The following is a 114,358-nucleotide window of genomic DNA, read 5'->3' as shown; positions in this document are numbered from 1 at the left end:
GATCGACGAGAAGCCGATGATGCTCCCCCGCCCGCGCGCGACCATGTCGGCGCCGAACGCGCGGACGACCTCGAACGTCACGCCGAGGTTGAGCGCGATGACGCGGTCGAACTCGTCGCGGGTGTAGTCGAGCAAGCGCTTGCGGACGTTCGTCGCGGCGGTCAGCACGACGACGTCCAGCGGCCCGAGGTCGGACGCCGCGTGGTCGACGGCGCCGGGTTCGAGGAGGTCGATCTCGTACGCCTCGCCGACGCCGGTTTCCCGGGCCGCCTCGACGTCCCGGTCCGCGACGACAACCGAAGCGCCGTGCGCGGCCAGGGCTCGGGCGGCTTCACGGCCGATGCCGCTGCCGCCGCCGAGCACCACGGCACGGCGTCCGTCCAAGCGGAACAGGTTCTCGTAGTTCACGGTCGCAGCACCGCCATCCTCGTCACGGTCAGCTCTTCGACGGCGAAGCGCGGCCCCTCGCGGCCGATGCCGGAGTCCTTCACCCCGCCGTACGGCATGGTGTCCGAGCGGAACCCGGGCACCTCGTTGACGACCACGCCGCCGACGTCCAGCTCGTCGAGCGCGCGGAACGCCGTGCGCAGGGAGCGGCTGTAGACGCTGGCGTGGAGGCCGTAGCGGGACGCGTTCACCGCGGCGAAGGCTTCGTCCACATCGGACACCGTGCGCAGGCAGACGACCGGGCCGAAGATCTCCTCGTCCCAGGCCTCGACGCCGTCCGGGACGTCGAGCAGAACGGTCGGGCGTAGCACGGTGCCCTCGACACCGCCGCCGACCTGGCGGGCACCGGCCTTCTCGATCCACGCCTGGACGCGTTCGGTGGAAGCGGGGTCGATCAGCGCGGAGACGCGCGTCTTCTCGTCGCGGGGATCGCCGACGACGACCTCGTCGAGCCGCGCCAGCAGGCGTTCGGTGAACTCCGCGGCGACCGACGCGACGACCAAGACCCGCTGCACCGAGATGCAGGCCTGGCCGGACGCGTAGAACCCGCCACGCAGCACGGCGTCCGCGGCCGCGTCCAGGTCGGCGTCCTCCGCGACGACCAACGCCGCGTTCGAACCCAGCTCCAGCAGGGTCTTCGTGGGCGCGGCGTCGCGGGCGATGCGGTGGCCGACCGCGGCCGAGCCGGTGAACGAGACGGCGCCGATCCGGCGGTCGGTCGTCAGCGCCGCGCCGACGGACGCGTCGCCGGTGACCAGCTGGACCATGGCGGCGATGGGGGCCACCGACCGGACCAGGTGCACCAGCCACAGCGTCGCCAACGGCGTCTGCGGTGCGGGTTTGACGATCACCGGGCAGCCCGCGGCGATCGCGGGGGCGATCTTGTGCGACGCCAGCAGCAGCGGGTAGTTGAAGCCCGCGATGCCGACGACCACGCCGATCGGCTTGCGCTTCCAGAACCCGACCAGCCCGTCACCCGAGGGCAGCAGGTCCAGCGGGACGGTCTCGCCGTGCAGCCGTGACACCTCTTCGGCGGCGGCTTCCCAGGTGACGATGGTGCGCGCGACCTCGACGCGGCAGTCGACCAGCGGCTTGCCCGTCTCGAGCACGAGCAGGTTCTCGAACTCCTCGCGCCGGGCGGCCAGTGCGGCAGCCACGTCGTTCAACAAGGAACGCCGAGTACGCGAAGGCAGCGAAGCCACCTCGCGCGCGACGGCGACAGCCTCGTCGACCGCCCTCGTAGCCAGCTCGGGCGTCCCGACGGGCGCGGTGCCGACCACGCTGCCGTCGTAGGGGAAAACGATTTCCGCTGTGTCCACAGTGGACGTCCAGCCCGCGCCGACCGGCAGGCCGTCCGGGTAGTCAGGCATCGTCACCTCCGCTCAGCCGGGCCAGTTCCGCGCGCAGGTTCGGCGCGGCGGCCAGGAGTTCCCGGGTGTACTCGTGCTGCGGCGCGTCGTAGACCTGCTCGACGTCGCCGAGTTCGACGATCTCGCCGCGGCGCATCACCGCGACGCGGTCGCAGACGTGCCGGACGACACCGAGGTCGTGCGACACGAAGATCAGCGTCAGGGAGAACTGTTCAACGAGCGAGGCGAGCAAGTCGAGGATCTGGCCGCGGACGGAGACGTCCAGCGCGCTGACGGGCTCGTCCGCGATGAGCACGCTGGGGTTCGGCGCGAGCGCACGCGCGATCGAGATGCGTTGTCGTTGCCCGCCGGAGAACTGGTGCGGGTACCGGCCCGCGGCGTCCGCGGGCAAGCCGACCGCGGTGAGCAGCTCCGCGACCCGGTCCGGATCGCGGTGGCCGAGCGGTTCGGAAACGATGTCCCGCACCCGCATCCGCGGGTCGAGCGAGCCCATCGGGTCCTGGAAGACGATCTGCAGTTCCGAGCGCAGGAAGCCCAGGCGACGTTCCGGCAGGTTGTCGATCCGCTTGCCCTGGAACGACACCGTGCCGGCGGTCGGCTTGTCGAGCGCCGCCAGCAGCCGGACCAGGGTGGACTTGCCCGAACCGGACTCGCCGACGATGCCGAACCGCTGCCCGGCTTCGACGTCGAAGCTGACACCCCGCAGCGCGTGCACGTTCCGGCGGGCGTACCGGCGTTCCAGGTCGCGGACTTCGATGATCATCGGCGCGCCTCCAGGTCCGACGCGTCCAGCAGCTTGCGCGTGTACTCGTGCTTCGGCGACGTCAGCACTTTGCGCGTCGAGCCCGCTTCGACGATCTCGCCGTCGAGCATCACCAGCACGCGCTCACACACCGACGCCACCACCGCGAGGTCGTGGGTGATGAACAGAAGGGCACTTTCACGTGAAAGTGACGTCTTGATGAGCGACAGGATCTGAGCCTGGACGGTGACGTCGAGGGCGGTCGTCGGCTCGTCGCAGATCAGCAGCGACGGCTCGTTGGCCAGCGCCATCGCGAGAACGACCCGCTGCCGCTGGCCGCCGGACAGCTGGTGCGGGTACGCGCGGGCCGTGTCGGGCAACCCCACCGACGACAGCAGCTCTTCGGCGCGGTGGCGACGGCCGTGGATCCGGCCCGGCTCGGTGACCTGACGGCCGACGCGCATCGCCGGGTTCAACGCCGTCATCGGCTCCTGGAACACCATCGCCAGCTCGTCCCCGCGCAGCCGGGAAAGGTCCTTTTCGGACATTCTCAACAGCTCGCGGTCGCCGAGCCGCACCGAGCCGGACGCACGGAGTTCCTCGGGCAGCAGGCCCATGATCGCCAGCGCCGTCAACGACTTCCCGGAGCCGGACTCGCCGATCAGGCCGACGCGCTCACCCGCGCCGATCTCGAAGGAGACGTCCCGGACCAGCTCGTTGACGCTGAGACCCCGCACCGAGAGAGTCATACGCGGGCCGCCAATCGGGGGTCGAGGCGGTCGCGCAGGCCGTCCCCGAGGAGGTTGAACCCGAGCACGGCGACGGCGATCGCGATGCCCGGCACCAGCGCCAGCCGCGGCTGGACCGTGAGCAGTTCTTGGGATTCCTGCAGCATCCGGCCCCACGACGGCGTCGGCGGCCGGGTGCCGAACCCGAGGAACGACAACGCCGCCTCGGCGAGCACGGCGATCGCGAACGACACCGACGCCTGCACGATCAGCAGCCCGGAGATGTTCGGCAGCACGTGCCGCACGGCGATGGTCAGCCGCGACCGGCCGCCGGCGCGGGCGGCGAGCACGAACTCGGTGCTCATCACCTGCAGCGTCCCGGACCGGGCGATCCGCGCGAACGACGGGATCGTCGCGATGCCGATCGCGACCATCGCGGTCAGCGTGTCCGCCCCGAACACCGCGCCGAACATGATCGCCAGCAGCAGCGCGGGAAACGCGAGCACGAGATCGTTGACGCGCATGACGAACTCGCCGAGCCACCGCGGCGACATGCCGGCGAGGATGCCCAGCGGCGTCCCGATCACCGCGGCGATGCCGACCGCCACCACGCCGACGTACAGCGTGGTTCGCGCACCGACCATGATCTGGCTCAGCAGGTCACGCCCGAACTTGTCGGTACCGAACCAGTGAGCGCCTCCGGAACCGAGAAGCCGGTGCGCGGCATCGACCTTCACCGGGTCGAACGGCGTCCAGAAGAAGGACAACACGGCGGCCAGCACGACCAAGCCGACGAGCACCCCGCCGATCACGAGATTGCGCATCACGAACCTCGCAATCGCGGGTCGAGCACGGTGTAGAGGACGTCGACGACGAAGTTGACCAGCAGTACGCCGACCACCAGCACGAGCACGATCCCCTGCACGGTCAGCAGGTCACGCGACGCGACCGCGTCCAGCAGCATCGAGCCCAGCCCCGGCAGCACGAACACGCGCTCGACGACCACCGCGCCGATCAGCAGCGTCGCGAGCTGCAGCCCGAGCACGGTGACGACCGGGACGGACGCGTTGCGCAGCCCGTGACGCACCAAAGCTTGGCCGGGGCGAAGGCCTTTCGAACGCGCGGTGCGCAGGTAGTCCTGGCCGAGCATGTCGAGCACCGCCGAGCGGACGTACCGCGTGAGCACCGCGCCCTGCACCAGACCGAGGGACAACGCCGGCAGGACGAGCCCGCGGAAGAACTCACCGAAGTCCTGGTCCGGCGGGGTCCAGCCGCCCGAGGGCAACCAGCGCAGCTGCACCGCGAAGATCTGCACCAGGATGATCCCGGCGAGGAACGCGGGGATCGCGACGCCGATCTGCGACAGCCCGGAAACGCCCGCACCGGACGCCTTCCGGTGCTTGACCGCAGCGAACGTGCCCGCGGGGATGGCGATCACCAGCGCCACCAGCATCCCGGCGCCGACCAGCCAGAGCGTGACGCCGAGGCGGTCGAGCAGCTGCGGGCCGATGGTGTCGCGCGTGACGTACGAACGGCCGAAGTCGCCGTGGAGCACGCCACCGATCCAGTCGAAGTACTGCGTGACCAGCGGCCGGTCGATGCCGAACTCGGCGCGGGTCTTGGCGAGCAGCTCCGGCGTCGCGTTGACGCCGAGCGCGACCTGCGCCGGATCACCCGGCAGCACGGCCATGAACAGGAACACCACGATCGACGCGACCAGCACGCTGACCACGAAGATCGCCACCCGGCGCAGCACCTTGGCGGTCATCGCGGCGCCAGTCCGGTCAGGTCGAACGACTCGCTGACCTGGTTCGCCGCGAACCCGCCGACCTTGGCCTTCGCCACGATCACGTTGGGGAACAGGAAGAGCCAGTCCGCGGCAGCGTCGGTGTTCAGCTGCCGCGCCACCTGCTTCATGTCCGCGACCTGCTGCTCCGGTGTCCCGCTGTCGGCCTCGGCGAGCAGCTGCTGGACGCGCTTGTTGTCGTAACCCCAGTAATAGGTCGGCTTGCCGAACGTCGTGATGTCGCGCGCCTCGACGTGCTGGATGATCGACAGGTCGTAGTCGTGGTCGGTGAACACCTGCTTCAGCCAGACCGCCGGAAAATCCAAGGGCTCGATCGTCGTCCGGACGCCGACGTCGGCCAGCTGCGACTGGACGACCTGCGCCGCCGAGACGGCGTACGGCAGGTTCGGGATCCGCATCCGCAGGTTCAGGTTCGTCGCGCCGGCCTCGCTCAGCAGGGCCTTCGCCTTCGCCGGATCGAACGGGTAGACGTTCGCCAGGTCCTCGTACCAGGGGTCGGTCGGCGGGACCATGCTGCCGATCAGCGTGCCGCGCCCGGCCCACGCCGTGTCGAGCAGTGCCTTGCGGTCGATCGCGTACGTCAGCGCCTGGCGCACCCGCGGGTCGGTCAGCGGTGCGCGTTTGTTGTTGAACGCCAGCGTGACCTCGCTGTTCGACGTGCCCTGCACGACCTGGAACCGGTCGTCGGCCTGGAACTGCGGGATCGAGTCCGGCGCGGTGATCGCGGAGATGACGTCGATGCCGTTGCTGTACAGGGCGTTGTTCAGCGCGGTCGGGTCCTTGATGTACTTCAGCACAACTGTGGTGTAGGCCGGTTTCCGGCCCCAGTACGCGGGATTCGCCTTGAGCACCACGGAGTCGCCGCGCTTGCGGGCCGCGACGACGTACGGCCCGGTGCCGATCGGCTTGTTCGCCAGGTCGGCCACGCCGGTGGGGCTGAACATCGCGCCGAGCCGGCTGGTGAGGCTGAACAGCCAGCCGTTCGACGGCTTCGACAGCACGACCCGCGCGTGGTCCGGCGCCACGACGTCGACGTGGTCGACGACGTCCATGGTGGACTTGATCGAGATCGTCCAGTCGGTCTTCACGCGCAGCAGCGAGAACTTGACGTCGTCCGCGGTGAACGGCGCGCCGTTGCCGAACTTGACCCCTCGCTGCAGCTGGAAGTCGTAGGTCTTGCGGTCCGGGCTGATCGTCCAGGACTTCGCGAGCAACGGGACCACGCGACCCTGCGGATCGAGCTTCACCAGGCCTTCGTAGACGTTGTAGAGCAACGCCTGCGGGATCGCGGCTCCGTCGGTCTTGGTGAAGTCGAAGTTGGCCGGCTCCGCCGTGAATCCGACGGAAAGCGTGTCCGGACCTGCGGAAACGCTCGCCGACGAGCCGGCCGAGCAGCCGGACACCACGAGCAGCAGCGCCGCCGCCAGCACGGGAATCCGGGCTTTCATCTGGCCTCCAGGTCGGTACACTGGTCTGACCAGTAGCCTGCACGCGACGGACGTCGAGGTCAAGGGATGCGGTTCGAACCGGTGGCTCCGGTCCGCGCGTACGAGCGGGTCGTCGAGCAGATCGAGCAGGCCGTGGTGAGCGGTGCGCTCAAGCCGGGGGAACGCCTGCCCAGCGAGCGCGAGCTGATGATCCAGTTCGGCGTCGGTCGGTCGACGATCCGCGAAGCCCTGCGGGTGTTGCAGGCCGCCGAAATGATCCGGTCGCGGCCCGGCGACCCGCGGGGCCCCGAAGTGCTGGCCGCGTCCCCGGTGGCGTTGCACCGCTCGATGCACCGGCTCGCGCGCGCCGACCACGTCGGGCTCGCGGAGTTGCTGCAGTTCCGGATGATCCTCGACGGCTCGGCTCACCTGCTGGCCGCGGAGCTGCGCACCGAAGACGACCTGACCGGACTGGCCGAGGCGCTCGAGGCGATGCGGGAAGGCGTCTCGCACGGGTACGCCGAGTTCAGCCGCGCGGACGTCGCGTTCCACGAGGTCATCGCGCGGATCTCGCGGAACCCGTTGCTGGTGGTCAGCGAAGAGGTCGTCCGCGGGGTGGTCCTCGAACTCATCGAAGACAAACTGGAACACGCCAGCAACCGGACGTCGCTGATGCGCACCTGGCTCGCGCACCACGCCGAAGTCCTCGACGCGGTCCGCGCATCGGACGGCGCCGGGGCGGCACACCTGGCCAAACAGGCGTTGTACGACAACTACGCCGAATACGTCCCCGCCGAGCACCACGCACTGCTGACGCCCCTGCTGCGGTAATACACTCGGCCGGGTGGATTCCACGGAACGTTCCGGCGTCGGCCTGGCCCTGTCCGGCGGCGGCTACCGCGCGATGCTGTTCCACACGGGTGCGCTCTGGCGGCTCAACGAACTGGGCTGGCTGCCGAAGCTGACCACCGTCTCCAGCGTGTCCGGCGGGTCGATCGCGGCCGGCGTCCTGGCCCACTCGTGGCACAAGCTCTCCTTCGGGGACGACGGCATCGCCGACAACTTCGGCAAGTTCGTCGTGGAGCCGGTCCGGAAGCTGGCCCGGACGACCCTCGACATCCCGGTCACGCTCAAGGCGATGTTCATCCCGTGGCGCAGCGCGGGTGAGGAGCTCGCGCGCGTCTACGCGAAGCACCTCTTCGGCGACTGCCGGCTCGACCAGCTCGACCCGGCCGGCCCGCACTTCGTGTTCACCGCGACCAGCCTGCAGGACGGCTCGCTGTGGTGGTTCTTCCGCCAGGGCGGCCCGCACGGCCAAGTTCCGCTGGCCACCGCGGTCGCCGCGTCGTCCGCGTTCCCGCCGCTGCTCTCCCCGGTGGTGATCCCCGACCCGCACCAGCCGGACCGCAAGATCGTGCTGAGCGACGCGGGCGTGTACGACAACCTCGGCCTGGACCCGATCGAGAACCAGCGGGCGGTCGTCCTGGTCAGCGACGCCGGCAAGAAGATGAAGCACGAGGACAACCCGAAGCGCAACTGGCCGATGCAGCTGCTGCGCGTGCTGAACGTGATGGACAACCAGGTCCGCGAGCTGCGCACCGGCACGCTCCTGAAGTCCTACGAGGACAAGACGTACGCCGGGACGTACTGGGCGACCTACAGCGACATCGAGCACTTCGAGCTGCCGGACGCGCTGACCGCGCCCGTCGAGCAGACCCGCGCGCTGGCCGAGACGAGCACCCGCCTGGCGCGGATGCCGGAACGGCTGCAGGACCAGCTGATCAACTGGGGTTACGCCGCCTGCGACGCCGGCATGCGCAAGTGGGTCGACCCGTCCGCGGTCGCGCCGAAGTCGTTCCCCTACAAGGGATCAGGCGTTGGCTAGGTTCGCGTAGACGACGATGTTGTCCTTGTAGCTGTGCGCGGCGTGGTCGAACACGCCACCGCACGTGATCAGCCGCAGTTCCGGCTTGTCGCTGTTGCCGTACACCGCCTCACGCGGGAACGTCTCCTTCGGCACCTGCGTGACGTGGTCCACGACGAACTTCAGCTTCTTGCCGTCGCTGCGATCGACGTCCACCTCGTCACCGGGCACGAGGTCCTTGAGCTTGTAGAAGATGCCGGGCTGCTTGTCGCCGTCGACGTGCCCGAGCACGACCGCCGGGCCGACGTCCCCGGGCACCGGCGAGAGCTGGTACCAGGCGGCCTGCATCGGCTTGTGCACCGACGGCACGGAAATCGAGCCGTCGGTCTTGAGGCCGACGGAGATCAGGCTGGAGTCGGCGCCGATCTTGGGGATCTTCACCGACGTCGGGCGCAGGCCCTTGAACGGCGCGGTCACCGGCACCGACGACGGAACCGGCGCGGCCGCCTTGGGTGGTTCCGTCGCGGAGCTGCAACCGGCCAGAGCCAGCGCGAGGGCGACCGCGACGGCCACCCGGCGGACGGTCACCAGGCCGTGCCGCCGAAGCCCGTCTCGATCCCGCCCTGGGGCGCGACCTTGACCTGGGCCTTCGGTGCGGCGTTGCCGGGGGTGCTGGTGGTGGTCGACGTGATCGTCGTGAGCGGCACGGTGCTCGACGGCGTGCTGGTCGTGGTCGGCGCGCCGGTGCTGGTGGTGGTGCTCGTCGTCGGGTTCGTGGTGCTGGTCTCCGGCGGCGGCGCCTGCTCGAAGTCGACGGTGCCCTCGCCCTCGACACCGCCGCAGGTCCAGCTGAACTTGCCGGTGGTCGTGCCCGGCGGCAGCTGGTCGACGCGCACGGAGTAGTGCCAGATCCGGCCGTCGGCGCCGTCCTGGTCCGGGCCACCGGTGACGCTCAGGTACTGGGTCGCCACTTCCCCGGGCTTGCCGGACGCGCAGTTGATGGTCAGGCTGCCCTCGCCACCGACGCCGACGAAGCCGTGGCCGGTGTTGTCCTGGTAGTCGTCGGCCGGCGGCTCGGACCCGTCCGACGTCGTCGTGGTCGTGGTCCCCGGCTTCGTGGTCTTCGTGACGTCGGTGGTGCCCGGCGCCGAGGTCGTCCCGGTGGTCGTGACCGGCGGGGCCGTGGTGGTCTCCGACGTGGGCGGGACCGTCGTCGTGGTCGTCTCGGAGGTGACGGCCGTCGTCTCCGTCGTCTCCGGCGTGGTGGTGTCCGTTTCCTGGGCCAGCGCGGCCGGCGCAGCGGCGAAAGTGATCAGCGCGCCCGCGGAAACGATCCCCGCGACTCGGTTCAGCGTTCTACCCACGATGGCTCCCAACGGCGTTGACCTGCGATGCCGCGACTATCGAGGATTGCGCCGTCCGTGTTACTCCGAGAGGGCGATGGACAAATCGCGCCAGAGGTCCTCCGGATCTTCGAGGCCGACGCTGAACCGCACCAACCCCGGCGGCACGCGCTCCTCACCCGGCAGCCACGCCCGCCGCTCGACCAGGCTTTCGACGCCGCCGAGGCTCGTCGCGGGGCGGATCAGCCGGACCGCGGAACAGAGCTTGTCGGCGGCTTCGGCGTCGGCCAGTTCGAACGCGACCATCATCCCGAAGCCCGGGTAGCGCACCCGCGTCACCGCCGGGTGCCCGTCGAGGCGCCCGGCCAGCAGCGCGGCCGTGCGGGACTGCTCGGCGAGCCGCACCGGCATCGTCCGCAGCCCCCGCAGCGCGAGCCACGCCTCGAGCGCGCCGGGCGTCGACCCGACGCGGGTCCGCGCGCCGCGCAGTTCGTCGGCCACCGCCGGATCGGCCGCCACCGTGATGCCCAGCAGCAGGTCGCTGTGCCCGCCGATCAGCTTGGTCGCGCTGTGCACGACGACGTCGGCGCCGAGTTCCAGCGGCCGCTGCTGCAACGGCGTCGCGAAGGTGTTGTCGACGACGACCCGGCCCCGCGCGGCGGCGGCGATCGTCTCGATGTCCATGACGTCGAGCGTCGGGTTGGTCGGCGACTCGAGCCAGACCAGGTCGGACGTCGCCGCTTCGGCGACCCAGGCCGCGGTGTCGGTCGGCTCGAGCTCGGTGACGGCGAGCTTGCCGAGCTTCTGCGCGTGGGTGAGCACCCCGCGCGTCACGGCGTAGCTGAACGTCGGGACGACCACCCGCGACCCGACCGGCAGCAGGTCCAGGACGGCGGACAGGGTGGCGACCCCGGACGCGAACGCCGTCGCGTAACCACCTTCGAGCGCTCCGATGGTCTCCTCGAGCGCGTGCCAGGTCGGCGTGCCGTCGCTGCGCGCGTACACGAAGTCGCCACCGGCCTGGTACGTGCTGGTGGCGACGAGCGGGGTGTTCAGCGGCTCACCGGGACCGTGCGGCCGGCCGGCGGCGATGGCCTTGGTGCGGGGCGTCCAGTCGTCCATGCGATCACCGTAACCGCAGGTCATGCCCCGGTCACTGTGACGAAGACGGCCGGCCCGCCCCCGCGTCCGGGGGCGGGCCGACCTGGCTTCAGTGCGCGTACACCTCGAACTCGTACAGCGAGTAGCCGTACTTGGTGCCGCGCTGGACGCCCTGCAGCTTCACGAACCGGGCCTGCGTCGGGGTGAAGGACAGGTTGTCCTGGCCGCCGTCCCCGTTGGTGACGACCGCCGCGTCCGTCCAGGTCACGGCATCCGGCGAGGTCTGGATCTTGTACCCCTTGCCGTAGGCCGATTCCCAGCTGAGGGACACCCGCGATACCGGCTGCACCGAGCCGAGGTCGACGGTGATCGCCTGGTCGTCGCTCCAGTCGCTGGCCCAGCGGGTCGAGGCGTTGCCGTCGATCGCGTTCGACGCCGGGGACGGGTAGAAGCCGGTTTCGGCGCTGGTGGCGCTGACCGTCTTCCCCGGCGCGAGGTTGGCGATGTTGTCACCGCGGTGCGCGGTGTACTCGACGACCTGCTGGAACGTCGGCCGGTTCTGCCAGCTGATCTTGTCCTGCGTGATGCCGCCCAGCGGGTTGTGCACGATCGTGTCGGCACACCACTGGTCGCCCGCGGAGCAGTTCGCGTCACCGGGGTAGACGGTGTTCGCGGCCTGGCCGGCGGCGGTGGTCAGCGAGTCGACGAGCGCCTGGCGGCACGTGGTGACGTTGCCGCCGCCGCAGAACGTGCTGCCGAGCGGGCCGGCCACCGGCTGGCCGAGCACCTGCCGGATGTCCTTGCTGACGTAACCCCACCAGCCGAACTGGAACGACGAGCCCTTGTGCGGCTGGCCGGTGTGCTGGCCGTTGCCGTTCTGGAAGCCGGACGGGCTTTCGTTGATGCCCAGCACGCCCGTCATCGCGTTGTAGGCGTTGTCGCCCATGCCCGGCTTGAACTCCGCCTGGACCAGCAGCGGCCACCACGCGTCGAAGATCCGGATCGCGTCGGCGTCGGCGTACGCCTTGCTACCCGGCGTAGTTTCCGTCCGCTGGTGGCCGTTGGCCATCCACGTCTTCAGCTTCGCCTCGGCGTCGGCGGCCGCGCCGGTGGTCGGCGTCTTGTCGAGCACCTGCAGCAGCAGCGGCAGGACGCGCTCGGCGCGCAGGTCGGCCAGCGCGGCGTCCTCCATCGCCTGGGTCAGGTTGACCCGGGTGACCTTGGTGCCGGTGAGGATCATCGTCTTGACCCGCGTGTCGAGCAGGTCGACGCGGTGCACGGCCGACTTGTCGGCGCCCGCCGCCGCGTAGCCGTTGGCCTGCGCGTTGTTCCAGCTGACGTAGTAGTCCTGGTTGACCGACTGCGGGTGCTGCGACGCCGGGGTGTAGGTCGCGACGTTGCCGGCCGGGTTCCAGCCGATCCAGTCGTGCCCCTGGTCACCCCACACCGGCATGTTCGGGTCCACATTGGACTGACGGGCCGGGTTGGCACCGGAGTTGAAGTACGCGATGTCCTTCGAGTCGGCGTAGAACCAGTTGAAGGTGAAGTTGATGTCGGCCGCGGCCTTCTGGAAGTCCGCCGCGGACTTGACGAAGCCCGGGTCGTTCAGCTCCTGGAAGCCGATCAGCGAATCGGCCTCGTGGAAGAGCGAGGACCGCAGCTGCGCGTACGCCACGGGTTTGCCGCCGACCGTCGCCCGGCTGGTCACCGGGCCGTACTTCGTGCGGTAGGCGCGCAGGGTGTACGAGCCGGCCGCGGTGCCGTCGGCCACCGTCGGGCTCCAGGAGTCCTTGACCTCCACGGTGTCCATCGGCAGGCACTGGCCCTGGTAGGTGTAGTAGTTCGAGTCCTTCGTCGGCGCCTTGCCGCTCGGGTCGCACAGGTTCAGCGCGTAGGTGTCGATGATGTCCTGCGCCGACGTCGTCGCGCTCCACGAGTAGTCCTGGCCGCGGCCCAGCAGCACGTACATGCTCAGCCCGGCGAAGGCCGCGCCGCGGGCGCTGATGCCCGGGCCCTGCAGTTCCTGCAGCAGGAGCAGCTGCGGCGCGAAGTACCCGGTCTGCGGGCCGAAGACGGCGACCGGGTGGCCGCTGGCGGTCTTCGAGCCGGACACGACCAGCGCGTTCGACATGCCGTGCTTGTCGGTCAGCATGTCGCCGGGCAGCACGCCGTTGTCGAACATCCCGCGGGCGGGCTCCTGCGCGGCCGGGGCCGGGACGTCCACAGTGGACGGAGTCGCGGTCGCCGCCGAGCCGGTCCGGTCGAACACCAGCTGCTGCGGGCTCACCGAACCCTTGTCCGGCGGGGCCTGCCCGACCGGGTTGGCCGGGGTCTTGCCGTACGGGAACGTCTGCCCGTCGTGCAGCGTCTTGACGGCCTCGGGGTCGTCCTCGGACCGCAGGCTCTGCCAGACCTTCTCACCCTGCACGGCGCCGTACTGCTCCTGCAGCGCCAGCTTCGCGACGGCGTTCTGCACCTCGCCACCGCCACCGGCGCCGAACTCGGCGCCGACCAGCGACGCGAGCGCGACCAGGTCGGTCAGCTTGAACGGGTCGATGGTGCCCGCGTTGGTGATCGCGTCGACGTGCCCGGTCAGCACGTACTCGCCCGGGAAGTAGCGGCCGCTGTGGGAGTCGGTGATGTACTTGTTGATGCCGTCGACGTACGCCTGCGCGTCGGCGAGGCCCTGCGCACCGCGCGGGCCGCTCGCGGCGACGTGGTCGATCTGCTGCTGCAGCTCGGCTTCGGTGTACGGCGCGTTCGCGAAGAAGCTCTGCTCCAGCTCCCGGTTGGCCTGGGCGCCGCCGGCGAAGGACGTCACCTGGCCGCGGGCGGCGTGACGCAGGACGTCCATCAGCCACAGCCGGTCCTGCCCGGCCGCGTACCCGGCGCCGAACTCGGTGCCGGCGCGCGTGGTACCGGTGATGTGCGGGACGCCGAGGGACTTGTCACGCACGATCGTCACGTCGGAGCGCGGCTGGATCGTGCTGGCGACCTGGTCGGCGGCGACGCCGAACGACGAGTCGTTGAAGTACTGGTTGATCGCCCCGGTGGTCAGCGTCTGGTAGCCGCCGGCCAGCGAGGAGTACTTGCCGAGCTGGTCGGCCGCGTGCGCCGGGCGGGTGCCGAGCACCTTGTGCGCCAGGATGTCCGCGAGGGTGGCGCTGCCGTTTTCGCCGGGCGGCAGGATGTCGCTGCACTGCCCGCCGCAGTAGTCGTTGGGCGCCGCGGCCGCCTCGGCGGCCGGAGCGGTGACAGCGACCTGAGTGAGCCCGGCGACCAGGCCTGCCAGTGCCGTCAAGGTCAAGGTGCGGATGCCACGTCGCATCAAGGCTCCCTCGTTCCAGGAGAGTGACGTAGCGCACGCTACCCACCGGTAGGACAAGTGTGAAGACTTTTCGCGTTTTTCAGTCCTTGGGCGTAGTCCGAACGGCGCAGCCTCGCGCGCGTGGGTACGGTGGCTGCCATGACCTTGGAAAAGCCCCAAATCGACCGCCCGGACGGCACCCCGCCGGCCGACCTCGAAATCACCGACATCACGGTCGGTGACGGTGCGGAGGCCACGCCCGGCAAGTCCGTCACCGTGCACTACGTCGGTGTCTCGCACTCGACCGGCGAGGAGTTCGACGCCTCCTGGAACCGCGGCGAGCCGCTGCGCTTCGGCCTCGGCGCCGGCCAGGTCATCTCCGGCTGGGACCAGGGTGTCGCCGGGATGAAGATCGGCGGACGGCGCAAGCTCGTCATCCCGCCGCACCTGGCCTACGGCGAGCGCGGCGCGGGCGGCGTCATCAAGCCCGGCGAGACCCTCATCTTCGTCGTCGACCTGGTCGGCGTGAACTGACTTCCCCGGCGGTGGCGGGACTTCCCGCCACCGCCGCACCGGGTTTCGCTACCCTCGCCCCCATCGCCGGCCGGAAGCCGGCCCAACCAGGGGGTTGAGAATGCGCATCCGCGCTCTGCTTTCCGCGAGTCTTTTCGCGCTCGCCGCGGCGGTCGTCACCGCCGCTCCGGCTTCGGCCGTGGCCAACGGCGCCGACGTCCCGCAGGGGACGTTCAAGTTCGCCGCGAAGCTGACCATGACGGACATCCCGCGCACCGACGGCACGAAGTACAACAGCGCGTGCTCGGGTTCGCTGATCGCCAAGAAGTGGATCATCACCGCCGGCCACTGCTTCCACGACGCGGCCCGCAACCCGGTCTCCGGCCCGGTTCCCTACGCGACGTCCGTGCTGCTGGGCACGACGACCGTGGACAAGCCGGGGGTCACCCGCAACGTCGTCACGGTGTACCAGTCACCGAGCAACGACATCGCGATCGCCGAGCTCGACAAGCCGGTCTTCGGCATCGAGCCGCTGTCGGTCGCCCGCAAGGCGCCGGTCGTGGGCCAGAAGGTCGTGCTCGCCGGCTGGGGCAGCCTGACGTCGGTCGACCCGACGCCGGGCACGAAGCTGCAGCAGGGCTTGATGAAGGTCGCGTCGGTCGACCCGCTGTACACCGGCGTGCAGGGCTTCGCCCCGACGTCGACGACGAGCGCGTGCACCTACGACTCGGGCGCCCCGTACTTCGTGCCGACGGGCAAGGGCGGCGGCCGCCTGGTCTCCATCGAGAGCGACGGCCCGGACTGCCCCCACGACCAGGCCGAGACGACGGCGCGTGCCGACGTCGTCGCGGACTGGATCGCTTCTCACATCGGCTGATTCCCGGCAAAACGGCCCCCGGCACCGCGCCGGGGGCCGTTTTGTTACTCCAAGCAGCGCCTATCCGACCCCGCGGGCGTCGCTACGCTCGAAGGTGATCACCGGCGCGAGCCGCCGGTGCGTGACAAGGGGGATCCACCGATGCGCGTTCGCGCTGTGCTTTCCGCTGCCCTTCTGACCCTCGCCGCCGGCCTCGCCACCGCGGGACCGGCGTCGGCCGTGGCCAACGGTTCCGACGTCCCGGCGGGCCAGTTCCAGTTCGCCGCGAAGCTCACGATGACGAACATCCCGAAGCCCGACGGCTCCCGGTACAACAGCGCCTGCTCGGGCGCGCTGATCGCGCCCGGCTGGATCATCACCGCCGGGCACTGCTTCCACGACGCCAACCGCAACCGCGTCTCCGGCCCGGTGCCGTACCCGACGTCGGTGCTGCTCGGCACGGTCGACCAGAGCACGCCCGGCGTGACGCGCAACGTGGTGACCGTCTACCAGGCCGCCGCGAACGACATCGCGATCGCCACCCTCGACGCCGACGTCACCGGCATCACGCCGCTGACGGTCAACCGGGTGACGCCGTCGGTCGGCCAGCTGCTGACGCTCGCCGGCTGGGGCAGCCTCACGGCCACCAACCCGACGCCGTCTACGAAGCTGCAGCAGGGCACGGTGAAGGTCGGCCAGGTGACGGCGGCCAACCTGGGCGTGCAGGGTGTCGCGCCGACGTCGACGACGAGCGCCTGCGTGTACGACTCGGGTGCGCCGTACTTCGTCGCGGCCGGCTCCGGCGGCCAGCTGGTCTCGGTGGAGTCGACCGGCCCGGACTGCCCCCACAACCAGCTCGAGACGACCTCGCGCGCGGACGTCGTCGCGGATTGGATCGCTTCGCACACGGGCTGACCTCCTTCCGGGCGTCACCCGGTGGTCCACCGGGTGACGCCCGGCCAGGGAATTCCCCTCAGCGGGGCGCCGGCAATAACCTCGAACGTCGATCATCAAGTCGACGAAGGGGAAGAATGCGCCTGCGCGCCCTGCTAGCCGCTGTTGTCCTGACCACCACCGCCGCCCCTGCCGCCTTGGCCGCGCCAGGGATCGCCAATGGCACGGACGTCCCCCCGGGGCAGTTCGGGTTCGTCGCGAAGCTCGCGATGACGAAGATCCCCCGCCCGGACGGTTCGACGTACAGCAGCTTCTGCACGGGCGCGCTGGTCGCCCCTGGCTGGCTCCTGACCACAGGCCACTGCTTCCACGACGCGAACCGCAACCGCGTCTCAGGCAAGGTCCCCTACCCCACCACAGCAACCCTCGGGCTAACGGACGAGGCAACGGAGTCAGGCGTAGCCCGCAAGGTAACCGAGGTGATCCAGGCCAAGGAGAACGACGTAGCCCTAGCCCACCTGGACACCCCGGTAAGCACGGTAAAAGCCCTACAACTGAACCGAGCGCTCCCGAAGGTAGGCGACCAGCTAACCCTGGCGGGCTGGGGCAGCCTGACCAGCACAAACCCCAAACCAGCAACCCGAATGCAGCAAGGCACGGTGGCGGTAGCGAACGTAGCGCCCACCACGCTCGGAGTCCGCGGCACAGCCCCCGCAATCACCACAAGCGCCTGCACATACGACTCAGGAGCCCCGTACTTCACAGAAGCAGGCCTAGTAGCCCTGGAGGCAACCGGCCCAGGCTGCCCGCACGCAGGCATAGAAACCACGTCCCGGACAGACGTCCTAGCAGACTGGATCACCAAGACAACGGCCTAAATACACCCCGACCTAAGCCGTAAGCGAACACCACGCAGAGCCAAACGGGTGATATTCACCACCCCCCAACCCCCCTGAACCACGCTGGAACCGCCACCAGAGGCACCGTGGGGGGTCCGGGGGGCTCGGCCCCCCGGGAGGAATAAGGACAACGGGAAGAGGCCCCGACGCGCTAGCGTCGGGGCCTCTGAACAGCGTGGGCGAGGAGGGAGTTGAACCCTCACGTCCTTTCGGACACACGGACCTGAACCGTGCGCGTCTGCCATTCCGCCACTCGCCCGAGTACTTCCTTGCGGCAGCGAGGAGAACACTAGCAGGTCGTTCGCACGGGTTTCACCGGGGGCCGTGTCGAGGCTCGCTCTCCCGGATAGGATCGGTGCGGAAGCACACGTGTGAGGAGGTTTTCCCCGGTGGGCCGCGCTGAAAAGTTCGACAGGCGACTCGAGAACCTGGTGGGGAACACTTTCGCGCGCATGTTCGGTGGCAACGTCGTCACGCAGGAAGTGGCGATCGCGCTCGAGCGGGAGAGTGAGGAGAACGTTCGTGAGCTGGCAGGCGGTCGGCAGCTCGCCCCGAATCACTACATCGTGTCCTTGGGGACGGCTGACCACGAGCGCATGGCCGGTGACGAGCAACGCGTCACCCAGGTGCTGGCCAAGGCAGTGGCGGAACACCTCGCCGCCGAGGGCCTGGACACCTATGGTGACGTCGTCGTATCACTCGAGCGCAACGAGGCGCTGCATACTGGACAGTTCAAGACCCGTTCGTCCGTCGATCCCGACGCCCGCCCCGCAGGCGCCGGTTCACCACGGTCGGCACGACCCAGCAACGCAGGAGACCCAGCAATGAGCCAGCCCCCCGGCTACGGCCAATACGACCAGGGTGACCCGTACGGCCAGCAGGGCCAATACGGCTACGGACAGCAGGGTGGCCAGCAGCCCGGGTACGACCAGGGTTATGGCCAGCAGCAGGGCGGCTACGACCAGTACGGCCAGCCGCAGCAGGGTGGGGCCTACGACCAGGGTTACGCCCAGCAGCAGGGCGGTTACGACCAGGGTTACGCCCAGCAGCCCCAGCAGGGTGGTTACGACCAAGGTGGCTACGCCCAGCCCCAGGGCGGTGGCTACGACCAGGGCGGGTACGCCCAGCCCCAGCAGGGTGGCTACGAGCAGGGCGGCTACCAGCAGGGTGGCTACGACCAGTACGGCGGCCAGCAGCAGGCGCCCGGGTACGACCAGTACGGCGGGCAGCAGCAGGGCGGTTACGACCAGTACGGCCAGCAGCAGGCGTACGGCCAGCCGGCCGGCGACCCGTACGCGCAGCAGCAGGGCGGCTACGGCCAGCCCGCGGCCGGGCGTCAGCTCGCCGCGAGCCTGCAGCTGGACGACGGCTCGAACCGGACGTACTCCCTGAAGCAGGGTGGCAACGTCGTGGGCCGCGGCCAGGACGCCGACTTCCGGCTGCCCGACACCGGCGTCTCGCGCCGGCACCTGGAGATCACCTGGGACGGGCAGAGCGCGACGCTCGCCGACATCGGGTCGACGAACGGCACGACCGTGAACGGCACTCCGGTGCAGACCTGGCAGCTCGCGGACGGTGACGTCATCCGGGTGGGGCATTCGTCCCTGGTGTTCCGTACACAGGGCTGACTCCGGGCGCGAAATACTGTTCCCGCAGAATTGACGTGCGGGGGGACCGCGGCGTACCCGCGTCGCGGCTGCACGGAAGAGTCGGGAGCGGACACACCAAGTGCCAGAGCTGGTCGTACAACTCACCAGGGTGGGCTTCCTCGTGCTGCTCTGGCTCTTCGTGTTCGCCGCGCTCAGAGTCGTCCGCTCGGACCTCTACGCGGCGTCCGGCATGCGTGTCCAGGTGCCGACCTTCGGCCGCAAGAAGGAGAAGAAGCCGCGCGGCGGGAAGTCTCCGCAGCAGCTGCTGGTGACCCACGGCGCGCTCGCCGGGACCCGCATCGCGCTGGACGGCAGGCCGATCCTGATCGGCCGCGCCGACGACTCGACACTGGTGCTCGACGACGACTACGCGTCGACCCGGCACGCACGGATCGCCCAGCGCGGTGAGGACTGGTACGTGGAAGATCTGGGCTCGACGAACGGGACCTATCTCGACCGGGCTAAGGTCACTGCACCCCTCCGGGTCCCGCTCGGAGTCCCCATCCGGATCGGCAAGACGGTGATCGAGCTTCGCCCATGACTCTCGTCCTCCGCTATGCAGCCCGCAGCGACCGGGGCCTGGTGCGTTCGAGCAACCAGGACTCCGTGTACGCCGGCCCTCGCCTGCTCGCGCTCGCCGACGGCATGGGTGGGCATGCGGCGGGCGAAGTGGCCAGCAAGGTCGTCATCGCCTCCCTCGCCCCGCTCGACGACGACGAGCCGGGTGACGACCTCCTCGCCCAGCTGCGCGAGGCGGTGGCGAACGGCAACGCCGCGATCGCCGAGCTCGTGTCGCAGGACCCCGACCTCGACGGGATGGGCACCACGCTCACCGCCGTCCTGTTCGCCGGGACCCGGCTGGGCTTGGTGCACGTCGGCGACTCCCGCGCCTACCTGTTGCGGAGCGGTCAGTTCGCGCAGATCACGCGCGACGACAGCTTCGTCAACGAACTGCTCGAACAGGGCCGGATCACGCCCGAGGAAGCGGCGGTGCACCCCCAGCGGTCGCTGTTGCTGAAGGCGCTGACCGGGCACGAGGTCGAGCCGAGCCTCACCGTGCGCGAAGCGCGTCCCGGTGACCGGTACCTGATCTGCTCGGACGGCCTGTCCGGGATGGTCAGCGACGAGACGCTCGCGGAGGCCGTGCAGATCAAGGACCCGCAGCAGTGCGCGGACCGGATGATCGAGCTGGCCCTCAAGGGCGGCGGCACCGACAACGTCACGGTGATCATCGCCGACGTCGTCGACGTCGACTTCGGTGAGGACGCGCCCATCGTGGGCGGCGCCGCCGGGGACGGCAGCGACGAGCGGCACCAGGGCGACTCGCCCGCGGCGCGGGCCAGGGCGCTGACCCAGCCCCCGCCGCAGCCGCGTCCGGAGCTGCCGCAGCCCACCGTGGACCCGAAGGCCAAGCGCCGGAAGCGGTTCCGCTGGCTGGCCGGCGCGCTGGTGGTGCTCGTGGTGCTCGCCGCGGCCGCCATCGCCACCCGCTACTTCGTGCTGAGTCAGTACTATGTCGGCGAAGGTGCGGACCAGGAGGTCGTGATCTACCGCGGCGTCCCCGGCAGCATCCTCGGCATCGACCTGCACACCTACGAGCAGGGCTCGTGCCCGCCCAACCAGGTGTGCACGGACAAGCTGCGCGTCAACCAGCTCCAGGAGGACGCGCGGCTGGCGGTGCAGAACGGCGTCAAGAAGGACAGCCTCGACGACGCCCGGAAGTACATCGACGACTTCCTGCAGCTGCACAAGCGCTTGAACAACTGCGCGCCGGCGGGGACCCAGCCGTCCTCGACGCCGACGCCTTCGGTCACGCCGACGACGACTCCGTCGGCACCGGCCGGATCCACTGCTCCGTCGTCGGCGAACCAGCCTGCGGGGAGGGACTGCTCGACGCCGAGTTCGACGGCACCGACGACGGGAGGCGGTAACTGATGGGCCAGCCTGCCGCGAACACCGCCGAGCCGCTCGCGGCGCAGTTCCAGACGAACCCGCCGCGCGACGTCCCGACCCGGCGCAACACCGAACTGGTGCTGCTGGGGTTCGCGGCCTTCATCGTGACCATCGCGTTGGTCCTGGTGGAGGCGAACCAGGAGCAGGAACTCACCGCGTCGATCCTCTGGCTCGGGCTCGCCTACCTGGGCGTGCTGACCGGGGCGCACCTCGCGGTGCGCAAGTGGGCGCCGTACGCGGACCCGGTGCTGCTCCCCTGCGTCGCGCTGCTCAACGGCATCGGCCTGGTCATGATCCACCGGATCGACCTGGCCCAGGCCGAGAAGGCGCTGCAGAACGGCAAGGACTTCTCGCCGGACGTCACCAAGCAGGTGTTGTTCACCGTCGTGTCGCTGGCGCTGTTCATCGTGGTGCTGGTCGTCGTCAACGACCACCGCACGCTGACCCGCTACGGCTACACCGCCGGCCTGATCGGCATCGTCGCGCTGGCGCTGCCCGCGCTGCTGCCGTCGAGCCTGTCCGAGGTCAACGGCGCCAAGGTGTGGCTGAAGCTGCCGTTCTTCTCGATCCAGCCGGGCGAGTTCGCGAAGATCCTGCTGATGATCTTCTTCGCCTCGTTCCTGGTGTCGAAGCGCGACCTGTTCATGGTGGCGGGCAAGAAGTTCCTCGGCGTCGAGCTGCCGCGGGCCCGTGACCTCGGCCCGATCCTGATCGCCGCCGTCGTCTGCATCGGCGTCCTGGTCTTCGAGAAGGACCTCGGCACGTCGCTGCTGTTCTTCAGCGTCATCCTGGTGATGCTCTACGTGGCGACCGAGCGGGCCATCTGGGTCGTGCTCGGGCTGAGCTTCTTCGTCGTGGGCTGCGTGATCGCCTACAACCTCTTCGGGCACGTCCAGCAGCGCGTCGCCAACTGGCTCGACCCGCTCGCGACGTACGACGAGCCGGGCGGCGGCTACCAGCTCGCCCAGGGCCTGTTCGGGCTCGGCACCGGCGGCGTCGGCGGCACCGGCCTCGGCGCGGGCCGGCCGGACATGGTGCCCGAGGCGGCCACCGACTTCATCACCGCGTCGATCGGCGAAGAGCTCGGCTTCATCGGGCTGGCCGCGGTCCTGATGCTGTACTTGATGGTGGCGATGCGCGGCATGCGGAGCGCGCTCGCCGTGCGCGACACGTTCGGCAAGCTGCTCGGCGGCGGGCTGGCGTTCACCATGGTCATGCAGATCTTCGTCGTCGTCGGCGGGGTCACGAAACTCATCCCGGAGACCGGTATCACCGCCCCGTTCCTGTCGAAGGGTGGTTCGTCGCTGCTGGCGAACTACATCCTGGTCGCCCTGCTGCTCCGGATCTCCGACGCCGCCCGCAGGCCCGGCACCCGCTCGAAGCCCCAGCAGCCGCAGGCGCCGATCGCCGAGGCGCACACCGTGCTCGTGCAGCGCCCGCCGTCGGCGAACGGAGGCGCTCAGGCATGAACACCCCGCTCCGCAAGGTCGGCATGGCGATGCTCGTGATGGTCGTCCTGCTGCTGGCCAACGCCACCTACATCCAGGTGGTGAAGGCCGACGACTACCGCACCGATTCCCGCAACGCCCGAGTGCTCTACGACGAGTTCGCGCGCCGCCGCGGCCAGATCGTGTCGCAGGCGAACGGTGAGGTGCTGGCGAAGGTCGACTCGTCGAACGACAAGTACAAGTACATCCGCTCGTACGTCGACGGCCCGATGTACGCGCCGGTCACCGGCTACTACTCGATCAACTACGGCTCCGGCGGCCTCGAGCGCGCCGAGGACGACGTGCTGAACGGCTCGGACCCGCGGCTGTTCGTCCGGCGGCTGTCGGACATGGTCACCGGCCGCGACCCGAGTGGTGGCAACGTCCGGCTGACCATCGACCCGGCCGTCCAGAAGGCCGCCTACGACCTGATGACGCAGCGGAACTACACCGGCGCCGTCGTCGCGCTGGAGCCCAGCACCGGCCGGATCCTGGCGATGGTCTCGACGCCGTCGTACGACCCGAACCTGCTCGCGTCCCACACGTCGAAGACGCAGATCGACGCCTGGAACGCGAACATCAAGAACGACAAGAACCCCATGCTGAACCGGGCGATCTCGGAGACCTACCCGCCGGGGTCGACGTTCAAGCTGGTCACCGCCGCGGCCGCGCTCGAGGACGGCAAGGGCCCGGACACCCCGGTCAACCCGGCGCCGAACACGAAGCTGCCCGGCACGAGCATCACCCTGGAGAACTACGCCGGCGAAGCCTGCCCGGGCGCCACGTTCAAGGACGCGCTCGCGCACTCCTGCAACGTGCCGTTCGCGGAGTTCGCCGGTCAGCTCGGTGCCGACAAGATGAAGAAGACCGCGAGCAACTACGGCATCGGGCAGACGGACCTGACCGTGCCGATGAAGGTCGCGCCGTCCACCGTCGGACCGCTGGACTCCCAGGGCGCGCTGTACCAGAGTGGCATCGGCCAGCGCGACGTGCGGCTCACCCCGCTGCAGGACTGCCTGCTCGCCGCGACCGTGGCCAACAACGGGATGGCGATGAAACCGCAGCTGGTCCAGTCGGTCCTGGCACCTGACCTGTCCACCATCGAGGACTACAGCCCCACCGAGCTCACCGGCACACCGGCGCTGTCGTCGTCGAATGCCGCGATCCTCAAGGACATGATGATCGCTTCCGAGGGCTTCACCAAGGGCGGCGGCAAGCGCCCGGACATCCAGATCGCGTCGAAGACCGGCACCGCCGAGCACGGCACGGACTCCAAGAACACCGCCCCGCACGCCTGGTACACCGCGTTCGCCCCGGCGAACGACCCGAAGATCGCGGTCGCCGTGATCGTCGAAGACGGTGGTAACCGCGGGCTCGCGGCCACCGGCGGCTCGGTCGCCGCCGAAATCGGCCGCGCGGCGATCAACGCGAAACTCGGGGGTGGATAGCGCATGCTGTCCTCCGGTCACCTGCTGGCCGAGCGCTACAAGCTGACGAGCCGGATCGCCGTCGGCGGGATGGGCGAGGTCTGGCAGGCCAGCGACACCCGGCTCGACCGGACCGTCGCGGTCAAGATCCTCAAGTCCGAGCTGTCCGGCGACGCCGAGTTCCTCCACCGCTTCCGCACGGAAGCGCGGATGACGGCGTCCCTGAACCACCCGGGCATCGCCGCGGTGCACGACTACGGCGAGACCATCTTCGACGGCGACCTGTCGATCGCGTACCTGGTGATGGAGCTCGTCGACGGCGACCCGCTGGCCGGGTTGCTCGCCAAGCACGGCCGGCTGTCGGCGGAGTTCACGCTCGACATGCTGGAGCAGGCGGGCAACGCGCTGCAGGCCGCGCACGAACAGGGTCTGGTCCACCGCGACGTCAAGCCGGGCAACATCCTGGTAACCCCGGCGGGCCAGGTGAAGATCACCGACTTCGGCGTCGCGAAGGCGGCCGACGCGGCCCCGGTCACCCGGTCCGGCATGGTCATGGGCACGGCGCACTACATCGCGCCGGAGCAGGCGCTCGGGCACCCGGCCGAGCCGGCGTCCGACGTCTACTCGCTCGCGGTGTGCGGTTACGAATGCCTCGCCGGGCACCGGCCGTTCCTGTCCGAGAACGCCGTGACCGTCGCGATGATGCACATCCGCGACATGGCGCCGCCGCTGCCGCCGGACGTCCCGCCCGCCGCCCGCGCGGTGATCGAGGCGACCCTGGTGAAGGACCCGCGCCAGCGCTACAACAGCGGCGGCGAGTTCGCGTCCGCTGTCGCCGCGGTGCGCGCCGGGCTGCCGCTGCCGGCGCCGTCCGGGCTGGTCAACGCGTCCTATTCGACCGGGCAGCAACCGATCCAGCAGCAGCCGGTCCAGCAGCAACCCGTTCAGCAACAGCCGGTGTCGCAGCAGATTCCGCAGCAGCAGCCGCCGCACATGCCGATCGGGCCGCCGTCGCCCGCGATGAACCCGATGCCCGTCATCGGGCCGCCGTCACGGCCCGCGATGGGGCCGGTCATGGTGCCGGTCACCCGCAAGAAGCCGCAGTGGGGCTGGTGGGCGCTGCTGGCGGCGATCCTGCTCGTCGTCCTGGTGGCGGGCATCGTGCTGATCGCCAAGATGATCGGCAGTTCCGGCTCGCCGCAGCACAACGGCCAGACGACGAGCCAGGTGGTCCCGGGCAGACAGCCGCCCGCGGAGGACCCGCCCGCTTCGAGTGCTTACCCGGCGGATACTCCCGGCACGACCGACGATGGCCAGCAAGGCATCATGACCACACCTTGGACGGAATGGAACGGCATCCAGAGATGAGCACACCCAGACTGCTCTCCAACCGGTACGAGCTGGGCGAAACGCTCGGGTACGGAGGCATGTCCGAGGTCCATCACGGCCAGGACGTGCGTCTCGGCCGGGAAGTCGCGATCAAGATCCTCCGAGCCGACCTCGCCAGGGACCCGCAGTTCCAGGAGCGCTTCCGCCGGGAGGCGCAGAACTCCGCCGCGCTGAACCACCCGGCGATCGTCGCGGTGTACGACACCGGCGAGGCGAACACCGAGTTCGGGCAGCTGCCGTACATCGTCATGGAGTTCGTCGAAGGCCGGACGCTGCGCGACATCGTCAAGACCGAGGGACCGATGTCCCAGAAGCGGGCGATGGAGGTCATGGCCGACGTCTGCGCGGCCCTCGACTTCTCCCACCGCCACGGCATCGTGCACCGCGACGTCAAGCCGGCCAACGTGATGATCACGAAGAACGGCGCGGTCAAGGTGATGGACTTCGGCATCGCGCGCGCGATGCACGACGGCCAGTCCGCCATGACCCAGACCGCCGCGGTGATCGGCACGGCGCAGTACCTGTCGCCGGAGCAGGCCCGTGGTGAGTCGGTCGACGCCCGTTCCGACGTCTACGCCGCCGGTTGCGTGCTGTACGAACTGATCACCGGCGAGCCGCCGTTCACCGGTGACTCCCCCGTGGCGGTGGCCTACCAGCACGTCCGGGAGGACCCGAACCCGCCGTCGTCGGTCAACCCGGCGGTCGCGCCCGAACTCGACGCCGTCGTGCTGAAGGCGCTGGCGAAGGGCCCGGCGAACCGGTACCAGTCGGCCGCCGAGATGCGCTCGGACCTGGTGCGCACACTGTCGGGCCAGCGCCCGGCCGCGCCGATGGTGATGTCCGAGGACGAGCGCACGCAGGTGATGAACTCCGACCGGCGGCAGCCGCAGCGTTACGAGGAGTACACCGAGCCGGAGGACGAGGACCCGAAGGCCAAGCGTCGCCGCCGGACGATCCTGGCGGTGCTGGCGGCGGTGTTCGTGCTGGGCGCGGTGCTGCTGATCATGTGGCTGTCGGGTTCGTTCAAGAGCAGCACCACCACGGCCGCGATCCCCGACGTGGTGCACCAGACGGTGCCGCAGGCGCGCGAAACCCTGACCGGCGCCGGTTTCACCTCGATCGAGACCAAGAACGTCACCTGCGGGGTGCAGCCGACCGACGGCGGCCCGCAGTGCGAACAGGGCGACGTCAACCGGGTCGTCAAGATCGACCCCGGGGCCGGGACGACCGTCAGCACCAGCACGAAGATCGCGCTGTACGTGGGTGTCGCGCCGGGCAAGGCTCGCGTGCCGGAGCTCAAGGGCAAGACGAGCGACCAGGCGCGACAGGCGCTGACCGACGCGAAGCTGACTCTGGACACGAACCCGCCCGCGGAGGTCGAGGTCGACGACCCGAACCAGGCCGGCGTGGTGCAGTCGCAGACCCCGACCGCGGATTCCGAGGTCGACGAGGGCACCGTGGTGAAGATCACCGTCGGGAAGTCCAAGGAACTGAAGCAGGTCCAGGACTTCACGGGCAAGCCGTACTCGCAGGCCGACTCGGCCCTGCGTGCCCTCGGCCTCAAGACGAAGAAGGTCGAGCAGGCTTCGGACACGGTCCCGAAGGACACCGTCATCACCCAGAACCCGAACGGTGGTTCGGTGGTGGCGGGCACCACGATCACCCTCACGGTTTCGACCGGTCCGGAGCAGACCGACACCCAGATCGAGATGCCGAACCTGTCCGGGATGACGGTCGACGAGGCCCAGTCGAAGCTGCAGAGCATGGGCTGGACCCAGAACCTCAAGCAGCAGTCCGACCGGACCAGCAGCAAGCCGGAAGGCACGATCACCCAGCAGAGCGTGAAGCCCGGCGTCAAGATCGACAAGGACCAGCCGGTGACCGTGGCGGTCTCGGAGGGCAACGGCTTCCCGACGGGGTTCCCGACGACCACCCCCGGTTCGCCCTGACCGACGCGTGAAGAAGGCCCGCACGGTTCCCACCGTGCGGGCCTTCTTTCGTTTCAGGCTTTGTCGAGAAACCCTTGGACGGCGCCGAGAACCTGCTCGGCGTCACTGCCGGCGCCGCAGTCGATCTCGAGTTCTTCGGCCGCGCCCGAGCGCTTGATCTTCAGGGACACGCGGGCCTGGCAGCCACGCAACCAGGCGAACAGGGAGCGGCAGAAGACGACGGCGGAGGTGCTCGTGACGCCGACGACAACGGCGTCGAAGAGCTGAACCCGGCCGCGAAGCTCGTCTTCACCTCGCAACCAGGCGGCGAGGTCTCGAAGCTCGCCATCGGAGTTTGGCACGGTGATCGCTACGATCCCAGCCGTCACCCGGTCTCCCTTCGCCCAGAACCGGAGAGAACCCGAACCTTAGTCGTGTTCGACGACCCCCGGGAAGCCTGGCCCGGGAATTGAAGATTGCAACTTGCACTCAGGAACGGCGCTGCACGAGCCGCGAGACGACGAGGAAACTCGCGGCGAGCACCACCACCGACGTGACCACCGCCAGCACCAGCGGTCCACCGACCGGTTCCTCGTCGGTCAGGGCGTGCAGCAGGGGGTGGACCAGCGGAATCTTCGCCAGCAGCACGACGACCAGGGTGATCACGGCGGCGAGCACCGTCCAGCCGATCCGGTGCACCAGCAGCCGCGAGCACGGCAGGGCGATCGCGATGCCCAGCAGCGCGCACGCGATGTGGGCCAGCAGCCCGACCCCGAGCGCGGCCGGCTGGATCTTGAACGACTTGAGCGCCGACCACGCCTCGGTGATCACCGTCAGGACCAGCGAGCAGCCCAGCACGGTGAGGACGGCGCCGGTGATCACGCGCCGCCACTGCCGCGCGTGGCTCAAGGTGACCAGGCGCTGCACCGGGTCTTCGATGTCGAGCAAAGCGATCGTCAGCCAGCACGACACGACCAGCAGCCCGCCGGCGCTCACCCCGAACAACGGCAGCGGCGGCGAGTGCGGGTCGGCGTAGAGGATCACGCAGAGCGCGAGGTAGGCCAGCAACGCGGGCAGGTACCGCTGCGAATGTCCCAGCAGCGCCAGGTAATACCGCGTCATCGCGAGCACGGCGCGACCTCCCGGACCGACCAGCCGTCCTTCAGCGCGCGCAGCAGCACGGCGTCGGCCGAACCGGCCTCGACGGTGAGCACGACCTGGGCTCCTTCGGCGACGGCGTGCCGGACGCCGGGCTCGTCCGCCCAGTCGGTGCCGTGCCCGCGCAGCACGATCCGCGTGGTCGGCTCGGAGTCCTCCGCGGTCAGCCGGCCGGCGGCCATCAGGTGCACGACGTCGGCGTGGTCGTGCACCACCTGCGGCCGGTGGTCGGTGAACACGACGCTCGCGCCGCGCGCCCGCGTCTCGTCGACGAGCTCGCCGAGGATCGCGTGCGTGGCGACGTCGAGCCCGGACCACGGCTCGTCGAGGATCAGCAGGTCCGGCCGCACCAGCACGGCCTGGGCGAGCCCGACCTTCTGCGCGTTGCCCTTCGACAGCGTCCGCAGCGGTGCCGTCGGGCCGCCGACCAGCGCCAGCCGCTCGAGCAGCGGGTCGATCGCCGAGAGGTCGGTGAGCCCGCGGATGCGTCCCATGTGCCGCAGGTAGGCGCGCGCGCCCATCCGCTGGCCGGCCGGGAAGCGGTCCGGCAGGTACCCGATCCGCGGGCTCCCGGTGACGGTGCCGGTGGTGGCGTGCGAGACGCCGGCCATGATCCGCAGCAGCGTCGACTTGCCGGAACCGTTGGTGCCGAGGATGCCCACGACAGTCCCGGGCTCGACGTCCAGGTCGACGTCGTGGAGGACGAAGTCCCCGCGCCCGTACCGCTTACCGACGCCCTCGAGCCGGATCACGCAACGGCGGCCTTCTGCAGCGCCTTCGTCGCCCGCTCCAGCTCGGCGACCCGCTTGGCGTCGACCGGGTGGCCGGCCGAAGCCATCCAGTTGGCCAGCATCCGGTGGCCGCCCTCGGTGAGCACGGACTCGGGGTGGAACTGGACGCCTTCCAGCGGCAGCTCGCGGTGGCGCATGCCCATCACGATGCCGGATCCGGTGCGGCCGGTGACCTCGAAGACGTCGGCCGGGATCGTCTCCGGCAGCACGGTCAAGGAGTGGTACCGGGTGGCCGTGAACTCCTCCGGCAGACCCTTCAGGACGCCGACGCCGGAGTGGCGCACCTGGCTCGTCTTGCCGTGCAGCAGCTCGGGCGCGCGGTCGACGGTCGCGCCGTAGACGACACCGAGCGCCTGGTGACCGAGGCAGACACCGAGCATCGGGGTCGACGTCTCGGCGCACTTGCGGATGACGTCCATGCTCTGGCCGGCGCGCTCGGGGGTGCCGGGGCCGGGCGAGACGAGCACGGCGTCGAACTCCGGGACGCGGTCGAGGTCCACGACGTCGTTGCGCCAGACCGTGCAGTCGGCGCCGAGCTGGGCCAGGTACTGGACCAGGTTGTAAACGAAGCTGTCGTAGTTGTCGACGACCAAGACGCGCATGGCCGCGAGCTTACCGGCTCCCACTGGCTGGACCGTACCGCAAATCACATTTTAGGTTAGGTAATCCTAACTTACGGTGGAGGGTGTGAGCCGATCCCTTCGCGTAGCCGTCGTGGGCGCTGGTCCCGCCGGCATCTACGCCGCCGACATCCTGGACAAGTCCGACGCCGAAGTGACGGTCGACCTGTTCGAACGGATGCCCGCTCCCTTTGGGCTGATCCGCTACGGCGTCGCGCCCGACCACCCGCGCATCAAGGGCATCGTGACCGCGCTGCACAAGGTGCTGGACAAGCCGAACATCCGGCTGCTGGGCAACATCGACTACGGCACCGACATCAAGCTCGAAGAGCTGCAGGAGTTCTACGACGCGGTGATCTTCTCGACGGGCGCGTCCGCCGACCGCGCGCTCGACATCCCGGGCGTCGACCTCGACGGCAGCCACGGCGCCGCTGACTTCGTCTCCTGGTACGACGGCCACCCGGACGTCCCCCGCACCTGGCCGCTCGAGGCGTCTTCGGTCGCGGTGCTGGGCGTCGGCAACGTGGCCCTGGACGTCGCGCGCATCCTCGCGAAGACGGCCGACGAGCTGCTGACCACGGACATCCCGGACAACGTCTACCAGGGCCTCAAGGCGAGCCCGGTGACGGACGTCCACGTGTTCGGCCGCCGCGGTCCGGCGCAGGCCAAGTTCACGCCGCTGGAGCTGCGCGAGCTGGACCACTCGCCGAACGTCGAGGTGATCGTCGACCCCGAGGACATCGAGTTCGACGACGGCAGCATCGCCGCGCTGCGGGCGTCGAAGCAGATCGACATGGTCGTGAAGACGTTGCAGGAGTGGGCGATCCGCGACCCGGGCACCCGCCCGCGCCGGCTGCACCTGCACTTCTTCCACTCGCCGTCGGAGGTCCTGGGCGCCGACGGCCGCGTCACCGGCCTCCGCACGGAACGCACCGAGCTGACGGGCGACGGCACTGTCCGTGGCACGGGCGAGTTCCACGACTGGGACGTCCAGGCGGTGTACCGCGCGGTGGGCTACCTGTCGTCGCACCTGCCGGAACTCCCGTTCGACCACGTCGGCGGCGTGGTCCCGAACCAGGCCGGCCGCGTGCTGGACCTGGACGAGAACCAGCTCCCGGGCGTCTACGTGACGGGCTGGATCAAGCGCGGCCCGATCGGCCTGATCGGACACACCAAGGGCGACGCGGCCGAGACGATCGCCAGCCTGCTGACCGACGCGGACACCCTGACGGCCCCGAAGTACGACTCCCCGGACGCGATCCTGGACTTCCTGGCCGCGCGCGGAATCCCGTTCACCACCTGGGAAGGCTGGGGAAAGCTGGACGCCCACGAGAAGTCACTGGGCCTCGCGGCGGGCCGCGAGCGCGTCAAGGTGGTGGAGCGCGAGGAGATGACCCGGGTCTCCCGCACCTGAGTTTCCCCAACGCCGTGGCGGCCATTCCCGGGTAGGCCGGGGTGGCCGCCACGGACCAGCTCAGCTCGCGCCGAGGTAGGCGAGCACTGCCAGCACCCGGCGGTTCGTGTCGTCCGAGGCGGTGATGGCCAGCTTGGCGAAGATGTTCGCCGTGTGCTTGCCGACCGCTCCTTCGCTGAAGTGCAGCCGGGACGCGATGGCCGCGTTCGAACAGCCTTCCGCCATCAGGCCCAGGACCTCGCGTTCGCGCGCGGTCAGGGCGGCCAGCGGGTCGGATGCGTTGCCCGCCACCAGTTTGGCGATCACTTCCGGGTCCATCACCGTGCCGCCCGCGGCCACCCGGTGGACCGCGTCGATGAACTGGTCCGCGTTGAACACGCGGTCCTTCAACAGATAACCGATCGCGCCGGTGCCGTCGGCCAGCAGCTCGCGGGCGTACAGCTGCTCGACGTGCTGGGACAGCACCAGGATCGGCAACGCCGGAAGGTCACGGCGGACCGCGAGGGCCACCTGGATGCCTTCGTCCGTGTTCGTCGGCGGCATCCGGACGTCCACAATGGACACATCCGGCCGGTGGGAACGCAGTGCCGACTCCAGTTCCGGGCCGGTGCCGACCGCGGCGACGATGTCGAAGCCGTGGGCGGTCAGCAGGTGCGTCAGGCCGTCTCGGAGGAGGTATTGGTCTTCGGCGATGACGGCGGTGGGTCGCCCACCTCGGGGGTTCCGGGTGGCGAAGCCCCCGGCCCGGGGCGAAGCCCCGGATGTATCTGGCACGGGACCTCCACCATCGCGCTCGTCGGCCCGCCGATCGGGCTGGTCAGCGTCAACCTACCGTCGAAGCCGCCCAGCCGGCGCTCGATCCCGCGCAAGCCCGAGCCGCGCGCCGGGTTCGCGCCACCCGGGCCGTCGTCGAGCACCACCAGCGTCAGCAGGCCGTCCTCGAAGGAGACCGTGATGGTCGCGCGGCGCGAGCCGTGTTTCGCCGCGTTGCCCAGCAACTCCGACACCGCGAAGTACGCGCACGCCTCCACCGGTTCTTCGACGCGCCCGGGCAGCGAGCCGGTGACCTCCGCCTTCAGCGGGCTGTCCAGCGCGATCGCACGCACCGCGTCCAGCAGCCCGCGTTCGGACAGCACCGGCGGGTGGATGCCGCGGATCAGCACCCGCAGTTCGGTCAGGGCCTCGGCCGACGCCGAGCGCAGCTCGGCCGCGAGCTTCTTCGCCGCCGCCGGATCGTGGTCCACCAAGGCTTCGACGGCGCCGAGCTTCATCCCCATCGCGACCAGCCGCGACTGGATCCCGTCGTGCAGGTCGCGCTCGATCCGCCGCAGCTCCGCGGCTTGCGCGACCGTGACGTCCGTGCGCGTCTGCTTCAGCCGTTCGACCCGGTGGGCGAGCCGGGACGCCTCGGTCGGCCCGAGCAGCAGCCGCGCGAAACGGGCCGCCTGCTTCGCCAGGAACGTCGTCGGGACGAGCCCGAGGACGAACGCGGCGAGCGCGATCGGGGTCAGCAGGAGCGCGTGCGCGGTGTCCGACGGCACGCCGAAGAACCACGGCCAGGTGACGTCCCAGGTGGCCATGATCGGCCGCCAGATCCACAGGCCGATCAGGCCGAGGAAACCGCCGAACACCAGCACGGCCGTCGGCAGCGCCAGCAACGCCGTCACCGGGGGCAGCACGACGGCGGCCAGCACGTCGCGCCAGGTCGCCCGGTCGCGCATCACCCACCGCGTCCGCGAAAGCTGCACCGGCCACCACGGCTCTTCGTAGAGCTGTTTGCCCACCTGGAAAAGCCCGTCGGGCCGCGGTGTCGGCAAGAGCGGCGGCGGCAGGTACGGCGCCGGGATCCGCACGCCCGTCCAGTTTCCGACCTCGCGGCGCAGGGTGTTCGCGATGTCCCGGCTCCACCGCACCACCGGCGCGGCCATCGGCGGAGCCACGAGCAGCAGGGCCACCGGCCACACCGCGAACGCCGTGAGCACCAGCGAAAGCGCGAAGATCCCCAGCTGGTGGCCGAGCGAGTCCAGCCGCTGGTGCATCCACCGCAGCGCGCCGATCTTCGCCACCGCGCCGGGACGGCGGCCGATCCACCAGCGCGTCCAGTGGCCGTAACCACGCAGCGCCGGCGGCCCGCCGAGCAGCGCGAATACCGGCAGCAGCAGCGTGACCAGCGGGTTCACCAGCTGCCAGCCGAACTCGCGCTGCGCCGCCGGGTCCTCCATCACCCACGTGAGCCGCCGGCTCCAGCGGATCCAGAACGCGCGCTTGTAGAGCGTGTTGCCGTCGCGGTACCAGCCGTCGCGCTCTCGTTCGGGTTCCGGCGGTTCGGGCAGGTACGGCGACTCGACCTCGACGCCGCACCAGCGCCCGGCCAGCACCCGGGCCGTCGCCGAGCGGTGCCGGGCCCACTCGATCGCGGGGCCGAGGAAGAAGACCAGTCCGAGGCACAGCAGCGCGAAGGTGAGCAGCTCGACCAGTACGTCGAGCCAGCTCAGCAAGCCGAACGCGGCGAGCGCGAACGCCCGGCCGACCGCACGCACGTAGGCCATCGGCACCTCCTTCCCCGGTGATCCTCGCCGATCGGCCCGCGTCCGCGCACTGCCCGAAGGCCCCCGGCGGGGGTGGGCCCAGCCCCACCCCGGCGTCAGCAAAACCCTACTTGAGCTGGGGATTCAGGAGGATTCTCCGAGCGTCCGCGAGTTCGTAGTTTCGTAGCCATGCCCCTCATCGAAGTCACCGACCTCCGCAAGCGCTACGGCAACCGGGTCGCGGTCGACGGCGTTTCCTTCTCCGTCGAACGCGGCGAAATCTTCGGCATCCTCGGCACGAACGGCGCCGGGAAGACCACCACGGTCGAATGCATCGAGGGCCTCCGCCAGGCCGACGCCGGCGAGCTGTCGGTGCTCGGCCTGAACCCCGCGACCGACCGCGCGGCGCTGACCCGCCGCGTCGGCGTCCAGCTGCAGGAAAGCCGGCTGCCCGCGAAACTGCGGGTGCGTGAGGCGCTGGAGCTGTTCGCCTCCTTCTACCCGGACCCGGCCGACGTCGACCTCCTGCTCGAGCGGCTCGACCTGCGCGACCACGCCCGCAGCTACTTCGGCAAGCTCTCCGGCGGCCAGAAACAGCGCGTGTCGATCGCGCTCGCGCTGGTCGGGAACCCCGAGCTGGCGATACTCGACGAGCTGACCACCGGGCTCGACCCGCACGCCCGCCGCGACACCTGGAAGCTCGTCGAGGCCGTCCGCGACGCCGGGGTCACGGTCCTGCTCGTCACGCACTTCATGGACGAGGCCGAGCGGCTCTGCGACCGCGTCGCGATCTTCGACGCCGGCCGCGTCGTCGCCACCGGCACCCCCGCCGAACTCCGCGCCACCGCCGGAGAATCCACTTTGGACGACGCGTTCGTCTCGCTCACGAGGAGTGCCCGGTGAACACCTTCGCCAAGATCACCGCCACCGAAACGAAACTCTTCCTGCGCACGCCGATGTGGGCGTTGTTCGGCCTCCTGCTGCCGCCCGCGCTGCTGCTCGGCATCGGCGCCATTCCCGGCATGACCCAGCCGAGCGAGGTCACCGCCGGCTTCCGGTTCATCGACCTGTGGGTGCCGTCGCTGATCGTCGTCAGCCTCGCGATGCTGGCGCTGCAGGCGATCCCGGGCGCCGTCGCGACCTACCGCGAGCAAGGCGTGCTGAGACGGCTGGCCACGACCCCCGTCCACCCGGCGAACCTGCTGGGCGCGCAGCTGCTGATCCACGTCGCCGTCGCGCTGGCGGGCGTCGTGCTCGTGCTCGGGCTGGGGCACGCCGTCTACGACGTCCCGCTGCCCCGCCACCCGCTGACGTTCCTGGTGACTCTCCTGCTCGGCGCCGTCTCGGTGTTCGCGCTGGGCCTGATCGCGGCCGCGGTCGCCCGCACCGCGAAGAGCGCCGGCGGGCTCGCGATGATCGCGTTCTTCCCCATCATGTTCTTCGGCGGCGTCTACCTGCCGCGCCCGCTGCTGCCGGACGTCCTGCGCCGGATCGGCGACTACGTGCCGCCGGGCTCGCAGCCGCTGCAGGACGCCTGGGTCGGCACCGGCGTCCAGCCGCTGCAGCTGCTGGTGCTCGCGGCGTTCGCCGTAGCCGGGACGGCATTGGCCGCACGGCTCTTCCGCTGGGAGTGACCGGGTCTTCCGCCATATTGGTGATGATCATCGTTTTCTCTTGTGGCCGGGCCACCCGGCCGGTAGCCAAGAGGGTGGCCCTGCTCAAACTGGAGGTTCGATGTCCCTGGACGTGTCACCCGCGCTGCTGGAGAAGGCCGAGCGCGGGGAGGTCTCCGACGCCGAGTTCGTCACCTGCGTCAAGGAATCCCTGCCCTACGCCTGGGAGGTCATCACCGGCGTCATCGCCGACGCCGAGGGCGCCGCGGACGGCTTCGCCGACAACGAGACGCCGCCGCCGAGTGAAGCCGCCCGCGGGCAGCTGCTGCGGGCGCTGGCCTCGGACGCGATCCGCGGCGGGCTGGAGCGGCACTTCGGCGTCAAGCTGGCGTTCCAGAACTGCCACCGGGTCGCCGTGTTCAAGAACTCCGAGCTGGACGGCGACCGCTACCGCGCGTTCGTCTCGCCGCGCGGGCAGCTGCTCAACCAGAGCCCGGAGCTGCGGGACTGCTAGCCCGCAGCGCGGGCAGCACCTCGGTGCCGATCCGCGCGATGTTCGCGTAAGTCCCCTCCGGCGTACCGGACGCCTCCACGAGCATCAGCACGTGGGAGACGCCGGTGCGCCGGAGGCTCGTTTCCAGCGTCCGCACGCAGTGCTCAGCGTCACCGACCGGGTGAATCGCGCACAGCCGTTCGGTGTACTCCCCCGGGTCCCGCGCGGGGCCGGGCCGCCCGTCGACCGTGACGTGCGCGCCGAGCCCGTCCTTCAGCCAGCCGGGCAGCGCCGCGCGGACGACGTCGGCGTCGCCGACCTGGCACAACACTGTGGACACGTGACCGGCGGCCGATCCGTAGGCCTCGACGGTCGCCGCCTTCTCCGCGTCGTCCGCGTGCAGGCCCAGCAACATCGGCAACCCCCGCCGGGCGGCCACGCGCACCGCGTCCGACTGCGGGCCGCCGACCGCCACCACGACGTCCGGCCGCCGTTCCGGCGACGGCACCACCGGCACCTCCCGGAAGCCGAAATGCCGCCCGGCCGCGCTCACCCGGCCCGTCGTGGCGCGCAGTAAGACGTCGAGGCTCTCTTCGAAGCCGGTTTCGTAGCGGTCCAGGCCGGTGCCGAACACCTCGAGGTCCTGCCACGGCCCGCCGCGCCCGACGCCGAGCCGCAGCCGCCCGCCGGAGACGGCGTCGAGCATCGACCACTGCTCCGCGAGCGCCACCGGGTGCGTCGTCGACAGCACGCTGACCGCGGTCCCGACGCCGATCCGCGACGTCCGCCCGAGCACGTGCGCGGCGAGCGTGATCGCCGACGGGCACACGCCGTAGGGCATGAAGTGGTGCTCGGCGAACCAGACGTCGTCGAAGCCGGCTTCCTCGGCCAGCTCGGCGGCGCGAACCGACCGGCGCAGGACGTCGCCGTCGTCCTGGCCCGGGAAACGGCCGCTGACCAGGAAGATCCCGAACCTCACGGAGCCAGCTCGTTCCCCAGGTACCGCACGAACAGCTCGTTGTGCAGCACCCGCGGCGAATGGCGCGACCTGATGAGCGCGACCGCCTCCGGCACTCCCAGCCCCAGCTCGACGAGCGTCCGCGCGACGACCAGGCCGGACCGGTTGTACCCGGCGTGGCAGCGCACGAGCGTCTTGCGGCCCCCTCGCACGGCCGCGGCGGCGAGCCCGGCCAACCGCGCGACCTGCTCGAGCTGCTCCGGGGACAGCGGTCCGTCCGGGATCGGGACGCAGTGGTGCTCGACGCCGTCCGGCGGACCGTGCCCTTCGCGGCGGTAAAGGCTGATCACGACGTCGAACTCGTGCGCGACGACCACCGGCACCTCGCCCGTCGCGTCGAACCGGGTGTGCCCGCCGATCCAGAGGCCCGGCCGGACCTCGCTCCAGACCGGGTCGTCCGGGTACCAGCTCAGTTGACCGCGACCTCGTTGAACCACAGGCGCGGCTCGAGCCACGGGAACACGATGAACATCAGCAGGGCGACCACGCCGAGCGCGAGGACGACGGCCAGCGTCAGCTTCGCTGCGAACGGGCCCGGCAGTTTCCGCCAGATCCAGCCGTACATCAGGCTTCCCCGATCTTCGAGAGCAGGTCGCCGTAGTCCTTGACCTGGTTCTTCGGCACCTGCTGGGTGAGGACCGAGGTGATGATGAGCCGCTGCTGGGCGGAGAACTGCGGGTGGCACGTCGTGAGCGTGAGCAGCGCGGCCTGCTGGGCCTTCGGCAGCGTGTCGGCGCCCTTGTACGGGACCGGGTTCACCGCGGTGCCCTGGCTGGGCAGCACGACCTTGCGGCCGAACGTCTCGTCGTACGCGCCGCCGTCCTCGGCGTTCGGGTCACGCAGGGTGGAGACGCCCTTGCACCGCGGGTCGGCGCCCTTGCCGCCGGCCCAGTCCTTCATCTCGTCGTCGTACGGGAGGACCTTGTAGATGTAGAAGTCGGTCGAGGTCTCGATCACGATCTGGTCACAAGATGAGAGGTTGTCCAGATCGTTGAACGGGGCACCCTTGCCGACGCGGTGGCCGGCGACGGCGAAGTTGCCGGGCTCGCCGGGCAGCGACGTGCCCTTGTAGTGGCCGGGGCCGACCTCCAGGGCGGCGTCGTCGGTGCCCTCCTGGATGGTGAAGTTGTAGTCGACGCCGAACGTCGGGATGTGGATCCGGGCGAACGCCTTGCCGTCGACCAGCTCGGGGTGCAGCGTGCGGTCGTGCGCCCACTCGCCGTCGAGCTGGTCGCTCGCCTCGGACTGCTTGCCCGCCGAGAACAGGTCGGTCACGTAGAGCTCGTAGACCATGAACAGCAGCACGACCAGGCCGAGCGTGATGAGGATTTCGCCGGCCGTCCGGATCGCGACGCCACCCTTGCCCAGCGGGGCCGGGGCGGGTTTCTCCTTGGTCGCGGTGCCGCCCTTGCCGACCGGGGCGAACACCACGGTCTCCTCGGCGGAGCCGGGCGGCGGGGCCGGGCTGGTGTAGCGCCGGGGAGGTGGACCCTGCGGACGACGCGGCGGCTGCCCTTGCGGCCGGCCGGGCGGCACCTGGCCGCGAGGAGGCGTCACGGGCGCCCGGCGCTGGGGCGCAGGCCGCTGTCCGGGTTGTCTGCGCCGGTCGTCATCCGGTCCTTCGCGCGTAGCCACGCAAGCTCCTCTCAAGCCGCGTCGAACCCTGGGTGACGCCGTTGTCACGGTCCGGGAAATCCGACCACTCCTGGCCGCTGCTTTCCTGCGGTCATTTACGTTAACGTGTGCGGGTGGCGCCGGTTGCGCACCCTCAGCGGGACAGCGCCACCTGACGAGCCCGAAGAGCACCGCGAGGAATCACACGATGCCCAAGTCCAAGGTCCGCAAGAAGACCGCTTACACCCCGCCTGCCGACCGGCGTACGCCGGTGAAGGTGCGGGCCGCAGGCCCCACCGGCCTCGCCTGGAAGATCCCGATGTTCGGGTTCATGGTCCTGGGCTTGGTGTGGCTGCTGGTGAACTATATCGCCGGGGACAAGATCTCCTGGATGGCCGACCTGGGCAACTGGAACTTCGCCGGTGGGTTCGCGCTGATGATCGCGGGTCTGCTCATGACGATGCGCTGGCGCTGACTATTACTCCCAATGGCGGCTTGACGTCGAATTACACCGGTGTGACTCATCCCCAGTGTGGATAACCCCTGTGGATAACTACCCCACCTCTTGGGCACCGCGTCGGGCCGTTGTGGTATCGGCCTGGGCCCTCACCGCGTTGCTCGTGCTCGGCGTGGTCGTCGACGCGCTGACCGGCGACCGCGGCGGGCTGGTGCTGTTCGCGCTGGCCGCCGTGGCGGTCGGCGCGTTCTCGGCGCACGCCACGATCGTCCGGCCCCGGCTGGCCGCCGGGGCCGAGGGCCTGCTGACGCGGACGCTCGGCGGCACGCAGCAGCTGCCGTGGGGCGAGACCCGCACCCGGCTGCGCACCACGCGCCGGCTGGGCCGCGACGGCGTCACCCTCGAGATCGAGCACGACGACCAGCTGTACGTCTTCGGGTGGCTGGAGCTCGGCGAGGACCCGCGGGACGTCCTGGACGTCCTCAGCACGCTGCGCGCGCGCAACTAGGTGCAGTTGTAGAGCTGGACCCCGCGGTACGGGACGAGGCCGCAGGTCTGGGCCGCGAACTGGCTGTCCTTCCAGGCCAGCAGCCCGACGATCGCGACGACGATGATCACCAGCCCGATGGCCTGCCAGCGCGCCTGGTTGACCTCCGGCGCGTAGAGCAGCGCGACGGTGACCAGCGCCCCGGTCACCAGGCCGCCGACGTGCGCGTAGATCGAGATGCCCGGGATGCCGAAGGTGATGAAGGCGTTCAGGGCGAGCGTGATGAGCAGGCCGGTCGGGTTCAGCCGCAGCTTCAGCACGATCACCGCGTAGGCGCCCATCAGGCCGAACAGCGCGCCGGAAGCGCCGGCGGTCGACTTCTGCGGGTCGTCGAACAGCAGCACGGCCGCCGACGCGCCGAGCATCGAGATGAAGTAGAGCGCCAGGTAACGGCCGCGACCGGTGATCTGCTCCAGCGAGCGGCCCATCATCCACAGCGAGAACATGTTGACCGCGACGTGGATCGGCCCGAAGTGCAGGAAACCGCTGGTCAGGACCCGCCACCACTCGCCGCCGCCGAGGGTCGCGCTGCCGTACAGCTCGCCGTACTGGAAGGCGTTCGAGAAGTCGTTGTCCGAGAGGCTCTTCGCCTGGAACGCCGTGAAGAGGAAGACCAGGACGTTCACCGCGAGGATGACCTGGGTGACGAGCACCGACTGGGACAGCCGTGCGCCGAAGACCGTGCGCTGGCCGAAGCCGGCTTCCTGGTAGCTGCGCTGCTGACGGCGCTGCTGCTGGCTGCCGGTCTGCACGCAGTCGGTGCACTGGAAGCCCACCGGGGCCTCTCGCAGGCAGTCCGGGCATGCCGGACGCCCGCACCGGGAACAGCTCAGCCCGGTCGGGCGGTTCGGGTGCCACCAGCACCCGGGTTGTGCGGCCTGGGGGTGCGCGGCGGGGTTCGGCGGTTGGCTCACGATGAGAACCAACCTACCGAAACTCCCGGACGCTCAGCCCTCGTGGTCGATGGTGACCTTCTCGATGACGACGTCGGACAGCGGACGGTCCGCCGGCCCGGTCGACGTACGGCCGATCGCGTCGACGACCGAGCGCGACTCCTGGTCGGCCACCTCGCCGAAGATCGTGTGCTTGAAGTTCAGGTGGGTGGTCGGAGCCACGGTGATGAAGAACTGCGAGCCGTTCGTGCTCGGCCCGGCGTTCGCCATGGCCAGCAGGTACGGCTTGCTGAACTGCAGTTCGGGGTGGAACTCGTCGCCGAACTTGTAGCCCGGGCCGCCGCGACCGGTGCCGGTCGGGTCGCCGCCCTGCAGCATGAAGCCGTCGATGACGCGGTGGAAGATCGAACCGTCGTAGAACGGCCCGGAGTTCGTGCCCGCCGCGTTCGGCTGGGTGTACTCCTTGGTGCCCTCCGCGAGACCGACGAAGTTCGCGACCGTCTTCGGCGCGTGGTCGGGGAACAGGTTCAGGTTGATGTCACCCTGGTTGGTGTGCAGCGTCGCTTTCACGGGATTCATCGTGCCATCTGCGGCGGGCGCGCGGGAAAAGGGGCACGATAGGTTACGGGCAACAGAGCAGTGTCAAAACGATTGATGAGGTGAAGGCCATGTCCCGGGCGACAGCCCAGGCCGTCGATGCCGCCGACAAGCTTGTCTCCGAGGGAGCCAAGACCGGCCGCCGCGTGCAGAAGCAGCTCGCGAAGAAGACGGAACTGACCCGCAAGGAGCTCAAGAAGAGCTCGAAGGCCGCCCGCAAGGAGGCCCTCGCCCGGCTCTCCGAGCTGCGCAAGCCTGGTCGCAAGGCGAAGAAGGCCGCCATCAAGGCCGCGAAGGCGGCCGGCGAGTCGAAGCGTCGCGGCAAGAAGGACTTCAAGTCCGCGAAGAAGGACTTCGCCGCGGCCGTCGTCGAGGCGAAGGCTGCTGCCAAGGGCACCCGCAGCCGTCGTCGCTGGCCGTGGCTGCTCGGGCTGGTCGTGGTCGGCGCGGGCGCCGCCTACGTGCTGCGCTCGAAGCAGGAGCCGCCGGTCGCCCCGGCGCCGCCGAAGGCCACCCCGCCCGCTCCGCCGAAGCCGGCGGAAGCGGCGAAGCCCGCCGCGGCTCCGGCGCCGAAGCCGAGCCCGCAGGCGAACGGCAAGTCGCCGTCCTCGACGCCTGCCGAAAAGAAGAACTGAAGACGACGCGAAGAGGCCCCCGGGGTGCACCGGGGGCCTCTTCAGTCGTGCTCAGGTCCTGATCAGACCGCAGCGGCGTGCTTGTCGACCAGCTGGCCGAGGCGCGGCAGCGCCTCCTCGACGTTCTTCTTGCCGTTCGGGCGCAGCTTGCCGTAGACCTTCTTGATGCTGTCGCGGCTGCTGCGCTCCGCGCGCGAGTCGGTGACGCTCAGCAGCGCGTCGGAAGCCTCGTCCGAGCGGCTGGTCAGGTAGGCACCGAAGTCGCTGCCGCCCTTGGCCTTGTAGTCGCCGTAGAACGGCTCGAGCGCCACGACGAAGTCGGGCAGCAGCGTGTCGACGGCCGAGGGGATGATGCCCGGCTTGATCTTCTTGACCGCGGCGAAGCCGGTCTTGACGACGGCACCCGAAACGCCGCCCTTGTCCGAGACCTCGGCGTCCACGAGGCCTTCGAAGTCGCTCACGACAGCCGGGCGACGGCTGGAGTCGAGCAGGATGTCCTTGAGGGTGTCAGCCACGAATCTTGTCCTTTGTCGTTGCAGAGTTGGTGCCCCGCCCCGGGGTGGGGATTCCCCGGCGGCTGCGGTGCGCGAGTCCACGAAGCCTGCGCGTGACGCACAGGGTAATACAAGATCAACTTCACTCACCCGTGTGGCTACGACTACCTAGAGCTTCAGGGCGGTGATGGCCTTCCTGACCACGGAGCGTGCCTTCACGCTCTGCTTCTGGTTCGTCGTCGCGACCACTGCCGTGGCCCCCTTCGAGACCGCGTAGACGGCGCCGTCGTCGGTGGACTGGTAGCCGCCCTTCCAGCCGGTCGGGTCGGACGCGGGGTTGGACGTCTCGACCGGCGCCGCCTTGTTGACCAGCGCCGTTGCCACCGCCGCGTCCCCGACGTACACCCGGACGGTCAGCTGGACCTTGCCGTCCGGGCGGTAGAAGAAGCACGCCGGATGGGGCTGGTCGGCGGACACGCGTACCTTCGAAACGTGCTGACCGTTCGCGTCGGCCACGAACTGGCTGTCGAGGTACGGGCAGTCTTCGGTGTCCCCGGGCTGGGGGTCCGGCGGCAGCTCGGAGCCCGCGGCCGCCCCGGCGGACTTGGACGGCGGACTGGGAGTCGCGGTCCCGGACACGATGGTGGCGCTGCAGCCGGCCAGCAGGGCCACGGCTGGCGCAAGAAGTACGAGTCGTCGTCGCATAGCGTGCTCAGTCAACCATGTCCAGTCACACGAGTGAGTGCGGTCGAGAGTTCAAGTACCACACAGTATTTGACCAATCACACATTGTGTTCCCTGGTGGATTAGGGTCACCTAACCTGGCGGTCACGTTTCTTTCCGACAGCCAGCCTGGGAGACGACGAAATGACGTTGTTCGACAAGGGCCGTGATCACGTGATGGCCCTCTTCCGCATTGTGTTCGGTTTCCTGTTCCTCTGCCACGGCGCTTCGCGGCTTTTCGGCCTTTTCGGGGCCCGTGCGGCAGATTTCGGCGCCTGGCCGTCGTGGTGGGCCTCGCTGATCCAGGTCGTCGGCGGCGTGCTGGTGACGATCGGCGTCGCCACCCGGCCCGCCGCGGTGCTCTGCTCCGGTTCGATGGCGTTCGCCTACTTCACCGTGCACCAGGGCGGCGGTCTCCTGCCCATCGAGAACGGCGGTGAGGCGGCCGCGCTCTTCTGCTGGGGCTTCCTGCTCATCGCGTTCGCCGACCGGGGCCGCTGGTCGGTCGCGGGCGTGTTCCGCCGTGCGCCCGCCAGGGTGGAAACCGCAGCTTGACGGGCCGACCTGCCGACGTCGGCACCGCCCGGCATGGGAGCATGACCGGGCGGTGTCCGTCTTCGGTGCAGGAGGTCCCCGGCGTGCTCACTTCCGAGCAGTACCTCGGTGCGGTGGCCGAGCGCATCCAGCGCTCCGGTGGCCGGCTGAACTCCGTGCAGTTCGGGCCCGCGGTCGCCGTGGTCGGGTTGTTCACCGAGTCGGTGATGCTCACGACGATGAACTACTGCGTGGTCGCCTGCGCCGTCCCGGAGGTCAACGCCGCCGCGCTGTACGACTTCACCGGCCGCGCCACGCAGCACGCCCGCGCGAACGTGATGGGCACCGTCGGCTGGACGGCGGGATCGGTCGTCATCGCCGGGCTCATCGGCCAGCGCGTGTACCCGGACGCCGCGCAGGCCGCGACGGCGAAGTCGGGCAACCAGTTCGGCGGGGAGACGCGGATGGTCGCCGTCGACCTCTCGGCCGGGCAGCTGTACGCGTTCGTCGGCTCGAAGCTCTGGGGTGCCGCCGTGCAGGGCTCGGTCAACGCGAAGCTGTTGTACTGCTTCCCGCAGCCCGCCGAGGTGTACCAGCAGGTGCAGTGGCAGCAACAACAACAGCAGCAGCAACAGCTCCAGCAGGGGCAGCAGCCGCCGCCGGGTTGGCAGCAGCAACAGCAGCCGTACCACCCGCCGCAGGGCCAGCCTCCGTACGGTTACTGACATGGTCGCGTTGCGTGGATGGCCCTCGTTCCCCGAAGAACTGCCCGTGTTCACCCCGGAGACGGCGCCGCCGGACCCGCGGGAACTGTTCCTGGACTGGCTGACCGAAGCCGGTGAGCACGTACTGGCGCCACACGCCGTCACACTGTCCACTGTGGACGCCGATGGCGCGCCGGACGCGCGGGTGGTGATCCTCAAGGACGTCGGCCCCGGCGGCTGGGCGGTCGCCACCAGCTCGGAAAGCCCGAAAGGCCTGCAGCTGCGCAAGGATCCGCGCGCCGCGCTGACGTTCTTCTGGCCCGGCCGCGGCCGTCAGGTCCGGCTGCGCGGGCCGGTCTCCCCCGCCGCGCCCGAGGTGTCGGCCGAGGACTTCCTGGCCCGGCCGCCCGCGTCGCGCGTCGAGGCGTTCATCGGGCACCAGTCCCAGGTGCTGCGCGACCCGGCCGAACTCGACACCGCCGCCGCGGAAGCCGCGCGCTGGGTCGAAGAAAACCCCGGCGTCGCCCCGGAAACCTGGACGCGGTACCTGGTGGACCCGGACGAGGTCGAATTCTGGCAAGCCAGCCACGACCGCCGCCACGTGCGGCTGCGGTACCGGAAGGCCGACGGCGAGTGGGTCCGCGAGCGGCTCTGGCCTTGACGCACCGGTGGCGGCGCGGGTAGGCAGGAAATCCGACAAAACGGAGGCCCTGATGCGCCGAACCGTCGTACTCGCCCTCACCGCCACCCTCTCCGCCGGGCTGCTGTCCGCGGCTTCCGCCGGCGAGGTCTTGCCGTCCCAGCGGCCTGCCGTGTTCGAGACGGTGTTCACCGCCCCGCTCGGCTTGGAAGGCCTGACCACCGACGGCCGCGGGAACCTCTACACACCGGCACGCGGCGCCGATCCCTGCCCGGTCTACCGCGTCGCGGCTGCCGGCGGCCCGGCCGCGGTCGTCGGCACGATCCCGGCGCCGTGCAGCCCGGCCGGGCTGACCTTCGACCGCCACGGTCGGCTGTACGTCGCGAACGCCGACACCGTCGTGTCGTTCGTGCCGGACGCGGCGAACCCGCCGTCCGCGACGGTGTTCACCCGGGGCGTCCCCGGCGCGAACGGCCTGGCGTTCGACCGCGCCGGCACGCTGTGGATCTCCGACGGCGGCACCGGCCAGGGCCGCGTGTGGCGAGCGGGCACCGACGGCGTCGCCGCCGAGATGTTCCGCGTGCAGCCGCTGGTCAGCGACGTCAACGTGGTGAACGGCGTCGGCGGCGTGGGCCGGGACGTCCGCGGGCTGCCGCCGGGCTCGGTGACCATCACCCCGAACGGCCGGACCGCCGCGGACACCGCCGGCTCGCAGCACATCGTCGCGAACGGCCTGGCGTTCACCTCAGACGGCACGCTCCTGGTCGCCGACACCGCGCGGGGCGCGCTCTGGCGCGTCCCGATGGGCCGCGACGGCCGGCCGCGCGCGGCGACCGGCTGCGACGCCGCGTTCCCGGCGAACACCCTGTGCCTGGACGACGTCGAGGTCCAGCACCCGTACCTCGAAGGCGCCGACGGAATCGTCCTCGACCGCGCGGGCAACGTCTGGACGGCGGCGAACGAGCGCAACGCGATCGTGCTGGCCCGGCGCGACGGCCGCGTCGTCGAGTACTTCCGCAACCCGGCCGACGCGACGACGAAGCTGCGCAACGGCGGACCGCTCGAGTTCCCGACCAGCCCGGTGCTGCTGCCGGACGGCCGCCTGTGCGTCACGCAGTCCGACGGCAGCCGCCGGGACAACTTCCCCAACACGGCGGGTGAAGCCGGCCCGGGGAAGGCGGCTCTGGCGAAGATCTCCTGCGTGCGCCGCTGAGACGGTCCGTTCGGGGGTGTTCCGCGCCGGGGCCGGTGTGGCCATGATGGATCATGCGTTCGAAACTGCTGACCGCCGGGCTGGTCCTGGCGCTGACCGCCGCACTCGGTGGTGTGGCCGCGGCCGACACGCGTCCTGGGGGACGACCGAAGCTGACGGACTCGCACCCGTGCCCGGGCCAACCGGGCTTCACCTGCTCGACCCTGACCGTTCCCCTCGACCACACCGGCCGCGTCCCGGGCACGATCGGCCTGCCGATCGCGACCGCGGACAACGTCACCGCGCCGAAGGGCGTGCTCCTGTTCCTCACCGGCGGCCCCGGGCAGGGCGGCGTCGGCACCATCACGCGGATCGCCACGCAGCGGCTGCCGGAGGTCGCGAAGGACTACCGGATCGTCATGCTGGACCAGCGCGGCACCGGGCCGTCGCTGGCGCTGCAGTGCCCGGGCCTGCAGGCACAGATGGGCAGTTCGGACATCGCGACGCCGACGCCGGACGCGGTCACCGAATGCGCCCGCATCCTCGGCAGGACCGCGCCGCTGTACTCGACGGACCAGACCGTCGCGGACTTCGACCAGCTGCGCCAGGCGCTGAACGTGCCGAAGATGGTCGTCGACGGCGTCTCGTACGGCTCGTTCACGGCGGCGCGGTACGCGATCGCGCACCCGGGCAACGTCAGCAAGGTCGTACTGGACTCGGTGCTCCCGCACCACGCGACGGCGTCGGCCTCGCTGTACCTCACCGGGCTCCAGGCCGAGGCGCGCGTGCTGCGACTGGCCTGCGCGACGGCGCCGGCCTGCGGTTACGACCCGGCCGACGACCTCGCGTGGGTGGTCCGCCACCGGAGCACGGCGGACGGCGTGAAGATCTTCGACACGATCGTCTCGTACGAGTTCGCCGACCCCAGCTACCGCGATCCGGCGGCGGGCGACATCATCGGCGCGCTGCACGCGGCCCGCGGCGGCGCCCCGGACCAGCTGAACCAGCTGCTGGAGGCCTACAAGTCCGGCGGCGACGACCCGGCGGCGTTCAGCGCCGGCCTCCACGCGGCGACGCTGTGCGCGGACCAGCGCTTCCCGTGGGGCTCGGCAGCGACGCCGGTTTCCCTGCGTCAACCGCTGCTTTCGCTGACGTCGCGCACGCTGCCGCCCCAGGCGACCTGGCCGTACACGACGGCGGTGGCGACGCAGCAGGGCTTCATCCAGAGCTGCCTGCCGTGGCCGGCGGAGCGTCCCGGCTCCAACCCGTCTTCACGGCTCCCGAACGTCCCGGTCCTGCTGCTGAACGGTGACCACGACCTGTCGACGCCGCTGGAATGGGCGCAGGAGGAGGCCAAGCAGGCACCGCAGGGAAAGCTGGTGGTGGTCCCGGGAGCGTCGCACTCGATCCAGAACCGCGAACGCGGCCACGCAGGCCGCGACGCGGTGATCGCGTTCCTCGGCTGAGCAGCCGTCCGGCCAGCTCGCAGAACGGACCGGTCGTTCCGGCCGGCCCGTTCTGCGGGCGAGCAGCCGAAGTTCTTGTGGAGCTGAGGGGAATCGAACCCCTGACCCCCGCCTTGCAAAGGCGGTGCTCTACCAATTGAGCTACAGCCCCGGGCGCGGGCGGCGGACCGCCCGCACGGAGACTCAGTTGTGGGAAGCGCCCGCCGGCTTGGCCGGGGTGGTTCCGTTGTTCGAGGGGACCGGAGCGGTCGCCTCGCGCCAGAGGTCGGCTTCGGCCTTCGCCGCCTTGTTGCGCTTGACCACGAACAGGACGCCGCCCGCGATGACCGCGAGTGCCAGCAGCTTCTTCACCGAAGCCCCCTTCTCATTGCTTCCCTTACTCCGCGATGTTACTGCACCCGGCCCGGCCCGAGGTCGGCCGGTGCCGGAGCGCGGTGTTCCACGTGGAACCACTGGCACCGCACGTAACCCACGTCACAGTGCCCCGGAAATACCGAGGCCCGCAACACCGTTATACGGAGTGGTCGACCGCCAACTCAGCCCTGCCGGCACTTCTCTTCCCGGCAGGGCTGACCTGTACCCCGGGTGACGCTGGAGGGAGGCCCTCACGGTACCTGCATCATCAGGGACTCCCCGGCGTCCAGGCCGCCTGTCAATCTCCGTGGACACGCATTCCACGGCAGAATGGACGAAGACCCATGGCGGACAATCAGTTCACCACCCACGCGGACCTTTTCGATCTGAGTGGGAAGTACGCACTAGTCACTGGCGGCACCAAGGGAATCGGGCTGATGATTGCCCGCGGCCTTCTGCAGGCGGGCGCCCGCGTCGTCATCAGTTCGCGCAACGCAGACGCGTGCGCGGAGGCACAGCATCTGCTTTCCGAATTCGGCGACGTGCAAGCAATTCCCGCCGACCTGTCCAGGTACGACGAGTGCCGGCGCCTCGCTGATCTCGTCAAGGCCGGCTCGGAACGTCTGGACGTCCTCGTCAACAACGCGGGAGCGATGTGGCGCGAGCCGCTGGAGACGTTCCCGAACGAAGCCTGGGACACGGTGCTCGACCTCAATCTGAAATCACCGTTCTGGCTGGTGCAGGCGCTGCTTCCCGCACTTCGCAGGGCGGGCACCGCCGATGATCCCGCGCGGATCATCAACATCGGCAGTATCGCTGCCATCCACGTCGCCGAGTCGCCCAACTATTCGTACGCCAGCAGCAAAGCCGGACTCCATCAATTGACCAGGGTGCTGGCCAGGGAGCTGGGCCCCCAGCACGTCACAGTGAACGCGGTGGCCCCGGGACCGTTCCCGTCGCAGATGATGGCGTCCACGCTCGATGCCATCGGCGACACGATCGCGGCGAAGGCCCCGCTGCGCCGGCTAGGCCGCGACGACGACATGGCGGGTATCGCCGTGTTCCTCGCCGGCCGGGCCAGTTCCTACCTCACGGGCGCGATCATCCCGGTCGACGGCGGCATCGCCACCACCGCAACAGGTACCTAAGCGTCGGGGGTACCAGCAGAACCTCCCTTCCCCCGCGGCGACGGCTTACGGTGAGGAGGTGACCAAGATCGATCTTCGCACCGAGATCAAGGAGTTCCTGAGCTCCCGTCGCGCGCGGATCACGCCCGAGCAGGCCGGACTGCCCGCCTACGGCGGCAACCGCCGGGTCAAAGGTCTGCGTCGCGAAGAGGTCGCTCTACTGGCCGGGGTATCGGTCGACTACTACGTACGGATGGAACGCGGCAGCCTCGCCGGCGCCTCCGACGGGGTGCTCGACGCGTTGGCCTCTGCCTTGAAACTCGACGAGGCCGAGCGCGACCACCTCTTTCATCTTGCTCGGCAGTCCAAGACGCCCAGCAGTCCACGCCGCCGTCGACCCGCCGCGACGGTGCGTCTGGCGCTCCAGCAGGTGCTCGACGCCATCACCGATGCGCCGGCGTGGATCTGCAACGGCCGTTACGACGTACTGGCCACGAATCACCTGGCCCGCGCCCTGTATTCCCCGGTACTGGCCGACCCACGACGACCGGCGAACACCGCACGGTTCGTGTACCTGGATCCCGAACCGGCAAAAACCTTCTTCGTCGACTACGACCAGATAGCCCGCGACGCAGCCGCGAAACTACGCATGGAAGCCGGCCGCAATCCGCACGACGAGGAACTGATCGCCCTGGTCGGCGAGTTGTCAACCCGCAGCGAACTGTTCCGGCAACGGTGGGCATCCCAGGACGTTCGGCTCCACCGTTCCGGACGCAAGCGCCTGCACCACCCGGTGGTGGGCCAACTCGACCTGGACGTCGAGTCAATGGAACTGACCACCGAACCCGGCTTGCTCCTGACCATCTACACCGCGCCGGCTGGCACGACGACCGCGGACGGTCTGGCCCTACTGGCATCGTGGGCGGCCAGCCAGGAGAAGCTGGTGCAATGACCCAGGTCATGCAAAAGCCCGGCTCGCACATCGCGAACCGGGCTTTGCTTGCGTGGGCCTACCAGGACTTGAACCTGGGACCTCTTCGTTATCAGCGAAGCGCTCTAACCACCTGAGCTATAGGCCCTTGAACGAGGAGAACTTTACAGGACCCCCGAGGGGGCCCTGCAACCGGGTTACTCCCGTTCCGACAGCGTGACTTCCAGGCCTCCGGCGAGGTCGGCGGACACGTTGTAGATGAACGCGCTGACCGTGGCCAGGGCCGACACCAGGACGATGTTGATCGCTCCCAGGATCGCTGCGATGCCGAAGACGCGGCCTGCGCTGATCAGGGGTTCCGAGGACGCGTTCGCGCCTTCGCCGCCGACCAGGGAGGAGTACGTGCCGTTCAGCTTGTCCCAGACGCCCATGCCGTCGAGGACCGTGTACAGGACGCCGACCGCGACGAGCCAGACGAAGAACATCGCGACGCCCAGTACCAGGGACAGCTTGAGCACCGACCACGGGTCGAAGCGCTTGACCTGCAGGCTGGCCCGCCGCGGGCCTCGGCCTGGCCGGCGGAGGGCGCTCGGGCGGGCCCGCTGGGTGGAGGCCGACGGGACAGCGGCCGCGGACGGCTCGCCGCCCGGTGGGGTGTCGCCGCCGCCGAAGAGGCGGGGGGCGGCGCTGCCGGTGACCACCGGGCGGTCGGCCGGGGAGACGGGTTGCGTCTCGCCGGCCGAGTGCGCTTCCTCCGTGGCCAGCCCGACCGTCGCTTCGGCGTCGCCGCCGTCCTTGCCTACCCGCTGCCAGGGTGGGCTCGCCGGAGTCCCGTTCGAACCCGCTGCCTCGGGATTCTCGGATGGTGTCACGAAGAGTCAGTCCTTACCCGTGCCGTGGAGACGACGCTCGCCCTGGAACCTACTGCTCCGGCGTCGCCGTCGTTTCTTCACCCGCGTCTGTCGCTTCGACCACGGTTTCGGACACAGTTTCCACCGTGTCGTCCGCTTCCGCAGTTTCCGCGCTGTCACCGTTGGCGACGTCCGAGGGCTCGTCCGCGTTGCGTGCGACGGCGAGAAGAGTGGTGCCTTCGCCGAGATTCATCAGCCGGACCCCCTTCGTCTGCCGTCCTGCCTTGCGCACATCGCCCGCCGGCGTGCGGATCACGCCGCCGCTCGAGGTGATCGCGTACAGCTCGTCCTCGGCGTCGACGATCAGCGCACCCACCAGCCTGCCACGCTTGCGGTCGTGCTGGATGGTGAGCACACCCTTGCCGCCGCGGCCCTGCACCGGGTAGTCCTCGATCGGCGTGCGCTTCGAGTATCCGCCATCGGTCGCGACCAGCAGGAACTTGTCGGGCTTGACCACACTGATGCCGAGCAGTTCGTCGCCGTCGTTGAACCGCATGCCGAGCACGCCGGACGTCGGACGGCCCATCGGCCGCAGCGCCTCGTCGGTCGCGTGGAAGCGGATGGACTGGCCTTCGGCCGACACCAGGAGCAGGTCGTCCTCGGCCGCCGCCAGCACGGCGCCGACCAGTTCGTCACCTTCGCGCAGGTTGATGGCGATCAGGCCGCCGGAGCGGTTCGAGTCGAAGTCGGTGAGCTTGGTCTTCTTCACCAGGCCGCGCTTGGTGGCGAGCACCAGGTACGGCGCGACCTCGTAGTTCTTGATCTGGATGACCTGGGCGATCTGCTCGTCCGGCTGGAACGCCATGAGGTTCGCCACGTGCTGGCCGCGCGCGTTGCGGTTGGCCTCGGGCAGGTCGTACGCCTTGGTCCGGTAGACGCGGCCCTTGTTCGTGAAGAACAGCATCCAGTCGTGGGTCGAGCAGACGAAGAAGTGCTGGACGATGTCGTCCTGCTTCAGCGTCGCGCCCTGCACGCCCTTGCCGCCGCGCTTCTGCGAGCGGTACAGGTCGGTTTTCGTCCGCTTGGCGTACCCCGTGCGGGTGATCGTGACGACGACGTCCTCGACCGCGATCAGCTCTTCGTCGGTGACGTCGCCGCTGAACCCGATGATCTTCGTGCGCCGGTCGTCGCCGTACTTCTCGACGATCGCCATCAGCTCGTCGCGGATGATCGCGCGCTGGCGTTCCGGCTTCTCGAGGATGTCCTTGAGGTCGGCGATCTCCAGCTCGATCTCGGCCAGCTGGTCGATGATCCGCTGCCGCTCCAGTGCGGCCAGGCGCCGCAGCTGCATGTCGAGGATCGCGGTGGCCTGGATCTCGTCGACGTCCAGCAGCTCCATCAGGGCCGGCCGGGCCTCGTCCGCGGACGGCGACCGCCGGATCAGCGCGATGACCTCGTCGAGCGCGTCGAGCGCCTTGACGTAACCACGCAGGATGTGGGCCCGCTCCTCGGCCTTCTTCAGGCGGAACCTGGTCCGCCGGACGATGACCTCGACCTGGTGCTTCACGTAGTGCCGGATGATCTGGTCGAGCCGCAGCGTGCGCGGCACGCCGTCGACCAGCGCCAGCATGTTGACGCCGAAGTTCTGCTGCAGCTGCGTGTGCTTGTAGAGGTTGTTCAGCACGACCTTCGCGACCGCGTCGCGCTTGATCGTGACGACGATCCGCATGCCGGACCGGCTGTTGGACTCGTCGGCGATGTCGGCGATGCCGGTGAGCTTGCCGTCGCGGACCAGGTTCGCGATGTTCTCGACGAGGTTGTCCGGGTTGACCTGGTACGGCAGCTCGGACACGACCAGGATCGTGCGGCCCTTCGCGTCCTCTTCGACCTCGACGACCGCGCGCATCCGGACCGAGCCGCGGCCGGTGCGGTAGGCGTCCTCGATGCCGGACGTGCCGAGGATCATCGCCTTGGTCGGGAAGTCCGGGCCCTTGATCCGCACCAGCAGCGCGGCCAGCAGCTCGTCGTCGTCGGCCTCCGGGTTCTCCAGCGCCCAGACGACGCCGTCGGAGACCTCGCGCAGGTTGTGCGGCGGGATGTTCGTCGCCATCCCGACCGCGATCCCGGAACCACCGTTGACCAGCAGGTTCGGGAACCGCGACGGCAGGACGTCGGGCTCCTGCGTGCGGCCGTCGTAGTTGTCGGAGAAGTCGACGGTGTCTTCTTCGATGTCGGCCAGCATCTGCATGGCCAGCGGCGCGAGCCGGGACTCCGTGTACCGCATGGCGGCCGCGGGGTCGTTGCCCGGCGAGCCGAAGTTGCCCTGGCCGTCGATCAGCGGGTACCGCATCGACCACGGCTGGGCGAGCCGGACCAGCGCGTCGTAGATCGCCGAGTCACCGTGCGGGTGGTAGTTGCCCATGACGTCGCCGACGACGCGGGAGCACTTGTTGTACCCGCGGTCCGGCCGGAAGCCGGAGTCGAACATCGAGTACAGCACCCGCCGGTGCACCGGCTTGAGGCCGTCCCGGACGTCCGGGAGTGCGCGCGCCACGATCACGCTCATCGCGTAGTCGATGTAGGAGCGCTGCATCTCCTGCTGGATGTCGACCGGTTCGATCCGGTCGTGGTCCGGCGCCGGCGGCAGTGTTTCCGTCATGAGGTCCTTCTCGGGTGCGGGGGTCCTGGCGGGACGAGTACGGGGGGACGCCTACACGTCCAGGAAGCGCACGTCCTTGGCGTTGCGCGTGATGAACGAGCGGCGCGCCTCGACGTCCTCGCCCATCAGGACCGAGAACAGCTCGTCGGCCTGCGCGGCGTCGTCGAGGGTGACCTGGCCCAGCAGCCGGTTGGCCGGGTCCATCGTGGTCTCCCACAGCTCCTCGGCGTTCATCTCGCCGAGACCCTTGTAGCGCTGGATCGCGTCGTCCTTCGGGAGGCGCTTGCCGCCCTCGACGCCGGCCTTGATGACGGCGTCGCGCTCACGGTCGGAGTACGCGTACTCCGGCTCGGCCCGCGGCCACTTGATCTTGTACAGCGGCGGCCGCGACAGGAAGACGTGGCCGTGCTCGATCAGCGGGGTCATGAAGCGGAACAGCAGGGTGAGCAGCAGCGTGGTGATGTGCTGGCCGTCGACGTCGGCGTCCGCCATCAGCACGATCTTGTGGTAGCGCAGCTTCGACAGGTCGAACTCGTCGTGGATGCCGGTGCCCAGCGCGGTGATCAGCGACTGGACCTCGGTGTTCTTGAGGACGCGGTCGATGCGGGCCTTCTCGACGTTGATGATCTTGCCGCGGATCGGCAGGATCGCCTGGTACATCGAGTCCCGGCCCTCCTTGGCCGAGCCGCCGGCCGAGTCGCCCTCGACGATGTAGAGCTCGCACTCCTCCGGCTTGGTGGAGCGGCAGTCCTTGAGCTTGCCGGGCAGGCCGCCGATGTCGAGCGCGCCCTTGCGGCGGACGAGGTCGCGCGCCTTGCGCGCGGCCATCCGGGCCTGCGCCGAGGAGACCGACTTGTTGATGATCGTCTTCGCCTCGGCGGGGTTGCGCTCGAACCAGTCGGCCAGCCATTCGTTCGACTGCTGCTGCACGAACGTCTTCGCCTCGCTGTTGCCCAGCTTGGTCTTCGTCTGGCCCTCGAACTGCGGCTCGCCCAGCTTGATCGAGACGATCGCGGCGAGACCCTCGCGCACGTCGTCACCGGTCAGGTTGGTGTCCTTCTCCTTGAGCAGCTTCTTCTCGCGCGCGTAGGTGTTGACAACGCGGGTCAGCGCGGCGCGGAAGCCCTCTTCGTGGGTGCCGCCCTCGTGGGTGTTGATCGTGTTGGCGAACGTGTAGACCGACGGCGTGAACCCGTTGTTCCACTGCATCGCGACCTCGACCTCGAGGCCGACGCCCTTCGCGTCGAAGGAGATCACGCTGGGGTGGATCGGGTCCTTGCTGCCGTTGATGTGCTTGACGAAGTCCTCGAGCCCGCCCGGGTAGCAGTAGACCTTCTCCTTGACCCGGGCGACCTTGCCTTCGGCGTCTTCCTCGGCCTCCTCGTCGGCGACGCGCTCGTCGCGCAGCGACAGCGTCAGTCCCTTGTTGAGGAAGGCCATCTCCTGGAGACGGCGCGAGATCGTCTCGAAGTTGTAGGTCGTGGTCTCGAAGATGCTGCCGTCGGCCCAGAACGTCATCGTCGTGCCGGTCTCGGTGGCCGGGCCGAGGTCCTCGAGCTCGCCGGGCAGCTGGTCGGTGTACAGCTGGCGCCAGCTGCGGCCGCCGTACTTGACCTCCGCCAGCAGCCTCGTCGACAGCGCGTTCACCACGGAGATGCCGACGCCGTGCAGGCCGCCGGACACCGCGTAGGAGTCGCTGTCGAACTTGCCGCCCGCGTGCAGCTGGGTGAGCACGACCTCGATGGTCGGCTTGTTCTCCTTGGGGTGCATGTCGACCGGGATGCCGCGGCCGTCGTCGACGACGCGCACCCCGCCGTCGGCGAGGAGGGTAACCTCGACCTTGGTGGCGTACCCGGCCATCGCTTCGTCGACCGAGTTGTCGACGACCTCCTGGACGAGGTGGTGCAGGCCGCGCTCACCGGTGGAGCCGATGTACATACCGGGACGCTTGCGGACCGCTTCGAGGCCTTCGAGCACCGTGATCGACGACGCGTTGTACTCGCTCTTGTTCTCGGTCACAGGCCTTGTTTCTCCTCGTCTCGCGCGAGCGGACGTTCGCTCCCTCCCAGTGTACTTGGCCGTGTCCGCTGACATGCGGCAAGGACACCCCTGAACGCGTCACAGACGGACGAAATCGGTCCGAGCCGAGTCTTGACGTAATTCAGTGCGTCTGGATGCGTTCTCGGGGCATTCAACCGAGCAACGCGCAACCCGGGTCAGCCGTACGTGTCACGCGGGCCGCGACCCGGCACGTGACGGGGGCCTTTCCGCCAGCTCGGGGCCATCGGACCCTGGATCCGCATGCGCTTGACCACGCCGTTCCCGACGCCCGCCGCGATCTTGGCCAGCAGTTTCCCCTGCAGCAACCGGAGCTGGGTGGCCCACGCGGTGGAGCTGGCCCGGACCGTGAGTTCACCGTCTTTCAGCGCGACCGGCTGGGCGTGTTCGGCGACGTCTTCGCCGACCAGGCGCGCCCACTGCGCGAAGACGCGGGCGCCGGAGACGCTCTCGTTCCAGCCGCGGTCGCTGACCAGCCGTGAGACGAGCCGGCCGAGGGGCTGCGGGTCACGCGCGTCGGCGCCCGGTCCCGACCAGCGGCGACGCCGCGGGTTCTGGCCGCCGGTGACGACGCGACGGCGTTGCCCCGGCGGGGCGCCCCGCTCCTTCGCCTTGGCCTTCGCGGCCTCGAGCGCGGCGTGCGCGAGGTCCCGGCCCGTCATCGCCGCCTCGTTCGGCCCAGCGGCGCCGTCACGCTCAGTGCCGGAAGGCGGCTTCGAAGCCGCAGCAGACCCGCCGCGGGACGTTTTGTGCCACTCATCTGGCCGTATGGTCACGGGCGGCGATAACTCATTCACCGTGTTATCCACACTGTCCACAGGTTTGTCCCCAGATCGGGTGCGGTTTGTGTCGCCGCTCACACCGGGTGCCCGCTTCGGCGCTCGATCGAACCGTTCAGCCACGCGTGACCTCACCATCCGCCACCACGAACCGGCTCCCCGCCAGCTCGCTGGGCACGTCTTCGTCGACCGCGGCGGTCACCAGCACCTGTTCGGCGCTCGCCGCCACTTCGGCCAGCCGGGCCCGGCGCTTGCGGTCCAGCTCGGCGAACACGTCGTCGAGCAGGAGCACCGGCTCACCCGCCTCCCCGCGCAGCAGCTCGTAGCTGCCGAGCCGGAGGGCGAGCGCGAACGACCACGACTCGCCGTGACTCGCGTACCCCTTGGCCGGCGCCTCGCCGAGGATCAGCTCCAGCTCGTCCCGGTGCGGGCCGACCAGGCTGATCCCCCGCTCCAGCTCCGCCTTGCGGGCTTCCCCGAGCGCCTTGAGTAGGACGTCCTTCAGGACTCCGGGTTGCGCCCGTTCCCCGTCTGGTACGCCGTACGTCTCCGGCAGGGCGTCACCCAGCGAAGACTTGTACGAGATCTTCGCCGGCCGGGAGTCCGGCGCGACGCCCATGTACGCCGAAGCCGCGTACGGCCCGAGGTCCGCGACGAGGTTCAGGCGCGCGGCCAGCAGCTCCGCGCCGGCCACCGCGAGGTGGTCGTCCCAGACTTCGAGCGTCGACAGCGCGTACGGGTCCTCACGCCCGGTCCGGCGTTTGCCGGCCGTCTTGAGCAGGGCGTTGCGCTGCTTCAGCACCTTCTCGTAGTCCGCACGAACCCCGGCGTACCGCGGCGCGCGCAGCACCAGCAGCTCGTCGAGGAACCGGCGTCGCTCACCCGGGTCTCCCCGCACCAGCGCCAGGTCCTCCGGAGAGAACAACACCGTGCGCAGGATGCCGAGCACGTCCCGCGGCCGGCCGACCGCGCCGCGGTTGACCCGGGCGCGGTTGGCCCGACCGGCGGTGATCTCGAGTTCGACGGTCAGCTCGCGGTCGTCGTTGACCACCGCGACCCGCACCAGCGCACGCTCACAACCGTGCCGGATCAGCGGCGCGTCCGTCGCGACGCGGTGGGATCCCAGCGTCGCGACGTACCCGATCGCCTCCAGCAGGTTGGTCTTGCCGCGACCGTTCTGGCCGACCAGCACGGTCGGCCCCGGTTCGAGGGCGAGATCGGCCTGGGACCAGGAGCGGAAGTCGGTGACCTGCAGATGGCGCAGATACACGGTGTCCTTCCCCGGGGCGGGCCTTACCCGCCGACCTTCTTCACGGCGTGCCCGCCGAACTGGTTGCGCAGTGCGGCGACCGCGCGCATCGCGGCCGAGTGCTCCTGACGGGAGGCGAACCGGGCGAACAGCGCGGCCGAGATGACCGGCGCCGGCACCGCGTTGTTGATCGCCTCTTCGAGCGTCCACCGGCCTTCGCCCGAATCCTCGACGTACCCCTCGAGATCGTCCAGCTCCGGGTCCTCGTCGAGCGCACGCACGAGCAGGTCGAGCAGCCAGGACCGGACGACGGTGCCGCGCTGCCAGCCCTTGATCACCGCGGGCACGTCGTTGACGACCTTCGCGGCCTCGAGCAGCTCGAAGCCTTCGGCGAAGGCCTGCATCATGCCGTACTCGATGCCGTTGTGGATCATCTTCGCGTAGTGGCCCGCGCCGACGTCGCCGGCGTGCGAGAAGCCCTCTTCGCGCGGCCCCTCCGGACGCAGCGCGTCGAAGATCGGCATCGCCCGCTCGACGTCGGCGGCCGTGCCGCCGACCATCAGGCCGTACCCGTTGTCCTTGCCCCACACGCCACCGGAGACGCCGCAGTCGGCGTACCCGATCTTCTTCGCGGCGAGCAGGTCGGCGTTCAGCTTGTCGTCGGTGTACTTCGAGTTGCCGCCGTCGATGACCATGTCACCTTCGGAGAGCAGGTTGCCGAGCTCGGTGATGGTCTGCCGCGTCGGGTCGCCGGCCGGGACCATGATCCACACGATCCGCGGAGCGTCCAGTTTGGACACCAGGTCCTCGAGCGACGTCGTGTCGCTGACGTCCGGGTTGCGGTCGTAGCCGACCACTTCGTGACCGGCCGCGCGCAGCCGCTCACGCATGTTGAAGCCCATCTTGCCCAGGCCGATCAGACCGAGCTGAACCATGAGATCCCCTTACGTGCTCAGGAAAGTTGCGGGTCAGCCCGGCAGGCGGACCGGCATCAGGAGGTAGAGGTAGCCGGGGACGAGGTTGCCCTCGGCGTCGGCGGGCTTGATGAGGGCGGGACGGTTCGGCGTCGTGAACGTCAGCTCCGCCCGGTCGCTGTGGAGCGCGCCGAGGCCGTCGACGAGGTAACCCGGGTTGAACGCGATCGTCACCGGCTCACCTTCGTAGTCGACCTGGAGCTCTTCTTCGGCGCTTCCCTCGTCGTCGCCGCCCGCGGACAGCCGCAGCGTGTTGTCCCCGAACTCCAGTCGTACCTGAGTCCCCCGCTCCGCGACCAGGGAAACGCGCTTGATCGACTCCGTGAGAGCCGACACGTCGATGACCGCGCGCGAGGTGTGCGTCGCGGGCAGCAACTGGCGGTACGGCGGGAACTCCGCGTCGAGCAGGCGGGTCGTCGTGTAGCGCCCGGAACCGGACAGGCCGAGCAGGCCCTCGCCGCTGGCGAGCGCGAGCCGGATCGTGGCGCCGCTCGCGCCGAGCGTCTTGGCCGCCTCGGCGAGGGTGCGCGCCGGGACGAGCACCGCGGCGTCGGCCAGGCCCTCGGCGGGCTGCCAGGTGAACTCGCGCATGGCGAGCCGGAACCGGTCGGTCGCCACGAGGGTCAGCGAGCTGCCGGAGATCTCGAGCCGCATGCCGGTCAGCATCGGCAGCGTGTCGTCCTTGCCCGCGGCGACGACGACCTGGGTGACGGCCTGGCCGAACGCGTCGCCGGCGAGCTCACCCGCGAAGGCGGGCTGGGACGGCAGCTGCGGGTAGTCCTCGACCGGCATGGTCGGCAGGGAGAAGCGCGCGCTGCCGCACGTGATCGTGGCGCGGGCGCCGTCGACGGCGATCTCGACCGGCTGGTTCGGCAGGGACTTGGTGATGTCGGCGAGGAGCCTGCCGGACACCAGCAGGCGGCCGCCGTCGGCGATCGTCGCCGGGACGCCCACCGTGGCGGACACCTCGTAGTCGAAGCCCGACACGGTCAGCGCGTCGGACTCGCCGTCCGCACCGGCGTCGAGCAGGACACCGCCCAGTACCGGCACGGGAGGCCGGGAGGGGAGGCTTCTGGCCACCCACGCGACGGCGTCGGCGAGCCCGTCACGCTCGACGCGGATCTTCATGCGCGCATCCTTTCGACGACCGAGCCGTGATCGGCTCGGGCCAGGCCTCGTTCTGGCTGGGCAGTGACCGGCTGCCTCGTCCGGCCGGTCCGCTCCCCGGGTTGAGCTTCCGGAGCACGGACCAGGTGCAGGCGTCCACGGTAGGCCGTCACGGCGGCCGCCGTCACCTCGGCCTCCCCTTGACTTTGTCGACTTGACGACACGATCTCGCGGCTGTCCCCAACTTCGTCCTCCGCCTGTTTTTATCTTTTCTCTCTTAGAAGAGATCTAAAAGGCAGTAGCAGTAGTAAGCGTTGTGGATTGTGTGGATTGAGGTCGTTCGCGCAGGTCGGAGCACCTGCGGGCATGTGGAGAACCGTGGTGGCAGATCTGTGGGCAACTCGGGGCGTCGGTGGATGGTTTCGGGCGTCCACCGATTCGTCCACAGATCGGCTCGGTTGTCCCCATGGTTGTCCCCAGGTTTGGGACTGTTTCTGGGGGTGGACGACACGGTCCGAATCGCTCTACCGAGTGACGGCGCCCTCCTGTGCACATCATGTGGGCAACCTGTGGAATCAGCGTGGACAAGGGTGTGGATTCCCTGTGGATCGGCTGTGGGCGGGGTGTGGACGAAATCCGGGTCGTCGCTGCTCAGGGATCCGCTGGCACTGTGGGCAAACTGCCCACACCATGGGGAAACTTCCTTGTGTACAAACAATTTTCGCGACTTTGCGAAGCGCGCGTAGGCGTCCTTCGCTGCTTCGCGGGCGTAGTGCGCTTCGGACGGTCCAAAGACGACAAAGGGGCGTCCACAGTGCGTGGACGCCCCGAAGTCGTTGCGGGACAAGGGGATGTGCTATTGGCGGGCGCGCTGCTTGATGCGCGAGGTCAGCTCCTGCACCTGGTCGTAGATGCGCCGGCGCTCGGCCATCTCCTTGCGGATCTTCTTGTCCGCGTGCATGACGGTCGTGTGGTCGCGGCCGCCGAACGTCTGCCCGATCTTCGGCAGCGACATGTCGGTCAGCTCGCGGCAGAGGTACATCGCGATCTGGCGGGCCGTGGCGAGCGCCTTCGTCTTGCCGGGGCCGCACAGGTCGTCGAGCGTCACGTCGAAGAACTCGGAGATGACGCCCATGATCGTGGGCGCGGTGATCTCCGGGGCGTGGGAGTCGGGGATGAGGTCCCGCAGCACGATCTCCGCCAGCCCGGCGTCGACCGGCTGCTGGTTCAACGACGCGAAGGCCGTCACGCGGATCAGCGCGCCTTCGAGCTCCCGGATGTTCGCCTCGACGCGCGAGGCGATGAACTCCAGGACGTCACCCGGCACCGCGAGCCGGTCCTGCGCCGCCTTCTTGCGGAGGATCGCGATGCGCGTCTCGAGCTCGGGCGGCTGGATGTCGGTGATCAGGCCCCACTCGAACCGCGTGCGCAGCCGGTCTTCCAGCGTCTCGAGGCGCTTCGGCGGGCGGTCGGAGCTGACGACGATCTGCTTGTTCGCGTTGTGGAGGGTGTTGAAGGTGTGGAAGAACTCTTCCTGCGTACCTTCTTTGCCCTCCAGGAACTGGATGTCGTCGACGAGCAGGATGTCGATGTCGCGGTAGCGCCGCTGGAACGCGACCTTGCGGTCGTCTCGCAGCGAGTTGATGAAGTCGTTCGTGAACTCTTCGGTCGAGACGTACCGGACGCGCATGCCGGGGAAGAGCCGCTGGGCGTAGTGGCCGACCGCGTGCAGCAGGTGCGTCTTGCCGAGCCCGGACTCACCCCAGATGAAGAGGGGGTTGTACGCGCGGGCCGGCGCTTCGGCGACCGCGACCGCCGCCGCGTGCGCGAACCGGTTGGACGCGCCGATGACGAACGTGTCGAAGGTGTACTTCTCGTTCAGCTTCGTCTTCGACGTCTGCGGCTGCGCCGGCGCGGTGTACGGCTGGCCGGCGATCGGCTGGCCGGAGAACGTGGGCCAGATCTCGTGGACCGCGGCGAGCGCTTCGCCCTCTTCGTCGACTTCCTCGTCGGTGTCGTCACCGTCGTCGGGCTTCGTCGCGAGGGACTGGTGCTGCGGCATCGGGGGCGCCGGCTCGGGGCGCGGCGGCGGCAGCATCGGGCCGGGACCCGGCCGCGGCGCGGGCGCCGGCTCGGGCACGGCGCCGTTTTCCACCCGGCCGGGTGACGGGACGTAGTGGGGCGCGGCGATCGGGGCGACCGCTTCGGTGCTGTCCACCTTCACCGCGAGGGAGATGGCGCGGCCGAGCCGCCGGGAAAGCGCGTCGGTGATCGCGCCGCGGAGACCGCGTTCGATCGCTTCCTTCGCGAAGTCGCTGGGAGCCGCCAGCAGTGCGGTGCCGTCGAGGAGGCCGATCGGGCGGGTCACCCGCATCCAGGCGCGCTGCTGGGGGGACAAGGTCCCGTCGGACAGTTCGCGCACCACCTGCTCCCAGATGACGCCCAGATTGTGCTGGTGCTCCGACACTGGTCCGGCTCCCCTCCCCTCGTCGGCGTGGACGGCCGAACCGGCCCCGGAACGCCCTGGTCACTCCACCCGATGACCGCCTGCGGACCTGGCCGGGTACCGGCACAGCGAATATCCACATAGTTGTCCACAGCTGTGCACTAATGTACGGCGACCCGCGGCGTCGCCACCTGCGGGCTCGTCGTACGCCGGTGGGCACTCCACCACCCGGATACTCGTGCACCTCGACCGGTGACCCGAGAGAGGCACGCTAACAAGCCCCGCCCGCTGCCACAAGGCATCCTGGGTCGCAAGCATTTCACGGTGTACGGCGTGTTGCCATTCGGTGCCGGGGCGTTGATGATCTCGCCCCGGACGGCCCGTCGCGGACCGTGGCCGAGGGGGTGCCTACGGCGTGCCGGACGGGGGTGCGTACCCTCGTAAGGTCTCCCGTTTGCGACGGGCGCGTTTTGCGTGCCCTGGTTGCAGTCGCTCGTCGTGACGAGGCCACACGTTGGTAGGAGACACCAGAGACTGCCGTGCGCCCGCACGACACGCCAGAAGTGAAGGAAGACGGAAGCCTTCTCTTCCGACGCGACACACAGGAGAAGCAGTGAGCAAGGGTAAGCGCACCTTCCAGCCGAACAACCGCCGCCGCGCGAAGACCCACGGGTTCCGGCTGCGCATGCGGACCCGGGCAGGCCGGGGCATCCTGGCGGCTCGCCGTCGCAAGGGCCGCGAAGCGCTGTCGGCCTGATCCGGCACGTCGGGGCGCGCCGTGCTGCCGGCTGCCGCACGTCTGCGGCGGAGTGAGGATTTCCGCGTGGTTCTCCGTCGCGGATCCAAGGCAGGCAGGCGCCGCCTCGTCGTCCACGCGTTGACCACGGACCCGTCCATGGCCACCGACGCTTCGTCGGCGACCAGGGCGGGTTTTGTGGTGAGCAAGGCCGTCGGGAACTCGGTGGTCCGCCACCGGGTGTCCCGCCGGTTGCGTCATCTCGTTTCGGCCCGGCTCGGAACCCTGCCCGCCGGCAGTGCGTTGGTCGTACGGGCATTGCCGCCGTCGGCGACCGCGTCCAGCGCGGAGCTCGGGGCCGATCTCGACGCCGCGCTGCGTCGGCTGGGACTTCTGTCGTCGCGCCGTCCGGCCGGGGATGTCCCCAGCCCGACGCGTCCCGCGGACGCGGCCCCCGACCACGGATCAGCGGTGTGACCGGTATGCGAGCCACCCCCGAGCACTCAGTGCACGACGAGCACGACCACGACGACGAGCCGGGGCCCGCCCGGCCCGGACCGGTCGCCTGGGTCCTGTTGCTCCCCATCAAGCTCTACCGCAAGGCGATCTCGCCCTTCCTGCCGCCGGCTTGCCGGTTCTACCCGAGCTGCAGCGCGTACGCAGTCGAAGCCCTCACCCGGCACGGTGCCGGCCGCGGCTCCTACCTCGCGTTGCGCCGGCTGCTGCGTTGCGGCCCGTGGACCATGCCCGGCCGCGACCCCGTGCCCGAGACGTTCTCGTGGCGGCACCGACGACCTGAAACACCGATCGAGGAGTAGCAGCAGTGCTCGATTTCATCTACTACCCCGTGTCCTTCATCCTGTGGTGTTGGCACAAGGTCTTCGGGCTCGTCTTCGGTGAATCCGCGGCGATCTCCTGGATCCTCGGCATCATCTTCCTGACGTTCACGGTCCGCGGCATCATGTTCAAGCCGTTCGTGAACCAGGTCCGGTCGATGAAGAAGATGCAGGACTTCGCGCCGGAGATGAAGAAGCTCCAGAAGAAGTACGCGAACGACCGGCAGCGCCAGGCCGCGGAGATGCAGAAGCTCCAGAAGGAGCACGGCGTCAACCCGCTGGGCAGCTGCCTGCCGATGCTGCTTCAGATCCCGGTGTTCATCGGCCTGAACCACGTGCTCCGCGCGTTCACGATGCCGCCGCCCGGTGGCGGTGTGAAGACCGAGAACTACTTCTTCACCCAGCACGACGTTTCGTCCTACGTCAACGCGAAGCTGTTCGGGGTCAACCTCGGCGAGGCCGTCTACAACGGTGTCGGGGTCGTCAGCGGCGGGGCCGCGAACGTAGGTTTCCAGTGGGGCGTGCTCCCGGTCGCGCTGCCCCTCATGATCATCGCGTCCATCGCCACGCACCTCACCGCGCGGCACTCGGTGGCCCGGCAGAACGCCGCGTCGGCCACCCCGCAGACCGCGATCATGAACAAGCTGACGATGTACATCTTCCCGCTCGGTGTCCTCGTCTTCGGTGCGCTGTTCCCGCTCGGCCTCCTCTTCTACTGGCTGGCGAACAACGGCTGGACCCTGATGCAGCAGCGCCTCGTCTACACGAAGATCGACAAGGAAGAGGCGGCTCGCAAGGCGGAGGCCGCCGAGAAGCGCGCGACGCTCGGCCCGAAGCCCGGGCAGAAGCCGACCGCGCCGAAGGTGGGCCAGAAGCCCGTCCAGCAGAAGAAGAACCAGCCCGCCCAGACCGCCTCGCAGAAGAAGGTCACCAAGGCGGGCTCGGCCCACGGCTTCGCGCAGACCACGCCGGCCGAGGCCGCTGCCGCCAAGGCCGCGGACGAGGCTGCCGCCAAGGCGGACGGCGCGACGGCCGCGGACAAGACCCCGGCCGTGGCGAACGGCCAGAACGGCTCACAGGAGAACGGCACGGGCGTGCCCGGGCTCCTCAAAGACTCGACCAGGAAGTCGGGCCGGAAGCGCCGCTGAGGCGCGACCGGTTCGGAGAGGAGACGAATGATGTCGGAGACGATCGACACGATCGACGCCGATCAGGACGACGTGACCCCGGGTGAAACCGCCGACGAGGCGGGCGAGCAGAAGGCGGGAGGTGGCGACGACGTCCTCGTGCAGGAGGGCGACATCGCCGGCGACTACCTCGAGCGGCTGCTCGATCTGCTCGACTACGACGGGGACATCGACCTGGACGTGGAGGCCGGCCGCGCGATCGTGAGCATCGACGGCGGCGAGGACCTCGAGAAGCTCGTCGGCCCGCGCGGCACGGTGCTCGAAGCGCTGCAGGAGCTGACCCGCCTGGCGGTCCAGCAGGAGACCGGCTCGCGCAGCCGCCTCATGCTGGACATCGCGGGCTGGCGCGCCGACCGTCGCGAGGAGCTCCGCGAGCTCGGCCGGTCGACGGCGGAGTCGGTGCTGTCGAGCGGCGAGCGGGTGCGGCTGCAGCCGATGAGCCCGTTCGAGCGCAAGGTGGTCCACGACGCGGTGGCGACGGTCTCGGGTGTCACGAGCGAGAGCGAGGGCGAGGACCCCAAGCGCCGCGTGGTGATCTTCCCCGAGTCCTGACGGACTCGTCAGCGGCCCGCCGGACTTCGGTCCGGCGGGCCGCTTTTTTATGCTCGGAAGATGCGTCCAGCACCCGGCGAGGTCCTCCACTTCTCGGAGGACCCGGCGATCACCCGCTTCGCCCCGCACGTGGCCGTGACGGCCCGGCAGCCGGAGGCGTACGTCTGGGCGGTCGACGCCGAGCGCGCGCCGGACTACTGGTTCCCCCGCCAGTGCCCGCGCGCGATGGCGTGGACGACCCCGTCGACGACCGACGCGGACCGCTCGCACATCCTCGGCCCCGGCGGCGGCGACCGCGTCCACGCGATCGAGTACGGCTGGCTCGAGCAGATGCGCTCGACGCGGCTGTTCGCCTACCGGTTCGACGCGTCGGCGTTCCGGCCGTTCGGCTCCCCCGTGTCGCACGCGCTCGTGGCGACGTCGGAGGTGCAGCCGCTCGGCCCGCCGGAGCCGGTCGGCGATCTGCTGGAGTTGCACGAGGAGGCGGGCATCCAGTTGCGAGTGCTGCCGAACCTGTGGCCGTTCGTCGACGCGGCGGCGGAGAGCACCCTCGGCTTCAGCGGCATCCGGCTGCGGAACGCCCGGCCCCGGGCGAGCGAATTACAGCGGTGAGGTTTCACGTGGAACGCGGGGCGGAGTGAGTGGGGTCTCGGGTCGGTTGGCGCAGCGGTCCCGTTCGGCTGTGTCCGGGTGACTGCACGGTGGCCTGCTCGTTGCGCCGAGATCCTCCTGGCCCCCGGCCCCCTCGAACCGAACTCCGGATCGTCAGAGTTGAATTACAGCGGTGAGGTTTCACGTGGAACGCGCGCGGCGCGCCCTGGATCTCGGTGGCGGTGGGTGCGGTCGACGTTCGATCACTCAGCCCATCGAGCAACAGCTGCTCGATGTGTGCCGCAGCTGATGCACGGCGGCTCGTTGGCTCCAGGCGGGGATACCTGGTCGGCCTCGTCGCGGCCCCTTGCGTCACGGCGGTCGTCATGTTTCACGTGGAACCGGGAACCCCTCGGTTCGGCTCCTCGCCGCCCTGCGGGTGAGTGGAGTTGTCCACATCTGCGGTCTGTCGGCTCGTTTTCGCGTCGACATCAGGGACAATCGAACGAGCGCGGTTTCACGTGAAACCCGCGGACGAGGAGTAGCCGGAGTGAGCTTGGAGCAGGCCGCGGTAGCGGTGCGGACCGCGGCGGAGCGGGTGTTCGGTGCGCACGTCGACCAAGCGGCTGGGTACGTCGAACTCCTTGAGAGCCACGGCGTCGAGCGGGGGCTGATCGGTCCTCGGGAGGTCGAGCGGCTGTGGGAACGGCATGTGCTCAACTCTGCGGTCATCGGCGAGCAGATGCCCGAAGGGGCTCGCGTGGTCGATGTCGGGTCGGGTGCGGGGCTTCCGGGTGTACCGCTCGCGATCGCGCGACCGGACCTCGATATCGTCTTGCTCGAACCTATGGCCCGCCGGGTGGACTGGCTGGCCGAGGTGGCCGAGAAGCTGGAACTCCCGATCACCATCGTCCGTGGACGCGCGGAGGAGCGGCCTGTGCGTGAGCAGCTCGGTGGCGCCGACATCGTCACCGCTCGCGCGGTCGCCCCGCTCGCCCGGCTCGCGGACTGGTGCTTGCCGCTGGTTCGTCCGGACGGTTTCCTGGTCGCCCTCAAGGGCGCCAGCGCGGCGGACGAGATCGAGCGGGACGGTGCCGCCATCAGGAAGGTGGGCGGCGCCGACCCGTTGATCGTGGAGTGCGGTGTGGCAGTACTAGAGGTCCCCAGCACGGTCGTGAAGATCCGTCGCCTGCCGTCGAAGACGGGGAAGGCGCGGAGCAGGAAGCGCTAGCGCAGACAACGAGCCGCGGTGTTCCACGTGAAACGACGCGACTCGTCCACCGACCAGACGTCTATATGGAGGAGGTGTCGAGACCGGTGAATCCCCCGCCGTCCGACTCCACGGAGACCAGCCACGACGTGGGCTGGACGCCGATCGCCGAAGAAGCCACTCGCGCCGCGCGTCTGCTGCACCCGGACGGGACGCTTCCCCGTCCCGGCCGCCGCCGCGTGATGACCGTCGCCAACCAGAAGGGCGGCGTCGGCAAGACCACCAGCACGGTCAACCTCGCCGCCGCGCTCGCCGTCCACGGGCTCAAGACGCTCGTCGTCGACCTCGACCCGCAGGGCAACGCGAGCACCGCGCTCGACGTCGACCACCGGTCCGGGACGCCCTCCATCTACGAGGTGCTCATCGGTGAGGTGACGCTCGCCGAGGCGGCCCAGCCGACCGAGCAGTCCCCCAACCTCTTCTGCGTCCCCGCGACGATCGACCTCGCCGGCGCCGAGATCGAGCTGGTCTCGATGGCGTCGCGCGAGTCCCGGCTCAAGGAGGCCATCTCCTCGGAGATCCTCGACGAGATCGGCGTCGACTACGTCTTCATCGACTGCCCGCCCTCGCTCGGCCTGCTGACGGTCAACGCGATGGTCGCCGCGCAGGAGGTGCTCATCCCGATCCAGTGCGAGTACTACGCGCTGGAAGGTCTCGGGCAGCTGCTGAGCAACATCGAGCTCGTGCAGCAGCACCTCAACCGCGAGCTCCGCGTCTCGACGATCCTCCTCACCATGTACGACGGCCGGACCAAGCTGGCCGACCAGGTGACGAACGAGGTGCGGAACCACTTCGGCGACACTGTGCTGAAGACCGTCATCCCCCGCAGCGTGAAGGTTTCGGAGGCACCCGGGTACGGCCAGACCGTGCTCGCCTACGACCCCGGTTCGCGTGGCGCGATGAGCTACGTCGACGCGGCGAAGGAGATCGCCGAGCGAGGTGCACTCATGGAAAGGAGCAGTTCGACATGACCGAGCGCAGAGGAGGGCTGGGGCGCGGCCTCGCCGCTCTCATCCCGACCGGGCCGGCCGGCGGTCCGCTGCCCGCGCCCGGTGAGGGGTCGGCCGCGGAGAAGAAGGCGGCGGAGGAAAAGGGCTGGTTCGCCGCGAACGGTCAGGCGAAGCAGCACAGCGGTGAGGTCGCCGGCGCGGTCTACCGCGAGATCCCGGTCGGCTCGATCAAGCCCAACCCGAAGCAGCCGCGCCTCGCCTTCGACGAGGAGGCGCTCGCCGAGCTCGAGCACTCGATCCGCGAGTTCGGGCTCATGCAGCCCATCGTGGTGCGCGAGCTCGGCAACGACGAGTACGAGCTCGTCATGGGCGAGCGGCGGCTGCGGGCGTCGCAGCAGGCGGAGCTCGAAGCGATCCCGGCGATCGTCCGGCAGACCGCCGACGAGTCGATGCTGCGCGACGCGCTCCTGGAGAACATCCACCGCGTCCAGCTGAACCCGCTCGAAGAGGCGGCGGCGTACCAGCAGCTGCTCGACGAGTTCGCGGTCACGCACGAGGAGCTGGCGAGCCGGATCGGCCGCAGCCGGCCGGTCATCACCAACACGATCCGGCTCCTCAAGCTCCCCCTGCCGGTGCAGCGCCGGGTCGCCGCGGGCGTCCTGTCCGCCGGGCACGCGCGTGCGCTGCTGTCGCTGGAAGACGCCGACAGTCAGGAAGAGCTCGCCGCGCGCATCATCGCGGAGGGCATGTCGGTCCGGGCGACCGAGGAAGCCGTCACGCTCAAGAAGAGCGAGAAGCCGGCCAAGCCGAAGCCCGCGCCGCGCAAACCGATCCAGGCGCCCGGACTGCAGGATCTCGCGAACCGGCTTTCGGACCGGTTCGACACCCGCGTGAAGGTCGACCTCGGCCGCCGCAAGGGCCGGATCGTGCTCGAGTTCGGTTCGGTCGACGACCTCGAGCGGATCGTCTCGATCATCGACGCGAATGGGGCGAATCAGACACCGGATTCCGATTAGGGATCACCCCAGGGTGTTTCGTCACGGTGATGATTGCGTTTTGCCGACATCGCCACGACGCTGAGCGACGAGGGGGAAGCGTGTGGGATCCGACCGGATCGTTCGGCCGCGCGCTCTGGATCGGGGGTGGGCAGTGGGCCGGCAAGTCGACGGTCGCCCGGCTGCTCGCCGTCCGGCACGGGGTGACGGCGTACCACTACGACTACCACGACGCGCGCGGTCACTTCGATCGCCGGATCGCTCGCGGCGAACCCGTCGAGCGCGATCCGGAGCAGAACTGGGTCCGCCGCTCACCGGAGGAGATGGCGGCCGACGCACGAGCGATCTTCGAGTTGCGGTTCGAGTGGGCGCTTGACGACTTGCGCGCACTCGACTCACCGCGGCCGCTGATCGCCGAGGGGTGGGGGTTGCGGCCGGAGTTCGTCGTGCCGCTGCTCGACTCGGCTCGCCGGATGATCGTCATGGTGCCGACCGAAGAGTTCCAGCGGCACCAGGCGGCCACCCTGCCGCGGGCCGGCGCGATCACGGCCGAAGTCAGCGACCCGGAACGCGCGCAGCGGAACCGGATCGCGCGGGACCGGCTGCTCGCGCAGGACGCCGCCGCGAAGGCGCGGGAACTCGGCGTCCGGGTGCTGGAAGTCGACGGCTCCCGGAAAACAGAAGAAGTGGCCGACCTGGTGGCCGACCACTTCCGTCCGTACCTCTGATTCAGACCTCAGCGAGAGATCGCGCGCCCGATCAGGTCGGCGAAGACCGTGCCGAGGGACTTGCCCGCCGCGTCGATCGCCATCGGGACCGTCGACGTCTCGGTGAGTCCGGGTGACGGGTTCACCTCGAGGAAGTGGACCGTGCCGTCGTCGGCGACGATCGCGTCAGTGCGCGAGATGTCCCGCAGCCCCAGGACGCGGTGTGCGGCGACGGCGAGTTCGGCGACGGCCTTGGCCGCGGCGTCGTCGAGCCGGGCCGGGGTGAAGAAGTCCGTCAGGCCGGCGGTGTAGCGGGACGTGTAGTCGTACACACCGCTCTCCGGCACGATCTCGACCGCCGGCAGGGCCTCGGGACCGTTCTCGCCCTCGATGACCGTCACGGCCACCTCGACGCCCGCCACGAACCGCTCGGCCAGCACCGTGTCGCCGTAGGCGAAGCAGCCGACCATCGCCGCGGGCAGTTCCGCCGCCTCGCGCACCACCTGGGTGCCGAGCGCCGAGCCACCCTGGTCCGGCTTGAGGATCAGCGGCAGGCCGAGGCGCTCCACCATCGCGTCGAGCACCGCCTGGGCGCCGAGCTCGCGGAACGTGCTGTGCGGCAGCACGACCCAGTCCGGCGTCACGAACCCGGCGTTCTCGACGAGCGCCTTCGCCGTCGGCTTGTCCCACGCGCGGCGGCAGCCCTGGGAGCCGGTGCCGACGAACGGCACCTCCAGCATCTCCAGCACCGTCTGCACCGAGCCGTTCTCCCCCTCACCGCCGTGCAGCGCGACGACGACCGCGTCCGGCCGCTGGGTGCGCAGGCGCTCCAGCAGGCCCGCGTCGGTGTCCCACTCCTCGATGCCGAGGCCTTCGGACTTGAGCGCCGCGGAGAGCCGTCGCCCGGACCTCAGCGAGACGTCGCGTTCGTGCGAGAGCCCGCCGGCGAGCACGGCAACGGTACGGTCGACCACCGTGGAAACTCCTTAGCTGGTTTAAAAAGAGACTCAGACCGTGTCCGGGGAAGGGTTCTGTGGCCCCTGGATCTGGCGCGAGCCCACGTTACCGAAGGTGCGGGCCAGGTCCATTTCGGACTCCAGCACCGCGGCCAGCCGCCGGACGCCCTCGCGGATCCGCTCCGGCGTCGGGTAGCAGTAGGACAGGCGCATCTGGCGGCTGCCGAACCCGTCGGCGTAGAAGCCGGTTCCGGACGCGTACGCCACCCGCGCGGTCACCGCGCGCGGCAGCATCGCCTTGGTGTCGACGCCTTCCGGCACCGTCACCCAGACGTAGAAGCCGCCGTCGGGCTTCGTCCACGAGCAGCCCGGGGGCAGGTACTGGTCGAGCGCCGACAGCATCGCGTCGCGGCGCTCGCGGTAGTTCTCGCGGAACTTCTTGATCTGGCCCTTCCAGTCGTGCGTGGAGAGGTACCGCGACACGATCATCTGGTTGAAGGTCGGCGGGCACAGCGTCGCCGACTCCGCGGCCAGCACGAGTTTCTCGCGCACGGCGTGCGGCGCCAGCACCCAGCCGACGCGCAGCCCCGACGCGAACGTCTTCGAGAACGAGCCGAGGTACACGACGTTCTCGGGGTCCGTCGAGCGCAGCGCCGGGTACGTCTGCCCGTCGAAGCCGAGCATCCCGTACGGGTTGTCCTCGACGACCAGGACGCCGTGCTCGCGGCAGATCTCCAGGATCTCGCCGCGGCGCTCCACGGCCAGCGTCACGCCGGCCGGGTTGTGGAAGTTCGGGATCGTGTAGAGGAACTTGACGCGCCGTCCGGCCTTCTCCGCCTGGATCAGAGCCTCGCGTAGCAGCTCCGGCACCAGGCCGTTCTCGTCCATGGCGACGTGCACGACCTGCGCCTGGTACGCGGCGAACGAGCCCAGCGCGCCGACGTAGGACGGGCCCTCGGCGATCACGACGTCACCCGGGTCGCAGAACAGCCGCGTGACCATGTCCAGGCCCATCTGGGAGCCGACGGTCACCACGACGTCGTCCGGGTGCGCCTTGATGCCCTCCAGCGCCATGATTTCGCAGATCTGCTCCCGCAGCACCGGGACGCCGTGCGCCGAGCCGTACTGCAGGGCCACCAGGCCGTCTTCGGCGATGATCTCTGCCACCTGCGCCGAGAGCGTGTCGAGCGGGAGCGCGGCCAGGTTCGGCATGCCGCCGGCGAGGGAGACCACCTCGGGCCGGCTCGCGACCGCGAACAGGGCCCGGATCTCGGAGGCCGTCATCCCGGCGGTGCGCGCGGCATACCGCTCGAGGTGCGGGTCGAGGTTCTGGCGGCCGCTCAGAGCCGCTTTCTGGGGCTTGGCGGGGCGGTTCTCGGTCATCGACGATTCACCCGGGGGTCGGTGGACAAGGCCCGCTCCCGCACGGGAGCGGTAGATCCATCGAGTGTAACCGGGCACCCATCCGGGACCCCTGACCTTTCGGTGCTTGTCACATCGGCCTACCATCGACCATGGCTCCCGTGTTCGTGCTGTGGTTCCGCGCGGCTTGACGGCCGGGCAGCCTGTCAGGGGAGCGCAGGTCAGGGAGGTCGCGGGTGTCGCGTCGCGTCGTGGGCGTCACACTGGACAACCTCGAGCACTTGCCGAAGAGCTGTCGCAGGTGCGTGTACTGGGAGCTGGCCCCCCACCTGAAGAACCAGGCCGAGGAGTTCGGCGCCACCGAGGTCGAGAAGGAAGCCTGGGTCTCGAGCGTGCTGCTCGAGTGGGGCTCCTGCGGCCGCATCGTCTACAGCGACACGCTGCCGGTCGGGTTCGTGCTGTACGCCCCGCCGAACGCCGTCCCGCGGTCGCTGGCCTTCCCGACGTCCCCGCCGAGCGCGGACGCCGTGCTGCTGACGGCGTTCCAGGTGCTCCCCGAGTTCCGCGGTGGCGGCCTCGGCCGGATGCTCGTCCAGGCGGTCGCGAAGGACCTCACCAAACGCGGTGTCCGCGCCATCGAGGCGTTCGGTGACGCGCGCCCCGACGAGTCGGACCCGGACGGCGGCCACAGCTGTGTGCTGCCGGCGGCCTTCCTGCAGAGCGTCGGCTTCAAGACCGTCCGCCCCCACCAGAAGTGGCCGCGCCTGCGCCTGGAACTGCGCTCGGCGATCACCTGGAAGGAAGACGTCGAGGCGGCGCTGGAGCGCCTGCTCGGCCAGGTCACGATCACCACGGCCGAGCCGAGCCTCGGTCGCGCCTGACCCGCCCGCAAACGTTTGCGTCCGTGTTACCGCAGGCCGGTAACACGGATTCCGCAGGGTGTGCACGGCTGTGGAAGAAGAGCCGAGTTATCCACAGAGCGCTGATAGGCGCGGTGGACAAGCTGTGGATGAGTGCACCAAAACCTGGGGACGGCGCGTGCGCGTCCCCAGGTGTGGTGGAGCAGGTGAAGATGAGCCGCTAGGGGTTGTGGTCGCCCTATTCGGCCTTGGCGAGCTCGTGCGCCAGGACGTCGGCGAACGTGAACGTTCCCGTCGGCTGGTCGCCCTCGCCGAGCAGGTACAGGCGCTTGACGGCGATCAGCATGCCCTCGGCGACGATGTCGCGGAAGGCCGGGTCGCCGAGCTTGCGGCTGTCGTCCGGGTTCGTCAGGTAGCCGATCTCGACCCGGACCGCCGGGCAGCGGGTGCGGGTGAAGATCTCCCAGGTCTTGTAGTGCGTGCGGTTGTCCAGCATGCCGGTGCGGGCCGCGACCTCGCGCTGGATGAAGCCGGCGAGCAGCTCACCCACCGTCGACGTCGTGCCGTTGCCGGTGCCGAAGTGGAAGCTCGCGATGCCCTGGGCGCGCGGCGACGGGTTGCCGTCGCTGTGCAGGGACAGGAACAGGTCGGCGCCCGCGTCGTTGGCGAACTTCGCGCGCTCCAGCTCCGTCGGGCTGTGGTTCGGGCCGCGGGAGATCAGCGCCTCCATGCCGGTGGCCTTCATCCGGCCCTCCAGGCGACGCGCGAGGTCCCACGAGATGTCGGCCTCACGCAGGCCGTTCGCGACCACGCCGAGGTCGTCGCCGCCGTGGCCCGGGTCGATCACGATGCGCTTGCCACGCAGCCGCGGACCGGCCTGGCGCACCTGCTCCTGCTCGCGCAGGAACACGGGGCGGCCGCCCCGGGCCCGCGGCGAGGACAGGCGGTGCAGCTCACGGATGGTCGCGGGACCGCACATGCCGTCCGGCGTCAGGCGCATGTCGCGCTGGAACGTCTTGAGCGCGCGCTCGGTGGCCGCGCCGAAGTAGCCGTCCGGGCGGCCGGCGTCGAAGCCGAGTTCGGTCAGCCGCTCCTGCAGCGTGAAGACGTCGTCACCCTGGATCGGGGCCGCGATCGTGTACGACAGCAGGCGGCTGCCCAGGTGGTAGCTGGCGCCCTTGAGCGCCTGGAACGTGGCCTGACCCACCACGCCGTCGGTCATCAGCCCACGGCTCTGCTGGAAGGCCCGCACGGCGTTCTCGACGGCGACATCGAACGTGTCGTAGGCGTCGGTACCGGTGACCGGCGGGAGCAGGTCCATCCCGGCCAGGATGGACCTGATCTCGGCGACGTCCGGACCGGCGTCACCGCGGCGGAGTACCCGCATGCACTCCTCGCTCTTCCTAGGGCGCCGACTCGGGGGGCTCGGCGCGGGGCAAAAACTTCGGGGAAAACCATCACTGAGACGTGCTCAGGTCTTCTATTGTGCCTTGCGAACTCTCGGTGACACCGCAGGCCCGGTCGGTGCGTCAAGAGCCCGTTCGTGGTGAACCGCCCGTGGCCCTCGTCACGCAGGATTCACCCACACCGGTGAGATTCCCCCGAACGACGGGAACCCGGGGCCCGCAGGAGGGTTCCCGCAGGCCCCGGGTTCGCCGGGCTTGTTCGGTTCAGAGGACGTCGGCGAGATCCGACAGCAGCGCGGCCTTCGGCTTGGCGCCCACGATCTGCTTCACCGGCTTGCCGCCCTGGAACAGGATCAGCGTCGGGATCGACATCACCTGGTAGTCACGCGGCGTGTTCGGGTTCTCGTCGATGTCGATCTTGGCGATGGTCAGCTTCTCGCCGTTCTCGGCCGCGATCTCCTCGAGCACCGGGGCGACCATCTTGCACGGCCCGCACCAGGTGGCCCAGAAGTCGACCAGAACGGGCTTCTCGCTGGTCAGGACCTCGTCGACGAACGTCGCGTCGGTCACCTTCACGGTGTTGGACATGGTTTCTCCTTCAGGTGGTTGTACGCCGGAAAGTCAGTTGGTGCCCGCGCCGTAGCCGCCGCCGACGAGCTCGGCCGCCTCGTGCGCGTCCGATTCGCCGTGCTCCGCGAGCCAGCGTTCCGCGTCGATCGCCGCGCTGCAGCCCGAGCCGGACGCGGTGATCGCCTGCCGGTAGGTGCGGTCCACCAGGTCACCGGCGGCGAAGACGCCGTCCAGGTTCGTGTAGGAGCTGCGGCCCTGCGTGATGACGTAACCGTCCTCGTCCAGGTCGACCTGCCCGCGCACCAGCTCGCTGCGGGGGTCGTGCCCGATCGCGACGAAGAAGCCGGAGACGTCCAGGGTCGACTCGGAGCCGTCCCGGGTGTCCTTCAGCTTCAGCGCCTCGACCTTGGTGTCCCCGACGACGCCGGTGATCTGCGAGTTCAGCTTCCACTTGATCTTCTCGTTCGCGCGGGCGCGCTCGAGCATGATCTTCGACGCGCGGAACTCGTCGCGCCGGTGCACCACGGTGACGGACTTCGCGAACTTCGTCAGGAAGGTCGCCTCCTCCATCGCCGAGTCGCCGCCGCCCGCGACCACGATGTCGTGGTCGCGGAAGAAGAAACCGTCACAGGTCGCACAGGCCGACACACCGCGCCCGAGCAGCTCCTGCTCACCCGGCACGTTCAGGTACCGCGCCGCCGCGCCCATCGCGAGGACGACCGCGCGGGCGGCGTAGCGCTTGCCGTTCGCGGTCACGTACTTGACCTCGCCGGTCAGCTCGACCGACTCGACGTCCTCCGCGCGCAGTTCCGCGCCGAAGCGCTCGGCCTGCTTGCGCATCTCCTCCATCAGGTCCGGACCCATGATGCCGTCGCGGAACCCCGGGAAGTTCTCGACCTCGGTCGTCGTCATCAGCGCGCCACCGAACTGCGTCCCCTCGAACACCAGCGGTTCGAGTTGCGCCCGCGCCGCGTAAACGGCAGCGGTGTATCCGGCAGGACCCGATCCGACGATGATCAGGTTCCTGATGTCTTCGGCAGCCACCCGTGACCTCCGCTCGTAGTGACCCGTGTGCCAGGCTCAACACGATCGTATGTGGCCATGTTCCCAGGGGTGACACCGCTCATGGGGGTTCCGGGTGGCGGAGCCCCCGGCCCAGGGCGAAGCCCTGGATGTCAGAGCCGCTACTTCTCCCCGACGACCTTGTCGAACAGGACGGCCGGATTTCCCGGTCCGCAGTCCGCCCCGAAGGCGACCAGGCGGAACTGGGCGAGCTTGCCGGTGGTCAGGATGATCATGACGCCGGCCTTGCCGTCGACGTTCACCGGGCGGATGCCCTCGGGCCGCACCTTCGCGTCCAGCCCGGCGGCCGTGATGCAGGCGTCGAGCCGGTCTTCGCTGCCCAGCGGGCCGAAGTCGCGGACGCCGACCGCCTTGCCGATCAGGGCCTGCGCGCCGCTGCCGTCACTGCCGACCGTCGGGCCGGACGGTGGCGGGGCCGCGACGTTCGGGGTGCCGCTCTGCTGGGACGTGCTCGGGATCGCGACCGTCACCGCGACGACCGCCGCCGCGGCCGCCGTCAGGACGCCGGCGGCCCAGCCGAGCCGCTTGTTCCGGCGCCGCCGGGCCGCCGCGAGGTCCACCACCTGGGCGTCCCCGGTCCCGGTCTGCTCCGGTGCCGGTGCGGTCCGTTGCGTCGGAAAGGCGGCAGCCGCCTCGGCGGCCAGGGCCGCGTCGAGCCGCGCCGCGAACTCGGCGGGCATCGGCGGTGCGGGTGCCTCGGCGAGCGAGGCCAGGTCGGCCTGCGTCGCGTCGAGGGCGTCCAGGATCGCGCGGGCCTCCGGGTCGGCGTTGACGACCGGCCACAGCTGCGCGGCCCGGTCGTCGTCCAGCACGCCGGCGTGGAGGTCGGCGAGCACGTCGACGGACCAGGGCGGACCGACGGTCCCCCCGATCCCCCGGCTTTCGTCCGTCATCGTCCCTCCCCGCTACCCGGCTGGCGCCCGGCCCGTTTGCTTTCGTGAGTTGGGACGTTCGCAATCGCATCGGGGTTCCGCAGGTGTCCGAGAACCTTCGCCAGTTTTCCCCGGCCCCGGGCGCAGCGGCTCTTCACCGTGCCCTCGGCGATGCCGAGCATCTTCGCCGTCTCGGCGACCGAATAGCCCTCGACGTCGACGAGCACGATCGGGGCGCGCTGGTCTTCCGGCAGCTGGTTGAGCGCCTCGCGCACCAGCAGGCTCGTCTCGCGCTCGGCCATCGAGTCGCGCGGGGTGGCCGGCTCGTTGAAGCCGGTCTCCGGCAGCGGGACGGTCGGGCGGGCCTGGCGGCGGCGGATCCGGTCGAGGCAGGCGTTCACCACGATCCGGTGCAGCCACGTCGTGACCTGCGACTCCGCGCGGAAGTTGCCGGCGGCCCGGAAGGCCGAGATGAACGCGTCCTGCAACGCGTCGGCGGCTTCCTCGGGATCGCGGACCGTGCGCAGGGCGACCGCCCACATGCGGTCGCGATGTCGCTGGACGAGTTCGCTGAACGCATGAGGGTCCCCCGCGGCGTGAGCCGCTATCAGATCCGCATCCGTGGGAGCTGCCGCTGTCACCCGCAAGAGCCTACTGACCCTGTCGGGTGCGTCACCCCGCAGGCAGGAAGGTCAGGTCGGCTATTTCGGTCTGGAACTGGCTGTCGGCGCCACCCAGCTGAGTGATCCAGACGATGAAGTACTCACCTTGGGTGGGCTGGGCCAGCGGGATCGTCGTCTCGCCGTCCTTCAGGTCGCCGTTGCCGACCACCTTCGTGTCGGCCAGGTCGGGGTTCTTCTCGGTCGCCGACCGGATCTCGACCTTGGTGCCCGGGGTGCCGCCGTCGATCTTCACCTGGCTGAGGTTGATCGGGTCCTTGAAGGTGACGACCAGGCCGACACCCGGCTTGATGGCGGGGAACTGCTGCTTGTACTGCTCGGTCCGCCACTGGGTCTCGGGCTTGCCGTCGATCGCGTACTTCGCCCGCGCGGCGTTGTCGCCCTTGCCCTCGGGGTTGTAGACGGCCGCGGTCTGCGGCTTCACCGGGGCGCCGACGGCCGGGGACGGCGGCGGGGCGGGCTGCTGGCTCGACGCGGGCGGCTGCCCGGCCGGCTGGCTCGACGCCGGCGGCGCCGCGACGTTGATCGTCGGCCCGCTCACCTTCGAATCACCCTGGAAGACGTTGATCAGCATCAGCCCCGCCCAGGCGAGGATGACGACCGTGGCGACCACCAGCACGGTGACGCCGAGCGCGAGCTTGCGCCGCCGGGCGACGTCCTTGACCGGCTTCTTCGTGGTCCAGACGGTGCCCTCGGACTCGGCCGGGTCCCCGCCGACGGCCTTGATCAGCTGGGTGCGCTCTTCCTCCTCGGCCACCTGGTCGAGCATCCGGAGGATGGCCGCGCTGGTGCGGATGCCGCCGTTGCCGCCGTCCTCGATCGTGCGGACGGCCAGTGACGACAGGTCGGCGGGCACGGTCGGGACGAGCTGGCGCGGCGGGACGATCCGGCCCTGCGGCGTGGTCGGCGCCGGCGGGATGGCCGGCGGGCCGCCGGGCAGCGCCCAGCGTCCGGTCAGCAGCAGGTAGAGCACCGCGCCGAGCGCCTTGACGTCGTCGCGCAGCGTCGCCTCCGGCAGCGGGCCGGGGAACGCGAGCTTCAGCGCGCCGCTCGGCGTCAGCCGGAGCCGCTGCGGGTGGTCGAGGCCGAGGACGAGGCCGTTCTGGTGGGCCTGCTCGACCGCTTCGGCCAGCGCCTGCACCATGCGGGCGGCCGCGCCGGGCGCCACCGGCCGCTGCGCGACCAGGTCGACCAGGTCGCTGCCCTTGGTCCACTCCGCGACGACGACACCGAGCAGGCCTTCGCTCGAGGTGATGCCGCTGCCGAGGGCGAGCACGTCGAGCACGCGGGCGACCCCGCCGTGGCCGAACTTGGACGCGTGCGTCGCCCGTTCGAGGGTGCGCCGCGCGAGCCGCGCGGCTTCCGGGTCGGCCGGGTCGCCGACCAGCAGGGTCAGTGCGACGTCCCGCTTCAGCTGGCCGTCCCGCGCGCGCCACAGGTGCGCGTCACCCCGCTCGTCCACGCCGAACTGTGCGAGGAGGCGGTAGCGGCCGTCGCCGACCACACGTCCGGGGGCGAGCGATCCGACCTGGGCCTTGCCCACGTGGTTCGCACCCCCTGCCTGTTCGCTGCGCCTCGTATCCACCCGCACTCTCCCGTTAGCTCCCCGCGTCGAGGGTACCCAGAATACGACGCGGGAGTCGTCGTCATCCGTACCGGAATCGTTACCCCCGCTTGATCAACCGGGTGAACCTGCTCGTGGCCGGTTGCAGCTCCTCCACCTTGAGCGCCATCAGCACGCCGAACGAGACGACGATGCCCACCGTGCTCTGCAGCAGAAGCTTCACCCAGGCACCGAAAGTGGGCCCGAACGAGTCGGGGACGACCTTGCCGACGACCCACGCCGCGGCCACCCCGAGCCCGCTGGCGACCACCGTGAACAGGATCACGCCGATCACCCGCTTGCTCCGCAGGTTGCCCAGGGTCACCCAGAGCCACACCTGGCCGAGGATCGCGCCGACGACGAACGTCAGCGCGTTGACCATCATCACGCCGAGCACGACGTTGTCCGGCGACAGCAGCACCGGGCACAGGTACAGCAGCGGCACCTTGACCAGCGTCATCACGATCATGATCAGCGTCGGCGTCCGGGCGTCCTTCATGGCGTAGAACACGCGCATCTGGAGCATGACCAGCGCGTACGGCAGCAGCGCGAACGCCGAGATGGCCAGCGCGTCGCCGAGCCGCTCGGCCGTCTCCACCGTGCCCTTGCCGAAGGTGAACAGCGCGATGCCGATCGAGCCGCCGACCACGGTCATCACCGCGGAGATCGGCACCAGCATCACCGTCGAGATCCGCGACGCGTAGGAGAGGTCGCCGATGAGCTTCTTGTGGTCGCCGTCGGCGGCCGCGCGGCTCATCCGCGGCATGATCGCCGTCAGCAGCGAAACGCCGATGACGCCGTACGGCAGCTGGAAGAGCAGCCAGGCGTTGCTGTATGCCGTCACACCGCCGGGGGAACCGCTGGTCAGGACGCGGGTGTTGATCGTGTAGCCGATCTGGCTGACCGCGACGTAGCCGAGGATCCAGAGCGCGAGGCCGCCGAACTCCTTCATCTGCTTGTCGATGCCCCAGCGCCACTTGAACCGGAAGCCCGACCGCAGCAGCGGCGGGACCAGCAGGATCGCCTGCGCGACGATGCCGCCGGTGACGCCGATGCCCAGCGTCAGCACCTTCGGGTCGGTGATCGACGGGTGCGCGGTGTCGATGTCCCCCGGCATGATCCAGACGACCAGGATCGTGAAGATGACCACCAGGTTGTTGATCACCGGGGCCCAGGCCGTCGGCCCGAAGATCTGCTTGGCGTTCAGCACCGCCGAGAGCAGCGCGAACACGCCGTAGAAGAAGATCTCCGGCAGCAGCAGGTAGGCGAACGCCGTGGTCAGCCCGGAGCTGGCCTTGCCGGAGCCGTCGACGTACAGGCTGGTGAACGCCGGCGCCGCGAACACCGCGATCACCGTGCCGAACAGCAGGAGCGTGAACGCGACCGTGATGAGCCGCTGGGTGTAGGCCGCGCCGCCGTCGGGCTCGTCCTGCGAGCGCACCAGCAGCGGCACGACCACGCTGGCGAGCACACCACCCATCAGCAGCTCGAAGATGATGTTGGGCATCGTGTTGGCGACGTTGAACGAGTCGTTCGCGATGCCCTGGCCGATCGCGCCGACCAGCAGCAGCTTCCACAGGAAGCCGGTGATCCGGCTGATCAGCGACGCGATGGCCATCCGGCCGGACGCCTTCGCGAGCGACGGCGCCTTCGCCGGGGCCGCGGCCTCCGTGCCGGGCTCGGCCGGCTTGACCAGCGGCTTGCCGATCGCCGGCATGACCTGCGTCGCCAGTGCGTCGTACGGCCGCATGACGTCGGGGTCGGCGACCGGCCAGCGGGAAGCCATCGGGACGCCGGCGGTGCGCGGGATGAACCGCGTCGCCTCCGGGTCGGCGGGCCGCTGGGCCTCCTCCTGCCACGGCCGGACCGGCGCCGGGCGGCGCGGTCCGCGGCCGCGTGGTGGCACCGGGATGCCCGGGGGCGGTGTCCCCATGGCCGGGTTGCCCACGGCCGGGGTGCCCGGTGGCGGCGTCACGGGCGGGGCGACCGGCGGGATCACCGGCGGCGCGGGCTGCGGCAGCCGCCCCTGGTGCGAAGGCGGGCCCTGCGGTGGCGGCGGGCCCGGCGGGTTCTGCGGTGGCGGCGGCACGGGGGGCACCGGCTGGACGCGCGTGGGTGCCGGGCCGGCCGCGCCGCGTGGTGGCTGCCCGCCACGCGGCGGCTGGGGCGGTGGCCCCTGCGGTGGCGGGCCCTGCGGCGGCGGGACGCGCCGGGGCGGCCGGTCCTCGCGCAGCGCGCGGTCCGGGTGGTCGTCGGGGCGCTGGTCGCGGACCGGACGCTCGTCGTGCACCGGCCAGTCGTCCCGGGGGCGCTCGCGGACCGGGCGGTCGTCCTGGACCGGCTGCTTGGCCCGGGGCGGGCGGCCGTCGCGCGGTTCCTCCCGGGGAGGACGACCGTCGCGCGGTTCCTCCCGGGGCGGGCGGCCGTCGCGGACCGGACGCTCGTCGCGCGGCGGGCGGCCCTCGCGGACCGGCTGGTCCTCGCGGGGCATCTGGCGGGTGTGGCCGTTGCGCGGCGGCTGGCGGCGGCCGCGCTCCGGCGGTGGCGGAGGCGGCTGCTGCTTCGGCGGGGGCTGGCGGCGGACCGGCTGCGACGCTCGGGGCGGTCCGTCACCCCGTTGCGGGGGCGGAGCGCCTTCGCGCCGAGGACGCTTCGCACGCTCGGGTGGTAAGCCCGGCTCTCTCTCCAACGCGTGCCCAATCCTCAGTGCTCGGTCCCGGTGCCGCGGCTCGGCGCCGCGCACGTGCGGACCCAGGGTAATCGGGAACCGCCCGGAACACTCAAAGGCCAGAGGATCAGTCCACCAGGTCGCGTCCGGCCTTCGCGTCCTTGACTCGCCGGTAGATGCGCCGGGAAGCCAGCAGAAGCAGGGCCGCACCTGCGGCGACGGTCGCGATGATGGTGATCGCGCCGTACTCCGTCGAGGTCAGTTCGAACCGCGCGGATGACCCGAGCGGGGTATCCGTCGAGGTGCGCAACGACACATCGACGCTGAACCGGCCGGCCCGCAGCGCCTCGACGGGGAGGAAGTAGTTCTTGCCGCCGCCGGCCGGGAAGAACCAGGCCTTCGCGTCGTCGGAGCGCAGGCCGGTGTTGTTGGTCAGGACGAACCGGGCGTTGATCCCGACCGGCAGGTCGTTGCTGACGTACACCGGCAGCGGCGAGTTGCCCGACGCCAGCGCGATCGTCTGCTTGGGCTGCGAGACGGACACCTGCTCGCTGATCGCCGACAGGTCGGCGCGCGCGTTCGCGGTCGCCGCGTCGGCGGGCAGGCCCCGCCACGCGGTGGACGCGCCCCGCAGCTCGGCCAGCCGGACCGGCGCGACGACGTCGTCCGGTTTCACCCGTTTGGTGGGATCCAGCTGCATCGCCGTGGCCAGGCCGGTGGTCTTGTCGTCGAGGTTCGCCAGCATCGAGACGAGGGCGGGATCGGCGGCCGCGGCCGGGTCCTGGCCGCCGTCGCCGACCGGGCCGGAGCCCGCCGGTTCGGCGGACAGCAGCGTCGGGAGCGAGGTCGCCGTGACGAGCCCGGCGTCGAGGTAGTTGCCGACCTGCAGCAGGTACGCGGTGAGCTCGGCGGCCGGGGCGTCCCAGCGGCGCGGGGGCGCGACCAGCAGGTGGTCCGGCCGCTGCTGCCCGGCGGGCAGGCCGAGGCCGGCGCGGAAGGCGAGCGCGCCGAGGCCGTTCTGGCTCGCGACGGCCGCCTCGGTGGTGGCCGGCACGGTGACCGAGTCCGGCACGGTCGGCACGCCCGACATGGCCGAGGCGATGAGCGAGTCGGTCGGCTGCGCGCGGACGGCGCTGCCCTGCACGGTGACCCCGCCGCCGGTCGCGGCGGGCGCGAGCTTGCCCGCGTCGGTGACGACGGTCCGGATCCCGGCCTGCGACAGCGCGGCGAGCACGGACTCGTTCGGCGTGCCGTCCGGCCAGAGCACCCCGGACTGCGGGGTGACGCCGGTGAGGTCCTGGATCGTGGCCGCGCCGGTGGCCGCCTTGGTGACCAGGGCGGAGTCGCCGGGGCGGATCTGCGAGACGGTGTTCAGGTCGGCGTCGGAGAAGGGCAGCGCCACGACGCACCGGTTGGCGACCAGCGAGCGGAGGGTGGCCAGCCACGTCTGCGCGGTCCCGGCGCCCTTGCCGTCGATGTTCCCGCCGTCGGTGTGCACCTGGTAGCCGCGGCTCATCGCGTCGACGGTGGCCAGCAGGTCCGGGTCGAGCGCGAAACACATCGACCGGGCCAGGTTCGCGTCACCCTGCACGGCCGTGTGCGCGGCCGTGACCAGCGCGTTCAGTCGGCCGTCCGGCCCGATCTCGTCGGCGAGGCGGTCGTCGGCCAGCACGGTCCGGCCGCCGAGCGGAGCCGCGTAGACGTGCGGGACGCTGCTGGTCAGCGGCCAGAGCAGGGTCATGCTCGGCGCGCCGGACGGGCGGGTGGCCTGCTTGCCGGGGCCGGTCAGCACCGGCATCAGCATGCTGACCGCACCCAGCCGGGCCGGGCCGCCGAACTCGGGCGTGCCGTTGACGTTCACCAGCAGCGGGTAGACGCCGGGACGACTGAACAGGGCCGCGCGCGGGCCGGTCAGCGTCACCGAGATGTTCAGCGGCGCGCTCTGCCCGGGCTCCAGCACGTCGGCGACGGAGGTGAAGTCCGTCAGCGGGCTGTCCTTGATGACGGCGCCGGACAGGACCTCGCCGATCCCGCGTTCGGTCGTCTGCCGCTCGCCCACCTGCAGCCGCACCTGCGGCCGGGTGACCTTGCGGTCCCCGGTGTTGGTGACGGTGCCGGCGACGGTCAGCGTCGTCGTCGAACCGGTGATCACGCGCGGGTTGAGCGCGGTGAGCTCGACGCGTAGTCGGGCGCCCTCTTCCGCGTGGGCCACCGTGGCGCCGGCCAGGGCGGGGACGGCCAGGAAGAGGACGGAAAGGAAGGCTGCGGCGAACCGCTTCACTCGGGGGCTCCCTCAGGGGCGTGCTCGTCTCGTCCGTGGACGTCCGGGCGCGCCAAAAGTTCCTTGGCTTTCCGGACGAGCTTCCGCTCGTCGGAATAAGCGAGTTTGGTCTCCAGCTCGGCCAGCGGGACCCAGGCCACCTCGGTGACCTCGACGTCTTCGTCGGACAGCTCACCGCCGAGGCCTTCGAGCAGGAAGTGGTGCACGGTCTTGTGGATCCGCCGCTTCTCGGCCACGAACCAGTAGTCGATGGTCCCCAGTGGCCGCAGGACACGCGCGGAGATGCCGGTTTCTTCCTTCACCTCGCGCACGGCCGTCTGTTCCACCGTTTCACCGTCCTCGATGTGGCCCTTGGGCAGCGACCACAGCAGTCTGCCGTGCCGGTCGAGCCGGCCGATCAGCACCGCCTGTTCGCGCGCCGCGTCCAGCACGAGGCCACCGGCCGACGTCTCGTCGACCGTGGTCAGCCGCCTGCCGCGCTGACGCCTCCGCCGCCTCCGCGGCTTCGAGGCGCCGGGGCGGCCGGCTGATCCAGACATGCTGCGATGCTAGAGCAAACGGTTGCCCCGGTAGGCTGGCTCTCCGTGTCCTGTCCGGTGGTGCCTGTAGTAATCGCACCCGAACGTAGTGGGTTTTCCGTGAACGACGTGGTCGCCAAGCAGAACGCGGTGGTGGAGCAGATGCAGGTCTCTCCCCTGGCGGAAGAGCTGGCGGAAAGGTTCGCCAGGGCGGGTCACCGCCTGTACCTTGTCGGCGGCAGCGTGCGTGACGCGCTGCTCGGCCGGCGCTCCGGCGATCTCGACTTCACCACGGACGCGCGGCCGGACCGGGTGCTGAAGATCGTCAGCGAGTGGGGCGACGCGGTCTGGGACGTCGGGATCGCCTTCGGCACGGTCGGCGTGACGAAGAAGGGCATGCAGCTCGAGATCACGACGTTCCGCGCCGACACCTACGACCGCGTCGGCCGCAACCCCGAGGTCACCTTCGGCGACACCATCGAGGGTGACCTGCTGCGCCGCGACTTCACGGTCAACGCGATGGCCATCGAGCTCGCGTCCAAGACGTTCATCGACCCGCACGACGGGCTGCACGCGCTGGCCGAGCGGGTGCTCGACACCCCGGCGACGCCGCAGGAGTCCTTCGCCGACGACCCGCTGCGGATGCTGCGGGCCGCGCGCTTCGCCGCCCAGCTGGGCTTCACCGCCGCGCCGCGGGTGGTCGACGCGATGACGTCGATGGCCGAGGAGATCGACCGGATCACCGCCGAGCGGGTGCAGGCCGAGCTGTCCAAGCTGCTGCTGGCCGCCGATCCGCGCCCGGGCCTGGAGCTGCTGGTCGACACCGGGCTGGCCGACCGCGTGCTGCCCGAGGTCTCCGGGATGCGGCTGGCGATCGACGAGCACCACCAGCACAAGGACGTCTACCAGCACTCGCTGACCGTGCTGGCCCAGGCGATCGACCTGGAGACCTCGCACGAGCCGACGTCGGAGCCCGACCTGATCCTGCGGCTGGCGGCGCTGCTGCACGACGTCGGGAAGCCGGCGACGCGGGAGTTCCAGGCCGGCGGCGGCGTGAGCTTCCACCACCACGAGGTGGTCGGGGCGCGGATGGCCCGCAAACGTTTGCGGGCGCTGAAGTTCTCCAAGGAGATCATCGACGACGTCTCCCAGCTCGTGTTCCTCCACCTGCGGTTCCACGGCTACGGCAAGGGCGAGTGGACGGATTCGGCGGTCCGCCGGTACGTCACCGACGCCGGCCCGCTGTTGAGCCGGCTGCACAAGCTCGTCCGCGCCGACTGCACCACGCGCAACCGCAAGAAGGCGGCCGCGCTGCAGGCGACCTACGACGACCTCGAGGCCCGGATCACCGCGCTCAAGGCCAAGGAGGACCTCGACCGCGTGCGGCCGGACCTCAACGGCGAGGAGATCATGGAGCTGCTCGGCCTCAAGCCGGGCCCGGACGTCGGCAAGGCGTGGAAGTTCCTCAAGGAGCTGCGCCTGGACCGCGGGCCGCTGGACCACGACGACGCCGTGGCGGAGTTGAAGAAGTGGGCGCAGGCGGAGGGAATCGGAAACTCCTGACGGTGCCATCCGGGGCTTCGCCCCGCGCCGGGGGCTCCGCCACCCGGAGCCCCCGGAAAGCTGACCATTTCCGTGAAATCCGTGGAACGCTGGACCTCGCCGCCACGGATTGGGGATACTCCGGACCTCGGCTCACCGATGTGACCAGGGAGTTGTCTGCGCGATGTCCACCGAAGCGCCCGACTCGCCGAAAGTGGTGGGCGGGGGCAGCTTCTTCGTGGCGTTGCTGCGCCAGGGCGCGCCCGCGATCGCGACGGCGACCAGCGAGCTGCCGGACGAGGTCGGCGACCCGACCCCGATCCACGCGCTGAAGCGGATCTCGAAGATGGCCGGGCCGATCGACCCGGCCCAGCGCGACGGCCTGCTGCTGCGCGCCACCCGGTACGTCGTGCTCATCCCGCTCGCCTACCGGCTGCTCGCCGTGCCGGGCCAGTTCGCCTTCCACGTCTTCGAGCACGGGACGACCGGGTTGCTGCCGGTCGGCCTGTTCACCCTGCTCTCGGTCGTGCTGAACGTCATCGGCTTCCGCTGGATGTTCCGCTCGGCGCCGTTCCGTGGTCGCGACGCCGGGAAGCTGCTGGCCGTCGACCTCGCCTTCACCGTGCTCTCGCCGCTGGTCCTGGCGCTGACCGTGCCGCAGGAGGCGTACTTCGACGCGCTCGCGGTCAGCAGCGTCCACCTGTTCGGCGAGGCCGGGCTGCTCACGCTGGCCCTCGGCGTCCCGGCCGGGCTGGTCTTCGCGCTGGTCAGCTTCCCGCTGCGGATGCTGGCGAACTGGCTGAACACCGGCCAGTTCCACGTCGGCGCCGCGTTCTCGACGTACTCCGCGCTGCTCGCGCTGATGTTCCTGGCGACCGCCGCGCTGGTGCTGACCGGCCTCGGCACGCGGCTCGCGCTGGCCTACGGCACCCGCAACGGCCGGCTCGCCGAGCGCGCCCAGCAGCACCGGATGCTGCACGACACCGTGCTCCAGACCCTCGAGGCGATGGCGCTGGCCGGCACCACGAACCCCGAAGAGCGGCTGGTCGAGATCCAGCGGCTGGCTCGGGCGCAGGCGATGGAGATCCGGCACACCATCGAGTCGGCGGCCTCCGAACGCGCCGAGGCCGGGGCCCGGCCGCTGGGCGAGAAGCTCGCCGCGCTCGCCGCCGAGATGGCGCGCGACGGGCTGCGCGCCCAGCTCGTTGTGGCCGAGCTGGACGACGACACGCTGTCCGAGGTCCGCCAGATCGCCATCCGCGACGCCGTCCGCGAGGCCCTGCGGAACACGATGAAGCACTCCGGCACCGACCGGGTCGTCGTGCGCGTCGAGGAGCGGGACGGCGGGATCGCGGTCATCACCCGCGACCACGGCACCGGCTTCAGCGCGGCCGACCGCCCGGCCGGGTTCGGCATCAGCGAGTCCATCACCGCGCGCCTGGCCGAGGTCGGCGGGACGTCGCTGGTGGAGTCGGACCTCCCCGGCGGGGGCACCCGGGTGACGTTGTGGGTCCCGTTCTGATATCTCCTGTGCATGACCTCGATCGAGCTGCTCGCCGACGCCCTCGCCGCCCACCGCGCCGGTGACCGCGACCGGGCCACCGAACTCGCCGGGCAAGCCGGCCGCGACGGTTCCATCCTGGCCGACGAGCTGCGGACCTACCTGGCTTCGGACGGCTCGGCGCCGGTGTACGACCAGCCCAGCGCGTTCACGGCGTTCATCCGCGGTGGGGGCAACGTCGGCCTCTACCGGGCGCTGAGCGCCGAGCTCGCCGCCCGCTACGACGCCGCGAAGCCGGAGTCGCTGCTCGACCTCGGCTGCGGTGACGGCCTGGCCGTCGTGCCCGCGCTCGAGCAGGCCGCGCACCTGCCCAGCCGGATCGACCTCGTCGAGCCGTCGGCCGCGCTGCTCGAGGGCGTCCACGAACGGGTGCCGTCGGCGCAGTGCTGGCAGTCGACCGCGCAGGAGTTCCTGGCCCGCGACGACCTCGGCTGGGACTTCGTCCAGTCGACGTTCGCGTTGCAGTCGATCGAGCCGGAGCAGCGCGCGGAGGTGCTTCGCACGCTTCAGCAGCGCACCGGGACGCTGGTGCTCGCCGAGTTCGACGTCCCGGAATTCACCGAAGGTTCGCCGGAGCACCTTCGCTCGCTGGTCGAGCGCTACGAGCGCGGTGTCGCCGAGTACGGCGAAGACGCGTCGTTGGTCGCGCAGGGGTTCCTGCTGCCGGTGCTGCTTGGCCTCGTCGCCGGGCAGGAGCGGACGAACTGGGAGCACCCGGCCGCCGTCTGGGCCGAGCAGCTGACGACGGCGGGCTTCACCGACGTCGGCGTCGAACCGCTCGCCGACTACTGGTGGTCGCCCGCCGTCCTGATCACTGCCTGCTGAGCGAGCCCGTCTCGAGGTGCTGGGCGAGCGGCCGCGGCAGCAGGTACGCGATCGCGCCGCCCGGCATCCCGCCCCACGGCGCGGTGACGCCGGTCAGCACCCGGATGGCGCGCTGCACCCGGTACAGCCGCCGCTCTCGCTCGCGCTCGAACGCCAGCGACGTCTCGACGAACCGCGTCGGCTCGGCGTGCACCAGGTTGCCGGTCTCGTTGCCGAACCGGACGACCGTCGTCCCCGGCGGCAGCACGATCACGCGCTTGCCGCGGTAGAAGTTCAACGGCGGCTCGCCGCGCATCGGCAGGATCGGCCAGTCGGCGGGCTGGTCGGACTCCTCCGCCGGGCGCGCCGGCTGCATCAGCAGCACGCCGAGCAGGAAGCGGGCCGCGTCACCGAGCGAGCCGAACGCCACCGGCTCGTCGGCGGGCGGCCGGGAGACCTCCCAGCCGTTCTCGGCTCGGCGCAGCGTCCAGACGCCCTCGGCGGGGACCTCGGTCGCGCCGATCCGGTAGGCCGCGGCGGGCACCCCGTGCTCGGCGAGCCGGTGCTGGAGCAGCTCCAGCGTCTCCGCGCCCTTGAGGTTCCGCACCTGCTCGCCCTGGGCCACGCGGCTGAGCGCGCGGTCGTCGGGCAGGTCGGCGGCCGTCTGCGGCGGCCGCGGGTGGCCGGCGACCTCCGCCTCCGCCGTCGCCCGGACGAGCTCCCCGACGAACGGCGGCCGGAAGCCCGCCGCGCGCGCGTGCTCGACCAGCTCCGGCTCCGGCGGCACCCCGTACTTGCGCAGGTAGTGCGGCACGGCGGCGGGCCAGATCCAGGTGCCGTCGGTGTGGAACGCGTTCGGCACGTCCGGCGGCGAGCCGGGCTTGCCGAAGATGTCCGGCAGCGGCGCGGGCCGCCGGACCGCGACCGGCGCCCGGAACAGGTAGTCGAGCACCCCGCGGACCTGGTCCGGCGGCACCGGCGGACGGTTGACGACCGGACGCTCGCCCTCGGCGTGCGAGTCGGCGGCCCGGGCCACGCGGAAGGTCAGGTCCAGCGGCAGCCCGGCGCGGGCGGTGAGCCACGCCGGCAGGTGCTTCGCCGAGCGCGGGAACGTCCCCAGCTCCAGTTCGTAGGCCGCGGTCGACGGCCGGCCGCCGTCGTTCGGCGGGACCCGCCAGTCCGGCTCGCGGTCGGCGTCGAAGTCGAAGTCGAACTGCGAGGCCGAGTCCAGCGTGAACGTGCCCTGGAACCACGTCCCGGACTCGGGCTGGTACATCGCCGAGCGCAGCTGCGCGAAGAGCCCGCCGAGGCGCGGCACCGCGGGCAGCGACACCGAAACCGGGCCGTCCTCGTCGCCGACCGCGCGCAGCTCGATCTCGGAGTAGTCGCCGACCTGCCGGAACTGCGCGCCGACGCGGGCCCAGCCGCCCGGCACCGTGTGCAGCAGCGTCCGCCCGATGGCCCGCAGCAGCGCGTTCTGGTCGCCGGTGCCCGGCTTCGGGCGCGCGTCGGGCGACTCGGTGAAGTCCTGCCGTGCCTGCCAGATCGCCTTGACCTGCTTCGCCGGCACGGTCGCCGAGAAGTCGGTCAGGCCCAGCTGCGCCGCGCGGGCGGCGTCGTCCCGGACCCAGCGCAGGGTCAGCTCGGGTCGCTCGCCCGGAGCGACCTCGAAGACCTCGTCGTCGTAGTCGCAGTAGGTGCGCAGCGTGAACGTCGACGAGACCTCGCTCGCCGGCACCACCCGCGCCGGACGCCCGTCGTGCTCCTTGTCGAAGCCGTCCGGCGGCTCCTCCTCCGGAAGCACGGACAGCAGCACCGTGCCGTCCGTCGTGGAGCGCTGCGCGCGGAAGGTCCCCTCACCCCACGCCGCGTACAGGCCGTCCGGGCGTTCGGCCACCTCAACCCGGTAACGCACGTTTTGTCCTCCCCTGACCCCAGTGACCCCAGAAATCTAGTCGAGCGGGTACCGAGCGAACCACCGGTCTTCGTCCGGCGCATCCGCGCCGAACTCGGTGAGCGCGTCGTCCGCCAGCTCGACCATGACATCGCGCAGCTCGAGCTGGTCGAGCCAGCTCCGCCGCAGTGCTTCCTCGCCGTACATCGCGCCGACGAGGTTGCCGCAGACCGAGCCGGTCGAATCGCTGTCCCCGCTGTGGTTGACCGCCGCGAGCAGGGCCGAGTCGGGGTCCGTCGTGGTCAACGCGACGTACACCGACATCGACAACGCCGTCTCACCGACGTTGCCCTGCCCGAGCGACTCCACCTTCTCCGGCGTCGGCGGGCCCTGCTCCGCCAGCGCCAGCGCGGCGTCGAGTGCCGCGCTCTGCTCCTCGTGCGCCGGGTACTTCACCAGCTCGGCCCGGGCCGTCGCGACGGCGTCGAGCAGGGCCTTTCCGTGCAGCAGTTCGTGCACGACCACCGCGAAGCAGCCCGACGACAAATACCCGCTCGGGTGACCGTGGGTCAGCGCCGCGCTCTCCGCGCCGAGCCGGAAGACCTCGGCGAGGTCGTCCGACCAGAGCGCGACCGGCGCCGCGCGCATCACCCCGCCGCAGCCCTTCGAGTTGTTCACCGGCCGGTCGATGGTGCCGCGGACGCCGGACCGGCCGTAGGCCTCCAGCTCGCCGAAGCACGTCAGCCCCGGCGCGCGGCGGCTGAACAGCTCCTGGTGCGTGACCAGCCAGCCGTCCGGCGCCTCGACGGGCGACTGCGGCCCGCGCGCCCGGTCCCACGCGACGCCCTGGGTGTGCAGCCAGCGCTGGTAGGCCAGCTGCAGCGAGTGCGCGACGTCGGCGGAGCCCGTCCGGCGGCGCTGGGCGTGCGCGCGGATCAGCGCTTCGAGCGTGAACAGGGTCATCTGCGTGTCGTCGGTGATCCGGCCGACGCCGCCGTACGCGGGGATGAAGTCGGTGATGCCGTCCGGCCCGGTGAGCTCGCGGATCCGGTCGATCGAGTCGAACTCGGTCTTCGCGCCGAGCGCGTCCCCGATCGCGCCGGCGAGGATGCTGCCGCGCAGCCGTGAGCGCAAGTCCGGTCCCTTCGGCGCCGCGGGGGTGAACCGGCCGCTCGGGTACCGGCGCTCCCAGCGCGCGTGTTCGGCCGTCTCCGTCTGGAGGCCGTTGCGGTTGAAGTACCAGAAGACGTCGCTGGCGACGTCGTCGAGCAGCCCGAGGTCCTGCAGCGCCGCTACCCAGGCCGCGGGCAGGCCGGGCACGCCGAGCCGCGCGCCGGCCAGCGCACCCGCGACGGCGCCGGCGACCGGGCCGGAGCGGGCGGCGAGCGTGATCGCCGCTTCCGGGTCGTAGCCGCGCTTGGCCGCGGCGAACAGCGCGCGGCCCAGCACCGACCGGACGCTCCGGCCGTCACCGATGCTCTCGAGCTGCGTGACGTCGTCGGCGTCGCGGTCTTCGCGCAGGGCCAGCGTCTGTTCCGCCGGCTCGCCGCCGATCTCACGCAGCCGCAGGTGCACCGGCAGCGCGTACTCCTCGCGCGTGAGCAGGGCCTGGAACACCGCGACCAGCAGGTCGACGCCCTCGGCGATCTCGCCCCCGGCGTCGCCGGTCAACGCGCGGCCGACGTCCTTCGCGTACTGCTCGCCGTCGACGCCTTCGATCGCGACCGCTCCCGCCGTCGTCGCGGCCAGGGCCGTGACCAGCAACGTCGAGAGGTCGTCGGGTGCGGGACCCGCGCGCCGCGTCGCGACCGCCAGCCAGCCGACCGGGTCCGGATCCGGCAGCGTGGCCGGCACGTCGCCGGTCGGCACCGGCGGCAGGCCGCGCAGCACGATGTCGGTGTGGAACAGCAGGTGGCGGGTCAGCCCGCCCAGCGGCAAGGTGCCCGTCGCGCCGCCGCCGAGCGCGTCCCCGATCGCGAAACCGACGTACGCGCCGACGATCCGGTGCCATGCAAAGCGTCCGGCCAGCGTGCCCGGCGCGAAGAACTTGCCGAACGTCCACGGCACCGGCCGCGCGCCGGCGTCCTCGCCGACGTGCGCGATCAAGCCGTTCGCACCCAGGTCGGCCGGCCATTCCGGGGTCTGGCCCGCCCGGCGCCGGACGCCGTTGCGGTACTGCCAGGCGAACCCGCGCAGGTACCGCAGGCACTCGTCCGGCGTCAGCTCGACGCGGTGGTCACGGGCCTGGTCGACGGCGTACCGCAGGTGGCGGGTGAGCAGGTCCGGCGGCTCGATGCCGAACTCGGCGACCAGCGCGGGCAGTGCCTCGGCGACCTCCGGGCCGGTTTCGGGCGCGGGCTCGTCGATCCACGGCCGGGGCTCGGTGTCGGCCTGGGCGTCGGTCAGCTCGGACGCGGCCAGGCTGCGGACGAGCCCGGTGCCCGGGTCGAGCGTCAGGCCGGTCCCCGGCCGGTGCCGCAGCAGCTCGCGCACGACCACCCGCCACCGCTGGGGATACCGGCCGGGCACCTTCGCGGACGAGCTGTAGACGATGACCTCGTGGCCCGGCGTCCCGGGCACCGGCCGCAGCAGCGGCTCGCCGTCCGGTGTCGGCACCAGCACCTCGACGTCCAGCAATGCCTGCGCGAACTCGGCACGGCTGATCCAGTTCGCGCCGAGGTAGTTGAGGAGCTTCCCGGCGTCCGTCGTCGGCTCCGGGAAGCCGCGCCAGACCGGGCCGGAGGTGTACTGCTCGTTGGCGCGACGGCGGCCCGTCGGCTCCCCGTACAGCGTGAACTGCGTCCAGCCGCGGATGGCGCGCACCGGGATGCCGAAGTCCGGGAACGCCTTTTCGTCGAACTCCGGGTCGACGTCCGGACGCCACTCGACGAAGCTGTCGTCGATCTCGCTCATGCTCCCCATCCTCGAGCTAGTGCCGCGGGTACCGCTCGATCCACTGGTCGCCCAGCGCGCTCAGCGCCGAGTGCCGGTCGAAGTGCCAGTAGGCGTCCGAAGCCACGTTCTCGACCAGGTAGCGCAGCTCCAGCTGGTCGACCCACTTCTGCGGCAGCCCGGGGATCCCGGTGCGCGCGCCGAGCAGGGCGCCGGCGATCGCGCCGGTGAGCGCGCTGCGGCCGGAGTGGTTGACCGCCCGCAGCAGCGCCTGCTCCGGGTAGTTCTCGAACCCGGACAACGCGGCGAACGCGCGCCCGAGCACCGAGAGGGTGGTCTTGCCGTCGCCGATCAGCTCCGGCATCCGCAGGTCGGGCAGGCCGTGCTCACCGAAGAACGGCACCGACTCGGCGACCATCTCCTTGATCTCGGTCCACTCCGGACCCTGCTGGAAGGTGTTCTCCGGGTTGAGGACCTCGCGGCCGAGGTTCCAGATCGGGAAGCTGAACGCGTCCTTGGTCAGCGCCTGCTCGAACAGCCACGTCAGGTACGTCGCCGTGGCCAGGTCCTGCTCGCCGGGGTGGGTGACGCCGGCCAGCTCGCGCACGACCTGGCGCGCGCCGCCGCTGACGCCGCTCCCGGGCCCGGCCATGGTGAGCGCGGCGGGCAGCGCGGGGATCAGCGCGGCCGGCCCGGTCATCGGCGACGCCCCGGCGGCCCCGGTGGCGAGCTGGTGGTAGGCGTTGAGCTCGGCGTCGTCGGCGTCACGCCGGGCGTGCAGGTCCGCGACCTGCACGAGCCAGCCGTCCGGGTGGTCCAGCGGCGCGCCCTGGGTGCGCAGCCAGCGCTGCAGCGCCCCGCGGGTGACGTCCGGCAGGAGCTGCTCGGCCTCGCGCGACTCCGGCTGCTCGCGGTGCGGGCTGCGGATCACGGCCTCGGTGTAGAACAGCAGCCGCTGCGTCAGCGAGCCGATCCGGCCCGGCTGGTCGAACGCCTGGACCAGGTCGGTGACACCCTCGATGCCGAACTTCGCGTGGATGTCGTGGAGCGGCATCCGGTCGACCGCGGCGCCGAGCGCTTCGCCGAGGGCGAAGCCGACGTACGCACCCGTGACGCGCTGCCAGCCGTAGCGGAACCCGTCGAGGTCCCGCTCGAAGTACTTGCCGAACGTGTCCAGCCGCGGGACCGGGCGCCCGGTGTTGTCGTACGTCGGGGCCAGGCCGTTCGCACGCAGGTCGTTGGGCTTGCTGCGCGGCGGTTCGGGCATGGTCATCCGCTTCAGCCACGACTCGCCGAGCACGGTCTTCGCGCACTCCTCGGCGGTGAGTTCGTAGCCGCGCTTGCGGGCCCTCTCGGCCGCGGCGAGCGGCGGCTTGACCGGGCTCGGCAGCCCCATCCGCGACGCCGTGTCGGCGGCGACGCGGATCAGGTCCTCCTCGGCCTCCGGGCACCGGCCGTGCACGTCGATGCGCGGCTCGTGCCGCGGGAACCGCTTGACGATCTCGGCGAGCTCGCCACTGGAGACGTCTTCGATGGTCGTCGGGCCGCCGTTGATCACCAGGTTCGGCGGGTGCTCGAACTCGGCGAGCGTGGCGACGTCGACCCGCCACCAGCCGTGCTCGCGCGAAGGCAGGTGCCGCGTCGAGCTGAAGACCTTGAGCTCGTTGCGCTCCTCGGCGAAGTAGAACCGGTCCGTCTTGCCGGTCTCCAGGTCGAGGGGGACGAACACCTCGCACCGGATCAGCCCGATGAGCAGCAGCTCCCGCGTCAGCCAGCCGACGCTCGCGAACGACAGCAGCGTCTCGAGGGTGTTCTCCGGCTTCGGGTAACCGCGGCGGATCGGCCCGGCCTTGTACTCCGGGTTCTCGCGCTCCTCGCCGGTCTGGTTGCCGTCGGCGTCGACCTTCACCCAGCCGGCGACGGCCTGCAGCGGCACGCCCAGCTCGCCGAGCCCGGCCTTCACGTACTCGGGGTCGACGACCTCGCGCCAGTTCTCCTGCCCGGGGAACGCCACCGGGACCGACAGCCCGCCCGGGTGCGGGTGCGCCTGGCGCAGCTCGCCGTCCGGCTCGCGGACCACCACCGACGGCGGCGGGAAGATCTCCTTGTCCGGCCGTCCCTCGTCGAGGAACGCGATCGTGTTGTAGGGCACCGACCAGCCCTCGGGGATGCGCAGCACCTTTTCGGTGTCCACCCGGAGCCCGGCGGGACCGGAGACGTCCGGGCCGTGCACCGCGCGCAGCCACTGGCCGACCTTGGCAATCGCTTCCGCCGCTTCCACCTACTCGATCCTCTCCAGGCTTCCGTCGGACTCGTGCTCGGCGATCGTCTTCGGCAGCACGCAGGCCACCGCACCACCGGGCAGGTTCGCCCACGGGACCGTGATGCCGGTGATCACGTGCAAGGGGCGTCTCAGCCGGTAACTCCGCCGCACCCGCTCACGTTCGAGTGGCAGCGACGTCGTGGCGAACCGTACCTCCCCGTGGTGAACGAGGTTGCCGGGTTCCTCGCCGAAGCGCAGAACGACCGTACCCGCCACCAGCCGGGTGATGCGCTTGTTGCGGAGCAGGGTGAGGGGAGGCTCACCCGGGGCCGGGTGGACCGGCCAGTCGTCCAGTTCCCGGGCGGTCTCCAACGGCGTTTCGTGGCCGGCGGTCATCCGGGCGGGGTGCAGCAGCAACGCCCCGAGCAACTGCTGGGCGGCGTCCTCGAGCCGGTCGAAGTACCTCGGCGTCCGGGGTGCGCCCTCGGCGTACGCCGCGACCTCCCAGCCGTCCCGCGTGTAGTTGAGGCACCACGTGCCGTCCGCGCGGTCGCCGACGCGGTAGGCCTCGGGCCACACCCCGTGCTCGCCGAGGCGTCGCACCAGGACGGTCAGCAGCTCCTCGTCGTCCAGCCGCGGGTCCGGGGTGGTCTCCAGCTCCGCGACGACGTCTCCCCCGGTCGTCTTCACGTCGGCGCGGCCCGCCTTCGGCCGCGGCTTCCCCAGCAGGTCCGCCTCGGCGGTCCGCCGGACGAGCTGCTCGACGTACGGCGGCTGGTAGTGGCGCAGCCGGATGTGCGCGACCAGGTCCGGTTCGGGCGGAAGGCCGTACTTCGCCAGGTAGTGCGGCACCGACGCGGGCCAGATCCAGGTGCCGTCGGTGTGGTGGCGCTCGGGGACGTCGGCCGGCTCTTCGGGCGCGAAGACGTCCACGCCGAGCCCGTCGCCGTCCAGCACAACGGCTTCGCGCTCGAGGTACTGCAGCACCAGCGGCGCCTCGGTGTCGGTCAGCGGCGGCCGGTCGGCGTCCGGCCCGCCGACGTCCGCGTACCGGAACACGACACCGAGCGGGAGCTGCGCGCGCAGCCGCCACCAGTCCGGGATGTGCTCGTCGGCCCGGGGGAACTCGCCGAGCTCCTCGGGGTAGGCCGCCGGCTCGGGCGCGTCCGTCCAGACGGGATCGTCGTCGAGCGCGAAGTCGAAGTCGAAGGTGCCGTCGGGGACGAGCGTGAACCGCGCCTGCAGCCAGGTGCCGCGGTCCTCGGTGTACATCCCCTGCCGCAGCCGGGTGAAGAGCTCGGCGAACTCGTCCGACGGCGCGGCGTTGTGCGCCTCGATCTCGACGTACTTGCCGACCTGCCGGAAGTCGACGACGGCAGGCCGTTCGGCGTCGGCCCGGTGCTCGCGCACGAGCTTTCCCAGTCGCACCAGGAGGGTGCGCTGCTCATCGGGCGAAAGTCGTTGTTCCACGTGAATCATTGCCTCGGGTAGCGCGGCTTGGCTTCGAACGTCGGCGCCTCACCGGCCGCACGCCGGGTGGCTTCGTCCTCCCACATCTTGAAGGTGCGTTGGTAGATCGACTGGACCAGTGCGGACTCCTGCGGCTCCAGCCGCCGGCTTTCCCGCTTCTTCGCCTGCTCGTAGAGCCCGCCCACCGTCTCGTAGAGCGCGAAGATCGGCCCGTCGCCGGTCAGGTGGAAGTCCCGTTCTCGCTCGGTCTCCTGGACGAAGCGGTCTTCCTTGTAGGGACCGCCGATGTCCGACTCGGTGGTCGACCAGATGACCTCGCGGATGTGGCTGCTGTCCTGGACGAAGAAGCCGGTCTGCAGGTCGAGGAGGAAGCCGACCAGGCCGCCGTCGGGCGTGGCGTCGATCCGGTACGTCCGGGAGTAGTACTTGTAGAACATCGGCGTCTCGAAGGCCATCAGCCGCTCTCCTCGGATGTCAGTCCCCGCCGGAACGCTTCTTCGAAACGGCCTCGGACCTGCTCGGTCAACGCCGCGTCGAGCGCCGCTTCTTCGGGCGACAGGAGGCCGTCGCGCCCGTCCTTCCTGCTGAAGGTCTCGAAGTCGCGGCGCACCTCGTAGAGCGCGTGCTCGTACGACGCCACCTCGTCGATGTGCGTCAGGTGCAACCGCAGTTCGGCCACGTGCCCGTTGGGCAGTCGCACGTTGAGCTGCAGGTCCCGGTAGCCGCTGCCCTTCGGCTCGGCCAGCCGGTCGGTGAAGTCGACGATCGTCAGCTCGGGATCGTGGCGCACCGCGTCCAGCGCGCGGTACAGGTCCGCCACGCGCTCGAACTGGATCTTCGCGCCGACGAGGTCGTGCAGCTTCGCGCCGTTCCAGCCGTACTTCTCGATCTTGGCGAGAGCGCGCACGTCGTCCTTGGGCTCCGGCCGGAACCCCGCGTGGCCGTCGGTCTCGCCCGCGATCCGCTCGGTGACGCGGTTCAGCGTGCCCTGGGTTTCGGGCCAGCGCTCGCGTTCCTCGGCGACCCACTGCCGGCAGTACTCCGGATCTCCGGCCCTGCCGAGGTCGAAACTCCCGTGCAGCCGCAACTCCCGGTCGACGTCCATGGCGGTCGACGCCACGTCGGCGGAGATCTCCGCCTGCTCCGGAGTCGGGTCGAACGGCTCGACCCCCTGGTGCTCGACGTCGTCGATCACTTGGTACCCGCGCTCGTGCACCTCGTGGACGGCGTCTTCGAGGATCGGGATCGCCTCGGGGTGCTTGAGCAGGCTGGCCAGCGTCTTCGGGTTGTCGAGCAGCGAGCGCGTCAGGTAGTCGTTGGCCGGATCCGCGAGCACCCGCACCAGATCGGGGTGCTCGCCGAGGTGGGCGCGGATGTAGTCGGCGTCCGCGTGGCCGTCGAGGGCCGCGGAGACGTCGTCACGGTCCAGGAAGCCGGGTTCGGAAATGCCGTAGCCGCCGTGTTCGCCGTGCACCTCGGTCTGGACGTGCTCGGTGCCGGGCGTCCCGACGTGCAGCAGCTTGATGTCCTTCGGCGGGTGCGGCAGGTGCATCAGGTCGCCGGACTGCGGGTCGATGAACGCGACTCCGTCGCGGGTGTGCACGACCATCGCGACGTGCCCGTACTCGACGCCGTTCGGGCCGTCGTACTTCACCGCGACCACCGCGTGGTGGTCCACCGGCCGCTCGCGCATCTCGCGGATGACGTCGTCGTAGCTCGCGCGGCCGGAGAACGTCTCGCCGAACCGGCTCTCGATGTGCTCGAGCGTGCCCCGGGTGCCCATCTCGTGCAGCGGGACCGGCTCGGCCGTCGCGTTGCCGCCGTGCAGCCGGTCCCAGTACGCCTCGGGGCCGCGCGTGCAGTTCGAGACGTACCCGTTCTCCAGCGCGCCCGGCTCGTGGAAGCCGGGGTTGACCTCGCGCAGGTGCGGGTGGCGGTCCTGGACGTAGGCCGCGCGCTCCGACGGCGTCGCCGCACCGGCGTGGATGGCCGGCTCGGCGGGCGGGTTCGTCGCGCGCGCCAGGGACGAGTAGTCGTGGAGCGGCGCTGGTTCGACGTGCTCGACCGGGCTGTCGAGGACGTCGCTGACCTTCGGTTGGTGCTCCGGCACGGGCTCGTTGAGCCCGCCCAGGCGCTCGGCGATCGACTCCTGCTTGCGGCGGTCGAACTCGGCCGCGTTGTGCTCGTTCTCGGCGCGGCGCTCGGCCATCTTCTGCTGCGCGGCCTCGGGGTCGAGGTAGCGCGGGTGGCCGGGCCCGATCTCCTCGGCGTCGATCACCCACTTGCGGCGGCCCTCGGGCGTGATCTCGAGCCGCTTGTCGTGCACCAGCAGCTGCGTCCCGGGCGGCGACAGCGATTCGCGCTCGCCCGGGTTCTCGGCGAGCTTCGAGATGTCGCGCAGGTTGTCCGACCGGACGTGCAGCTCGACGTCGTCACCGAACTTCGTGCTCGAGAGCTCGCCGGTCTTGATGGACGCGCTGGAGAACGCGGGCTCGACGACCACCGCGCCCGGCTCGTACGGCCCGGCGACCAGCTCGGCCAGCCGCGGATCACCACCGACGTCGATCCCGCGGACGGTCTCGCCGGACGTCCTCGGGACCTGGTTGAGGCCGTCGACGATCGCGCGGGTGTTCTCCTGCGCGAGGTCGAACCCGGGGTGGCCGGGCCCGCGGCGCAGGGCGTCGTTGACGTCGTAGGCGTACTCACCGCGGGTGTAGCCGTGGACCGCGACGGCACCCTCGTCGGTCAGAGGCAGGCCGGCGGCGTCCCGGCGGGCGAGCGCGCGGTCGTGGATGTCCTGGTAGACGCCTTCGTCGCCGACCGCGCGGCGGATGCTCTCGTGGTCGGCCGGGGTGGCGTGGTGCTCGCCGTCGAAGAGGTAGGCCTCGTCGTGCGGGACGCGCTCGGGCGTCGGGTTGAGCCGATCGGTGAGCGTCTCGTGGTGTCCCAGGGGCAGCTCGTGGATGCCGGTGGCGTCGTGGGGCAGCTCGGCGAGCCGTCCGGTGACAGGATCGGCGAAGACGATGCCGTGCTCGGTGTGCACCCCGGCGACCAGCCGCGGCTCGCCGCCGGTCTCGAAGGCGACGGCCGTCCGCGCGCCGACCGGACGTTCACCCAGCTCGTGAGCGACGTCGGCGAAGCCGTCCCGGCTCTGCCACCGGCCGCCGAGCTGCTCGCCGACGTGCGCGAGGCTCGGCTGGTGCGTGCCGGGCCCGGCGACGACGTCCTCGCCGTTCATCCGCCGTTCGAAGGCGACCATCGACTCGGCGGCGTTGGTGCGGAAACCGCGTTCGAGGGCGTCCGGGCCGTAGTGGTTGCGGGTGTTGACCGAGGCGAGCTCGGGAAGCGCGTCGCGGACGAGCCGCGCGTGCTGCTGCGCGGACTCGACGGACCCGGCGTGCAGCACGGGCTGGCCCCCAGGCGTCAGCGGCTCGGCGAGCTGGGACCAGCCACCCGCGGGCGCCCGCGTCGCCGGCACCCGCCGCTCGGGCGCGGGCGGCTCGGCGTCGTCGCCGCCGCCCAGCAGCTTGAACAGGTTGCCGCTCGGCTTGAGCTCGGGGTGCTCGGCGTAGAACCGCTCGAGTTCGGCGTCGGCCTCACGCTGGAACCGCTCTTCGTCGGCCCCCTCCTGCGCCCGCCGCTCGTCGATCGCGCGCCGAGCGTCGGCCTCCCCGAGATGCCGCGGATCCCCGGCGGTGACCTCCTCGGCGTGCACGATCCACTGCGGCTGGTCCATGGTGCCGCCGGAGCCGTGGACGTAGTCGGGGTGCTCCGGGTGGCCGGGGCCCTTTTCGATCCCGGTGATCTCGAACTGCGACCCGGCCTTGAACAGGACTTCGCGCTCACGTCCGATGCTGGCCATGGTCTCGACGTCCCGGCCGGTCCGGGAGTCGATCCGCATCTCGACTTCACCGGGAAAGATGCTCCGCGGATGCTCGGCGTCGACCTTCGACGAGCTGAGGAAGGAAGGCTCGGTGATGTGCGCGCCCTCGTGAAACCGCCCGAGGAAAGCCTGAAGGCGCGCCGGATCCCCCTGGAAGTCGACCCGCCGAGAGACGGTCCCGACATGCGGCGGCATCTCGTTCAACCCGGAAACAAGCGCCCCAGCCTGCGGCGCGAGGTCGGCCAGCTCGGGCCCCCCGAACCGAAGCGCCCGGTTGAGCGGCCCGACCAGCTCGTGCCGCGTATAGGCATGGACGGCGAAGGCGCCGTCATCGGACATACCGGGGTGGAACTCGTCGCGCCGGAGAAGCGCCTCCCGCCGAACCTGCTCGTGCCGCCACTCCCCACTTTCGGAACTCTGCCGCCCAGAGTCGATAAAGGTGTCCTCAATCCGCCGAACCCCACCGGGATCGTCGGTATGAAAGTTCTCGTCGGTGAGGTACGGCTCGCCGACGTGCTGCTCGCCGTACTGCTCGGTGGGATGCGCGTCGGTCGCGTGCTCGCCTCCGTACTCGGCGGGTACCTGCTCAGCGGCCGGCTGCTCAGTCGCCAGGTGCTCACCCGCAACCGGCTCAGCGGGCCGGTTGGTCGCCGGCCCGTGTTGCTCAGTCGCGTGGTCGGGCGCGGCTGGCTGCTCGGCGGCAGGTCGCTCGCCCACCCGGTCCGGAGCCGGGTGATCGGCAGGCGGCTCAGCGATGTGTTCCCGTGAGGGCACCTGCTTAGCCGGAGTCGGTTCCGTCGCACGTGCAGGCAGCCCCCGGGACGGAGCCTGTTCGGCAGGCCGCTGGCCCTCAGGCGGATCCGCCGGCCGGTGCGGCTGCTCGAATGCCCGCGGCGGCTGGTTGTACGGCCCACGCGGCAGGTTCTCCTGCGGCGGCCCGAACCGGGGCGGCGGCACCTGCGGCGGCCCCACCCGCGGGTCATGCGGCGGCATCGGCGGCCGCCCACCAGGCGGAGGCGGCATAGGCGGACGACCACCCGGACCCTGCGGCCCACGCGGCTGATTCGGATACCCCGCCGGCCGCTGCCCACCCGGCATAGGCGGACGCTGCTGCGACCCCGGCGGCCGCCCACCAGGCGGCATCCGACGCGGATCGTTCGGATACCCCCCACCCTGCGGCGGCTGCCCACTCTGCGACGGGTGACCCTGCGGCGGCTGCCCGTGCGACGGCTGCCCACCCTGTGACGGATGACCCTGCGGCGACCGTCCGCCCTGGGGCGGTTGGCCGCCCTGCGACGGATTACCGATCGGCGGCCCACCATGGGGAGGCTGCGCAGGCCGTCCACCCTGCAACGGCACCCCGTTCGGCGGCACCTGCCCACCCGGTAACGGCCGCCCACTCTGCGGCGGCTGTCCGGCCTGAGGCGCCTGTCCACCGTGCGGCCCCTGCTCACCCCGCCATGACTGCGCGGCGTGCGGAGCCTGCCCACCGCGGGGTGGCTGCCCAGTCTGTGACCGCTGTCCACCCTGAGGTGGCTGCCCAAGGTGCGGTCCACCGTGCGGCGCTTGCCCGGACTGTGGTTGCGGTCCGCCTTGAGAAGGCTGCCCAGGCCGGGGTCCACCCTGCGGCCCTTGCCCAGCCAGCGGCGCTTGTCCAGCGTGCGGGGCCGGTCCCCCGTGGGGCGGTTGTCCGCCGGGCAGTGCTTGCCCGCTGTGCGGGACCTGTCCGCCATGCGGCGCTTGTCCAGCGTGCGGGGCCGGTCCCCCGTGGGGCGGTTGTCCGCCGGGTGGTGCTTGCCCGCCGTGAGGGACCTGACCGCCCCGCGGCGGTTGTCCAGCGTGAGGGGGCTGCCCGCCGTGGGGTGGCTGACCAGTCTGGGGCGCCGGACCACCCCGCGGCTGACCAGGCTGACCACCGGGCGGCATCCGGCGCGGGTCCTGTGGCGCCACGCGTCGTGGCTGCTCGGGCTGGCTACCTCGCGGGGTCATCGACTGCGGTGTCGGTCCGCCCGGGCCACCTGCGCGGCCGCCAAGAGCGCCGCCTGTCGGCATTCCGCCGGGGGGTGGGGTGAATCCGCCCGTGGGCGGGGACACCCCGCCAACCTGCGGGGGTGTCTGGCCCGCGTCCGCAGCCAGCGGCTGGCTCGCGCCGCCGGCGAATCCTGCTGCGCCGACGTTGTCCGCTGGACGTCCGCCACTCTGCCGTCCCGGCTCGGCGCTGGATCCCGGCGGGGCCATGCCGTAGCCGCTCGACGAACTTCCGGCGTGCGACGGGCCGCTAGCAGCCGGACCGGGAGAGCCACCGCCGTGGGGCACTCCGGCCGACGGGCTCGGCATCCCGCCGCCAGTCGAGGGCGGCGTGGCTGCATGCTGCTGGGGGGCGGGACCGTCCGACGCCACCCGAGGCGTCTCGGGCTGGGGCTCCGCCTGACGCGGCTCGGCGGTTTGCCGCTCAGGTCCCTGCTCCGGACGTTGAGACGTGGCTTCTGGTGACGTCTCGCTCCGCGATTCCGGCTCGCGATGAGATGGAGGCTCCTCGGCCCGTGGCTCAGGCTCCGCCCGCCGTGGCTCCGGCTCCGACGACGACTCCGCCGGCGAAGGAGGCTCCGGCTCAGGTGACGCTTCGCTCCTCGACTCCGCCTGCGAAGCCGGCTCTTCACCCCGCGGCTCCGATGACGAACTCGGCTCTTCCGAGCCCCGCCGCGAATCCGCGGACTCGCCGGCATCCCGTGCCTCGCCGGAATCCCCGCCACGCGACTCCCCGGAATCACCAGATTCCCCGGAACCGCGCGACTCCCCGGACTCACCAGAACCGCGCGACTCACCGGAGGCTCCAGAGCCCGAGTCGGACTCGCCAGAGCCCGAGCCAGGCTCCCCGGAATCTCCCGAACCCGAGCCCGGCTCCGAAGCACCAGAACCAGGCTCCGAACGCGGGATGTTCGCCTCGTGCACCGAGTGCATCTGCTCCTTGGCGCCCCCAACAGCCCCACCAACGGCCCCGCTCGACGCGCCCGTCAGCAGCTGCTCCGGCGTCAACGACCCGAGATCCCCGGTCACCGCCGCCTGGCCGACCGTCTGCGCGACGCCCTCGACCGCACCACGTGCCCCGGCCCGCATCGCGGCGTCCGCGATCTGCCCGCCCGCGCTGTGCGACAGCCCCTCGGTCGCCCCACGTCCGATCGCGCCACTACCCGCGCCGACGACTCCGCCGACCGCGCCCGAGATCGCCGAATCGCTGGTCTTGGACCAGTCCCAGCTCTGGCGATCACCCTTCGCCATCTGGAGGCCCTGGATGCCCGCGTCCATGCCGAGGTTGATGGCCTCGTTCTTCAGGACCTCCATGCCGATCTTCTTGATGCCCTGCTTGAGCAGCTTCTCCAGCAGCTCCTTCGCGACCTGCTTGAACCCCTGCTGCGCCAGCTTCTCGAGCAGCTGCCGGAACAGCATCTGCACGGTCATCCGCGTCGCGACCTGGGCCGGCGCGATGCCCGCCGTCGAGCCGCCGAACGTCACCGCCGCGGCCGCGATCATCGCCGCGATCTGGGCGGCCAGCACGATCAGCGAGATGATGATCATGTACTTCGTGTACTCGACGTCCAGTGCCGTCTGGTCGCACGAGTCGCCGAGGGCCTTGGTCGCGTCGGCCAGCTGCTTGAAGTACGCCTCGTCGCCCTCGACGAACTTCTTCCACTGCTCGGCGAACGCGTCGGCGCCGTCACCCGTCCAGTTGTCGCGGATCCCCGAAGCCGCCTGGTTGCCCGCGTCCGAGGCAGGGCCGATCGCGGACGACGCCGTGTGCCACGCGTCCCGCAGCGCGCGCAGCTTCGTCTCGTCGCCCTCCGGCCAGCTCTCCCCGACGACGATGGGCAGCAGCCACTTGACCGCGTCGGGCATCTCCATACCCACGGGTCATTGCCCCTTGCCGAGCTGCGAAGTCACGTCTTCGTCGGCGCCCGACAGGGCCTTCATCGACTTGTCGACGTTCTGCTGCATCCCGCGCAACCCCTGCACGAGGTTGGTGAAGCCCTCGACGGCGCCTTGCGACCCGGGCACGTAGTCCTTCGCGAACTCCTTGCCGGAGTCGTCGCCACCCCAGCACTCGCCCTGCGCGGACAGCGCGCCCTGCAACGCCTTCAGCGCGTTGTCGAGCCCGTCGGCCGCCGTGACCAGGCCCTTCGACGCGCTCAGCACCGCGTCCGGCTCCGCGGTGAAGCCGGAACCCCCGTCCGGCATCAGTCGCCCCTCGTCATCCAGGACGACGGCGGCTCCTCGTCCTCGTCCGCCCGCGGCGGGCGGACGCGCTGGGGCGCGGGCGCCGGCGGCTGGTCGTCGCGCAGGATCGGCCCGGCGTCTTCGAAGGATTCGGGACGCGGCGATTCGGGAGCTTCTTCTTCGACGAACTCCGGGATCGGCGGCACCAGCCCGGCCAGCGACGGCGCGCCCTCGACCAGGTCGGCGAGGTCCGGCAGCCCTTCGGTGATCGGCGCCATCAGGTCCGCGATCTTCTGCTTGACCTGCAGCGATCCCTGACGCACCAACGTCTGGACGGTGTTCGCGAGCTGCGCGGGGGTCGTGCGCTCGAACGTGGTGGGCGCGAACTCGAGCTTCGCGAGGCTGCCGCCGGCGTCGATGGTCGCGCGGACCAGGCCGTCGGCGGACTCGACCTGGGCGGTCGTCTCGGCGGCCACGGCCTGAGCGTCACGCAGCTGCGCCGTCTGCCGTTCGAAGTTCTCCAGGAGGGTGTCCATCTGGTCCTTCATCGCGGCATTGCGCGCCTCGAGACGCGCACGGTCGTCGCCCGCGGTGGTCACAGGTGCCCCCGGTGTCCCTTGAACCTTCTGATGACTTTCCCGTCACCCTAATGCCAATGGAGCAGTCACCGGAGCGGGTTCGACGTTTGCGTCAGCGAACCGTCCGGCGCCGGGCGACCAGGTACCCCGCGCCGCCGACCAGGTAGCAAACGGTTGCGGCGATCAGCAGGCCCGGCGAACGGCCATCGTCCGGGACGATCAGCGCGCCCAGCGATACCGCCGCCACCTGGGTGATGTTGAAGAGCGTGTCGTAGAGCGCGAAGACGCGGCCGCGCGCCTCGTCGGCGACGTCGAGCTGGATCGACGAATCGACGCAGAGCTTCAGCACCTGGCCCGCGCCGGTGATGAAGAACGACGCGAGCAGCGCGCACGGCAGCACCATCGGCAGCCCGAGCGCCGACTGCGCGATCGCCGCGACGACCAGCGCGCCGAGCACCGCGCGCACCCGTCCGGCGCGGCGGATCAGCCGCGCCGTCAGGAGGCCGGCGATGAGCAGCCCGGCCCCGGCCAGCGCGGCCATCTGCCCCAGCCCGGGCAAACCGGCGCGCAGGAGGCCGTGGTCGGTGAAGTAGTTGCGCATCAGCAGCACGGTGACCAGCAGCGAGACGCCGAACGACGCCCGGTGCGCGAACAGCGCGACGAACCCGGCGGTGACGCTCGGCGCGCGCCACGCGTGCTTCGCGCCGTCGGCGAGACCTCGGGCGACCGCGAGGAACGGGTTCGTCGGCTCGTCGACGACGGACGGCCCGAGCACCCCGCGCGCGAACCCGCGGGCGATGAACGCCGCGACGAGGGTGCCGAGCACCGCGAACGCCGTCGTGTACGCCGAACCGGCGTCGTCGCTGCCGAACAGGGCACGCAGCCCGATCGCGCAGCCGCCGCCGATCACGGCGATGACCGAGCCGATGGTGGTGGCGAACGCGTTCGCCGTCACGACGCTCTGCTCTTCGACGACGTGCGGCAGCGACGCCGAGAGCCCGGAGCCGATGAAGCGCGAGATCCCTTCCGCGGCCAGGGCCAGCGAAAACAGGCCGATCCCGCCCAGGCCGAACCCGACGGCGGCGGCCGACGCGAGGATCGCCAGGCCGCGCAGGAGGTTCGCGAAGATCAGGACCTTGCGCCGGTCCCAGCGGTCGAGCAGGGCGCCGGCGAACGGGCCGACCAGGGAGTACGGCAGCAGCAGCGCCGCGAACCCGCCCGCGATGGCCAGCGGGTCGGCACCGCGTTCGGGGTTGAAGAGCACAGCGCCGGCGAGACCGGCGCGGAAGACGCCGTCGCCCCAGCTGGCGGCGAAGCGGGTGAAGAGCAGACGCCGGAAGGCCGGGTCCTTGAGTAGCTCGCGAGGGCCTCTTCGCCCTGTGGCCACTCCGGCGCTGATCGTCACAGAGCCAGGGTAGAGGGTGGCCGACGCACTAAGGTCGCCTCTCGGCGGCTATGCGCAGTGTGGCTCCAGCCGGACGGTATTCCACAAAGGCGGTTCTTCAGTGAGCCCGGGGGACACGGAGTGCGCCGACCACTGTTTCAAACGGGGCGGGTGGGGCGATTGTTCCCGAGCCGAAGTAATTCGCCGGGCCAAGGGTGGGATCATGGGTCGCGTGCCAGCGGACGCCGAGGTTGAACCGGGAACGCTCCTGGTCGCCGCCCCCACGATGGTCGACCCCAACTTCAAGCGGACCGTCGTGTTCGTCATCGATCACCGCGACGAGGGCACGCTCGGCGTCGTCCTGAACCGCCCGAGTGACGTGGCCGTGCACGACGTGCTGCCGAACTGGGGCGGGCACGTCGCGGAGCCGCAGGCGGTGTTCGTCGGCGGGCCGGTGGAGAAGAAGACGGCCCTGTGCCTGGCCGCGCTGCGCACCGGCGAGACCGCGGCGAGCGTGCCGGGCGTGATCGCCGTCCGCGGGCCGGTCGCGCTGGTCGACCTGGACACCGACCCCGAGATCCTGGTGCCGAAGGTCCGCGGTGTGCGCGTGTTCGCCGGGTACGCGGGCTGGGACTCCGGCCAGCTGGCGGGCGAGATCGAGCGGGACGACTGGGTGATCGTGCCCGCCCTGCCGAGCGACATCCTGGCCTCGCCGAGTGGCGACCTCTGGAGCCAGGTGCTGCGCCGCCAGGGCGTCCCCATCGCGCTGCTGGCCACCCATCCGGGTGACCTCCAACGGAACTAAGCCTAAGCCTTCTTGAAGACGCCGCAGCCGCCCTCGCCGCACGCGCAGCCGCTGCAGCCGGCGGGCGCGGCCGGAGCCGGCGCGGGGACGGTCAGCGCGGCCCGGTTGCCGAGCACGCCACCGCCTGCGACCAGCACGAACATCGCGACGACACCCCCGAGCGCGGCGGCGACCAGGCCACCGGTCGACGGCATCGCGAGCCCGGCCAGCCCGGAGAGGATCGCGATCGCCCCGCCGGCCGCCGTCGGCAGCCCGGCGACGCGGTTGGCCAGCTTGAACGCTTCTTCGCTGCGCAGCGCGGCTTGCGTGCGCACGCCGGTGCCACCTTCGCGCGTCAGCCTTTCGCGGACGCCGAGGACACCACCCCAGCCGACGACGACACCGAGCAGGATCGGAACCAGCGCGATTGCGAACACAGGTCAAGGATAAGCGTGACGTTCCGGCAACCTGCTGGATACCCTGGTCGACTGTGCTACAGGCCATGTCACACCGCGTACTGCCCACCGTCCTGGCTCTTACTCTGATCGGGGGTTTGGCCGCCGCCGCGCCGGCCGCCGCCACCGAGAGTCACCAGCGTCCGATCCGGCTGCTCGGCGAAAAGATCGTCCCGAACTCCCTGCCGTACCAGGGGACGATCGTCGGCGGCCTCTCCAGCATCGACTACGACCCGCGGACCGGCGGTTACGCCCTGATCTGCGACGACCGGTCGGCGATCAACCCCGCCCGGTTCTACACCGCGACCTTCCCGGTGACGGCGAAGGGCGTCGGCGACGTCACCTTCACCGGCACGAAGCCGTTCCTGCGTCCCGACGGCACGCCGTACCCGCCGCTCACGCAGAACGATCCCGCCAAGCCGCAGAACGAGCAGACGATCGACCCCGAAGAGCTGCGCGTCGACCCGTGGACCGGCGACTACTACTGGTCGCAGGAGGGCGAGCGCACCGCGACGACGTTGATCGACCCGTCGATCCGCGAGGCGCGCCGCGACGGCGCGTACGTCCGCGACCTGCCGATCCCCGCGAACGAGAAGATGACGCCGACGGCCGGCCCGCGGCAGAACCTGGTCCTCGAAGGCCTCACCTTCGCCGGGTTCGGCGCGCTGATCGCCAGCGAGGACGAGGGCCCGCTCCTGCAGGACGGCCCGGAGTCGACGCGCACCACCGGCGGCGTCTCCCGGATCACGCTGCAGGGCCGCTACGGCCCGGTGCTGGCGCAGTACGCCTACCCACAGGAGCCGATCTTCGCGTCACCGGTGCCGGATGGCGCGTTCGCGACGACCGGCGTCTCCTCGATGCTGGCCGTCGACCAGGCCGACCCGACCAAGTACCTGATGATGGAACGCTCGTTCGTCACCGGCGTCGGCAACAAGGTGCGCGTCTACGAAATCGACACGAAGGGCGCGACGAACATCCTGAACGTCAAGTCCCTCGCCGACGCCAAGAACGTGAAGCCCGTCAAGAAGCGCCTGCTCTTCGACGCGGCCGACCTCGGCCTGTCCACTGTGGACAACCTCGAAGGCATGACGTGGGGTCCGAAGCTGCCGAACGGCGAGCGTAGCCTGGTGATCGTCAGCGACAACAACTTCTCGGCCACCCAGGTCACGCAGTTCGCCGCAGTGGCGGTCCCCTCCGAACGGCTTTGACCAGCACGTTACGATGAACGTATGAACACGGCTCGGCTGCTCCTTAGCCTGCCGCGCTGACCGGGCCCGGCCCGGCCGGCGCGGCGACCCCTCATGCCCTCGCGGCTGAGGGGTCGAGTTGTTTCTGGAGCACCTCGCGACGAAGGATGACGGCGATGACCGAGACAACAGGGACCGACGTCCCGGCGCACCGCTACACGGCCGCGCTGGCCGGCCAGATCGAGCGGCGCTGGCAGGACTTCTGGGCCGACCAGGGCACGTTCCACGCGCCCAACCCCGTCGGGCCGCTCGCGGTCGAGGGGCAGCCGGTCCCCAGCGACAAGCTGTTCGTCCAGGACATGTTCCCGTACCCGTCCGGCTCCGGCCTGCACGTCGGGCACCCGCTGGGCTTCATCAGCACCGACGTCTTCGCCCGCTTCCACCGGATGATCGGGCGCAACGTGCTGCACACGATGGGCTTCGACGCGTTCGGCCTGCCGGCCGAGCAGTACGCGGTCCAGACCGGGCAGCACCCGCGCAAGACGACCGAGGAGAACATCCGGACCTACCTGCGCCAGATCCGGCGCCTGGGCCTGGGCCACGACGAACGCCGTCGCATCTCCACCATCGACCCCGAGTACTACCGCTGGACGCAGTGGATCTTCCTGCAGATCTTCAACTCCTGGTACGACACCGAAGCGGGCAAGGCGCGCCCGATCGCCGAGCTGGAGGCCGCCTTCGCCGACGGCTCCCGCCCGGTGCCCGGCGGCCAGGACTGGGCGTCGCTGAGCGCCGCCGAGCGCAAGACGGTCATCGACGGTCAGCGTCTGGTCTACATCTCCGAGGCGCCGGTCAACTGGTGCCCCGGCCTGGGCACGGTGCTGTCGAACGAGGAGGTCACCGCCGACGGCCGCAGCGAGCGCGGCAACTTCCCGGTGTTCCGCCGCAACCTGCGCCAGTGGATGATGCGGATCACCGCGTACGCCGATCGCCTGGTCGACGACCTGGACCTGCTGGACTGGCCGGAGAAGGTCAAGTCCATGCAGCGGAACTGGATCGGCCGCTCGCACGGCGCCCGCGTCACGTTCAAGACCGGCGATGACGCGATCGAGGTCTTCACGACCCGTCCGGACACGCTGTTCGGCGCCACCTACATGGTGCTGGCGCCGGAGCACCCGCTGGTCGACAAGCTGGCCGCGGCCGCGTGGCCCGAGGGTGTCGACAAGCGCTGGACCGGCGACGCCGCGAGCCCGGCCGAGGCCATCAAGGAGTACCGCGTCGCGGCGTCCCGCAAGTCCGAGCTGGACCGGCAGGAGAACAAGGAGAAGACCGGCGTCTTCACCGGCGCGTACGCGACGAACCCGGTCAACGGCAAGCAGATCCCGATCTTCGTCGCCGACTACGTGCTGATGGGCTACGGCACCGGCGCGATCATGGCCGTGCCCGGCCAGGACGTCCGCGACTGGGAGTTCGCCGAGAAGTTCGGGCTGGAGATCGTCCGGACCGTGCAGCCGTCGGAGGGCTTCGACGGCAAGGCGTTCACGGGTGACGGCCCGGCGATCAACTCCGGCTTCCTGGACGGCATGGACGTCGCCGAGGCCAAGAAGACGATCATCGAGCGGCTGGCCGAGGACGGCACCGGCGTCGGCACCGTCCAGTTCAAGCTGCGCGACTGGCTGTTCTCGCGGCAGCGCTACTGGGGCGAGCCGTTCCCGGTCGTCTACGACGAAGACGGTGGCGTGCACGCCGTTCCGGAGTCGATGCTGCCGATCGAGCTGCCCGAGGTCGCCGACTACTCGCCGGTGACGTTCGACCCCGAGGACCGCGACTCGACGCCGTCGTCGCCGCTGGCCCGCGCGACCGAGTGGATCGAGGTCGAGCTGGACCTGGGCGACGGCCCGAAGACCTACCGCCGCGACATCAACACGATGCCGAACTGGGCGGGTTCGTGCTGGTACCAGCTGCGGTACGTGGACCCGACGAACGCGGACACGTTCTGCGCGCCGGAGAACGAGGCGTACTGGATGGGCCCGCGCGCCGCCGAGCACGGCGCGGACGACACCGGCGGCGTCGACCTGTACGTCGGCGGGGTCGAGCACGCGGTGCTGCACCTGCTGTACTCGCGGTTCTGGCACAAGGTGCTGTTCGACCTGGGCCACGTGACGTCCAAGGAGCCGTACCGGAAGCTGTTCAACCAGGGCTACATCGAGGCGTACGCGTACACGGACGCCCGCGAGGTGTACGTCCCGGCCGAGCAGGTCGAGGAGCGCGACGGCAAGCACTTCTTCGAGGGCGAGGAAGTCCGCCAGGAGTACGGCAAGATGGGCAAGAGCCTGAAGAACGTCGTCACGCCGGACGAGATGGCCGAGAACTACGGCGCCGACACGTTCCGGTTCTACGAGATGTCGATGGGCCCGCTGGCCATGTCACGTCCGTGGGCGACCAAGGACGTCGTGGGCTCGCACCGGTTCCTGCAGCGCCTGTGGCGCCTGATCGTCGACGAGACCACCGGCGAGCTGCGAGTGTCCACTGAGGACGCTTCGGAGGCGGACCGCAAGGTGCTGCACCGCACCGTGGCCGGCGTCCGCGAGGACTACGCGGAGATGCGCTTCAACACGGCGGGCGCGAAGCTGATCGAGCTGAACAACCACGTGACGAAGACGTACGGCGCGGCCGCGTCGACCCCGCGCGAGCTGGCCGAGCCGCTGGTCCTGATGCTGGCCCCGCTGGCCCCGCACATGGCGGAGGAGCTGTGGCGCCGCCTGGGCCACGCGGATTCGCTGGTGCAGGGCCCGTTCCCGGTGGTGGACGAGAAGTACCTGGTCGAGGACTCGGTCGAGTACCCCATCCAGGTCAACGGCAAGGTCCGCTCCCGGGTGACGGTGGCAGCTTCGGCGTCCTCGGACGACGTCCAGGCCGCGGCCCTGGCCGACGAGAAGGTCGCAGCCCTGATCGGCGACGGCACCCCGCGCAAGGTGATCGTGGTACCGGGCAAGCTGGTCAACATCGTCCTGTAGCGCCCCGCTCGTGCCGGTTGTCCACAGCCGACCTCGGATGTGGACAACCGGCCCGGCACAGCGCCTTTTCAGGCCAGCTGTCGTACTAGCGCGCCCTGACGGCGTTCGACCGCCACGGCTCGGTGACGGACGTGGCCGCGGCGGTGTCGTTCTTGGCCGCCCCGGCCAGCGCGTACGTCACAGCGTCGACCCTCTCGGTCGACGGCGGCCACGCGGCCTAGCTGCGATCGAGCCCGATCTCCCGCGCGAGGTCGATCAGCATGGCCTCGAACAGGACGTCCGGCTTGGACATCGGGATCGGGTAGTTGCCGAAGACCTCGAGCGTGACGTGCCCGTAGAGCCGGGCCCAGAACTGGATCATCAGGTACGTCACGCCGAGGTCGAGCCGCTCCGCCGGGATGTTCTGCCCGGACTCCGACAGCACGTCGGCCAGCGACTGTTGGAAGGTCATGAGGTCGTCGCGCAGCTCGTCCGGCACCCCGCTGCTGGGCGGGGTGACCAGGTCGTGCATCGCCAGCACCCGCCCCGCGGCGGCCAGGAAGATCCGCCCGAACGGCTCGTCGACCCGGCTCAACGCGCTGCCGGCCGCGGACCCGACCCCACCGGTCGGCGACGCGAAGACGAGCGTGAACTCCTTCGTGTGGGTGAGCGCCCACCGCCGGAAGCCCTTGCAGATGGCGAACAGCTGCAGCATCCCGTCATCGGGCAGCCCGGCGATGTCCTCGGCCAGCTCGTCGGCCAGGTCCGCGCAGACGTCCAGCCGCAGGTTCTCGACCAGGTCGTCCCGAGACTCGTAGTACCGATAAAGCGCGGGCGCGGTGATCCCCAGCTCCCGAGCGATAGCACGCAGGGTGACCGCCTCGGGCCCCTGCTCGACCAGGAGCTTCCGAGCGGTCCGCCGGATGTCCAGTTCGGTAGCCGCACGCGCGCGACCCCTCCGCGTGGGGTGGCTCATCCGAACAGTCTAGGCGCTTACTGCGACAAGTCTCGCATTAACGCGGGCTCAGGCCCGAGCCTTGAGGTTGGTCAGCACCGTGTCGGCGACCTGAGGGCCGACATCGAACGAGTCCTTGCCTTCGCTGGTCGCCTTGTCGCCGAGCGTCAAGGCCATCGAATAGGCGAGCTGGTCGGAGACACCCACGACGATGACGCATGCGCGTTTGTCGTTGGAGGTTGCGTAGGCGACAGCCGGAAAACCCTGGATCGGGTCGAGCGGTTTCCACCGTGCGGCTGTGGGCTGGACATTTTGGTAGGCCAGGCTGAGCCCTTGATCGGATTTGACCTGGTAGTTCACCGCAATGCTGGCGCCACTTCCGGAGTTGCTGCTCCAGTTGCAGGCAGAGCCCAACGTGTCGTCGCTTGCCTTGCCCTGAGTCGGCTCACCGAGAAGGCCCGTCAGTTGATCGGGAGTCAATGCCGTTTCGCAGGGACTGCCGTCGAGAACCTTTGACGGGAGGGGCGTGTCGACCTTGGGCGCACCATCGTGCGGCAGCGCCGCCGCCGTGGAATCCGGCGTCGAAGGTGCCGGGCTGGCCGAACCATGTTCACCGGTGCAGCCTGCGAGCAGGAGTCCGCAAGCGGCGATCGCGGCAATGGCTGTTCCTCGCCTGTTCATTCGAGTGTCCCGCGTTTCTTGGTCGTGTCCGCTGCTTGCTGGTCGGCTTCCTCGTTCATGCCAAGGGCTTGGCGCAGTCGCCGTATCAGTTCAGTGAGATAATTGAACTGATAATCCAAATGTCCCTGATAATAGCGGCCGGTCTCGTTGACGCCGTTGGGTCCGTTGACGGCCTGGATACTGGCTGGTTCTTCGGCAGGGGGGTGGGCCTGGGACAGAATGCGAGCGCTGTCTCGTTGCTCGCCGATCGTCTGCCGCTGGGTTTCCGCCTTCTTGAGCAGAGCTTGCATCTCCGAGCTGCTCATCGCGAACCCCTGCCCGCCGGGCGGCGGCGCGC

At 70.4% G+C, this 114,358-nt stretch carries 104 protein-coding genes, 3 tRNA genes and 1 pseudogene (2 of these 108 only partly in view); 46 read left to right on the top strand and 62 right to left on the bottom strand.

All coding sequences use genetic code 11. The features are described 5' to 3' along the window. The 7 genes in view from VA596_RS10200 to VA596_RS10170 are tightly spaced (each overlapping or abutting the next) and all read right to left on the bottom strand, a layout consistent with a single transcriptional unit that may run on beyond the window. On the bottom strand, positions 1-408 hold the 5' portion of the coding sequence (locus VA596_RS10200; RefSeq protein ID WP_323325390.1) for an SDR family NAD(P)-dependent oxidoreductase. The gene continues 351 nt to the left of window position 1, outside the view; only the first 408 of its 759 coding nucleotides appear in the window; it begins with the start codon at positions 406-408; its stop codon lies off the left edge, out of view. Further along, the gene (locus tag VA596_RS10195; protein ID WP_323325389.1) at positions 405-1,817 is read right to left on the bottom strand and encodes an aldehyde dehydrogenase family protein; all 1,413 of its coding nucleotides are present in this window, start codon (positions 1,815-1,817) and stop codon (positions 405-407) included. The genes VA596_RS10200 and VA596_RS10195 overlap by 4 nt, the downstream gene beginning before the upstream one ends. Beyond that, entirely contained in the window at positions 1,810-2,580 is a 771-nt protein-coding gene (locus VA596_RS10190; RefSeq protein WP_323325386.1) for an ABC transporter ATP-binding protein, read from the bottom strand. The genes VA596_RS10195 and VA596_RS10190 overlap by 8 nt, the downstream gene beginning before the upstream one ends. After that, positions 2,577-3,308, bottom strand: a complete 732-nt coding sequence (locus VA596_RS10185) for an ABC transporter ATP-binding protein (protein WP_323325384.1) — start codon at positions 3,306-3,308, stop codon at positions 2,577-2,579. The genes VA596_RS10190 and VA596_RS10185 overlap by 4 nt, the downstream gene beginning before the upstream one ends. Beyond that, positions 3,305-4,111: an ABC transporter permease gene (locus VA596_RS10180; RefSeq protein WP_323325383.1), complete on the bottom strand. Its 807-nt coding sequence runs from the start codon at positions 4,109-4,111 to the stop codon at positions 3,305-3,307. Before VA596_RS10180 ends, VA596_RS10185 begins: the two co-directional genes overlap by 4 nt. Then, a complete protein-coding gene (locus VA596_RS10175; protein ID WP_323325381.1) occupies positions 4,111-5,055 on the bottom strand; it encodes an ABC transporter permease in 945 nt (314 codons plus the stop codon). Before VA596_RS10175 ends, VA596_RS10180 begins: the two co-directional genes overlap by 1 nt. After that, on the bottom strand, positions 5,052-6,542 hold the full coding sequence (locus tag VA596_RS10170; RefSeq protein ID WP_323325379.1) for an ABC transporter substrate-binding protein: 1,491 nt from the start codon (positions 6,540-6,542) through the stop codon (positions 5,052-5,054). The genes VA596_RS10175 and VA596_RS10170 overlap by 4 nt, the downstream gene beginning before the upstream one ends. Positions 6,543-6,608: 66 nt before the next feature. Here VA596_RS10170 and VA596_RS10165 point away from each other — a divergent pair, with 66 nt between their 5' ends. Both VA596_RS10165 and VA596_RS10160 read left to right on the top strand, forming a co-directional pair. Further along, entirely contained in the window at positions 6,609-7,352 is a 744-nt protein-coding gene (locus VA596_RS10165; protein WP_323325376.1) for a FadR/GntR family transcriptional regulator, read from the top strand. Between the two features lie 13 nt (positions 7,353-7,365). Continuing rightward, positions 7,366-8,406, top strand: a complete 1,041-nt coding sequence (locus VA596_RS10160) for a patatin-like phospholipase family protein (RefSeq protein ID WP_323325375.1) — start codon at positions 7,366-7,368, stop codon at positions 8,404-8,406. On the opposite strand, the gene VA596_RS10155 is transcribed toward VA596_RS10160, so the two are convergent. The 4 genes from VA596_RS10155 to VA596_RS10140 form a co-directional block, all read right to left on the bottom strand. Next, complete coding sequence (locus VA596_RS10155; RefSeq protein ID WP_323325373.1) at positions 8,392-8,973, bottom strand: class F sortase; 582 nt, start codon at positions 8,971-8,973, stop codon at positions 8,392-8,394. The two genes, VA596_RS10160 and VA596_RS10155, sit on opposite strands and share 15 nt — an antisense overlap. After that, positions 8,970-9,749 carry a hypothetical protein gene (locus VA596_RS10150; RefSeq protein ID WP_323325371.1) on the bottom strand — a complete coding sequence of 260 codons (780 nt, stop codon included), beginning with the start codon at positions 9,747-9,749 and terminating at the stop codon, positions 8,970-8,972. Before VA596_RS10150 ends, VA596_RS10155 begins: the two co-directional genes overlap by 4 nt. A gap of 60 nt (positions 9,750-9,809) precedes the next feature. Next, positions 9,810-10,850, bottom strand: a complete 1,041-nt coding sequence (locus tag VA596_RS10145; RefSeq protein ID WP_323325369.1) for a trans-sulfuration enzyme family protein — start codon at positions 10,848-10,850, stop codon at positions 9,810-9,812. Between the two features lie 88 nt (positions 10,851-10,938). Further along, positions 10,939-14,157, bottom strand: a complete 3,219-nt coding sequence (locus tag VA596_RS10140) for a penicillin acylase family protein (RefSeq protein ID WP_323325367.1) — start codon at positions 14,155-14,157, stop codon at positions 10,939-10,941. Between the two features lie 138 nt (positions 14,158-14,295). Here VA596_RS10140 and VA596_RS10135 point away from each other — a divergent pair, with 138 nt between their 5' ends. The 4 genes from VA596_RS10135 to VA596_RS10120 all read left to right on the top strand — a co-directional run bounded on the left by VA596_RS10135 (position 14,296) and on the right by VA596_RS10120 (position 17,277). Next, positions 14,296-14,670, top strand: a complete 375-nt coding sequence (locus VA596_RS10135) for an FKBP-type peptidyl-prolyl cis-trans isomerase (protein ID WP_323325365.1) — start codon at positions 14,296-14,298, stop codon at positions 14,668-14,670. Between the two features lie 100 nt (positions 14,671-14,770). Beyond that, positions 14,771-15,526 carry a S1 family peptidase gene (locus VA596_RS10130; RefSeq protein ID WP_323325363.1) on the top strand — a complete coding sequence of 252 codons (756 nt, stop codon included), beginning with the start codon at positions 14,771-14,773 and terminating at the stop codon, positions 15,524-15,526. 141 nt (positions 15,527-15,667) lie between these two features. Continuing rightward, on the top strand, positions 15,668-16,420 hold the full coding sequence (locus tag VA596_RS10125; RefSeq protein ID WP_323325361.1) for a S1 family peptidase: 753 nt from the start codon (positions 15,668-15,670) through the stop codon (positions 16,418-16,420). A gap of 116 nt (positions 16,421-16,536) precedes the next feature. Then, a complete protein-coding gene (locus tag VA596_RS10120) occupies positions 16,537-17,277 on the top strand; it encodes a S1 family peptidase (protein WP_323325359.1) in 741 nt (246 codons plus the stop codon). A 197-nt stretch (positions 17,278-17,474) separates the two neighbouring features. Here VA596_RS10120 and VA596_RS10115 read toward each other — a convergent pair. Continuing rightward, positions 17,475-17,557: transfer RNA gene (locus VA596_RS10115), tRNA-Leu, on the bottom strand. Positions 17,558-17,687: 130 nt separating this feature from the next. On the opposite strand from VA596_RS10115, the gene VA596_RS10110 reads away from it, so the two are divergent. The 7 genes from VA596_RS10110 (at position 17,688) to pknB (ending at position 27,152) form a co-directional block, all read left to right on the top strand. Continuing rightward, a complete protein-coding gene (locus VA596_RS10110) occupies positions 17,688-18,926 on the top strand; it encodes a DUF3662 and FHA domain-containing protein (protein WP_323325358.1) in 1,239 nt (412 codons plus the stop codon). Between the two features lie 100 nt (positions 18,927-19,026). Further along, positions 19,027-19,488 (top strand): FHA domain-containing protein FhaB/FipA, encoded by a 462-nt coding sequence (locus tag VA596_RS10105; protein WP_247059705.1) that lies wholly within the window; start codon positions 19,027-19,029, stop codon positions 19,486-19,488. After that, positions 19,485-20,882: a PP2C family protein-serine/threonine phosphatase gene (locus VA596_RS10100; RefSeq protein WP_323325354.1), complete on the top strand. Its 1,398-nt coding sequence runs from the start codon at positions 19,485-19,487 to the stop codon at positions 20,880-20,882. The genes VA596_RS10105 and VA596_RS10100 overlap by 4 nt, the downstream gene beginning before the upstream one ends. Further along, positions 20,882-22,369, top strand: coding sequence for an FtsW/RodA/SpoVE family cell cycle protein (locus tag VA596_RS10095; RefSeq protein WP_323325351.1), 1,488 nt, complete (start codon positions 20,882-20,884; stop codon positions 22,367-22,369). The genes VA596_RS10100 and VA596_RS10095 overlap by 1 nt, the downstream gene beginning before the upstream one ends. Next, positions 22,366-23,835 (top strand): peptidoglycan D,D-transpeptidase FtsI family protein, encoded by a 1,470-nt coding sequence (locus tag VA596_RS10090; RefSeq protein WP_323325349.1) that lies wholly within the window; start codon positions 22,366-22,368, stop codon positions 23,833-23,835. The genes VA596_RS10095 and VA596_RS10090 overlap by 4 nt, the downstream gene beginning before the upstream one ends. Before the next feature lie 3 nt (positions 23,836-23,838). Then, positions 23,839-25,182: a serine/threonine-protein kinase gene (locus tag VA596_RS10085; protein ID WP_323325347.1), complete on the top strand. Its 1,344-nt coding sequence runs from the start codon at positions 23,839-23,841 to the stop codon at positions 25,180-25,182. Further along, entirely contained in the window at positions 25,179-27,152 is a 1,974-nt protein-coding gene (gene pknB, locus VA596_RS10080) for a Stk1 family PASTA domain-containing Ser/Thr kinase (protein ID WP_323325345.1), read from the top strand. The genes VA596_RS10085 and pknB overlap by 4 nt, the downstream gene beginning before the upstream one ends. A 53-nt stretch (positions 27,153-27,205) precedes the next feature. Here pknB and VA596_RS10075 read toward each other — a convergent pair whose 3' ends face one another. From VA596_RS10075 to VA596_RS10060, 4 genes are all read right to left on the bottom strand, one after another. Next, positions 27,206-27,520: an effector-associated constant component EACC1 gene (locus VA596_RS10075; protein ID WP_323325343.1), complete on the bottom strand. Its 315-nt coding sequence runs from the start codon at positions 27,518-27,520 to the stop codon at positions 27,206-27,208. A 100-nt stretch (positions 27,521-27,620) separates the two neighbouring features. Next, positions 27,621-28,262 carry a hypothetical protein gene (locus tag VA596_RS10070; protein WP_323325341.1) on the bottom strand — a complete coding sequence of 214 codons (642 nt, stop codon included), beginning with the start codon at positions 28,260-28,262 and terminating at the stop codon, positions 27,621-27,623. Beyond that, positions 28,250-29,041, bottom strand: a complete 792-nt coding sequence (locus VA596_RS10065; protein ID WP_323325339.1) for an ABC transporter ATP-binding protein — start codon at positions 29,039-29,041, stop codon at positions 28,250-28,252. Before VA596_RS10065 ends, VA596_RS10070 begins: the two co-directional genes overlap by 13 nt. Continuing rightward, on the bottom strand, positions 29,038-29,682 hold the full coding sequence (locus tag VA596_RS10060; RefSeq protein WP_323325337.1) for an aminodeoxychorismate/anthranilate synthase component II: 645 nt from the start codon (positions 29,680-29,682) through the stop codon (positions 29,038-29,040). Before VA596_RS10060 ends, VA596_RS10065 begins: the two co-directional genes overlap by 4 nt. A gap of 112 nt (positions 29,683-29,794) precedes the next feature. Here VA596_RS10060 and VA596_RS10055 point away from each other — a divergent pair, with 112 nt between their 5' ends. Continuing rightward, on the top strand, positions 29,795-31,114 hold the full coding sequence (locus VA596_RS10055) for an FAD-dependent oxidoreductase (protein WP_323325335.1): 1,320 nt from the start codon (positions 29,795-29,797) through the stop codon (positions 31,112-31,114). 60 nt (positions 31,115-31,174) lie between these two features. On the opposite strand, the gene VA596_RS10050 is transcribed toward VA596_RS10055, so the two are convergent. After that, positions 31,175-31,774: a response regulator transcription factor gene (locus tag VA596_RS10050; RefSeq protein WP_323325760.1), complete on the bottom strand. Its 600-nt coding sequence runs from the start codon at positions 31,772-31,774 to the stop codon at positions 31,175-31,177. Next, on the bottom strand, positions 31,771-33,663 hold the full coding sequence (locus tag VA596_RS10045) for a sensor histidine kinase (RefSeq protein ID WP_323325333.1): 1,893 nt from the start codon (positions 33,661-33,663) through the stop codon (positions 31,771-31,773). The genes VA596_RS10050 and VA596_RS10045 overlap by 4 nt, the downstream gene beginning before the upstream one ends. 168 nt (positions 33,664-33,831) lie before the next feature. Here VA596_RS10045 and VA596_RS10040 point away from each other — a divergent pair, with 168 nt between their 5' ends. The 3 genes from VA596_RS10040 to VA596_RS10030 all read left to right on the top strand — a co-directional run bounded on the left by VA596_RS10040 (position 33,832) and on the right by VA596_RS10030 (position 35,769). Then, the gene (locus tag VA596_RS10040; RefSeq protein ID WP_323325331.1) at positions 33,832-34,545 is read left to right on the top strand and encodes an ABC transporter ATP-binding protein; all 714 of its coding nucleotides are present in this window, start codon (positions 33,832-33,834) and stop codon (positions 34,543-34,545) included. Then, positions 34,542-35,276, top strand: a complete 735-nt coding sequence (locus VA596_RS10035) for an ABC transporter permease (RefSeq protein WP_323325329.1) — start codon at positions 34,542-34,544, stop codon at positions 35,274-35,276. The genes VA596_RS10040 and VA596_RS10035 overlap by 4 nt, the downstream gene beginning before the upstream one ends. Positions 35,277-35,376: 100 nt before the next feature. Next, positions 35,377-35,769 (top strand): SCO5389 family protein, encoded by a 393-nt coding sequence (locus VA596_RS10030; protein ID WP_323325327.1) that lies wholly within the window; start codon positions 35,377-35,379, stop codon positions 35,767-35,769. On the opposite strand, the gene VA596_RS10025 is transcribed toward VA596_RS10030, so the two are convergent. Genes VA596_RS10025 through VA596_RS10010 form a run of 4 tightly spaced genes read right to left on the bottom strand, consistent with a single transcriptional unit; the run spans position 35,738 to position 38,323 of the window. Next, positions 35,738-36,727, bottom strand: a complete 990-nt coding sequence (locus VA596_RS10025; RefSeq protein WP_323325325.1) for an LLM class flavin-dependent oxidoreductase — start codon at positions 36,725-36,727, stop codon at positions 35,738-35,740. The genes VA596_RS10030 and VA596_RS10025 overlap by 32 nt on opposite strands. After that, entirely contained in the window at positions 36,724-37,203 is a 480-nt protein-coding gene (locus VA596_RS10020) for a protein-tyrosine phosphatase family protein (protein ID WP_323325323.1), read from the bottom strand. Before VA596_RS10020 ends, VA596_RS10025 begins: the two co-directional genes overlap by 4 nt. Then, complete coding sequence (locus tag VA596_RS10015) at positions 37,176-37,331, bottom strand: hypothetical protein (protein ID WP_323325321.1); 156 nt, start codon at positions 37,329-37,331, stop codon at positions 37,176-37,178. The genes VA596_RS10020 and VA596_RS10015 overlap by 28 nt, the downstream gene beginning before the upstream one ends. Further along, positions 37,331-38,323: a class E sortase gene (locus VA596_RS10010; protein WP_323325319.1), complete on the bottom strand. Its 993-nt coding sequence runs from the start codon at positions 38,321-38,323 to the stop codon at positions 37,331-37,333. Before VA596_RS10010 ends, VA596_RS10015 begins: the two co-directional genes overlap by 1 nt. Positions 38,324-38,588: 265 nt before the next feature. Between VA596_RS10010 and crgA the strand changes: the two genes are divergently transcribed. Further along, the gene (gene crgA, locus VA596_RS10005) at positions 38,589-38,855 is read left to right on the top strand and encodes a cell division protein CrgA (RefSeq protein WP_020642616.1); all 267 of its coding nucleotides are present in this window, start codon (positions 38,589-38,591) and stop codon (positions 38,853-38,855) included. Between the two features lie 112 nt (positions 38,856-38,967). Next, positions 38,968-39,345 carry a PH domain-containing protein gene (locus tag VA596_RS10000; protein WP_323325315.1) on the top strand — a complete coding sequence of 126 codons (378 nt, stop codon included), beginning with the start codon at positions 38,968-38,970 and terminating at the stop codon, positions 39,343-39,345. Here the strand turns inward: VA596_RS10000 and VA596_RS09995 are convergent. Both VA596_RS09995 and VA596_RS09990 read right to left on the bottom strand, forming a co-directional pair. Further along, positions 39,342-40,298, bottom strand: a complete 957-nt coding sequence (locus tag VA596_RS09995) for a rhomboid family intramembrane serine protease (RefSeq protein WP_323325313.1) — start codon at positions 40,296-40,298, stop codon at positions 39,342-39,344. The genes VA596_RS10000 and VA596_RS09995 overlap by 4 nt on opposite strands. Positions 40,299-40,331: 33 nt before the next feature. After that, on the bottom strand, positions 40,332-40,856 hold the full coding sequence (locus VA596_RS09990; RefSeq protein ID WP_323325311.1) for a peptidylprolyl isomerase: 525 nt from the start codon (positions 40,854-40,856) through the stop codon (positions 40,332-40,334). Between the two features lie 89 nt (positions 40,857-40,945). Here VA596_RS09990 and VA596_RS09985 point away from each other — a divergent pair, with 89 nt between their 5' ends. Further along, entirely contained in the window at positions 40,946-41,509 is a 564-nt protein-coding gene (locus VA596_RS09985) for a hypothetical protein (protein WP_323325310.1), read from the top strand. Between the two features lie 62 nt (positions 41,510-41,571). Here the strand turns inward: VA596_RS09985 and VA596_RS09980 are convergent, their stop codons facing one another. Continuing rightward, a complete protein-coding gene (locus VA596_RS09980; protein ID WP_323325307.1) occupies positions 41,572-42,024 on the bottom strand; it encodes a DUF6918 family protein in 453 nt (150 codons plus the stop codon). A gap of 147 nt (positions 42,025-42,171) precedes the next feature. Further along, positions 42,172-42,708 carry a DUF2020 domain-containing protein gene (locus tag VA596_RS09975; RefSeq protein WP_323325305.1) on the bottom strand — a complete coding sequence of 179 codons (537 nt, stop codon included), beginning with the start codon at positions 42,706-42,708 and terminating at the stop codon, positions 42,172-42,174. A 162-nt stretch (positions 42,709-42,870) separates the two neighbouring features. Between VA596_RS09975 and VA596_RS09970 the strand changes: the two genes are divergently transcribed. The 5 genes from VA596_RS09970 (at position 42,871) to VA596_RS09950 (ending at position 47,262) form a co-directional block, all read left to right on the top strand. After that, positions 42,871-43,281: a DoxX family protein gene (locus VA596_RS09970; protein ID WP_323325304.1), complete on the top strand. Its 411-nt coding sequence runs from the start codon at positions 42,871-42,873 to the stop codon at positions 43,279-43,281. 83 nt (positions 43,282-43,364) lie between these two features. Next, complete coding sequence (locus VA596_RS09965) at positions 43,365-43,985, top strand: hypothetical protein (protein WP_323325302.1); 621 nt, start codon at positions 43,365-43,367, stop codon at positions 43,983-43,985. Position 43,986: 1 nt separating this feature from the next. Next, positions 43,987-44,625 (top strand): pyridoxine/pyridoxamine 5'-phosphate oxidase, encoded by a 639-nt coding sequence (locus VA596_RS09960; protein ID WP_323325300.1) that lies wholly within the window; start codon positions 43,987-43,989, stop codon positions 44,623-44,625. Between the two features lie 52 nt (positions 44,626-44,677). After that, on the top strand, positions 44,678-45,817 hold the full coding sequence (locus VA596_RS09955; protein WP_323325298.1) for an SMP-30/gluconolactonase/LRE family protein: 1,140 nt from the start codon (positions 44,678-44,680) through the stop codon (positions 45,815-45,817). A 53-nt stretch (positions 45,818-45,870) separates the two neighbouring features. Next, entirely contained in the window at positions 45,871-47,262 is a 1,392-nt protein-coding gene (locus tag VA596_RS09950; protein WP_323325296.1) for an alpha/beta fold hydrolase, read from the top strand. A 78-nt stretch (positions 47,263-47,340) separates the two neighbouring features. Here VA596_RS09950 and VA596_RS09945 read toward each other — a convergent pair. Both VA596_RS09945 and VA596_RS09940 read right to left on the bottom strand, forming a co-directional pair. Beyond that, positions 47,341-47,413, bottom strand: a tRNA-Ala gene (locus VA596_RS09945). A gap of 32 nt (positions 47,414-47,445) precedes the next feature. Beyond that, positions 47,446-47,613, bottom strand: coding sequence for a DLW-39 family protein (locus VA596_RS09940; RefSeq protein ID WP_086679331.1), 168 nt, complete (start codon positions 47,611-47,613; stop codon positions 47,446-47,448). 347 nt (positions 47,614-47,960) lie between these two features. On the opposite strand from VA596_RS09940, the gene VA596_RS09935 reads away from it, so the two are divergent. Both VA596_RS09935 and VA596_RS09930 read left to right on the top strand, forming a co-directional pair. After that, a complete protein-coding gene (locus tag VA596_RS09935) occupies positions 47,961-48,764 on the top strand; it encodes an SDR family oxidoreductase (RefSeq protein ID WP_323325292.1) in 804 nt (267 codons plus the stop codon). 58 nt (positions 48,765-48,822) lie between these two features. Further along, positions 48,823-49,695, top strand: a complete 873-nt coding sequence (locus tag VA596_RS09930; RefSeq protein ID WP_323325290.1) for a helix-turn-helix transcriptional regulator — start codon at positions 48,823-48,825, stop codon at positions 49,693-49,695. A 53-nt stretch (positions 49,696-49,748) separates the two neighbouring features. Here the strand turns inward: VA596_RS09930 and VA596_RS09925 are convergent. The 9 genes from VA596_RS09925 to dnaA form a co-directional block, all read right to left on the bottom strand. Beyond that, positions 49,749-49,822: transfer RNA gene (locus VA596_RS09925), tRNA-Ile, on the bottom strand. Positions 49,823-49,871: 49 nt separating this feature from the next. After that, the gene (locus VA596_RS09920) at positions 49,872-50,546 is read right to left on the bottom strand and encodes a DUF3566 domain-containing protein (RefSeq protein ID WP_323325288.1); all 675 of its coding nucleotides are present in this window, start codon (positions 50,544-50,546) and stop codon (positions 49,872-49,874) included. A 49-nt stretch (positions 50,547-50,595) separates the two neighbouring features. Further along, the gene (gene gyrA, locus VA596_RS09915) at positions 50,596-53,184 is read right to left on the bottom strand and encodes a DNA gyrase subunit A (RefSeq protein ID WP_323325287.1); all 2,589 of its coding nucleotides are present in this window, start codon (positions 53,182-53,184) and stop codon (positions 50,596-50,598) included. A gap of 51 nt (positions 53,185-53,235) precedes the next feature. Continuing rightward, a complete protein-coding gene (gyrB, locus tag VA596_RS09910; RefSeq protein WP_323325285.1) occupies positions 53,236-55,203 on the bottom strand; it encodes a DNA topoisomerase (ATP-hydrolyzing) subunit B in 1,968 nt (655 codons plus the stop codon). Positions 55,204-55,400: 197 nt separating this feature from the next. Further along, complete coding sequence (locus VA596_RS09905) at positions 55,401-55,904, bottom strand: DciA family protein (RefSeq protein WP_323325283.1); 504 nt, start codon at positions 55,902-55,904, stop codon at positions 55,401-55,403. A gap of 232 nt (positions 55,905-56,136) precedes the next feature. Beyond that, on the bottom strand, positions 56,137-57,291 hold the full coding sequence (recF, locus tag VA596_RS09900) for a DNA replication/repair protein RecF (RefSeq protein WP_323325281.1): 1,155 nt from the start codon (positions 57,289-57,291) through the stop codon (positions 56,137-56,139). Positions 57,292-57,314: 23 nt separating this feature from the next. Next, positions 57,315-58,205, bottom strand: coding sequence for a phosphogluconate dehydrogenase (NAD(+)-dependent, decarboxylating) (gene gnd / locus VA596_RS09895; RefSeq protein WP_323325279.1), 891 nt, complete (start codon positions 58,203-58,205; stop codon positions 57,315-57,317). 33 nt (positions 58,206-58,238) lie between these two features. Continuing rightward, positions 58,239-59,372 (bottom strand): DNA polymerase III subunit beta, encoded by a 1,134-nt coding sequence (gene dnaN, locus VA596_RS09890; protein WP_323325277.1) that lies wholly within the window; start codon positions 59,370-59,372, stop codon positions 58,239-58,241. An 835-nt stretch (positions 59,373-60,207) separates the two neighbouring features. Beyond that, on the bottom strand, positions 60,208-61,818 hold the full coding sequence (dnaA, locus tag VA596_RS09885; RefSeq protein ID WP_323325275.1) for a chromosomal replication initiator protein DnaA: 1,611 nt from the start codon (positions 61,816-61,818) through the stop codon (positions 60,208-60,210). A gap of 592 nt (positions 61,819-62,410) precedes the next feature. Between dnaA and rpmH the strand changes: the two genes are divergently transcribed. The 10 genes from rpmH to VA596_RS09835 all read left to right on the top strand — a co-directional run bounded on the left by rpmH (position 62,411) and on the right by VA596_RS09835 (position 69,642). Continuing rightward, positions 62,411-62,554, top strand: a complete 144-nt coding sequence (gene rpmH, locus VA596_RS09880) for a 50S ribosomal protein L34 (protein ID WP_247059643.1) — start codon at positions 62,411-62,413, stop codon at positions 62,552-62,554. Between the two features lie 21 nt (positions 62,555-62,575). Then, entirely contained in the window at positions 62,576-63,010 is a 435-nt protein-coding gene (rnpA, locus tag VA596_RS09875; RefSeq protein WP_323325271.1) for a ribonuclease P protein component, read from the top strand. A 5-nt stretch (positions 63,011-63,015) separates the two neighbouring features. Next, the gene (yidD, locus tag VA596_RS09870; protein ID WP_323325269.1) at positions 63,016-63,351 is read left to right on the top strand and encodes a membrane protein insertion efficiency factor YidD; all 336 of its coding nucleotides are present in this window, start codon (positions 63,016-63,018) and stop codon (positions 63,349-63,351) included. A gap of 5 nt (positions 63,352-63,356) precedes the next feature. Then, complete coding sequence (yidC, locus tag VA596_RS09865; protein ID WP_323325267.1) at positions 63,357-64,517, top strand: membrane protein insertase YidC; 1,161 nt, start codon at positions 63,357-63,359, stop codon at positions 64,515-64,517. A 30-nt stretch (positions 64,518-64,547) separates the two neighbouring features. Beyond that, entirely contained in the window at positions 64,548-65,108 is a 561-nt protein-coding gene (locus VA596_RS09860; RefSeq protein WP_323325265.1) for a Jag family protein, read from the top strand. Between the two features lie 60 nt (positions 65,109-65,168). After that, positions 65,169-65,720 carry a DUF6886 family protein gene (locus tag VA596_RS09855; RefSeq protein WP_323325263.1) on the top strand — a complete coding sequence of 184 codons (552 nt, stop codon included), beginning with the start codon at positions 65,169-65,171 and terminating at the stop codon, positions 65,718-65,720. A 529-nt stretch (positions 65,721-66,249) separates the two neighbouring features. Continuing rightward, complete coding sequence (gene rsmG / locus VA596_RS09850) at positions 66,250-66,930, top strand: 16S rRNA (guanine(527)-N(7))-methyltransferase RsmG (protein WP_323325261.1); 681 nt, start codon at positions 66,250-66,252, stop codon at positions 66,928-66,930. 86 nt (positions 66,931-67,016) lie between these two features. After that, a complete protein-coding gene (locus tag VA596_RS09845) occupies positions 67,017-67,940 on the top strand; it encodes a ParA family protein (protein WP_410171858.1) in 924 nt (307 codons plus the stop codon). Further along, on the top strand, positions 67,937-68,935 hold the full coding sequence (locus VA596_RS09840; RefSeq protein WP_323325257.1) for a ParB/RepB/Spo0J family partition protein: 999 nt from the start codon (positions 67,937-67,939) through the stop codon (positions 68,933-68,935). Before VA596_RS09845 ends, VA596_RS09840 begins: the two co-directional genes overlap by 4 nt. Before the next feature lie 80 nt (positions 68,936-69,015). Continuing rightward, positions 69,016-69,642: a hypothetical protein gene (locus VA596_RS09835; RefSeq protein WP_323325255.1), complete on the top strand. Its 627-nt coding sequence runs from the start codon at positions 69,016-69,018 to the stop codon at positions 69,640-69,642. 8 nt (positions 69,643-69,650) lie between these two features. Here the strand turns inward: VA596_RS09835 and VA596_RS09830 are convergent, their stop codons facing one another. Beyond that, positions 69,651-70,595: a D-alanine--D-alanine ligase family protein gene (locus tag VA596_RS09830; protein ID WP_323325253.1), complete on the bottom strand. Its 945-nt coding sequence runs from the start codon at positions 70,593-70,595 to the stop codon at positions 69,651-69,653. Positions 70,596-70,628: 33 nt separating this feature from the next. Beyond that, the gene (locus VA596_RS09825; RefSeq protein ID WP_323325251.1) at positions 70,629-71,960 is read right to left on the bottom strand and encodes an aminotransferase-like domain-containing protein; all 1,332 of its coding nucleotides are present in this window, start codon (positions 71,958-71,960) and stop codon (positions 70,629-70,631) included. Positions 71,961-72,175: 215 nt separating this feature from the next. Here VA596_RS09825 and VA596_RS09820 point away from each other — a divergent pair, with 215 nt between their 5' ends. Further along, entirely contained in the window at positions 72,176-72,820 is a 645-nt protein-coding gene (locus VA596_RS09820; RefSeq protein ID WP_323325249.1) for a GNAT family N-acetyltransferase, read from the top strand. A 217-nt stretch (positions 72,821-73,037) separates the two neighbouring features. On the opposite strand, the gene VA596_RS09815 is transcribed toward VA596_RS09820, so the two are convergent. From VA596_RS09815 to VA596_RS09775, 9 genes are all read right to left on the bottom strand, one after another. Continuing rightward, positions 73,038-74,186 carry an N-acetylmuramoyl-L-alanine amidase gene (locus VA596_RS09815; RefSeq protein ID WP_323325247.1) on the bottom strand — a complete coding sequence of 383 codons (1,149 nt, stop codon included), beginning with the start codon at positions 74,184-74,186 and terminating at the stop codon, positions 73,038-73,040. A gap of 283 nt (positions 74,187-74,469) precedes the next feature. Then, positions 74,470-74,793, bottom strand: coding sequence for a thioredoxin (trxA, locus tag VA596_RS09810; RefSeq protein WP_020642536.1), 324 nt, complete (start codon positions 74,791-74,793; stop codon positions 74,470-74,472). Positions 74,794-74,826: 33 nt separating this feature from the next. After that, positions 74,827-75,819, bottom strand: coding sequence for a thioredoxin-disulfide reductase (gene trxB, locus VA596_RS09805; protein ID WP_323325244.1), 993 nt, complete (start codon positions 75,817-75,819; stop codon positions 74,827-74,829). 140 nt (positions 75,820-75,959) lie between these two features. After that, positions 75,960-76,751 carry a hypothetical protein gene (locus tag VA596_RS09800; protein ID WP_323325242.1) on the bottom strand — a complete coding sequence of 264 codons (792 nt, stop codon included), beginning with the start codon at positions 76,749-76,751 and terminating at the stop codon, positions 75,960-75,962. Beyond that, positions 76,748-77,371: an RNA polymerase sigma factor SigM gene (gene sigM / locus VA596_RS09795; RefSeq protein WP_323325239.1), complete on the bottom strand. Its 624-nt coding sequence runs from the start codon at positions 77,369-77,371 to the stop codon at positions 76,748-76,750. The genes VA596_RS09800 and sigM overlap by 4 nt, the downstream gene beginning before the upstream one ends. A 31-nt stretch (positions 77,372-77,402) precedes the next feature. Beyond that, on the bottom strand, positions 77,403-78,995 hold the full coding sequence (locus VA596_RS09790) for a protein kinase family protein (RefSeq protein ID WP_410171857.1): 1,593 nt from the start codon (positions 78,993-78,995) through the stop codon (positions 77,403-77,405). Between the two features lie 79 nt (positions 78,996-79,074). After that, positions 79,075-80,946, bottom strand: a complete 1,872-nt coding sequence (gene murJ, locus VA596_RS09785) for a murein biosynthesis integral membrane protein MurJ (protein ID WP_323325758.1) — start codon at positions 80,944-80,946, stop codon at positions 79,075-79,077. Positions 80,947-81,808: 862 nt separating this feature from the next. Next, positions 81,809-83,962, bottom strand: coding sequence for a DUF6049 family protein (locus VA596_RS09780; protein WP_323325236.1), 2,154 nt, complete (start codon positions 83,960-83,962; stop codon positions 81,809-81,811). Then, a complete protein-coding gene (locus tag VA596_RS09775; RefSeq protein ID WP_323325234.1) occupies positions 83,959-84,501 on the bottom strand; it encodes an NUDIX hydrolase in 543 nt (180 codons plus the stop codon). Before VA596_RS09775 ends, VA596_RS09780 begins: the two co-directional genes overlap by 4 nt. A gap of 99 nt (positions 84,502-84,600) precedes the next feature. On the opposite strand from VA596_RS09775, the gene VA596_RS09770 reads away from it, so the two are divergent. From VA596_RS09770 to VA596_RS09760, 3 genes are all read left to right on the top strand, one after another. Continuing rightward, positions 84,601-86,043, top strand: a complete 1,443-nt coding sequence (locus tag VA596_RS09770; protein ID WP_323325232.1) for a CCA tRNA nucleotidyltransferase — start codon at positions 84,601-84,603, stop codon at positions 86,041-86,043. 163 nt (positions 86,044-86,206) lie between these two features. Continuing rightward, the gene (locus VA596_RS09765) at positions 86,207-87,544 is read left to right on the top strand and encodes a sensor histidine kinase (protein ID WP_323325230.1); all 1,338 of its coding nucleotides are present in this window, start codon (positions 86,207-86,209) and stop codon (positions 87,542-87,544) included. A gap of 12 nt (positions 87,545-87,556) precedes the next feature. Beyond that, positions 87,557-88,408 (top strand): class I SAM-dependent methyltransferase, encoded by an 852-nt coding sequence (locus tag VA596_RS09760; protein WP_323325228.1) that lies wholly within the window; start codon positions 87,557-87,559, stop codon positions 88,406-88,408. Here the strand turns inward: VA596_RS09760 and VA596_RS09755 are convergent. From VA596_RS09755 to VA596_RS09730, 6 genes are read right to left on the bottom strand one after another with little or no spacing between them, the layout of a single operon-like run. Beyond that, a complete protein-coding gene (locus VA596_RS09755; protein ID WP_323325226.1) occupies positions 88,395-90,302 on the bottom strand; it encodes a TNT domain-containing protein in 1,908 nt (635 codons plus the stop codon). The two genes, VA596_RS09760 and VA596_RS09755, sit on opposite strands and share 14 nt — an antisense overlap. A gap of 36 nt (positions 90,303-90,338) precedes the next feature. Then, positions 90,339-93,194 (bottom strand): ADP-ribosylglycohydrolase family protein, encoded by a 2,856-nt coding sequence (locus VA596_RS09750; protein WP_323325225.1) that lies wholly within the window; start codon positions 93,192-93,194, stop codon positions 90,339-90,341. 16 nt (positions 93,195-93,210) lie between these two features. Further along, a complete protein-coding gene (locus VA596_RS09745) occupies positions 93,211-95,454 on the bottom strand; it encodes an ADP-ribosylglycohydrolase family protein (RefSeq protein ID WP_323325223.1) in 2,244 nt (747 codons plus the stop codon). Further along, positions 95,455-96,915, bottom strand: a complete 1,461-nt coding sequence (locus VA596_RS09740; protein ID WP_323325221.1) for a TNT domain-containing protein — start codon at positions 96,913-96,915, stop codon at positions 95,455-95,457. Continuing rightward, positions 96,912-97,361, bottom strand: coding sequence for a hypothetical protein (locus VA596_RS09735; protein ID WP_323325219.1), 450 nt, complete (start codon positions 97,359-97,361; stop codon positions 96,912-96,914). Before VA596_RS09735 ends, VA596_RS09740 begins: the two co-directional genes overlap by 4 nt. Beyond that, positions 97,361-100,807: a toxin glutamine deamidase domain-containing protein gene (locus tag VA596_RS09730; RefSeq protein WP_323325217.1), complete on the bottom strand. Its 3,447-nt coding sequence runs from the start codon at positions 100,805-100,807 to the stop codon at positions 97,361-97,363. The genes VA596_RS09735 and VA596_RS09730 overlap by 1 nt, the downstream gene beginning before the upstream one ends. A gap of 30 nt (positions 100,808-100,837) precedes the next feature. Here VA596_RS09730 and VA596_RS09725 point away from each other — a divergent pair, with 30 nt between their 5' ends. After that, complete coding sequence (locus VA596_RS09725; protein ID WP_323325215.1) at positions 100,838-101,557, top strand: hypothetical protein; 720 nt, start codon at positions 100,838-100,840, stop codon at positions 101,555-101,557. Between the two features lie 2,700 nt (positions 101,558-104,257). Here the strand turns inward: VA596_RS09725 and VA596_RS50810 are convergent. From VA596_RS50810 to VA596_RS09710, 4 genes and pseudogenes are all read right to left on the bottom strand, one after another. Then, positions 104,258-104,683: pseudogene (locus tag VA596_RS50810) on the bottom strand (WXG100 family type VII secretion target); the annotation flags it as partial. A gap of 15 nt (positions 104,684-104,698) precedes the next feature. Further along, positions 104,699-105,022 (bottom strand): WXG100 family type VII secretion target, encoded by a 324-nt coding sequence (locus tag VA596_RS09720; protein ID WP_323325213.1) that lies wholly within the window; start codon positions 105,020-105,022, stop codon positions 104,699-104,701. Then, a complete protein-coding gene (locus VA596_RS09715) occupies positions 105,022-105,549 on the bottom strand; it encodes a YbaB/EbfC family nucleoid-associated protein (RefSeq protein WP_323325211.1) in 528 nt (175 codons plus the stop codon). Before VA596_RS09715 ends, VA596_RS09720 begins: the two co-directional genes overlap by 1 nt. A gap of 142 nt (positions 105,550-105,691) precedes the next feature. After that, entirely contained in the window at positions 105,692-106,984 is a 1,293-nt protein-coding gene (locus VA596_RS09710) for an MFS transporter (RefSeq protein ID WP_323325209.1), read from the bottom strand. Between the two features lie 202 nt (positions 106,985-107,186). Here VA596_RS09710 and VA596_RS09705 point away from each other — a divergent pair, with 202 nt between their 5' ends. Further along, complete coding sequence (locus VA596_RS09705; protein ID WP_323325207.1) at positions 107,187-107,768, top strand: YqgE/AlgH family protein; 582 nt, start codon at positions 107,187-107,189, stop codon at positions 107,766-107,768. A 2-nt stretch (positions 107,769-107,770) separates the two neighbouring features. On the opposite strand, the gene VA596_RS09700 is transcribed toward VA596_RS09705, so the two are convergent. Continuing rightward, a complete protein-coding gene (locus tag VA596_RS09700; RefSeq protein ID WP_323325205.1) occupies positions 107,771-108,184 on the bottom strand; it encodes an SdpI family protein in 414 nt (137 codons plus the stop codon). Positions 108,185-108,249: 65 nt separating this feature from the next. Between VA596_RS09700 and VA596_RS09695 the strand changes: the two genes are divergently transcribed. The 3 genes from VA596_RS09695 (at position 108,250) to VA596_RS50650 (ending at position 112,627) form a co-directional block, all read left to right on the top strand. Beyond that, a complete protein-coding gene (locus tag VA596_RS09695; RefSeq protein ID WP_323325203.1) occupies positions 108,250-109,410 on the top strand; it encodes an esterase-like activity of phytase family protein in 1,161 nt (386 codons plus the stop codon). A 155-nt stretch (positions 109,411-109,565) separates the two neighbouring features. Further along, the gene (gene leuS / locus VA596_RS09690) at positions 109,566-112,406 is read left to right on the top strand and encodes a leucine--tRNA ligase (RefSeq protein ID WP_323325201.1); all 2,841 of its coding nucleotides are present in this window, start codon (positions 109,566-109,568) and stop codon (positions 112,404-112,406) included. A 122-nt stretch (positions 112,407-112,528) separates the two neighbouring features. Further along, complete coding sequence (locus VA596_RS50650) at positions 112,529-112,627, top strand: hypothetical protein (protein WP_410171856.1); 99 nt, start codon at positions 112,529-112,531, stop codon at positions 112,625-112,627. On the opposite strand, the gene VA596_RS09685 is transcribed toward VA596_RS50650, so the two are convergent. The 3 genes in view from VA596_RS09685 to VA596_RS09675 are tightly spaced (at most 48 nt apart) and all read right to left on the bottom strand, a layout consistent with a single transcriptional unit that may run on beyond the window. After that, on the bottom strand, positions 112,624-113,361 hold the full coding sequence (locus VA596_RS09685) for a TetR/AcrR family transcriptional regulator (RefSeq protein WP_323325199.1): 738 nt from the start codon (positions 113,359-113,361) through the stop codon (positions 112,624-112,626). The genes VA596_RS50650 and VA596_RS09685 overlap by 4 nt on opposite strands. Before the next feature lie 48 nt (positions 113,362-113,409). Continuing rightward, on the bottom strand, positions 113,410-114,021 hold the full coding sequence (locus VA596_RS09680; RefSeq protein WP_323325197.1) for a DUF3558 domain-containing protein: 612 nt from the start codon (positions 114,019-114,021) through the stop codon (positions 113,410-113,412). Further along, positions 114,018-114,358, bottom strand: the 3' portion of a protein-coding gene (locus tag VA596_RS09675; protein ID WP_323325195.1) for a hypothetical protein. 67 nt of this gene lie beyond the right edge of the window; the window shows 341 of its 408 coding nt (coding positions 68-408); its start codon lies beyond the right edge, outside the window — the gene reads right to left on this strand; its stop codon occupies positions 114,018-114,020. Before VA596_RS09675 ends, VA596_RS09680 begins: the two co-directional genes overlap by 4 nt.

The organism is Amycolatopsis heterodermiae (genome assembly GCF_034929455.1).
Lineage (GTDB): Bacteria > Actinomycetota > Actinomycetes > Mycobacteriales > Pseudonocardiaceae > Amycolatopsis > Amycolatopsis heterodermiae.
The sequence above is the reverse complement of the archived record's forward strand: the minus strand, read 5'-3'. Positions and strand labels throughout refer to the sequence as shown.

Coding starts and splice junctions, on each gene's coding strand:
- VA596_RS10195 (WP_323325389.1), bottom strand. CDS start 1,817: ATGCCTGACTACCCGGACGGCCTGCCGGTCGGCGCGGGCTGGACGTCC.
- VA596_RS10190 (WP_323325386.1), bottom strand. CDS start 2,580: ATGATCATCGAAGTCCGCGACCTGGAACGCCGGTACGCCCGCCGGAAC.
- VA596_RS10185 (WP_323325384.1), bottom strand. CDS start 3,308: ATGACTCTCTCGGTGCGGGGTCTCAGCGTCAACGAGCTGGTCCGGGAC.
- VA596_RS10180 (WP_323325383.1), bottom strand. CDS start 4,111: ATGCGCAATCTCGTGATCGGCGGGGTGCTCGTCGGCTTGGTCGTGCTG.
- VA596_RS10175 (WP_323325381.1), bottom strand. CDS start 5,055: ATGACCGCCAAGGTGCTGCGCCGGGTGGCGATCTTCGTGGTCAGCGTG.
- VA596_RS10170 (WP_323325379.1), bottom strand. CDS start 6,542: ATGAAAGCCCGGATTCCCGTGCTGGCGGCGGCGCTGCTGCTCGTGGTG.
- VA596_RS10165 (WP_323325376.1), top strand. CDS start 6,609: ATGCGGTTCGAACCGGTGGCTCCGGTCCGCGCGTACGAGCGGGTCGTC.
- VA596_RS10145 (WP_323325369.1), bottom strand. CDS start 10,850: ATGGACGACTGGACGCCCCGCACCAAGGCCATCGCCGCCGGCCGGCCG.
- VA596_RS10140 (WP_323325367.1), bottom strand. CDS start 14,157: ATGCGACGTGGCATCCGCACCTTGACCTTGACGGCACTGGCAGGCCTG.
- VA596_RS10135 (WP_323325365.1), top strand. CDS start 14,296: ATGACCTTGGAAAAGCCCCAAATCGACCGCCCGGACGGCACCCCGCCG.
- VA596_RS10130 (WP_323325363.1), top strand. CDS start 14,771: ATGCGCATCCGCGCTCTGCTTTCCGCGAGTCTTTTCGCGCTCGCCGCG.
- VA596_RS10125 (WP_323325361.1), top strand. CDS start 15,668: ATGCGCGTTCGCGCTGTGCTTTCCGCTGCCCTTCTGACCCTCGCCGCC.
- VA596_RS10120 (WP_323325359.1), top strand. CDS start 16,537: ATGCGCCTGCGCGCCCTGCTAGCCGCTGTTGTCCTGACCACCACCGCC.
- VA596_RS10100 (WP_323325354.1), top strand. CDS start 19,485: ATGACTCTCGTCCTCCGCTATGCAGCCCGCAGCGACCGGGGCCTGGTG.
- VA596_RS10095 (WP_323325351.1), top strand. CDS start 20,882: ATGGGCCAGCCTGCCGCGAACACCGCCGAGCCGCTCGCGGCGCAGTTC.
- VA596_RS10090 (WP_323325349.1), top strand. CDS start 22,366: ATGAACACCCCGCTCCGCAAGGTCGGCATGGCGATGCTCGTGATGGTC.
- VA596_RS10085 (WP_323325347.1), top strand. CDS start 23,839: ATGCTGTCCTCCGGTCACCTGCTGGCCGAGCGCTACAAGCTGACGAGC.
- pknB (WP_323325345.1), top strand. CDS start 25,179: ATGAGCACACCCAGACTGCTCTCCAACCGGTACGAGCTGGGCGAAACG.
- VA596_RS10060 (WP_323325337.1), bottom strand. CDS start 29,682: ATGCGCGTCTTGGTCGTCGACAACTACGACAGCTTCGTTTACAACCTG.
- VA596_RS10045 (WP_323325333.1), bottom strand. CDS start 33,663: ATGGCCTACGTGCGTGCGGTCGGCCGGGCGTTCGCGCTCGCCGCGTTC.
- VA596_RS10040 (WP_323325331.1), top strand. CDS start 33,832: ATGCCCCTCATCGAAGTCACCGACCTCCGCAAGCGCTACGGCAACCGG.
- VA596_RS10030 (WP_323325327.1), top strand. CDS start 35,377: ATGTCCCTGGACGTGTCACCCGCGCTGCTGGAGAAGGCCGAGCGCGGG.
- VA596_RS10015 (WP_323325321.1), bottom strand. CDS start 37,331: ATGTACGGCTGGATCTGGCGGAAACTGCCGGGCCCGTTCGCAGCGAAG.
- crgA (WP_020642616.1), top strand. CDS start 38,589: ATGCCCAAGTCCAAGGTCCGCAAGAAGACCGCTTACACCCCGCCTGCC.
- VA596_RS09990 (WP_323325311.1), bottom strand. CDS start 40,856: ATGAATCCCGTGAAAGCGACGCTGCACACCAACCAGGGTGACATCAAC.
- VA596_RS09985 (WP_323325310.1), top strand. CDS start 40,946: ATGTCCCGGGCGACAGCCCAGGCCGTCGATGCCGCCGACAAGCTTGTC.
- VA596_RS09975 (WP_323325305.1), bottom strand. CDS start 42,708: ATGCGACGACGACTCGTACTTCTTGCGCCAGCCGTGGCCCTGCTGGCC.
- VA596_RS09970 (WP_323325304.1), top strand. CDS start 42,871: ATGACGTTGTTCGACAAGGGCCGTGATCACGTGATGGCCCTCTTCCGC.
- VA596_RS09960 (WP_323325300.1), top strand. CDS start 43,987: ATGGTCGCGTTGCGTGGATGGCCCTCGTTCCCCGAAGAACTGCCCGTG.
- VA596_RS09955 (WP_323325298.1), top strand. CDS start 44,678: ATGCGCCGAACCGTCGTACTCGCCCTCACCGCCACCCTCTCCGCCGGG.
- VA596_RS09950 (WP_323325296.1), top strand. CDS start 45,871: ATGCGTTCGAAACTGCTGACCGCCGGGCTGGTCCTGGCGCTGACCGCC.
- VA596_RS09935 (WP_323325292.1), top strand. CDS start 47,961: ATGGCGGACAATCAGTTCACCACCCACGCGGACCTTTTCGATCTGAGT.
- gyrA (WP_323325287.1), bottom strand. CDS start 53,184: ATGACGGAAACACTGCCGCCGGCGCCGGACCACGACCGGATCGAACCG.
- VA596_RS09905 (WP_323325283.1), bottom strand. CDS start 55,904: ATGACGGGCCGGGACCTCGCGCACGCCGCGCTCGAGGCCGCGAAGGCC.
- gnd (WP_323325279.1), bottom strand. CDS start 58,205: ATGGTTCAGCTCGGTCTGATCGGCCTGGGCAAGATGGGCTTCAACATG.
- dnaN (WP_323325277.1), bottom strand. CDS start 59,372: ATGAAGATCCGCGTCGAGCGTGACGGGCTCGCCGACGCCGTCGCGTGG.
- yidD (WP_323325269.1), top strand. CDS start 63,016: ATGCGAGCCACCCCCGAGCACTCAGTGCACGACGAGCACGACCACGAC.
- VA596_RS09860 (WP_323325265.1), top strand. CDS start 64,548: ATGTCGGAGACGATCGACACGATCGACGCCGATCAGGACGACGTGACC.
- VA596_RS09855 (WP_323325263.1), top strand. CDS start 65,169: ATGCGTCCAGCACCCGGCGAGGTCCTCCACTTCTCGGAGGACCCGGCG.
- VA596_RS09840 (WP_323325257.1), top strand. CDS start 67,937: ATGACCGAGCGCAGAGGAGGGCTGGGGCGCGGCCTCGCCGCTCTCATC.
- VA596_RS09825 (WP_323325251.1), bottom strand. CDS start 71,960: ATGACCGAGAACCGCCCCGCCAAGCCCCAGAAAGCGGCTCTGAGCGGC.
- VA596_RS09815 (WP_323325247.1), bottom strand. CDS start 74,186: ATGCGGGTACTCCGCCGCGGTGACGCCGGTCCGGACGTCGCCGAGATC.
- trxA (WP_020642536.1), bottom strand. CDS start 74,793: ATGTCCAACACCGTGAAGGTGACCGACGCGACGTTCGTCGACGAGGTC.
- VA596_RS09800 (WP_323325242.1), bottom strand. CDS start 76,751: ATGACGGACGAAAGCCGGGGGATCGGGGGGACCGTCGGTCCGCCCTGG.
- murJ (WP_323325758.1), bottom strand. CDS start 80,946: ATGGGGACACCGCCCCCGGGCATCCCGGTGCCACCACGCGGCCGCGGA.
- VA596_RS09775 (WP_323325234.1), bottom strand. CDS start 84,501: ATGTCTGGATCAGCCGGCCGCCCCGGCGCCTCGAAGCCGCGGAGGCGG.
- VA596_RS09765 (WP_323325230.1), top strand. CDS start 86,207: ATGTCCACCGAAGCGCCCGACTCGCCGAAAGTGGTGGGCGGGGGCAGC.
- VA596_RS09760 (WP_323325228.1), top strand. CDS start 87,557: ATGACCTCGATCGAGCTGCTCGCCGACGCCCTCGCCGCCCACCGCGCC.
- VA596_RS09750 (WP_323325225.1), bottom strand. CDS start 93,194: ATGAGCGAGATCGACGACAGCTTCGTCGAGTGGCGTCCGGACGTCGAC.
- VA596_RS09740 (WP_323325221.1), bottom strand. CDS start 96,915: ATGATTCACGTGGAACAACGACTTTCGCCCGATGAGCAGCGCACCCTC.
- VA596_RS09735 (WP_323325219.1), bottom strand. CDS start 97,361: ATGGCCTTCGAGACGCCGATGTTCTACAAGTACTACTCCCGGACGTAC.
- VA596_RS09730 (WP_323325217.1), bottom strand. CDS start 100,807: ATGCGGATCGACTCCCGGACCGGCCGGGACGTCGAGACCATGGCCAGC.
- VA596_RS09725 (WP_323325215.1), top strand. CDS start 100,838: ATGCTCGGCGTCGACCTTCGACGAGCTGAGGAAGGAAGGCTCGGTGAT.
- VA596_RS09720 (WP_323325213.1), bottom strand. CDS start 105,022: ATGCCGGACGGGGGTTCCGGCTTCACCGCGGAGCCGGACGCGGTGCTG.
- VA596_RS09715 (WP_323325211.1), bottom strand. CDS start 105,549: ATGAAGGACCAGATGGACACCCTCCTGGAGAACTTCGAACGGCAGACG.
- VA596_RS09705 (WP_323325207.1), top strand. CDS start 107,187: ATGGGTCGCGTGCCAGCGGACGCCGAGGTTGAACCGGGAACGCTCCTG.
- VA596_RS09695 (WP_323325203.1), top strand. CDS start 108,250: ATGTCACACCGCGTACTGCCCACCGTCCTGGCTCTTACTCTGATCGGG.
- leuS (WP_323325201.1), top strand. CDS start 109,566: ATGACCGAGACAACAGGGACCGACGTCCCGGCGCACCGCTACACGGCC.
- VA596_RS09685 (WP_323325199.1), bottom strand. CDS start 113,361: ATGAGCCACCCCACGCGGAGGGGTCGCGCGCGTGCGGCTACCGAACTG.
- VA596_RS09680 (WP_323325197.1), bottom strand. CDS start 114,021: ATGAACAGGCGAGGAACAGCCATTGCCGCGATCGCCGCTTGCGGACTC.